This is a genomic window from Massilia sp. UMI-21, assembly GCA_015277795.1.
In the GTDB taxonomy this organism is placed as follows: Bacteria; Pseudomonadota; Gammaproteobacteria; order Burkholderiales; family Burkholderiaceae_D; genus Telluria.
The window spans coordinates 2,120,265-2,235,607 of the sequence record CP063848.1 but is presented as its reverse complement, the minus strand read 5'-3'; the positions used below and the strand labels follow the sequence as shown (position 1 = coordinate 2,235,607).

Annotated in this window: 81 protein-coding genes and 2 tRNA genes (2 of these 83 cut by a window edge); 42 read left to right on the top strand and 41 right to left on the bottom strand. The window is 67.9% G+C overall.

Translation table 11 applies throughout. From position 1 onward, the window contains the following. Together IM543_09875 and IM543_09870 are read left to right on the top strand one after the other, a co-directional pair. Positions 1–8, top strand: the 3' portion of a protein-coding gene (locus IM543_09875; protein QOY96103.1) for a slipin family protein. It extends 763 nt beyond the left edge of the window; 8 of the gene's 771 nt are visible here — the last part of the coding sequence; the start codon falls outside the window, past its left edge; its stop codon occupies positions 6–8. 106 nt (positions 9–114) lie between these two features. Continuing rightward, positions 115–1,488 (top strand): DUF3422 domain-containing protein, encoded by a 1,374-nt coding sequence (locus IM543_09870; protein ID QOY96102.1) that lies wholly within the window; start codon positions 115–117, stop codon positions 1,486–1,488. A gap of 137 nt (positions 1,489–1,625) precedes the next feature. On the opposite strand, the gene lldD is transcribed toward IM543_09870, so the two are convergent. Further along, the gene (lldD, locus tag IM543_09865) at positions 1,626–2,759 is read right to left on the bottom strand and encodes an FMN-dependent L-lactate dehydrogenase LldD (GenBank protein ID QOY96101.1); all 1,134 of its coding nucleotides are present in this window, start codon (positions 2,757–2,759) and stop codon (positions 1,626–1,628) included. A gap of 303 nt (positions 2,760–3,062) precedes the next feature. On the opposite strand from lldD, the gene IM543_09860 reads away from it, so the two are divergent. Genes IM543_09860 through IM543_09840 form a run of 5 tightly spaced genes read left to right on the top strand, consistent with a single transcriptional unit; the run spans position 3,063 to position 11,252 of the window. Continuing rightward, a complete protein-coding gene (locus tag IM543_09860; protein QOY96100.1) occupies positions 3,063–4,979 on the top strand; it encodes a rhamnogalacturonan lyase in 1,917 nt (638 codons plus the stop codon). 14 nt (positions 4,980–4,993) lie between these two features. Then, complete coding sequence (locus tag IM543_09855; protein ID QOY96099.1) at positions 4,994–6,223, top strand: DUF4861 family protein; 1,230 nt, start codon at positions 4,994–4,996, stop codon at positions 6,221–6,223. Between the two features lies 1 nt (position 6,224). Continuing rightward, positions 6,225–8,963, top strand: a complete 2,739-nt coding sequence (locus IM543_09850; protein QOY96098.1) for a Tat pathway signal sequence domain protein — start codon at positions 6,225–6,227, stop codon at positions 8,961–8,963. 19 nt (positions 8,964–8,982) lie between these two features. Beyond that, entirely contained in the window at positions 8,983–10,287 is a 1,305-nt protein-coding gene (locus IM543_09845; protein QOY96097.1) for a rhamnogalacturonan acetylesterase, read from the top strand. Continuing rightward, entirely contained in the window at positions 10,284–11,252 is a 969-nt protein-coding gene (locus IM543_09840; protein QOY96096.1) for a glycoside hydrolase family 43 protein, read from the top strand. The genes IM543_09845 and IM543_09840 overlap by 4 nt, the downstream gene beginning before the upstream one ends. Positions 11,253–11,292: 40 nt before the next feature. Here IM543_09840 and IM543_09835 read toward each other — a convergent pair whose 3' ends face one another. Genes IM543_09835 through IM543_09825 form a run of 3 tightly spaced genes read right to left on the bottom strand, consistent with a single transcriptional unit; the run spans position 11,293 to position 15,064 of the window. Further along, positions 11,293–12,720: a glycoside hydrolase family 88 protein gene (locus tag IM543_09835; protein ID QOY96095.1), complete on the bottom strand. Its 1,428-nt coding sequence runs from the start codon at positions 12,718–12,720 to the stop codon at positions 11,293–11,295. Positions 12,721–12,734: 14 nt separating this feature from the next. Beyond that, positions 12,735–13,424, bottom strand: a complete 690-nt coding sequence (locus IM543_09830; protein ID QOY96094.1) for a methyltransferase — start codon at positions 13,422–13,424, stop codon at positions 12,735–12,737. Next, entirely contained in the window at positions 13,424–15,064 is a 1,641-nt protein-coding gene (locus IM543_09825) for a rhamnogalacturonan acetylesterase (GenBank protein ID QOY96607.1), read from the bottom strand. The genes IM543_09830 and IM543_09825 overlap by 1 nt, the downstream gene beginning before the upstream one ends. 201 nt (positions 15,065–15,265) lie before the next feature. Between IM543_09825 and IM543_09820 the strand changes: the two genes are divergently transcribed. Then, a complete protein-coding gene (locus tag IM543_09820; protein ID QOY96093.1) occupies positions 15,266–16,612 on the top strand; it encodes a hypothetical protein in 1,347 nt (448 codons plus the stop codon). 2 nt (positions 16,613–16,614) lie between these two features. Here the strand turns inward: IM543_09820 and IM543_09815 are convergent, their stop codons facing one another. Then, positions 16,615–17,253, bottom strand: coding sequence for a DUF1080 domain-containing protein (locus IM543_09815; protein QOY96092.1), 639 nt, complete (start codon positions 17,251–17,253; stop codon positions 16,615–16,617). A 14-nt stretch (positions 17,254–17,267) separates the two neighbouring features. Here IM543_09815 and IM543_09810 point away from each other — a divergent pair, with 14 nt between their 5' ends. Next, positions 17,268–18,209 (top strand): alpha/beta hydrolase, encoded by a 942-nt coding sequence (locus tag IM543_09810; protein ID QOY96091.1) that lies wholly within the window; start codon positions 17,268–17,270, stop codon positions 18,207–18,209. A gap of 87 nt (positions 18,210–18,296) precedes the next feature. On the opposite strand, the gene IM543_09805 is transcribed toward IM543_09810, so the two are convergent. The 4 genes from IM543_09805 to IM543_09790 all read right to left on the bottom strand — a co-directional run bounded on the left by IM543_09805 (position 18,297) and on the right by IM543_09790 (position 23,621). Then, positions 18,297–18,590 carry an L-rhamnose mutarotase gene (locus IM543_09805; GenBank protein QOY96606.1) on the bottom strand — a complete coding sequence of 98 codons (294 nt, stop codon included), beginning with the start codon at positions 18,588–18,590 and terminating at the stop codon, positions 18,297–18,299. Between the two features lie 35 nt (positions 18,591–18,625). Then, entirely contained in the window at positions 18,626–20,068 is a 1,443-nt protein-coding gene (locus IM543_09800; GenBank protein ID QOY96090.1) for a glycoside hydrolase family 28 protein, read from the bottom strand. Between the two features lie 87 nt (positions 20,069–20,155). After that, positions 20,156–21,466 (bottom strand): L-rhamnose catabolism isomerase, encoded by a 1,311-nt coding sequence (gene rhaI / locus IM543_09795; GenBank protein QOY96089.1) that lies wholly within the window; start codon positions 21,464–21,466, stop codon positions 20,156–20,158. Between the two features lie 46 nt (positions 21,467–21,512). After that, a complete protein-coding gene (locus IM543_09790) occupies positions 21,513–23,621 on the bottom strand; it encodes a bifunctional rhamnulose-1-phosphate aldolase/short-chain dehydrogenase (protein ID QOY96088.1) in 2,109 nt (702 codons plus the stop codon). Between the two features lie 368 nt (positions 23,622–23,989). On the opposite strand from IM543_09790, the gene IM543_09785 reads away from it, so the two are divergent. The 7 genes from IM543_09785 to IM543_09755 all read left to right on the top strand — a co-directional run bounded on the left by IM543_09785 (position 23,990) and on the right by IM543_09755 (position 31,726). Next, entirely contained in the window at positions 23,990–24,853 is an 864-nt protein-coding gene (locus IM543_09785; GenBank protein ID QOY96087.1) for a DeoR/GlpR transcriptional regulator, read from the top strand. Then, positions 24,850–25,881 (top strand): rhamnose ABC transporter substrate-binding protein, encoded by a 1,032-nt coding sequence (rhaS, locus tag IM543_09780; GenBank protein QOY96086.1) that lies wholly within the window; start codon positions 24,850–24,852, stop codon positions 25,879–25,881. The genes IM543_09785 and rhaS overlap by 4 nt, the downstream gene beginning before the upstream one ends. 73 nt (positions 25,882–25,954) lie before the next feature. Continuing rightward, positions 25,955–27,538, top strand: a complete 1,584-nt coding sequence (locus tag IM543_09775) for a sugar ABC transporter ATP-binding protein (protein ID QOY96085.1) — start codon at positions 25,955–25,957, stop codon at positions 27,536–27,538. Next, on the top strand, positions 27,535–28,533 hold the full coding sequence (locus tag IM543_09770) for an ABC transporter permease (GenBank protein QOY96084.1): 999 nt from the start codon (positions 27,535–27,537) through the stop codon (positions 28,531–28,533). Before IM543_09775 ends, IM543_09770 begins: the two co-directional genes overlap by 4 nt. Beyond that, positions 28,530–29,582 carry an ABC transporter permease gene (locus IM543_09765; GenBank protein ID QOY96083.1) on the top strand — a complete coding sequence of 351 codons (1,053 nt, stop codon included), beginning with the start codon at positions 28,530–28,532 and terminating at the stop codon, positions 29,580–29,582. The genes IM543_09770 and IM543_09765 overlap by 4 nt, the downstream gene beginning before the upstream one ends. A gap of 10 nt (positions 29,583–29,592) precedes the next feature. Next, positions 29,593–31,002, top strand: coding sequence for an L-fuculose kinase (locus tag IM543_09760; protein ID QOY96082.1), 1,410 nt, complete (start codon positions 29,593–29,595; stop codon positions 31,000–31,002). A gap of 292 nt (positions 31,003–31,294) precedes the next feature. After that, a complete protein-coding gene (locus IM543_09755; protein QOY96081.1) occupies positions 31,295–31,726 on the top strand; it encodes a hypothetical protein in 432 nt (143 codons plus the stop codon). Between the two features lie 18 nt (positions 31,727–31,744). Here IM543_09755 and IM543_09750 read toward each other — a convergent pair whose 3' ends face one another. Then, on the bottom strand, positions 31,745–32,107 hold the full coding sequence (locus IM543_09750; protein QOY96080.1) for a translation initiation factor Sui1: 363 nt from the start codon (positions 32,105–32,107) through the stop codon (positions 31,745–31,747). 81 nt (positions 32,108–32,188) lie between these two features. After that, on the bottom strand, positions 32,189–36,079 hold the full coding sequence (locus tag IM543_09745; protein QOY96079.1) for a beta-galactosidase: 3,891 nt from the start codon (positions 36,077–36,079) through the stop codon (positions 32,189–32,191). A 333-nt stretch (positions 36,080–36,412) separates the two neighbouring features. Between IM543_09745 and IM543_09740 the strand changes: the two genes are divergently transcribed. Then, positions 36,413–38,092 carry a sodium/solute symporter gene (locus IM543_09740; protein QOY96078.1) on the top strand — a complete coding sequence of 560 codons (1,680 nt, stop codon included), beginning with the start codon at positions 36,413–36,415 and terminating at the stop codon, positions 38,090–38,092. A 23-nt stretch (positions 38,093–38,115) separates the two neighbouring features. On the opposite strand, the gene IM543_09735 is transcribed toward IM543_09740, so the two are convergent. The 3 genes from IM543_09735 to IM543_09725 form a co-directional block, all read right to left on the bottom strand. Then, the gene (locus IM543_09735) at positions 38,116–39,123 is read right to left on the bottom strand and encodes a glycoside hydrolase family 43 protein (protein QOY96077.1); all 1,008 of its coding nucleotides are present in this window, start codon (positions 39,121–39,123) and stop codon (positions 38,116–38,118) included. 74 nt (positions 39,124–39,197) lie between these two features. Then, entirely contained in the window at positions 39,198–42,368 is a 3,171-nt protein-coding gene (locus IM543_09730) for a TonB-dependent receptor (GenBank protein QOY96076.1), read from the bottom strand. Positions 42,369–42,596: 228 nt separating this feature from the next. Continuing rightward, positions 42,597–46,418, bottom strand: coding sequence for a TonB-dependent receptor (locus tag IM543_09725; protein QOY96075.1), 3,822 nt, complete (start codon positions 46,416–46,418; stop codon positions 42,597–42,599). Between the two features lie 475 nt (positions 46,419–46,893). Here IM543_09725 and IM543_09720 point away from each other — a divergent pair, with 475 nt between their 5' ends. Then, a complete protein-coding gene (locus tag IM543_09720; protein QOY96074.1) occupies positions 46,894–47,715 on the top strand; it encodes an NAD(P)-dependent oxidoreductase in 822 nt (273 codons plus the stop codon). 35 nt (positions 47,716–47,750) lie between these two features. Further along, the gene (locus IM543_09715) at positions 47,751–49,160 is read left to right on the top strand and encodes a sialate O-acetylesterase (GenBank protein ID QOY96605.1); all 1,410 of its coding nucleotides are present in this window, start codon (positions 47,751–47,753) and stop codon (positions 49,158–49,160) included. Positions 49,161–49,280: 120 nt separating this feature from the next. Here IM543_09715 and gudD read toward each other — a convergent pair whose 3' ends face one another. Together gudD and IM543_09705 are read right to left on the bottom strand one after the other, a co-directional pair. Next, a complete protein-coding gene (gene gudD, locus IM543_09710) occupies positions 49,281–50,621 on the bottom strand; it encodes a glucarate dehydratase (protein QOY96073.1) in 1,341 nt (446 codons plus the stop codon). A 27-nt stretch (positions 50,622–50,648) separates the two neighbouring features. After that, positions 50,649–52,490, bottom strand: coding sequence for a beta-glucuronidase (locus IM543_09705; protein ID QOY96072.1), 1,842 nt, complete (start codon positions 52,488–52,490; stop codon positions 50,649–50,651). Between the two features lie 219 nt (positions 52,491–52,709). Here IM543_09705 and IM543_09700 point away from each other — a divergent pair, with 219 nt between their 5' ends. Then, complete coding sequence (locus tag IM543_09700; protein QOY96071.1) at positions 52,710–55,448, top strand: Tat pathway signal sequence domain protein; 2,739 nt, start codon at positions 52,710–52,712, stop codon at positions 55,446–55,448. Between the two features lie 8 nt (positions 55,449–55,456). On the opposite strand, the gene IM543_09695 is transcribed toward IM543_09700, so the two are convergent. Beyond that, the gene (locus IM543_09695; GenBank protein QOY96070.1) at positions 55,457–56,164 is read right to left on the bottom strand and encodes a GntR family transcriptional regulator; all 708 of its coding nucleotides are present in this window, start codon (positions 56,162–56,164) and stop codon (positions 55,457–55,459) included. Positions 56,165–56,372: 208 nt separating this feature from the next. Between IM543_09695 and IM543_09690 the strand changes: the two genes are divergently transcribed. Together IM543_09690 and IM543_09685 are read left to right on the top strand one after the other, a co-directional pair. Next, on the top strand, positions 56,373–59,150 hold the full coding sequence (locus IM543_09690; GenBank protein QOY96069.1) for a glycosyl hydrolase 115 family protein: 2,778 nt from the start codon (positions 56,373–56,375) through the stop codon (positions 59,148–59,150). 54 nt (positions 59,151–59,204) lie between these two features. Continuing rightward, positions 59,205–60,542 carry a glucarate dehydratase gene (locus IM543_09685; protein ID QOY96604.1) on the top strand — a complete coding sequence of 446 codons (1,338 nt, stop codon included), beginning with the start codon at positions 59,205–59,207 and terminating at the stop codon, positions 60,540–60,542. 73 nt (positions 60,543–60,615) lie between these two features. Here IM543_09685 and IM543_09680 read toward each other — a convergent pair whose 3' ends face one another. The 8 genes from IM543_09680 to IM543_09645 all read right to left on the bottom strand — a co-directional run bounded on the left by IM543_09680 (position 60,616) and on the right by IM543_09645 (position 68,985). Continuing rightward, entirely contained in the window at positions 60,616–62,478 is a 1,863-nt protein-coding gene (locus IM543_09680; GenBank protein ID QOY96603.1) for an amidohydrolase family protein, read from the bottom strand. 175 nt (positions 62,479–62,653) lie between these two features. Next, the gene (locus IM543_09675; GenBank protein ID QOY96068.1) at positions 62,654–63,634 is read right to left on the bottom strand and encodes a PD40 domain-containing protein; all 981 of its coding nucleotides are present in this window, start codon (positions 63,632–63,634) and stop codon (positions 62,654–62,656) included. A gap of 653 nt (positions 63,635–64,287) precedes the next feature. Further along, positions 64,288–64,377: transfer RNA gene (locus IM543_09670), tRNA-Ser, on the bottom strand. A 130-nt stretch (positions 64,378–64,507) separates the two neighbouring features. Further along, positions 64,508–66,001: an SEL1-like repeat protein gene (locus tag IM543_09665; protein QOY96067.1), complete on the bottom strand. Its 1,494-nt coding sequence runs from the start codon at positions 65,999–66,001 to the stop codon at positions 64,508–64,510. Positions 66,002–66,455: 454 nt separating this feature from the next. Further along, a tRNA-Ser gene (locus IM543_09660) sits at positions 66,456–66,545 on the bottom strand. 93 nt (positions 66,546–66,638) lie between these two features. Beyond that, complete coding sequence (serS, locus tag IM543_09655) at positions 66,639–67,934, bottom strand: serine--tRNA ligase (protein ID QOY96066.1); 1,296 nt, start codon at positions 67,932–67,934, stop codon at positions 66,639–66,641. A gap of 141 nt (positions 67,935–68,075) precedes the next feature. Then, positions 68,076–68,273, bottom strand: a complete 198-nt coding sequence (locus tag IM543_09650) for a hypothetical protein (protein ID QOY96065.1) — start codon at positions 68,271–68,273, stop codon at positions 68,076–68,078. A 178-nt stretch (positions 68,274–68,451) separates the two neighbouring features. Beyond that, positions 68,452–68,985, bottom strand: a complete 534-nt coding sequence (locus tag IM543_09645; GenBank protein QOY96064.1) for a hypothetical protein — start codon at positions 68,983–68,985, stop codon at positions 68,452–68,454. A 112-nt stretch (positions 68,986–69,097) separates the two neighbouring features. Between IM543_09645 and IM543_09640 the strand changes: the two genes are divergently transcribed. Next, complete coding sequence (locus IM543_09640; protein QOY96063.1) at positions 69,098–69,454, top strand: winged helix-turn-helix domain-containing protein; 357 nt, start codon at positions 69,098–69,100, stop codon at positions 69,452–69,454. Positions 69,455–69,464: 10 nt separating this feature from the next. On the opposite strand, the gene IM543_09635 is transcribed toward IM543_09640, so the two are convergent. The 3 genes from IM543_09635 to IM543_09625 form a co-directional block, all read right to left on the bottom strand. Next, complete coding sequence (locus tag IM543_09635; protein ID QOY96062.1) at positions 69,465–70,766, bottom strand: replication-associated recombination protein A; 1,302 nt, start codon at positions 70,764–70,766, stop codon at positions 69,465–69,467. Between the two features lie 147 nt (positions 70,767–70,913). Continuing rightward, positions 70,914–71,549, bottom strand: a complete 636-nt coding sequence (gene lolA, locus IM543_09630; GenBank protein QOY96061.1) for an outer membrane lipoprotein chaperone LolA — start codon at positions 71,547–71,549, stop codon at positions 70,914–70,916. 82 nt (positions 71,550–71,631) lie between these two features. Beyond that, positions 71,632–74,136 (bottom strand): DNA translocase FtsK 4TM domain-containing protein, encoded by a 2,505-nt coding sequence (locus IM543_09625; protein ID QOY96060.1) that lies wholly within the window; start codon positions 74,134–74,136, stop codon positions 71,632–71,634. A gap of 216 nt (positions 74,137–74,352) precedes the next feature. On the opposite strand from IM543_09625, the gene trxB reads away from it, so the two are divergent. The 4 genes from trxB to IM543_09605 all read left to right on the top strand — a co-directional run bounded on the left by trxB (position 74,353) and on the right by IM543_09605 (position 79,040). Beyond that, positions 74,353–75,318: a thioredoxin-disulfide reductase gene (gene trxB / locus IM543_09620; protein QOY96059.1), complete on the top strand. Its 966-nt coding sequence runs from the start codon at positions 74,353–74,355 to the stop codon at positions 75,316–75,318. A 55-nt stretch (positions 75,319–75,373) separates the two neighbouring features. Next, positions 75,374–76,033, top strand: coding sequence for a Smr/MutS family protein (locus tag IM543_09615; GenBank protein QOY96058.1), 660 nt, complete (start codon positions 75,374–75,376; stop codon positions 76,031–76,033). Between the two features lie 140 nt (positions 76,034–76,173). Beyond that, positions 76,174–78,336, top strand: a complete 2,163-nt coding sequence (locus IM543_09610; protein QOY96602.1) for a GAF domain-containing protein — start codon at positions 76,174–76,176, stop codon at positions 78,334–78,336. A 98-nt stretch (positions 78,337–78,434) separates the two neighbouring features. Then, the gene (locus IM543_09605) at positions 78,435–79,040 is read left to right on the top strand and encodes a trimeric intracellular cation channel family protein (GenBank protein ID QOY96057.1); all 606 of its coding nucleotides are present in this window, start codon (positions 78,435–78,437) and stop codon (positions 79,038–79,040) included. Here the strand turns inward: IM543_09605 and IM543_09600 are convergent. The 4 genes from IM543_09600 to IM543_09585 all read right to left on the bottom strand — a co-directional run bounded on the left by IM543_09600 (position 79,037) and on the right by IM543_09585 (position 84,763). Next, positions 79,037–80,689 carry a response regulator gene (locus tag IM543_09600; GenBank protein ID QOY96056.1) on the bottom strand — a complete coding sequence of 551 codons (1,653 nt, stop codon included), beginning with the start codon at positions 80,687–80,689 and terminating at the stop codon, positions 79,037–79,039. The genes IM543_09605 and IM543_09600 overlap by 4 nt on opposite strands. Then, positions 80,682–82,154, bottom strand: a complete 1,473-nt coding sequence (locus tag IM543_09595; protein QOY96055.1) for an AAA family ATPase — start codon at positions 82,152–82,154, stop codon at positions 80,682–80,684. The genes IM543_09600 and IM543_09595 overlap by 8 nt, the downstream gene beginning before the upstream one ends. A gap of 184 nt (positions 82,155–82,338) precedes the next feature. After that, a complete protein-coding gene (locus tag IM543_09590; protein QOY96054.1) occupies positions 82,339–82,677 on the bottom strand; it encodes a P-II family nitrogen regulator in 339 nt (112 codons plus the stop codon). Between the two features lie 25 nt (positions 82,678–82,702). Continuing rightward, positions 82,703–84,763, bottom strand: a complete 2,061-nt coding sequence (locus IM543_09585; GenBank protein ID QOY96053.1) for an NAD(+) synthase — start codon at positions 84,761–84,763, stop codon at positions 82,703–82,705. A 64-nt stretch (positions 84,764–84,827) separates the two neighbouring features. Here IM543_09585 and IM543_09580 point away from each other — a divergent pair, with 64 nt between their 5' ends. Beyond that, positions 84,828–85,979, top strand: a complete 1,152-nt coding sequence (locus IM543_09580; protein QOY96052.1) for an N-acetyltransferase — start codon at positions 84,828–84,830, stop codon at positions 85,977–85,979. 77 nt (positions 85,980–86,056) lie between these two features. Here IM543_09580 and IM543_09575 read toward each other — a convergent pair whose 3' ends face one another. Then, on the bottom strand, positions 86,057–86,989 hold the full coding sequence (locus IM543_09575; GenBank protein QOY96051.1) for a LysR family transcriptional regulator: 933 nt from the start codon (positions 86,987–86,989) through the stop codon (positions 86,057–86,059). A gap of 304 nt (positions 86,990–87,293) precedes the next feature. Here IM543_09575 and IM543_09570 point away from each other — a divergent pair, with 304 nt between their 5' ends. From IM543_09570 to IM543_09520, 11 genes are all read left to right on the top strand, one after another. After that, the gene (locus IM543_09570; GenBank protein QOY96050.1) at positions 87,294–89,582 is read left to right on the top strand and encodes a TonB-dependent receptor; all 2,289 of its coding nucleotides are present in this window, start codon (positions 87,294–87,296) and stop codon (positions 89,580–89,582) included. Between the two features lie 164 nt (positions 89,583–89,746). Beyond that, complete coding sequence (locus tag IM543_09565; GenBank protein ID QOY96049.1) at positions 89,747–90,640, top strand: alpha/beta hydrolase; 894 nt, start codon at positions 89,747–89,749, stop codon at positions 90,638–90,640. Between the two features lie 22 nt (positions 90,641–90,662). After that, complete coding sequence (locus IM543_09560) at positions 90,663–91,865, top strand: substrate-binding domain-containing protein (GenBank protein ID QOY96048.1); 1,203 nt, start codon at positions 90,663–90,665, stop codon at positions 91,863–91,865. 1 nt (position 91,866) lies between these two features. Next, positions 91,867–92,658: an ABC transporter ATP-binding protein gene (locus IM543_09555; GenBank protein QOY96047.1), complete on the top strand. Its 792-nt coding sequence runs from the start codon at positions 91,867–91,869 to the stop codon at positions 92,656–92,658. Then, positions 92,630–93,388 (top strand): ABC transporter ATP-binding protein, encoded by a 759-nt coding sequence (locus tag IM543_09550; GenBank protein QOY96046.1) that lies wholly within the window; start codon positions 92,630–92,632, stop codon positions 93,386–93,388. The genes IM543_09555 and IM543_09550 overlap by 29 nt, the downstream gene beginning before the upstream one ends. Positions 93,389–93,422: 34 nt before the next feature. Continuing rightward, complete coding sequence (locus IM543_09545; protein ID QOY96045.1) at positions 93,423–94,463, top strand: branched-chain amino acid ABC transporter permease; 1,041 nt, start codon at positions 93,423–93,425, stop codon at positions 94,461–94,463. Between the two features lie 5 nt (positions 94,464–94,468). Then, positions 94,469–95,548: a branched-chain amino acid ABC transporter permease gene (locus tag IM543_09540; protein QOY96044.1), complete on the top strand. Its 1,080-nt coding sequence runs from the start codon at positions 94,469–94,471 to the stop codon at positions 95,546–95,548. 123 nt (positions 95,549–95,671) lie between these two features. After that, positions 95,672–96,070: a hypothetical protein gene (locus IM543_09535; protein ID QOY96043.1), complete on the top strand. Its 399-nt coding sequence runs from the start codon at positions 95,672–95,674 to the stop codon at positions 96,068–96,070. Positions 96,071–96,213: 143 nt separating this feature from the next. Continuing rightward, positions 96,214–96,900, top strand: a complete 687-nt coding sequence (locus IM543_09530) for a choice-of-anchor J domain-containing protein (protein QOY96042.1) — start codon at positions 96,214–96,216, stop codon at positions 96,898–96,900. A 30-nt stretch (positions 96,901–96,930) separates the two neighbouring features. After that, positions 96,931–97,371, top strand: coding sequence for a hypothetical protein (locus tag IM543_09525; GenBank protein QOY96041.1), 441 nt, complete (start codon positions 96,931–96,933; stop codon positions 97,369–97,371). Then, the gene (locus tag IM543_09520) at positions 97,358–98,809 is read left to right on the top strand and encodes a peptidase (GenBank protein ID QOY96040.1); all 1,452 of its coding nucleotides are present in this window, start codon (positions 97,358–97,360) and stop codon (positions 98,807–98,809) included. Before IM543_09525 ends, IM543_09520 begins: the two co-directional genes overlap by 14 nt. A 72-nt stretch (positions 98,810–98,881) precedes the next feature. Here IM543_09520 and ppa read toward each other — a convergent pair whose 3' ends face one another. The 5 genes from ppa to hemC all read right to left on the bottom strand — a co-directional run bounded on the left by ppa (position 98,882) and on the right by hemC (position 103,680). Further along, positions 98,882–99,421 (bottom strand): inorganic diphosphatase, encoded by a 540-nt coding sequence (gene ppa / locus IM543_09515; GenBank protein QOY96039.1) that lies wholly within the window; start codon positions 99,419–99,421, stop codon positions 98,882–98,884. 112 nt (positions 99,422–99,533) lie between these two features. Then, positions 99,534–100,730, bottom strand: coding sequence for a heme biosynthesis protein HemY (locus tag IM543_09510; protein ID QOY96038.1), 1,197 nt, complete (start codon positions 100,728–100,730; stop codon positions 99,534–99,536). 1 nt (position 100,731) lies between these two features. Further along, entirely contained in the window at positions 100,732–101,853 is a 1,122-nt protein-coding gene (locus IM543_09505; GenBank protein QOY96037.1) for a uroporphyrinogen-III C-methyltransferase, read from the bottom strand. A gap of 50 nt (positions 101,854–101,903) precedes the next feature. Continuing rightward, positions 101,904–102,683: a uroporphyrinogen-III synthase gene (locus tag IM543_09500; GenBank protein QOY96036.1), complete on the bottom strand. Its 780-nt coding sequence runs from the start codon at positions 102,681–102,683 to the stop codon at positions 101,904–101,906. Then, a complete protein-coding gene (gene hemC / locus IM543_09495; protein QOY96601.1) occupies positions 102,676–103,680 on the bottom strand; it encodes a hydroxymethylbilane synthase in 1,005 nt (334 codons plus the stop codon). The genes IM543_09500 and hemC overlap by 8 nt, the downstream gene beginning before the upstream one ends. A gap of 176 nt (positions 103,681–103,856) precedes the next feature. Here hemC and ppc point away from each other — a divergent pair, with 176 nt between their 5' ends. Further along, positions 103,857–106,697: a phosphoenolpyruvate carboxylase gene (gene ppc / locus IM543_09490; protein ID QOY96035.1), complete on the top strand. Its 2,841-nt coding sequence runs from the start codon at positions 103,857–103,859 to the stop codon at positions 106,695–106,697. Positions 106,698–106,751: 54 nt separating this feature from the next. On the opposite strand, the gene IM543_09485 is transcribed toward ppc, so the two are convergent. The 3 genes from IM543_09485 to rpoD all read right to left on the bottom strand — a co-directional run bounded on the left by IM543_09485 (position 106,752) and on the right by rpoD (position 114,064). Then, positions 106,752–108,959, bottom strand: a complete 2,208-nt coding sequence (locus IM543_09485) for a family 10 glycosylhydrolase (GenBank protein ID QOY96034.1) — start codon at positions 108,957–108,959, stop codon at positions 106,752–106,754. A gap of 237 nt (positions 108,960–109,196) precedes the next feature. Further along, entirely contained in the window at positions 109,197–111,077 is a 1,881-nt protein-coding gene (locus IM543_09480; protein QOY96600.1) for a HAMP domain-containing protein, read from the bottom strand. Positions 111,078–111,307: 230 nt separating this feature from the next. Continuing rightward, entirely contained in the window at positions 111,308–114,064 is a 2,757-nt protein-coding gene (gene rpoD, locus IM543_09475) for an RNA polymerase sigma factor RpoD (protein ID QOY96033.1), read from the bottom strand. A gap of 576 nt (positions 114,065–114,640) precedes the next feature. Between rpoD and IM543_09470 the strand changes: the two genes are divergently transcribed. Together IM543_09470 and IM543_09465 are read left to right on the top strand one after the other, a co-directional pair. Further along, positions 114,641–115,225, top strand: coding sequence for a ProQ/FinO family protein (locus IM543_09470; GenBank protein ID QOY96032.1), 585 nt, complete (start codon positions 114,641–114,643; stop codon positions 115,223–115,225). Continuing rightward, on the top strand, positions 115,225–115,343 hold the 5' end (the start) of the coding sequence (locus IM543_09465) for a 3'-5' exonuclease domain-containing protein 2 (GenBank protein ID QOY96031.1). It continues 523 nt past the right edge of the window; 119 of the gene's 642 nt are visible here — the first part of the coding sequence; the start codon lies at positions 115,225–115,227; its stop codon lies beyond the right edge, outside the window. The genes IM543_09470 and IM543_09465 overlap by 1 nt, the downstream gene beginning before the upstream one ends.

Below are 115,343 nucleotides of genomic sequence, written 5' to 3'. Positions count from 1 at the left end.
GCGACTGAGCTGCCGATCGCGCAGCCGGCACTTCGCGCAGGTTCCGCGCAGGTTTGCTCAAGATCCTGAGTGTTCCGGCCCAATCGCTTGACCCATCACGCGAATCGGCGGGTAATGGCATACTGGTCAATACAGCCAGCGCTGTCCCTACCGAGAGAGAGCCGATTGAGAGACTTCAACGTATCGCTGAACCACCCCTTGCGCGTGCCGCTTGCGGCAGAACTCCATTCGCGGCCCTTCATGCGGCTCGACGGCCCCGAGGCGATCACCCACCTGGCGGTCTGCCACGGCGGCGAAGCCGGGCCGCCGCAGGCGCATTCCCAGCACCAGTTGCTGGCCGGGCTGTGCGGGCATTTCGGCGTCGCCGCTCCGGGCCCGGGCAGCAACCACTTCTACCACGACTTCGGCAGCTTCCGCCTGAAATGGGAATGCCATACCGAATTCGCGACCTACACCGTGGCCTCGCCCCTGTCGCCGCAACTGGCGGTGCACGAGGCCTTCGCCCACATGCCGCTGTCCTACCTGCCGGCGGTCTGGCTGGGGAGCCTGGAAGGCAGCCTGATGGCGGCCGCCCACGTGGTCCTGGTCAAGGGCGAGGCCGATGCCGCGCGCCTGAGCGCGGTATTCGAGCGCAGCGGGCTGGCCGGCTCCTCGGTCATGCAGGGCGCGGAACTGTGGACCGATTTCGCCATCCAGGCCGACGGCTTCAGCCGCTTCGTGATCCGCGACCTCGGCATGCGCCACCTGCAGGGCGGCCGCCTGGTACAGCGCCTGCTCGAGATCGAAACCTACCGCATGATGGCCCTGCTCGGGCTGCCGGCCGCGCGCACGGTGGGCATGGAGCTCGACCGCATCGAGGCCGAGCTCGCCGGCCTGGCCAGCGCCATGGTCGCCACCGACATGGCGCCCGATGCAGGGGCGCAGGACGAGCAGCGCCTGCTGGAGCAGATCACCCGGCTGGCCGCACGCCTGGAAAAGCTGGTGCTCGACAACGGCTACCGCTTCTCGGCCTCGAAGGCCTATTTCGGCATCGTCAAGGCGCGCATCGAGGAATTGCGCGAAACCCGCATCGAGGGCACGCCCACCGTGGAAGAATTCATGGAACGCCGGCTGGCCCCGGCGATGCACACCTGCGACGCGGTCAGCGCGCGCCAGGAGGCCCTGGGACGGCGCATCGCCGACAGCAACGACCTGCTGCGTACCCGGGTCGGCATCGCGCAGGAACTGCAGAACCGCCGCATCCTGGAATCGATGAACGCCCGCGCCGCCCAGCAGTTGCGCCTGCAGCTGGCGGTCGAAGGCCTGTCGGTGGCCGCGATTTCCTACTACCTGGTGGGCCTGCTCGGCTACGCCGGCAAGGCGGCCAAGGCGGCCGGCCTGCCGCTCGATCCGGACCTGGCGCTGGGCGTGCTGGTGCCGATCGTGGCCGCCGGCGTGTGGCTGGCGCAGCGGCGGGTGCACCACCGCATCGGGCGGCGCGGGCACTAGCCAGCCGCGCGCATTTCCGTAGGGTGGTCGGCTTGTCCGACCGCGCGTTCAAATCCCCGATGAATCGTGTCACGGCTACCTGGCAGCCGGTTGAACGCGCGGTCGGCGGAGCCGACCACCCTACAAGCGGAATATCCCTAGCGCGCCAGCAGATGCGGCCCGATATCGCCTACCTTCTGCACGCCGGTCAGGACCATGTTGGTGCGCAGGTCCTTCTCCATGATCGCCAGCAGGCGCTCGACCCCGGCCTGGCCCTGCGTGGCCAGCGCATAGACAAACGCGCGGCCGATCAGCACGCCGTCCGCGCCCAGCGCCAGCATGCGGAACACGTCGGTCCCGGTGCGCACCCCGCCGTCGGCGAAGATCGCCATCTTGCCTTTCACTTCGGCGGCGATGCCGGGCAGCGCGCTGGCCGTGGACGGCGCCCCGTCCAGCTGGCGCCCGCCGTGGTTCGACACCACGATGCCATCGGCGCCGAAGGCCAGCGCAGCGCGCGCGTCTTCCGGGTCGAGGATGCCCTTGATGACCAGCTTGCCCTGCCACTCGTCGCGGATCCACTGCAGGTCGGGCCAGGCGATGCCGGGGTCGAAGTTCGCTCCCAGCCAGCCGATGTAGTCGGCCAGGCCGGTGGCGTTGCCGCGGTAGGCCGAGATGTTGCCGAGGTCGTGCGGGCGCCCCAGCACGCCCACGTCCAGCGCCCAGCGCGGATGGGTGACGGCCTGCAGCACGCGCCGCAGCGGGCCGTTCGGACCGCTCATGCCGCTGTGGGCGTCGCGGTAGCGTGCGCCCGGCACCGGCATGTCCACCGTGAACACCAGGGTGGTGGCGCCCAGCTCCCAGGCGCGGCGCATCACGTCGCGCATGAAGCCGCGGTCCTTCAGTACGTACAGCTGGAACCAGATCGGCTGCGCGGCCTGGGCCGCCACCTCGGCCAGCGGACACACCGACACGGTGGACTGGATGAAGGGGATGTTGCGCCGGCAGGCGGCGCGCACCGCCTGCACCTCGCCGCGCCGCGCATACATGCCGGTCAGGCCGACCGGCGCCAGCGCGATCGGCAAGGCATAATCCTGGCCGAACCACTGCACGCCCAGGTCCAGCTGCTCGGACCCGCGCAGCACGCGCTGGCGCAGCTTGACCGCCTGCAGGTCGTCGACATTGCTGCGCAGGGTCTGCTCGGCGCCGGCGCCGCCATCGAGGTAATGGAACAGGAAGGGCGGCAGCCGGCGGCGGGCCGCTTCGCGGAAGTCGGTGGCGGACGAGATGATCATGTAGGGAAGAGATGTGCGAATCGAATGCGCACAGTGTATGCCGCGGCGCGCATCAGCGTCCATCGCCGGCCACGGATCGATCAGCGCGTTGATCGGCGCGTTGATGGGCGCGTTGATCGGTCGGTGATCGGCCGATGATCACAAGCCGCGCCGGCGCGCGCTGCGCGCCCCGCTGTATGGACAGCCGGCCGCATTCGCTCACGCGCCTGATTAAATGGGGCCTGCGACAACCGGCTGGTTGACACTGCCGCCGTGGCAAATGAATACTCGAATGCAGGCTCCTCGACCAGCGACCAGGACACCATGGCATCCAACACAGACACATCCACGCTGCAGCGCAGCATCGGCCTCGGCCTGCTGGCCCTTGCCTGCAGCGCCTGCAGCACGACAGGCACCCAATCCGCCGCTACGCAGGCCGCCCGCACCGGGCCCGGCGACAGGCAGCTCGAACGGCTCGACCGCGGCGTGCTCGCACTGCGCACCGACGACGGCAACTTCGTGAGCTGGCGCGCCCTCGGCCAGGACGACCCGGCCACCACCTTCAACGTCTACCGCGACGGCGTGCGCATCAACGGGCAGCCGCTGGCCGCCACCAACCTGGTCGACGCCGGCGCACGCCCGGGCGCGGCCTACAGCGTGCGCGCAGTGCACGAGGGGCGCGAGCGCGCGGACGCCGCCGCACCGGTGGCGGCCTGGCCGCAGTCCTTCCTGCGCATCCCCCTGCGCAAGCCGGCGGACGGCGTCACGCCCTCCGGCGAAGCCTACAGCTACGGGGTGAACGACGGTTCGGCCGCCGACCTCGACGGCGACGGGCGCTATGAGCTCTTGGTGAAGTGGCAGCCGACCAACGCGCACGACAACTCGCACAGGGGCTACACCGGCCCGACCTACATCGACGCCTACCGCATGGACGGGACCTTCATGTGGCGCATCGACCTGGGCAGGAACATCCGCGCCGGCGCCCACTACACCACCTTCCTCGCCTACGACTTCGACGGCGACGGCCGCGCCGAAGTCATGATGAAGACCGCCGACGGCAGCGTCGACGGCCAGGGCAGGATCATCGGCGACGCCGGGGCCGACTACCGCAACCAGGACGGCTTCATCCTGGACGGGCCCGAATTCCTGACCGTGTTCGACGGCCGCAGCGGCGCCGCGCTGGCCAGCAGCGCCTACCTGCCGGCGCGCGGCGGGGTCGGGGAGGCCTGGGGCGACAGCCGGGGCAACCGGGTCGACCGCTTCCTGGGCGGGGTCGCCTACCTCGACGGCAAGCGGCCGAGCGCCGTGTTCGCGCGCGGCTACTACACGCGCGCCGTGCTGGCGGCCTGGGACTGGCGCGACGGCAAGCTGTCGCAGCGCTGGGTGTTCGACAGCGACACGCCGGGAAACCAGGACGTGGCCGGCCAGGGCGCGCACTGGATGGCGGTGGCCGACGCCGACGGCGACGGCCGCGACGACATCGTCTACGGCGCCGCCACCATCAGGAGCGACGGCAGCAAGATGTACTCGACCGGGCTGTGCCACGGCGACGCCCTCCACGTCGGCAAGCACGACCCGAGCCTGCCCGGCCTGCAGGTGTTCATGGTGCACGAGTCGCCCAAGTGCTACCAGGGCAACGCGGTCGAGATGCACGATGCCGCCACCGGCAAGATCCTGTGGGGCGTCCCGAGCGGCATCGACGTCGGCCGCGGCATCTGCATGGACATCGACGCCGCCCATCCGGGCAACGAATGCTGGGCTGCCGTCGGCGGCATCACCGATCCGGCCGGCGGCCTGGTGAATGCCAAGGGCGTCCAGATTTCCCCGGTGCGTCCGCGCGCCTTCAACTTCGGCCTGTGGTGGGACGGCGACCTGCTGCGCGAGTCGCTCGACGGTACCAGGATCGAGAAATGGAACCCGCAGGCCCGGCGCCTCGAACCGGTGCTGGACGGCGCCGCGCAGGGCGCCGCCTCCAACAACGGCACCAAGGCCAATCCGGTGCTGTCGGCCGACCTGTTCGGCGACTGGCGCGAGGAAGTGGTCTGGCGCAGCAAGCAGGACGATGCGCTGCTGGTGTTCAGCACCACCGTGCCGACCCGCCACCGCCTGCCGACCCTGATGCACGACAGTCAATACCGGGTACAGGTGGCGGCCCAGAACGCCGGCTACAACCAGCCGCCGCACCCGAGCTTCTTCCTCGGCGAAGGCATGACGCCGCCGCAGTCGACCAATCAACCTTGAATACGCTCCCAGACATGAACCGACGCCTTACCGCCACCGCCCTCACTGCCCTCTCTGCCCTGTTCACCGTCGGCGCCGCCGCCAGCGCCGCCGAACGCCTGACGGTCACCGTCAGCCACACCCTCGACATCGCCCGCCCGGCCGAGACCATCGCCATTCCCTGGACCAAGGTCAGCGAAGCCCTTCCGCAAGCGCTGAACCAGCAACTGGTGGTCAAGGACGCCGCCGGCCGCGTCCTGCCCTACCAGGTCACCAACATCGCCCCTACCGGCAAGGATCCGAAGTTCATCGGCGCCGCCTATGGCGAACTGCTGTTCCAGGTCGGCTTCAGGCCGGGCGAGAAGCGCACCACCGTCACCATCGAGAAGGCCGGCGCCACCGTGCCGCCCTTCCCGGCCAGGACCTATGCGCGCTTCGTGCAGGAACGCCTCGACGACTTCGCCTGGGAGAGCGACAAGCTGGCCCATCGCGCGTACGGCCCGGCGCTGGCCGCGCCGGCGCCTGCGGGCAGCGACAAGGAAGTGCTGGTCACCAGCGGCATGGACATCTGGTTCAAGCGCGTCCCGTATCCGATCGTCGACCGCTGGTACAACATCGGCCACGACCACTACCACGTCGACGAAGGCGAAGGCATCGACATGTACAACGTCGGCACCACCCGCGGCGCGGGCGGCACCGGCATCTGGAACGGCAAGCAGCTGTTCGTCGGCAGCAACTACAAGAGCTGGAAGATCCTGGCCAACGGCCCGGTGCGCACCGTGTTCGAGCTCCATTACGACGGCTGGGACGCCGCCGGCGTCCAGGTCTCCGAGGTCAAGCGCTTTACCGTGGACGCGGGCCGCTACTTCGACCGCATCGACAGCACCTTCAGCTTCGCCGGCCCGCAACAACTCACCGCCGCCGTGGGCCTGAACAAGCGGCCCAGCGACAAGGGCCAGGAAGTGAAGGTCGACTTCAGCCAGGACAGGCAGGACGGCAGCCTGGTGCAATGGGTCACCCAGAAAAGCTTCGGCGACTTCGGCGTAGCGCTGATCGTGCCGAACGCCTCCGGCTTCGCCGCCGACGAACGCAACGCGCTGGTGACGGTCCCGGTGGCTTCCGGCCAGCCGGTGCACTACCACGTGGGCGCGGCCTGGACCCGCGGCAGCCCCTTCGCCACCCAGGCCGACTGGCGGCGTCACGTCGCCGAGGAAGCCGCGCGCCTGCGCGCGCCGGTGGCGGTCAGCCTGTCCGCGAGCCGCTGAGATGGCTCCGCTGTCCCGCCGCAACTTCTTCAAGACCGGCGCCCTGGCCGCGGCGCTGCCCTTCGGCGTGCGCGCCGCCCAGGCCGCATCGACTTCGCAGCCGGCGCCGGCGCCGGCGTCCCCGACGGTCGCCGACCTGAGCTGGCTGGAAGGCGCGCCGGCCCTGATGGCCGGCACCACCTTCGGCGTACCCTGGCCACGCGGGGCCCTGCGCAAGGACCAGGCCTTCGCCCTGTCCGCCGTCGGCGGGTCCGGCGGCGAGCTGGCCTGCCAGAGCTGGCCGATCGCCTACTGGCCGGACGGCTCGCTGAAATGGACCGCGCACGCTCTGCCGGCCCAGGGAGCGATGCCGGCCCGCCTGCAAGTACGTCCCGGCAAGGCGCACCTGCCGGCCCAGGCGCTGGCGATCGTCGAGCGCCCCGACGCGATCGTGGTCGACACCGGCGTCATCGTATGTACCGTCCCGCGCCAGGGCGGCGAGATCATCCGCAGCATCCGGCGCAATGCTGGCGGCGGCGGCGGGCGCGACATCGCACGCGCCGCCAGGCTGGTCGCCCTGAGCGACGACCAGCCGGACGGCGGCGACGGCACTACCCGCCACAGCGCATACCAAAGCCGGCTCACCCGCGTGTCGCTCGAGCAGCGCGGCCCGGTGCGCAGCGTCGTGAAACTCGAGGGCATGCACCGCGCGCTGGAGGGCAGCCGCTCCTGGCTGCCGTTCACCGTGCGCCTGTACTTCTACGCCGGCGCCGAATCGGTACGCATCATGCACAGCTTCGTGTTCGACGGCGACGAGCAGAAAGACTTCCTGCGCGGGATCGGGCTGCGCTTCGATGTGCCGCTGCCTGACGAGCCGCACAACCGCCACGTGCGCTTCGGCGGCGAGGCCGGCGGCCTGTGGGCCGAAGGCGTGCGCAACCTCACCGGCCTGCGGCGCGACCCGGGCGAAGCGGTACGCAAGGCCCAGCTGGCCGGCCAGGGAATCGCCACGCCCGAGATCGCCGAACGGGTGCGCAAGAACATGCAATACGTTCCGGCCTGGGGCGACTACAGCCTGTCGCAGCTGTCTCCCGACAGCTTCCGCATCCGCAAGCGCACCAAGGCGGGCCATGGCTGGATCGACGCCGCCTGGGGCAGGCGCGCGCCGGGCCTCGGCTACATCGGCGGCGCGGGCGGCGGCGTGGCCTTCGGCATGCGCGACTTCTGGCAGCGCCACCCGACCCAGCTCGACATCCGCGACGCCCACACGGACGCGGCCCAGGTCACCTTGTGGATGTGGTCCCCCGACGCGCCGGCGATGGACCTGCGCTTCTACCATGACGGCATGGGCATGGACACCCACCCCGAGGAACTGCAGGCGCTGGACATCACCTACGAGGATTACGAAAAAGGTTTCGGCACCCCGGTCGGCGTCGCCCGCAGCAGCGAATTGACCCTGTGGGCGCTGGACGCGACCCCGGCGCGCGAGCGCCTGGTGCAGATGGCGACGCAGGTCCAGACGCCGCCGCAGCTGGTGGCGGCGCCCGCCCACATCCTGGCCACCCGCGTGTTCGGCAACATGTGGGCCCTGCCCGACCGCTCGACCCCGGCCAAGGCCGCCATCGAAGACCGGCTCGACGCCCACTTCGACTTCTACCGCAAGGAAGTCGAGCAGCGCCGCTGGTACGGCTTCTGGGACCATGGCGACGTGCGCCACACCTACGACGCCGATCGCCACGAATGGCGCTACGACGTGGGCGGCTACGCCTGGGCCAACTCCGAACTCTCGCCCGACCTGTGGCTGTGGTACTCCTTCCTGCGCAGCGGCCGCGCCGACATCTTCCGCATGGGCGAAGCGATGGTGCGCCACACCAGCGACGTCGACACCTATCACCTGGGCCGCTTCGCCGGGCTGGGCTCGCGCCACAACGTCCAGCATTGGGGCTGCAGCGCCAAGCAGGTGCGCATCAGCACCGCGGTCTACCGCCGCATGTATTACTACCTGACCGCGGACGAGCGCATCGGCGACGTGATGCGCGAGACCCTCGACGCCGACCGGCGCCTGGACGCCGTCGATCCGGTGCGCAAGCTGGCCGACCAGCCACCCAAGGGCCCCTACCCGGTGCGCGCCAGCTTCGGCACCGACTGGGCCTCGCTGGCCGCCAACTGGCTGACCGAATGGGAACGCAGCGGCAGCATCAAGTATCGCGACAAGATCCTGACCGGCATGCGCGACATCGCCGCCATGCCGCACGGCTTCTTCAATGCCGAACGCATGGGCTACGAGCCGGACAGCGGCCACCTGCACAACATGATCGGCGACGGCGTGGCCGCCTCGCACCTGAACGCGGTGTTCGGCGCGGTCGAGATCTTCGACGAGCTGATCAACCTTACCGGCGACCAGGCCTTCGAGCAGGCCTGGCTCGCCTATTGCGAGCTGTACAACGCGCCGAGCGAGGAGCAGCGCCGCCGCCTCGGCAAGACGCATGGCGGCACCGATGCGCTCTACCTCGGCAATTCGCGCATGACGGCCTACGCGGCCTGGAAACGCAAGGACCCCGTTCTGGCGCGCCGCGCCTGGCAGGAATTCACCGGCGGCAAGCGGCCCTATCCGGCATTCGCACCGCAGCGTGTCGATGGCGCAGCCGTGCTCAGGCCGGTGAACGAAGTGCCATGGGTGACCACCAACGACACGGCGCAGTGGGGCCTGGCCGCGATCCAGAACCTGGCCCTGATCGGCGACGCCCTGCCGGCCTCCTGAACGACAAACGGACAAGACCATGACACCAACGCTCAAGCGCTCCCTGTGCGCCCTCGCCGCCGCCGGCCTGCTGGCGGGCTGCGCCTCCCAGCCGCAAGCCGGGCAGGCCCTGCGCTTCGCCTTCGGCGGCGCGGCGCCGGGCGGCTACACGCCGGTGTCCCCGGACACGACCTATGACGCCGCGCGGGGCTACGGCTTCGAGCCGGGCGCGCCCCGGGGCAGCTATTTTTCGGTCGACCTCCCCGAGGGGAACTACCGCGTCACGGTTACCCTGGGCGACGATGCGGGGCCGGGCACCACGACCATCAAATCCGAACTGCGCCGCCTGATGCTGGAGAACGTGCAGACCGCGCCGGGACAGAAACTGGAGCGCAGCTTCATCGTCAATGTGCGCACGCCGCGGATCCCGGCAGCGGCCGGCGTCGCCGCGGGCGAAGTCAAGCTCAACGTCCCACGCGAGACCGTCGCGGAAGCCTGGGCCTGGGACGGGCGCCTGACCCTGGAATTCAGCGGCAGCCGCCCGGCCGTACGCAGCGTGGAGATCGCCAAGGTAGAGGTGCCGACCCTGTTCCTGCTGGGCGACTCCACCGTCAGCGACCAGCCGGGAGAGCCCTACAACAGCTGGGGCCAGATGCTGCCGCGCTTCTTCAAGCCCGCGGTGGCCGTGGCCAACTATGCGCAGTCGGGCGAGACCTACCGCGATTCGCTCGCCAAGCGCCGCATCGACAAGATCCTCACCCAGATGAAGCCCGGGGACACGCTCTTGATGCAGTACGGTCACAACGACCAGAAGCAGATCGCCGCCGGCAAGGGCGGCCCTTTCACCACCTACAAGGCCGAGATCAAGACCCACGTCGAGATGGTGCGCGCCAGGGGCGGCCTGCCGGTCATCGTCTCGTCCATGGAGCGCCGCCGCTTCGACGACGCGGGCCGGGTGGTGCCGACCCTGAGCGACTATGCCGAAGCGGCGCGCCAGTCGGCCCGGGAACTGGGCGTGCCCTTTATCGACCTGCATGCGATGAGCCAGACCATGTACGCGGCGCTCGGGGTCGAGGGCTCGAAGGCCGCGTTCGCCCTGCCGGCCCCGAAACCGCTGGACAACACCCACCACAACAACTACGGCAGCTATGAGCTGGCCAAGGCCGTCGTGCTCGGCATGCGCCGCGCCGGGCTGCCGGTCGCCAGCCAGGTGGTCGACGATTTCGCCTTCGACCCGGCCCACCCCGACCCGGTCGCACAGTTCGCCGTGCCGCCGAGCCCGGGCCGCACCCAGGAACGTCCGCTCGGCGACGAGGACCGGCGCGACCCGCGGGCCGCCAAATGAGGCGCCGGGCTGCGCTGGGCGCGCTGGCCGGCGGCGCCCTGCTGGCCGGCTGCGCGCGGCTGCGTACCAAAGCGAGCGACGAGGCCTACCTGTTCGCCTATTTCACCGGCAACGGCGCCGACGGCCTGCACCTGGCCGCCAGCCACGACGGCTACGCATGGGAAGCCTTGCACGGCGGCGCCAGCCTGCTGGCGCCCACCGTGGGCACGAAACTGATGCGCGACCCGAGCCTGGTGCGCGGGCCGGACGGCCTGTTCCACATGGTCTGGACCAGCGGCTGGAACGACAAGGGCATCGGCTACGCCTCCTCGCCCGACCTGCTGGACTGGTCGCCCCAGCGGCTACTCCCGGTAATGTCGCACGAAGCGGGCGCGCTGAACGCCTGGGCGCCCGAGATCTTCCACGATGCGCGCCGCGGGCACTACCTGATCCTGTGGTCCTCGACCATCCCCGGACGCTTCCCCGACACCGACGGCAAGAGCGAAGAAAAATACAACCACCGCATCTACGCCACCACCACGCGCGACTTCATCGGCTTCACGCCGACACGCCTGTACTACGATCCGGGCTTCTCCGTGATCGACGCCACCCTCGCGCACGCTTTCGGGCGCGACTGGCTGCTGGTGAAGGACGAGACCCGCTATCCGCCAAAGAAGCACCTGCGGGTGGCGCCGGCATCGAACTTCGACGGCCCGTTCGGGCCGCCGGGCGCGCCGATCACCCCGTCCGGGTTATGGAGCGAGGGGCCGAGCGTGCTGCGGGTGGGGGACGAGGTGATCGTGTACTACGACGCCTATACGGCAGGACACTACGGCGCCATGCGTACGCGCGACATGGTGCACTGGGAAGACGTGACGGCCAGATTGCGCTTCCCCGGCGCCGGCACCAGGCAGCGGGTGCGGCACGGAACGGCGTTTGCGGTGTCGGTGGCGCTGCTGGAGCGGATCAGGGCAGCAAGGCCCTGAATCGCAGCGTGGGCGGCTTTGCCGCCCACGCTGCGCTCCGTCAGCGGATACCTTGATACATCAAGCCGCTGTCGTTCAGCCCGAACTTGTACTTCTTGTTCATCTCGATGATCTCGGCCCCGGCCAGCAGTGCCGGGCCGTAGCCGTGCGCGGCCTTCACGCTGGTCGGACGGTAGGCGTAGAAGGCCGGATCGAAGGCCATGCCGGTGCCGACGCAGATGCCTTCGATCTGGCCGTCGGCCGTGACCTTGCTGGCGACCGCGTTCCAGGCGTAGTTGGCCATCGGACCGTACATCGCGGCGTCCACGTAGCCGCGGTTGACCGCGCGTGCGATCGCGTAGGTGTAGATCGCGGTGGCCGAGGTCTCCTGGTAGGTGTCGTTACGGTCGATCAGCTGGTGCCAGAAACCGTCCTTGGTCTGGTACGAGGCCAGGCCCTTGATGTGGGCCTGCAGTTGCGCCAGCACGGCCTGGTAGCCCTTGTGCTCCTTCGGCAGCGCTTCCAGCACCTCGACCATCGCCATCACCGCCCAGCCGTTCGCGCGCGCCCAGTGGAATTCCGGATGGCTGCGCATGCCCTCGACGTAGCCGTGCATGTAGATGCCCAGGTCCGGATTGAACATGCGCTTCGAGAACTGCAGCACCTGGCGCACCGCGTCGTCATAGTACTTGCGCTCGCCCGTGACCTTGCCCAGGTAGGCCATGGTCGGCACGCCCATGAACATGTCGTCCAGCCAGAGGGTGTCCGGCAGCGGACGCATCTTGCGGCCGCCCTTGCCGTCCGGCCCGCCGCGCGCCAGGGTGCCGTCCTTCAGGCGGTACTCGTGCTTGGTGACGAAATCGCCGCAGATGCCGATCATCTGGCTGTAGTCGACCCTGGTGCCGGCCAGCTTGGCCTTCAGGAAGCTGTGGCACAGCGCACCGGCGTCGTCCAGCGCATGCGGGTTCAGGAAGCTCTTGATCGGCGCGTGCGAGTTGGCGGTATCCGCCTTCACCACAGGCAGGTAGGTCTTGGTCAGCTGCGACAGCAGCGCATGGCGCTTGCGGGTGTAGTCGGTGTAGCGCGCGTCGCCGGTAGCCTGGCCCGCGGCCAGCATGCCCAGGTAAGTGACGCCCCACTCGTAGCTGGTCAGGCGGAAGTCGCCGGGCTTGAGCACCGCGTCGGGGTCGGCCTTGCCCAGGTCGGTGATCGCCGAACCGTCGCTCTTGTGGATCAGTTCAGCGGGCGTGGTGCGGTCCAGGTAGGCGAACACGCGGTCCAGCACGGCCTTGACTTCGTTCGCGTCCATCGGCCGGTAGCGGGTCGGGTACTTCACGTCCAGCGCGTGCAGCATGGCGTCGGCCGCGGCCGGGCCCTTTTCCTGGGGCGGCGGGGCTTCCTGCGCCCACGCGTTCGCGGCACCGAAGGCCGGGAACAGGCTGGCCACGAGCAGGCCGATCAGCGCACGGCGCGGCAAGGGGAAATTCATCTTGGGTGTCTCCTTCATTTCAGCTGGTGAATTGTTAGATTGTCGATGGTCTGGCGCGACCAGGTGGTGCGAAATCCGGTGTAGCCCTGGGTGAAGGGCTGGCGGTCGCGATAAACAAACACCTCGCGGCCGTCGATGCGCATGCGGGTGCAGCCGCGGTAGACCGCGATCTCGACCCGGTAGTCGCGGTTCGGCTGCAGCATCCACTCGGGGGAGAGGCGCTCGCCGACCATCACCCGCTGCCCCCCGCCGTAGCGACGCAGGCGGGTGGTGGTGTTGTGGTTGCCGCCGACGCCGGCATAGTACATGTCCAGGTCGTCGTAGTCCTCGAACTTGCCCGAGCGCGTGAACAGTCCGGCCCTGGCGGGATCGCGCGCCATCCAGAAGTGGTTCAGGTCGGACAGGCGGTCGTTGGGGCCGCCGTCCAGCAGCACGCGGCGGGTGTAGGCGATCAGGATGTCGCCGGACAGCCGCTTGTCGAGCCAGACGGTGGCGCCCGAATCGACGTCGATCACCAGGCGGCCGTCGCGGGTGCCGACGAAGTTGCCCGGCTTGTGCGCATACTCGCTCACATAGCCCTTCAGCGGGCCCGCGAAATCGTCCTGGTGCAGCAGCTCGCCGCGCCGGCCCCAGTCCTCACAGGCCGCCTGGGCCGCCTGGGCGGCGCCGCTTGCCAGCAGCAGGCATGCAAACAGGGCTCTCATCACTGGATACCTGCGCCCTTGTCGGAAAAATAGGAGCCCAGCGGATTGCCCGGCAGCGCCTTCAGGCCGGCGACCACGCGCCTGGCGTTGAATTCGGCGCCCTCCAGGTTGGTGTGGGTGCGCGCGTCCGAAAAGAAGGTGTCGACCTTGCCGGGCCCGATGGCGCGGTAGCCTTCGGTGACCAGCAGCGTCAGGTCCATGAAGTGGGCGCCGCCGGCCTCGGCCACCTGCCGGCCCCAATCGGCGAAGTTGGCGAAGTCCCGCTCCTGCTGCCACTTGTCGCGGTGCGGGATCGGCGCAGCGATGACCACGGTCGCGCCCTTGGCCTTCGCATCGGCCACGTAGCGCGCCATGTACCAGCCGAAGCTGTGCACCTGTTCCTTGCTGCCGTCGGGGCGGGTATCCTCGACCGTCCCGGGGCCGACGCCCGCGCCCGAGGCGCGGTTCTTGTTGGCCGGATCGCCGATGCGGCCGCCGTCGTTGTGGCCGAACTGGATCACGACGAAGTCGCCCGCCTTGAGCTGCCCGAGCACGCGCTCCCAGCGGCCTTCGGTGAAGAAGGTGCGGCTGCTGCGCCCGCCGATGGCGGCGTTGACCACATTGATCTTGCGCGTATCGAAGTAAGGCGCGATACGTTCGCCCCAGCCGATCGCGCCATTCTGTCCGCCGCTCTTGACGGTGGAGTCGCCCACCAGGAACAGGGTCGGCAGGCCGGCATCGCGCGGCGCTTCCTCGCGCACGGTGCGGGCATCCACCACCGGACGGACATCCTCGGCCGGTTTCAGGAAGGACGCCAGGCGCGCATCGCCCAGGGACTTCAGGCCGGCAACGACCAGTTCCGCGTTGAGCACGGCGCCGGCCCAGTTGGTGTGGACGCGCTCGTCCGGCACGGTGGCCGGGAACATCTGCATGACCGCAGCGCGGCCCATCTCGTCATAACGGCGCGCCGCCATCTCGTTCAGGTCGATGAAGCCCGCATGTTCGCTGCGCGCGACCTGCTCGGCCCAGCCGGCATAGTCGCCCTTGTTGCGGCGCAGCTTGCCCTGCTCCGGACCGTCTTCGTTCCAGGCCTTGCGCGGAATGAGCGAGACCACCACCGGCGTCGCGCCCTTGGCCCGGATATCGGCAATGAACTTGCGCAGGTACCAGCCGTAGCTGTGCACGGTCTCGCGCTTGCTGGTCAACATATTGTCGATCTCGGTGGCCTCGTCGCCGACCCCGCGGATGGTGCCGCGCGCGCGCTTGTCGTCGTTGAGCGGCCCCGCATCGTTGTGCCCGAACTGCATCAGGACGATGTCGCCGGGCTTGACGAAGGCCAGGCTGCGCTCCCAGTGGCCGCTGCTGACGTAAGTACGGCTGGACAGGCCGCCGACCGCGCGGTTGACGACGTTGACCTTGGCCGGATCGAAGTAGGCGGCGAGCGGATTGCCCCACCCCCACTGCCCTTGTGCGCCCTTGCCCTGGCCGTCGTCGTGGCCGTTGCGCACCGTGGAGTCGCCGATCAGGATGATCGACGGCAGCGCCGGATTGGCGGGCGTCGGCAGCACGACCTGGGCGCGCGCCGGATCGGTATTGACGGCCGCCGGCGGCGTCGTCTGCGGCGCTTGCGCCTGGGCCAGTCCGGCAGCCAGCAAGAGCATGGCGCCGGCACGGATCAAGGTGCCAAGATAGGACATGGGCGGGTCTCCGATTGTTGTAATGTGATCTTGCCTATAGGCCGATTCTATGCGCCGGCGCGAAAACCGGCAGTCTTGACGCAGAAAGAATCAAGATCATGATCGGTTATGAGCAGGTCGTGCTGGGAGAATGAGCGGACAACATCACAATATGGAGACTCAGACATGCGTTCCCCCGTCATCACCGCGCTGTGCCTGTCGTCGGCACTGCTGTTCAGCCTCGACGCTTCCGCCCAGATCGGCAAGCGCTTCCCCTCCGAGCGCAAGCTGGTCAAGGACCCGGTCACCGGCACGGTGCTCACCTTCCTGACCAGTAAGCCGCACGGCGATTCCAAGATCTATCCGACCCACCCGCAATGGACCGCGGACGGCAAGTGGCTGGTGTTCCGCTCGCGCCTGGCCGGCGCGGAAGCGATCGCCGTCAACGAGGCAAGCGGCGACCTGGTGCAGGTCACCGAGGGCGGCTACACCGGCATGCTGAACCTGGCGCGCAAGTCGATGAAGCTGTACTTCATGCGCCAGCCGAAGGACGGCGACGGCGGCCTGCAGGTGGTCGAAGTCGACCTGGCGCGCGTGTTCGCCGACAGCGCCGCGGGCCGCATGCAGTCGGCCGGCAGCTACCAGCGCATCGCCGCCACCCTGCCCGCCGAGCTCGAGGCCGGCGGCGACCTGGCGCTCGACGCCGACGAGGAATGGGTCTACTTCAAGGTCGGCCCGGGCCAGGCCGCCAGGCACCTGGCGCCCGGCACCAAGATCGAGCCGGCCTTCGGCCCGCGCAAGATGGGCGCCGGCCCCCAGGGCATCGCGCGCCTGAACCTGCGTACCGGCGAAGTCAAGCACGTGGTCTCGGTGCCGTTCCAGGTCGGCCACATCCAGGCCAACCTGTGGAACCCGGGCGAGATCGTGTTCTGCTGGGAGACCGGCGGCAAGTCGCCGCAGCGTACCTGGACCGTGAAGGCGGACGGCAGCGGCCTGCGCCCGCTGTACCCGGAGGCGCCCTACGAATGGGTGACGCACGAGGCGGTGATCTCGAAGGATGAAGTGGCGATGGCGATCATGGGCCACCGCTCCATCCCAGGCGCGGCCAAGGCCGTGGATGCACCGGCCACCGGCGTCGGCGGCGCCAATCCGGGGCAGGACGACGGCTGGGGCCAGACCGGCACCCGCGAAAAGCCGACCGGCCTGGCGATCGTCAACCTGCGCACGCGCCAGATGCAGATCGTCGGACAGACTGATTCGGGCAGCGGCCTGTGGCACGTGCACGGCTCCAGCGACGGCCGCTTCGCCGTGGGCGACGATTTCAGCCGCAGCGTCTACCTGATCGACCGCCGCAACCGCGAAATGATGATGCTCACCACCGGCCACAAGACCACCGCGGCCGACCACACGCACCCGACCTTCAACGCGGACGGCACCAAGATCCAGATCCAGTCGGCCATGCTGTCGGAAGACGGCCGCTCGATGAACATCGTGGTGGTGCCGGTGCCGGAGGCCTGGCTCAAGCGCCCGTGAACCTAGGGCAGCGGCGTGATCGACACATTGCGCAGCTCGTAGGGCGTGCCTTCGAGCTGGAAGCCGATCCGCCCCGCGCGCGGCGTTGCCGCGCTGATGCGGTTCTGCGGCACGCCGTTGATGCTCACTTCGATCACGCCGTCGCGCGCCAGGATGTCGGCGCTGTTCCATTCGCCCGCCGGACGCTCGCTGTCCAGGCCCGTGTGCCCCTTGATCGGCGGGTAGGCCCCGGGCGCGGTAGTGAGCGGCTCGGCGAAGGATGCGCCGGCCATCGGCAGCACGTCGCCGGCGAAGCCGTGCTTGGTCTGCACCTGCACGCTCACCGGCCAGGCGCCATCCTTCGGACCGGAAGCCACGTGCAGCAGCACGCCGGCATTTCCCGGATTGCCCGGCCAGCGCCATTCGACGTGCAGCCGATAGTCGGCATAACCGGCGCGGGTGGCGATGTAGCCGGACGGCTTGCCTGCCACCTTGATCACGCCGTCCGCGCCGCGCGACCACACCGTGGATGGGTCGAGCGCCGGCGTGGCGACCAGTTCCAGGCCCTCCATGCCGTCGAAGGGCTGCAGGCCCGGGGTGGCGCAGCCGCCGAACAGGGCTGCGGCTGCAAGCAAACTAGCGAGATGAGAAAGCTTTACCATATGAGGAGAGTCCTATGAATGAGAAAAGGAGACGTACGATGACCCAGCTTGCCGCCGGACTGGCGCTGGCCGCCGCCGGAAGCTTGCCGGCCTTCGCAGCGGGGCCGCTGGTGCTGCCCTTGTGGCCCGAAGGGGTGCCGGGCGCCAAACCGGAACTCGGCCCGAACCGCGTCGACGACGAGGGGCGTACCACCAACATCAGCGAGCCCACCCTGACGGTGTACCCGGCGGCCGTCGACCGGCCCAACGGCACCGCCGTCATCATCTGCCCGGGCGGCGGCTACGTGCGCCAGGCAAGCCGGCGCGAGGGCGAGCAGGTCGCGCACTGGTTGAGCACCCTGGGCGTCACCAGCTTCGTGCTGACCTACCGCCAGCAGGAATTCGGCCACCCGGCGCCGCTGCGCGACGTGCTGCGCGCGGTGCGCATGGTGCGCGCCCAGGCGGCGCAATTCAAGGTGCAGCCGGACCGCATCGGGGTGATGGGCAGTTCGGCCGGCGGACACCTGGCCGCCAGCGCCGGCACCCTGTTCGACCATCCGCTCGGGCGCACCGGCGCGGAGCTCGACAAGGTGAGCGCGCGGCCGGACTTCCTGATGCTGATGTATCCGGTGATCGCCATGGAAGGCCCCGCCGTGCATGCCGGCTCGCGCAAGGCCTTGCTCGGCGCCTCGCCCACGGCGGCGGAGCTGGCGCTGATGTCGGTCGAGCGCCAGGTGACGGCCCGCACGCCGCCGACCCTCCTGATCCATACCCAGGCCGACGCCGCGGTGCCGGTCGAGAACAGCATCCTGTTCTACCAGGCGCTCGCCCGCAACAAGGTGCCGGCCGAGATGTATCTGTTCGAGCAAGGGTCGCATGGGATGGGGATGCGCGATGGCTTGGGGACGGCGTCGACCTGGCCGCGTCGGGCGGAAGAGTGGATGAAGATGCGCGGGCTGCTCGACCGGGCGAGATGATCACATCTCGGTGTTGCGAGCTGCGCGCCTGATCCCTGGCTGCTTGAACGCGTGGGCGGCGAACTCGCCCACCCTACGCGCCACGCGTCAGGCCATGTGGAAGACCTGGGTGAGCGGCCATTCCCTCGGCCGGTTGCCCGGCTCGACTTCCATCAGGTCGGCCATGTAATCCCACCAGCGCCGCATCACCGGATGTTCCGGCAAGGGCCCGAGCCGGTGACCGGGATGCAGTTTCATCACCGCGAACAGGTCGAGCGTCGCCTCGTCCAGGAAGATCGCATAATCGTGAATGCCGGCGCCGCCCAGCAAGGCGGACAGTTCCGGCCAGATCTCGTCGTGGCGGCGCCGGTATTCCGCCTCGTTGCCCGGCTTGAGTTTCATGCGGAATGCGCGCGTGCCGCGCTGGTCTGCGATGCTCATGTCTTGTCCTGCTCCTCGTAACTCTTCCTGGATGGGTCTTGCTTGACGCGCGGCGCGCCCACTGCGAAGCTGCCGGCGGGCAGTCCCTCGACGCTGCTGGCCGTGCCGACCGCGATCGGCGCGCCCAGGCGCAGGCGGGTATCGGTGAACCGCCAGCCGCTGGCATCCTCGATGTATCCGCCCCGCCCGGCCTCGATATCGAGTCCGTCGAAGCGGAAGTCGCGCATCGGCTCCTCGGCAAAGCCGTCGACCTCGAAGGCCGTGGCGGCCCCGCGCGCCTTGATGTTCCAGATCCGTACATTGCGGAAACGCGCCCTGCCTTTCTCGGGCGGCACCCGGGTCGCCAGCACCCTGTAGTGCGGCGGCGGATTGCGCACCGAGGCGGGAATGACCGCGTAGCTGTAGGCCGGGTTCCAGTTCATGGTGGCGCGCATCACCACCGGCACGCCGTCCATGACGAAGTCGTGCAGGCGCAGGTTCTCGCCCCAGCCGCCGCGCGTGTGCGCCGACTTGAACAGGATCCCGACCGGCACCCCGCTCTCGACCCGGATGTTGTAGGCCTCGATGTTGCGGAAACCGCCCGAGGTCTCGCTGCCGAAGGTGAAGCCGGCGGCGCCGGCGCGCACCACCGTGTCGCGCACCACCACGTCCTCGGTGGGCCGCGCCACCCGCAGGCCGTCCGAGTCGCGCCCGGCCTTCATCACCAGCGCATCGTCGTTGACCGCGATGTCGGCGTTCGCCACCAGGATGCGGCGCGAGGAATCGATGTCGATGCCGTCGGTCGAGGGGCCGTGACCGTCCTCGTTGTTGCGGATGACGAGGCCGTCGATGACGACGTCGCTGGAATAGCACACGTGCAGGGTCCAGAAGCCGGAACGGCGCATGAGCAGGCCGCCGCCGATCCGGATGTCGCTCGACTCGAACACCTGCACCAGGCGCGGACGGCCGGCATCGTAGTCCGAGGCCCAGCGCAGGCCGCGCGGCTCGTATTGCTTGCGCAGGGTCCAGTAGCTTTCCCAGAACACCTTGCCGTCGCCGTCGATCGTGCCTTCGCCGACGATCGCCGCGCCCTTCTGGCCCACGATGTTGACCAGGGCGGCGGGCCAGCGCATCTCGATGCCGGCGATGCGGGTCGGCTGCACCGGATAGTCGGCGATGTCGCGCGAGCCGAGCAGGGTCACGCCCTGGTCGAGGCGCAGGGTGACGCCGGACTTCACGAAGATGGCGCCGGTGAGGTAGCTACCGGCCGGGAACACGACGGTGCCGCCCTTCGCTGCGGCCGCATCGATGGCGGCCTGGATGGCGGCGGTGTTCATGGTGCTGCCGTCGCCGCGCGCGCCGTAGCGGGCGGCGTCGACCAGGGTCGGGGCGGCTGCAAGGCCTGGCGACAGCGCGCTGAGCGCCAGCCCGGCCAGCAGCCGCCTGCGGGATGCGGTCATGGAAATGCCCCGTTCAAGGTGAGCTAGGGTGGGCAGGGCTCCTGCCCACGCATTCAACGACGAGACCAGGAGCCGATACCGTCAGGATCAAACGATCCCGCTGCTGCTGGCGCCGGCCTTGGCCGGGCGCGCGCCGGCGACACGGTCGCGGTAGCCGCTGGCGCGGTAGCAGGCCACCGGGTCGGCTGCGCCGCCCGAGCGTACCCGCGCCATGGCCAGGATCGGGCTGACGTCGGTACGGTAGGCGCGCTTCAGGCACTGCGCCGCCTGCAGCACGTCGTTCTGCTCCTGCAGCGCCGCCAGTTCGTTGCGGTCGACCAGGGCCGACTGCACGAAGGCGCGCTGCACTTCGGCCGCGCTGCTCATCAGGCTCTCGATCGGATCGGTCACGTTGTGCGACTGGTCCAGCATGTAGGCCGGCTTGAAGGCCGGACCCTCGCGCAGGGCGGCGTCGGCCAGCTCGTTGAAGACCAGGAACAGCTGGAAGGGGTTGATCGAGCCCGAATCGAGGTCGTCGTCGCCGTACTTGCTGTCGTTGAAGTGGAAGCCGCCGAGTTTGCCGAACTGCGCCAGGCGCGCCACGATCATCTCGATGTTGGTGTTCGGCGCGTGGTGGCCCAGGTCGACCAGGCACTTGGCCTTCGGGCCGAGGGTGGTGGCGCAGGCGAAGCTGGTGCCCCAGTCGGCGATGGTGGTGGCGTAGAAGGCCGGCTCGAACAGCTTGTGCTCGATGAAGATGTTCCAGTCCTCGGGCAGCGCCGCGTAGATCTGGCGCATGCTTTCCAGGTAGCGTTCCAGCGCGCCGCGCAGGTTGCTCTGGCCCGGGAAGTTGGCGCCGTCGCCGACCCAGACGGTCAGCGCCTGCGAGCCGAGCGCTTTGCCCAGCTCGATGCATTCGATGTTGTGGGCGACGGCCTGGGCGCGCGCCTGGGCGTTCATCGAGGTCAGGCTGCCGTATTTATACGTGTGCTCCTGCCCCACCTGGTCCTGGAAGGTATTCGAGTTGACCGCGTCGAAGCCCAGGCCAAGTTCCTGTGCGATGCCGCGCAGCTCCGAGGCGTCGCTCGGCTTGTCCCACGGGAAGTGCAGCGAGACGGCCGGGGTGGCCCGGGTCAGCTGGTGGATCACGCCGCAGTCTTCCAGTTTCTCGACCACGTTGCGCGGTTCGCCGCGGCCGGGGAAGCGCGCGAAACGCGTGCCGCCGGTGCCGGCGCCCCAGCTCGGGACCGCCACGGCGAAGCCTGCCGCCTGCGCGGTGAGTTTGTCGATGTCCAGGCCGCGGCGCGCCAGCACCCCGCCCAGCGCGTCGTAGTCGGCCTGCAGGCCGGCGTCCAGTTTGGCGTTCTGGTCCTGGACCAGGCCCGCGTCGATCAGGTTTTTCAAGTTCGTCTCCTTCATGCCTGCGGTGGCAAGGGTGTCGCCCCCTGCCCCGCAGTCTTCTATTTTAGCGGGTGAATGCCCCGGCATTGCCGGCGTCCACATTGAGGATGTTGCCGGTGCTCTTGCCCGACTTGTCGCTGGCGAAGAAGTAGACGGCTTCGGCGATGTCTTCCGGCAGCACGCTCAGTTTCAGCATGCTGCGCTTGCGGTAGAACTCTTCGATGTCGTTCGTGCCGATCTTGTTCGATGCGGCGCGCTCCTCTTTCCACTTGCCGTCCCAGATGCGCGAGCCCTTGATGACCGCGTCCGGGTTGACGACGTTGACGCGGATGCCGTGTTCGGCGCCTTCCAGCGCGATGCAGCGCGCCAGGTGCAGCTCGGCCGCCTTGGCGGTGCAGTAGGCCGAGGCGCCTGCGGAGGCAACCAGCCCGTTCTTGCTACCCACGAAGACCATGCTGCCGCCCAGCTTCTGCTGCTTCATGATCTGGAAGGCCGAGCGGCTGACCAGGAAGTAGCCCGTCACCAGGATGTCCTGGTTGCGCTTCCAGATTTCGAGCGTGGTCTCGTCCAGCGGCGCGGCCGAGGCGATGCCGGCGTTCGACACCAGCAGGTCGACGCCGCCGAAGCGCAGGGCGGTTTCGAGCAGTACCTGGGCGACTTCCTCCTCGCTGGTGATGTTGCCGCGCACGACCGCGACGTTGTCCTTGCCGGCGACCGTCGACAGTGCCCCCTGGGTGCCGGCCAGCGCTTCGCTGTCGATGTCGGTCACCATCACGCAGGCGCCTTCCTGCAGCAGCTGGCGGGCGACCGCCTGGCCGATGCCGCCGGCGCCGCCGGTCACCAGGGCGATGCGGCCGGCCAGGCTCTTCGGCTTGGGCATGCGCTGCAGTTTCGCTTCCTCGAGCAGCCAGTATTCGATGTCGAAGGCTTCCTGTTCCGGCAGGCCGACGTAGATGTCGACGCCGTTCGCACCGCGCATCACGTTGATCGCGTTGATGTAGAACTCGCCAGCGATGCGTGCGGTCGCCTTGTCCTTCGCGAAGGACAGCATGCCCACGCCCGGGATCAGGTAGATGATCGGGTTGGCGTCGCGGATCTTCGGGGAGGTGGCGCGCTTGCAGCGCTCGTAGTAGGCGCTGTAGTCGGCGCGGTAGTCGCTCAGTGCCTCGTCCAGGCCGGCGACCAGGCGCTCGAAGTCGGGTGCGGCCGGATCGAAGTCCAGCACCAGCGGGCGGATCTTGGTGCGCAGGAAGTGGTCGGGGCAGGATGTGCCGAGGGCGGCCAGCGGCTTGAGGTCGGCGCTGCAGACGAATTCCAGCACCGCATCGCTGTCGTCGAAGTGGCCCAGCTTGTACTCTTCCTGGCTGATCTTGCCGCGCAGGAGCGGCATCAGGCGCGCCACCAGGGCGGCGCGTTCGGTTGCCGGCAGCGGCTGGGCAGCCTGGCCGCCGAACACCGGCTGCTGGATGTTCGCAGCCAGCCAGTCCTCGGCGCGCTTGATGATCGCCAGCGTGGTCTCGTAGCAGGATTTCGCCGTGTCGCCCCAGGTGAACAGGCCATGGCCTTCCAGGATGATGCCCTTGAGCTCGGGGTTCTCGCGCGAGACGGTTTCCAGCTTCAGACCCAGGTCGTAGCCCGGACGCTGCCACGGCAGCCAGCCCAGTTCACCTTCGAAGATCTTGGCGGTCAGCTCGCGGCTGTTCTTGCAGGCGGCGATCGCGATGCACGAATCCGGGTGCATGTGATCGACGTGCTTGTGGGCGATGTAGGCGTGCAGCGGAGTATCGATCGAGGCCGCGCGCGGGTTCAGGTTGAAGGTGCAGTGCGGCAGGTAGCCGACCATCTCGTCTTCGTGCTCGAGACCGCGGTAGCGCCCTTTCAGGGCCTGCAGCTTGTCCATGTACAGGGTCGAGAAACCGTCCAGCTTGATCGAACCCAGGTCGCCGCCCGAGCCCTTCACCCACAGGACCTCGACCTGCTGTCCCGACAGCGGGTCTTGCATGGTGACCTTGGCCGAGGTATTGCCGCCGCCGAAATTGGTAATGCGCAGGTCCGAACCAAGCAGGTTGGAACGGTACAGCAGCAGTTCCGGCTCGCTCATGTCGGCGGCCACGCTGTCGTCCCAGCGCGAAGTGATTGCTTCGCGCGGTTTCGTTTCGCTCATTGCGCCCATCAAATATCTCCAAGTTGATTGTTTTGTCATCGCCGGATTGGTCGATGCGTCTCTTCCAATGTCCTGCCGCCGCCACACCGTGCGGCACCGGAGGACAGTAGAAATCAGCCGGGCAAGGGGTGTCAACGCGGAAACGATCAACTTGATGACCAACTCGCATTCAATCATCGGCTTGAGCGAATTGCGCGTTTGTGCGTTGCAACGAAGGCAAATAATCAGGTGATTGATCATTTGGTGATTGACGTTACGGCAGTGATTGCTTAATACTTTCCTCACACACCGCGATTCCCCTAGGGAACGACGGTCGGGCGCCGCAGGTGCCCACATGACACGCCGCATAAAAACAGACGGCTTTCGGAGGAGACAACATGGTGAATCACAAACGCCGCAAGCGTTTGCTGAAGCTGCTTGCCGAGCATGGAACGGCAACGGTCCAGCAGCTTGTCGAATGGCTCAACGCATCCCCTGCCACGGTCCGCCGCGACATCAGCTGGCTGGCCGGCCGCAACCTGCTCACCCGCACCCGCGGCGGGGCCGAGAACCTGCTGCCGAAGACGCGCCAGTTCTCGCTGACCAGCGAAACCTTCCAGAACAACATCCAGTGCTTCGCAGCGCGCAAGCGCGCCATCGCCCGCTGTGCCGCCGGCATGTGCACCGACGGCGAAACGATCATCATCAACGGTGGCACCACCACCTTCATGATGGCCGAATTCCTGACCGACAAGCATCTCAAGATCCTGACCAACTCCTTCCTGATGGCCGAACGCCTGCTGGTATCGAGCGAGAACGAGATCATCGTGCCGGGCGGCCGCGTCTACCGCGAGCAGAACGTCATCCTCTCGCCTTTCGATAACGACATCACCCAGCACCACTACGCCACCAAGATGTTCATGAGCGTCTACGGCCTGTCGCTGCTGGGACTGATGGAAGCCGACCCGCTCCTGATCCAGGCCGAGAAGCGCCTGATCAGCCAGGCCGAGGAACTGGTGGTGCTGGCCGACAGCTCGAAATTCGCCCGCAAGGCCGGCCTGATCCTGTGCGGCCTGGACCGCGTGTCCACCGTCATCACCGATACCAACGCCTCCGACAAGGCCGTGCAGCTGCTCGAGCAGTACGGCGTGAAGGTGGTCACCGTCGAACCCGACGGCGAACAGTCCGTCCTGAACACCCCGCCGCGCTACAGCGCGCCATATGACCTGCAGTCCGCAGCCCTGATGGAGCTTTCCCATTGAAGATCACATCGATCAAACACCTCGTGCTCGCGGCCGCCGCCGCCGGCGTCCTCGCCGGCCTGGCCGGCTGCGGTGAAAAGAAATCCGACCCGGGCGCGCCCGAACAGATGAAGATCGCGATGGTCGTGAAAAGCCTCGGCAACGGCTTCTTCGACGCCGCCCACACCGGCGCCAAGGAAGCGGCCGGCCAGATCGGCGGGGTCGAGGTGATCTACACCGGCCCGACCACGCCCAGCGCCGAAGGCCAGATCGAGATCATCAACTCGCTGATCAGCCAGAAGGTCGATGCGATCGTGGTCTCGGCCAACGATCCGAACGCCCTGGTGCCGATCACGAAGAAGGCCATGCAGCGCGGAATCAAGGTGATCTCCTTCGACAGCGGCATCGCGCCGGGCGGGCGCCAGATGCAGCTCAACCCGTCCAACGCGCAGCTGATCGGCGAGAAGCAGATCGAGATGGCCGCCACGGAAATGGGCGGCAAGGGCGAGCTGGCGATCCTGTCGGCCTCGGCCCAGGCGACCAACCAGAACACCTGGATCGAGGTCATGAAGAAGATGCTCCAGAAGCCCGAATACAAGGACCTGAAGCTGGTTGCCACCGTCTACGGCGACGACCAGTCGGACAAGAGCTACCGCGAAGCGATCGGCCTGCTGCGCAGCCATCCGAAGCTGAAGGCGATCATCGCCCCGACCACGGTCGGCATCGTCGCCGCCAGCAAGGCGGTCGCGGACGAAGGCCTGGTCGGCAAGGTCTTCGTCACCGGCCTGGGCCTGCCGTCCGAGATGGCCGGCCATGTCAAGAGCGGCGCGGTGCGCGAGTTCGCGATCTGGAATCCGATCGACCTCGGCTACGCCGCCACCTACGCCGCCCACGAATTCGTGACCGGCAAGGCGAAGTCCGAGCCGGGCGCCAGCGTCTCGGTCGGCCGCCTCGGCCAGGTGACCCTGGATGCCCAGGGCGAAGCCGCCCTCGGCCCGCCGTTCACCTACAACGCCGGGAACGTCGACAAGTTCGCCAAGCTGTTCTGAGCCACCCGGCCCGGTTCGACCGCCGCGCGCGATGCCCTGGCGCGCGGCGCCCCTCACTTTTAGCGACACCCGTATGCCAGTGACCCAACTGACAAGCCCTCCCCTACGCCAGGCAAACGGCGCCGCCGATCCGGCCACTGCGCCGGTCCTGCAACTGAGCGGCATCACCAAGCGCTTCAACGGCGTCCATGCCCTGAACGGCGTGCGCCTGTCCATCCGTCCGGGCCAGGTCATGGCCCTGATCGGCGAGAACGGCGCCGGCAAGTCGACCCTGGTCAAGACCCTGACCGGCATCCACCGCCCTGACGCCGGCAGCATCCTGCTCGACGGGAAGGAAGTCGCCTTCGGCAGCCCGCAGGAAGCGATGGCCGCCGGCATCACCGCCGTGCACCAGGAAACCGTCATGTTCGACGAACTGTCGGTGGCCGAGAACATCTATGTCGGGCGCCACCCGACGCGCGGCGCGCTCAAGGGATTCCAGCGCATCGACTGGAACACCATCGAGCGGGAAGCCGAGCGCCTGTTCGCGCGTCTCGAAGTCGCCCTGCCGGTGCGGGCTAGAGTCCGCGACCTGTCGGTGGCGCAGCGTCACTTCGTGGAGATCGCGCGCGCCCTGTCGCAGGACGCGCGGGTGGTGATCATGGACGAACCGACCGCGGCCCTGTCGCAGCGCGAGATCCGCGAACTGTACCGCATCATCGACCAGCTCAAGGCGGCCGGCACCGCCGTCATTTTTATCTCGCACAAGTTCGACGAGATCTTCGAGGTCGCCGACTGCTACACCGTGCTGCGCGACGGCCAGTTCGTGGCCGAAGGCCGCCTGGACGACATCAGCGAGCCGGAACTGGTGGCCCTGATGGTGGGCCGCTCCGTGCACCAGGCCTATCCCAAGGCCGAGGTGGAGATCGGGGCGCCGCTGCTGACCGTAGAAAACCTGTGCCACCCGACCGAATTCCAGGACGTCAGCTTCAGCCTGCGCAAGGGTGAGATCCTCGGCTTCTACGGCCTGGTGGGGGCGGGCCGCTCGGAAGTGATGCAGGCCCTGTTCGGCCTCACCACCAAGGTCAGCGGCAGCGTGCGCCTGGAAGGCGTCGATGCCACGTTCCGCGCGCCGGGCGAGGCCATCGCCCGCGGCCTGGCCTATGTACCGGAAGACCGCCAGCAGCACGGCGCGCACCTGAGCCTGCCGATCCAGCACAACATCACGCTGCCGATCCTGTCGACCTTCGGCTTCTTCACGCGCGCCCGCGCGGAAAGCCAGCTTGCGCGCCGCTTCGCCGAGCAGCTCGAACTCAAGGCCCACCACCTCAGGCAGCACGTGGCGGAACTCTCGGGCGGCAACCAGCAGAAGGTGGTGCTGGGCAAATGGCTGGCCACGAATCCGAAAGTGATCATCCTCGACGAACCGACCAAGGGCATCGACATCGGCTCCAAGGCCGCGGTGCACCGCTTCATCAGCGAACTGGTGGCGCGCGGCCTGTCCGTCATCCTGGTGTCGTCCGAACTCCCCGAAGTGCTGGGCCTGGCCGACCGCGTGGTGGTGATGCGCCAGGGCCGCGTGGTGCGCGAGTTCGCGCGCCAGGACGCCACGCCCGAAACCGTGGTGGCGGCGGCATCCGGCGTCGACCTGGGCGCCGCCAACGAGGCAGCAGCATGAAAATGAACGTACTCAAGCAACGCGAGCCCCTGCTCGCCCTGATGGTGGTGGCGCTGGTGCTGCTGGTCGGCCTGCGCGCGCCGGTCTTCCTGAGCGCCGGTTCGCTGGCCAACCTGCTCACCGACAGTACCCTGCTGGTGATGCTGGCGCTGACCCAGATGCTGGTGATCGTCACGCGCGGCATCGACCTGTCGGTGGCGTCCACGCTGGCCCTGTCGGGCATGGTCGCGGCCATGCTGGCCGCCGCCAACCCGGCGCTGCCGCTGGTGTTCGTGATGCTGGCGGCCACCCTCACCGGCCTGGCCGCGGGCCTGCTCAACGGCTGGCTGATCGGCTATCTGCAACTGCCGCCGATCGTGGTCACGCTCGGCACCATGAGCGTCTACCGCGGCCTGGTGTTCGTGCTGTCGGGCGGCGCCTGGGTCTCGGCGCACCAGATGCCGGCCGGTTTCGTGGCCTTCCCGCTCACCCGCCTGCTCGGCCTGCCGCACCTGGTGTGGATCGCGCTGGGCGCCGTGCTGGCGATGGCCTTCATCGCCCGCCACACCCGCTTCGGGCGCGACCTGTACGCGATCGGCAATGCGCCACATTGCGCCGCCTACATCGGCATCCCGACCGCCAAGCGCCTGTTCTGGACCTATGGCCTGTCGGGCATGGTCGCCGGCCTGTGCGGCTACCTGTGGGTGGCGCGCTACGCCGTGGCCTACACCGAGATCGCCTACGGCTTCGAATTCACCGTGATCGCTGCCTGCGTGATCGGCGGCGTCAGCATCGCCGGCGGCGTCGGCAGCGTGGCCGGCGCCATGCTGGGCGCGCTGTTCCTGTCGGTGATCGGCAATGCGCTGCCGGTGCTGCAGGTCTCGCCGTTCTGGCAAAGCGCCCTGACCGGCGCCGTGATCCTGGTCGCCGTCCTGCTCAATGCGCGCGGCAACCGCAACCGCAGCCGCCAGATCCTGCCGCTGCACAAGCTTGACAACCTGAGGAGCGCCGCGTGAACGCCAGCACCATTGCACAGACCGAGGCCGGCGCCGGCGTCGATGCCGACGTCGAGGCCAAGGCCGGCTCGCGCTACACCATCCTGGACCGCGAGAAACCGGCCCTGCGCCATCTTGCCGGGCGCTGGGAAAGCCTGCTGGCGCTGCTGCTGCTGGCGGTGTTCGTCACCGGCGGCGTCACCTTGCCGCACTTCCTCGACCCCTACAACCTGCTGGACGCCACCGCCAACTTCAGCGAGAAGGCCCTGATCGCGCTGCCGATGGCCCTGCTCATCATCTGCCGCGAGATCGACATCTCGGTGGCCGGCACCCTGGCCCTGTGCTCGGTGGCGATGGGCCTGGCCCAGCAGGCCGGCGCCCCCGCCGAGGCCTTGCTGCTGGTGGCGCTGGGCACCGGCCTGGCCTGCGGCTGGCTGAACGGCTTCCTGGTCACCCGCTTCATGCTGCCCTCGATCGTGGTCACCATCGGCAGCGTCTCGCTGTACCGGGGCCTGGCCAGCGTGGTGCTGGGCGACAAGGCATTCACCAGCTATCCGGAAGCCATGACGGCCTGGGGCCAGGGCGTGTTCTTCGGCATGGTGCCGCGCAGCTTCGTGATCCTGCTCGGTTTCGCGCTGCTGTTCGCGCTGGTGCTGCACTGGACCTCGCCAGGGCGCCGCCTGTACGCGATCGGCAACAACCCGGATGCCGCGCGCTTCTCCGGCATCGCGGTCGACCGCTACCGCCTGGGCCTGTTCATGCTTACCGGCGCGATGGCCGGCCTGGCGGCCTTCCTGCTCACCGGGCGCATCGGCAGCACCCGTCCGAACATCGCCACCGGCTGGGAACTCGAGATCATCACCATGGTGATCCTGGGCGGCGTGAGCATCGCCGGCGGCGCCGGCACCATCGGCGGCGTGCTGCTGGCGGTGCTGACCATGGGCGCCGTGACCTACGGCCTGGCGCTGGCCAACGTGCCCGGCATCTACATGACCATCGTGGTCGGCGTGCTGCTGCTCGCCACCATCGCCGTGTCGCGCCTGATGCGCGGCATACCGACCCGCCACTGACAGGAACAGCATGCACATCGGAGCAAGCGCGGGCGACGCCCTGATCGTTCTCGACATCGGCAAGACCAACGTCAAGCTGGCGCTGGTCGACGCCGGCGGCCGCCTGATCGCGGAAGAACGCCGCCCGAACGCCATCCTGCCCGATGGCCCCTACCCGCACCACGACACCGAGGGCATCTGGACCTGGATGCTGGCCACCTGCCGCGCGTTCGCCAAACGGGCGCAGGTCTCGGCGATCGTCCCGGTGACCCACGGCGCCACCGCCGCCCTGGTCGACGAGACCGGCCTGGTGCTGCCGGTGCTAGACTACGAGGCGCCGCTGCCGGGCCTGGACTACGCCAGCCTGCGCCCGCCGTATGCGCAGACCTGTTCGCCGCAGCTTCCGGCCGGCCTGAACCTCGGCCGCCAGCTGGCCTGGCTGCAGGGGCGCCACCCCGAACAATTCGCGCGCGCGCGCCATATCCTGATGTACCCGCAGTACTGGGCCTGGCGCCTGTGCGGCGTGGCCGCCGGCGAGGCCACCTCGCTCGGCTGCCACACCGACATGTGGGACCCGCTGCGCCAGGCGTATTCGGCCCTGGTGGGCCGCATGGGCTGGGCGGACAAACTCCCGCCCATCCGCCCGCCGTCGGCCACGCTGGGCGCCCTGCGCGCCGAGGTCGTGGAAGCCACCGGGCTGGCGCCGGATTGCCAGGTCCTGTGCGGCATCCACGACAGCAATGCCTCGCTGGTGCGCTACCTGGGCGGCGACGGCGCCGTCACTGCGCGCACGGTGCTGTCGACCGGCACCTGGGTGATCGCCGCCGCCTTCGGCACCAGCCTGGGAGGCCTGCGCGAACAGGCCGACATGCTGGCCAATACCAATGCGCTGGGGCAGCCGGTGGCCTGCATGCGCTTCATGGGCGGCCGCGAATTCGCGGCCCTGGCGGGCGACCAGCCGGCTACCTGCTCCTACCAGCAGCTCGCGCAGATGGTGGCGCGCGGCAGCATGGCCATTCCCTGCTTCGCCGACAGCGGCGGCCCCTTCGCCGGCCACGCCGGGCGCATCGAAGGACGGGCGCCGCTCGACGCCGGCGAACGCTTCGCGCTCGCCACCCTGTACTGCGTGTTGATGACCGACTACTGCCTCGACGCCCTCGGCGCGCGCGGCCCGATCACGGTCGAGGGCAGCTTCACCGCCAATCCCTGGTTCGGCCCCCTGCTGGCCGGCCTGCGTCCGCAGCAGGCGCTGAGCTATTCGGACGACGCCAGCGGCACCACCTGCGGCGCCTGGCTGCTGCGCTATCGCGACGCCACGCCGCCGGGCCAGGGCGTGCCCAAGCCGCCGCGCGCCCTTGCCGGCCTGGACGCCTATCGCGCCAAATGGCGCGCAGCGCTGGGCCAGGCGGACGCTCCGGCGGCTGCCGCTGCAGCGCCGTGATGGCCGTGCCTGCACCTGCGCTCCCGCGCGCATGGGAGCGGCAAGCAGCCGCAGAACCTGATACAAAAAGATCGGGCATCGGCCGGAAATCGAATCATTTCGCGCCGTTCTGCCTTTGCCCACATTGAGATTGTTTCGTGATGCGTGCGGCGCGCCCCTTGCATGAAGCCGAGGCCGCCCTAGACTGAATCCAGCGCGATGCAGCCCGCATCGCGGCATCCCGACGGTCGACACCGCGCCCCGGCGCGACGCCAGTTCCGAAGGCCTTTCGTCGCTTCGTGAAGGAACGATCATGCGTCCCCATTTTGTCCTGAATCTCTTCCTTGCTCCCGCCGCCCTGCTGCTCGCCGCCGGCGCCGGGGCCCAGAACATGCCCTACCCGCCGGCCGACACGGCGCCGCTCACCTCGGTGCAGGTGACGGCTATGGCCAAGCCCCAGCGGATCAGGCAGCATCAAGCGGAGAAGATCTCCGGTGCCTATGAGATGTCGAACGGCTGGTACCTGCGCGTACTCACCTCGGCCCGCCATATCGACGCGATCATCGACGACCAGCCGCCGCTGCGGCTGATGCCGGTCGCGCCCTACCGGTTCGTCTCCGGCGACGGTAACGTGACCATGGACTTCCACCGCGGCCAGACCGGCGACGACATGACGATGAGCTACGTGCCGGACAAACAGCTGGCCCAGCGCATCGTGATCTCGTCGCGCGTCGCCCAACGCTGAACCGGCGACGGCGCCTGCTCAGCCACCGGCGCGTTTGGCCCGGTGGCCGAGCTTGTCCAGCTCGGCGAGCAGCTTATCGCAGTGCTCGCCCTGCACTTCGATCACGCCATCCTTGACGGTACCGCCCGAACCGCAGGCGCTGCGCAACTGCTTGCCCAGCAAAGCCAGCGCGTCCGGATCGAGCGCCAGGCCCTTGACCAGGGTGACGCTCTTGCCGCCGCGGCCCTTGGTCTGGCGCGACACCCGGGCCACGCCATCGCCCTCGGGGACGGTCCTGGCCTTGGCCTTGCAGGCGCATTGCGCCAGGGGCTGGCGGCACGCGGGGCACATGCGTCCGCCTTCCGTTGAATAGACCAGACCACCTTCTGCACGCTGCTTCATGTCCGACCCTGCCATGTCCGTGTTGTGAAGCGCAGGAGTCTACCAGCCTTCGGCGCGGCGCCGGCCCCTGCTTTTGCATGGCTACTGCATGAGCTCCAGGTCGACGCCGCCGCGCACCGCGCGCAGCGTCACCAGCTCCACCGGTTCCAGCGCGTTTTCCGCCCGCCCGTCGGTGGTCACCGCCAGCGCCAGCGTGTTCTCGCCGTTCGGGTTCAGGATGCCGGGCGGGATCACGAAGGTCCGCTGCGGGCCGATGTGGGCGATGAACTGTCCCATGTTCCAGCCGTTCACGAAGATCAGCGCGCGGTTCTCGCGCTCCGATCGCGGCTTGCCCGTATCGCCGAAGGCCAGCCCCAGCTGGACGTCATGCCCGCGCGGCAAGTCCAGCCTGAAGCTGGTGCGCAGCCAGTAGGTGCCGGCCGCCGGCGGCGCATCGGTGGTGCGCGCCGCTTTCCAGCCCTGCGGCGCCGCCCCGGGCAGGTGCCATCCCCGGCGCTCGCCATACAGGCCGCCGTTGTTCATCGGGCCGCGCAGGCGGTCGACCAGGTCTTCCCCGCCCTGTCGGCCCTGGATGCGCCAGGCGATCGGCACCGCGAAGCGCTGGCCGCCGCGCCTGGTGAGCGAGGCCGAGATCAGGCCGCGCGCTTCGCGGTGGTAGTCGTCGGCCATCAGGTTCCAGTTATGGGAGTTGTTGCGCACCATGACCGCGATCACGTGCTCGCCCGGAGCCAGCGCGCCGAGCGAGAGCTTGATGCTGTCGGTGGTCTCCGGGAACGAGCGCCCGGTATCAAGCTCGTGCTGGCCGACGTAGCGCCCGTCGATCCAGACCTGGATCAGGCCTGCGCCGCCGGCGCCGTAGAACAGCTCGAGCTGGTTGGCTTTCGGATCGTTCGCGCTGAAGCGGCCGCGGTACCACACGTCGCCGTGGTGGAAGCCGTAGTCGCTCATCGCCAGGGTCGGCTGGCCGCGTTCCGGCATGGTCCAGGTCTGGGCCGCCGACGGACGGCGGTCGGCCTGTACCCAGGCGCTGTCGTCGAAGCCGGGCGCGGATTCGAGGCTGCCGGTGCGGCGGGTCCAGGCCAGGCGTGCCAGCTCGGGCAGCTTGACCGCTTCCGGTCCCTCGATGGCGCCGGCGCCGGCGCGCACGCTGCCGTCCGGCTGGCGCGTCAAGGCCAGCTGCTGGCCGTTGAAGCTGGCCGTCTCGAAGGCCGGCCCCCAGATCTCGATGGCGCTGTCGTGCGCGGCGTCGCCGCGCAGGGCCAGTTTGCCTTGGCTGAGCGTGGCCGAGCGCACCAGCGCAGGCGTGAGCTGCAGCGCGCGGCCGGCGCCGGTCTCCTGGGTCCAGAAGCGCAGGCTGCTCGCTTCGTCGGCCAGCAGGAGCAGCATCGGCGCGCGGCCGCCGCCCGAGATGCGCACCCGCGCCAGGCCGTCGTGCACGTAGTTCAGCACCAGGTCGCCGCGCGCGGCATCCCAGCGCGAGCGCACCTGCCCGGCCAGCACTTCCACGGTCGGCGCGCCGGCGTAGCGCAGCACGGTTTCGCCCGCGATGCCGTCGCGTCCATGCAGCAGGACGATATCGCGCTCGCCGTTGCGGAAATGGGTCTGCAGCTCCGAGGTCGAATACACCAGGTGCTGGCGCTCCATGTCGTAGGCGGCGAGCAGCATGCGCGCATCCTGGCCGCGCAGGGTCGAGGCGATCGTGTAGTCGCCGTCGCGGGTGCTGAGCGCCACGCTGAAGCGCTCCTCGCCCTTGCCGTCGGGCGGATTGTGGGCGGCGAAGACCAGGTGCGAGCCCAGGCGCCGGTTGATGTTGTGGTAGACCTTGAGCTTGCCGCCGGCAGGCGCCAGTGCGGGCCCCTTGTCCATCTCGGCCAGCACCTGCTCCGCGGCCTGCACGAACATGCCCTGCTGCTTGAGCGCCAGGGCTTTCGGACGCAGCCCCCGGTCTTCCGAGATCGGCGCGCCGTAGTCGTAGGAGGTGTACACCACCGGGCCGCCGAGCCAGCCCCAGGAAGTGCCGCCAAAGGTCATGTAGATGTTGTGGATCGTGATGCGGTTGATCAGGTTGGTGCCGTAGAACACCCGCTGGTAGCCCTTGCCCTGGCGTTCGGCGGTGCAGGCATAGGTGCCGTTGGAGCCCCAGTAGTCGAACCAGCCGCCGCCCAGTTCCGCCGCGAAGCCGGGCGTGCCGGGCGAGGACAGGGCGCCGACCTTGCCGGCGCCGCTTGCATAGATGCCCCAGTCCGGCGCCTTGTTGGCGCCCGCCGGGTTGGCGAACACGTCGCAACTGCCGCCGGGGTAGCCGTCGAAAGCGTACAGATCGGTCGGTCCCGGATTGGCCCAGGGCGCGCTCGATCCTTTCGGCGTCCAGTCGGGCAGGCGGCCGGCGGCATTGTGGAAGAAAGGCACGGTGATGCCATCGCTGCGGGCCTTGCGCGCCAGGTGCTCCATCTGGCGCACATGCTTGGGCTCGACCTTGCCCAGCTCGTTCTCGAGCTGGTAGGCGATCACGTTGCCGCCGCCGTTGGTCAGCTGGTGGCGCGCGATGATCGCGTTAATCTGGGTCATCCATTCGTCGACCGCCGCCAGGTAGACCGGGTCGTCGGTGCGGGCTTCGGCGCGGCTGCGGAACATCCAGCCCGGATAGCCGCCGCCGGTCAGCTCGGAATTGATGTAGGGGCCGGTGCGGGCGATCACGTACATGCCCTCTTCTTCGGCGATCTGCAGGGCGCGCTCGACGTTGCGGATGCCCGAGAAGTCGTACACGCCCGGCGCCGGCGAATGGTAGCCCCAGTCGAAATAGAAGGCCACGCCGTTGAAGCCGAGCGCCTTCATCTTCTGGATCACGTCGCGCCACAGGGACGGATTCGGCAGGCGGAACGGATGGATTTCGCCCGACCAGACCACCACGCGCTTGCCGTCCACTTTCAGCGAATACTGGTCCCAGGCGATCGTCTTCGGAGACTCCTTGGGCGCGGTGGCGGCTTCCACCGCCTGGGCCGGTTCGGCCGTTGCACTGAAGTCGGCGGCCATCGCGGCGGTGCCGGTCACGCGGCGCGCTTCGCTCCAGCTGCGTCCGCCGTCCTGGCTGTCCGCATACCACCCGTGCGCGCCGTCTTCGCTGCGGGTGTACAGGCGCAGCGTCGCGCCCAGCGGCACCAGTGCGGCCGGGCTCATGCCCTCGCCGATGCCCTTGCCGATGCCCTCCAGGGTCGACGGCGGCGCGATCCGCCATGGTCCGGCCAGGGTCGCCGCGCGCGCCAGCACCAGGCGCCCGCTGCGTTCTTCGCGCGCCACAGCGACGTAGCCGTCGCCGTCGGCCGCGGCCACCGTATCGGCATAGCCGGCATCGAGCCCGCGCATCGGCGCCGGCGCCGACCAGCCGGCCAGCCGGTCGTCCGGCGTGAGCACGTAGGCGCCCTGCCCACCGGCGGCCGGCAGGGTCACGACCAGCTGCAGTCGTCCGTCGGGCGCGCGCACCCAGCCGGGGGCGCGGACGCTGCCGCTGCCGGCGCGCAGTTCGGGCAGGGCGTCCCAGCGGCGCAGGTCGGACGAGCGTGCCAAGCCGATGGCGCCGGGCGTGCCGGTGACGTAGGCCAGCACATGGCGGCCGTCGGCATGGCGCGCCAGCGCCGGGTCGCGCAGCGTGCCCGCCGGCGGCGCCCAGGTGTCCGAGGCCAGCGACACGAAGTTGGCGCCGTCCTGCGAGGCCAGCACGCTGAGCCGCCCGGCGGCGCCCGCGCCCAGGGCGGGCATCAGGACCACCTGCCCGGTCCGGGCCGCCGCCTGGGCCGCGGCGCCGTCGGCCTGCTGTCCCGAGCCCTGCGGGATGCCGAGCTCCTGGGCGTTGGCGCCGCATAGGGCCGCGGCGGCCGCGAACGCGAGGGCGCGCAGGCGTTGCGGGTTCCGCGAGTTCCCCGCGTTCCCCGCGTTCCCCGAGTGCCGGACATCGGCTGGATCAAACCTCTTCATGCGCGCTCCTTCAGGTCCGCATCATTGACAAATATTCCCTGGCCCGGCCGTGCAGGCGGCGGTACCCCCGGACATTTTATGTGCCCTGGCGCAGATCGATCATCCCCGCCGCGAAAGAATCAGCCGCCTGATCGGAGCCGCCGGCCGCCGCCGCGAAGCGCTCACGCGGATGAGTATTTCGCGCACGTCCGCGCACGCCGTCGGGTCTATGCAAAGATTGGGGCCGCGGAGCCCACGCCTGGTGCGCCGCCCGCCGGACCCCGCCATGCGGCGGCGCCGGAAGGACAACAAGGAACGAGCCCATATCGTTCCAAGACGAGACACCGCTACCCCATGACTTCGTTCTCTTCCATCGACACCGCCGTCTTCCTCGTATATTTCATCATCGTCGCCGGCTACGGCATCTGGATCTACCGGCGCCGCAACCACGGTTCCGGCAAGGCCACCCACGACTACTTCCTGGCCGAAGGCTCGCTCACCTGGTGGGCCATCGGCGCCTCGCTGATCGCCTCCAACATCTCGGCCGAGCAGTTCATCGGCATGAGCGGCTCGGGGTTCCGGATCGGGATGGCGATCGCGGTCTACGAACTGATGGCGGCCGCCACCCTGATCATCGTGGCGGTGTTCTTCATGCCGGTCTACCTGAAGAACCGCATCTACACCATGCCCCAGTTCCTGGAGCAGCGCTACGGGCCCGCGGTGGCCACGGTGATGGCCGTATTCTGGCTGGCCCTGTACATCGTGGTCAACCTGACCGCGATCCTGTACCTGGGCGCGCTGGCGATCAACAGCATGGTCGGCATCGGGGTCCTGCCCTGCATGCTGTTCCTGGCGGTGTTCGCCACCATCATCACGCTGGGCGGCATGAAGGTGATCGGCTACACCGACGTGATCCAGGTGTTCTGCCTGGTGATCGGCGGCCTGGTCACCACCTGGATCGCGCTCGACCTGGTGGCGCGCCTGGCCGGCGGCCAGGGCGCGATGGTCGGCGTCACCGAACTGTTCCAGCGCGCCGGCGGCCATTTCGACATGGTGCTCTCGCGCGACAACCCGAACTACATGGACCTGCCCGGCCTGTCGACCCTGATCGGCGGCATGTGGATCGTCAATCTGAGCTACTTCGGCTGCAACCAGTACATCACCCAGCGCGCGCTCGGCGCCAGCCTGCCGACCGCGCGCAGGGGCCTGCTGTTCGCGGCCTTCCTGAAGCTCCTGATGCCGGTGATCGTGGTCTTGCCGGGCATCGCCGCCTATGCGCTCGACCAGGGCGGCGTGCTGGGCGATTCGCTGCGCCCGGGCGGCGAACTCAATCCCGACCGCGCCTACCCGACCCTGCTCACGCTGCTGCCCGAGGGCCTGAAAGGCGTCGCCTTCGCCGCCCTGACCGCGGCGGTGGTGGCCTCGCTGGCCGGCAAGGCCAACAGCATCGCCACCATCTTCACGCTCGACATCTACCGTCCCAAGTTCCGGCCCCAGGCCAGCGAGCGCCACATGGTCTGGATCGGCCGGCTGACCGTGGTGGCGGCAATGGCGATCGCGGTGACCATCGCCCCCTTGATGGGCATCGACAAGAAAGGCGGCTTCCAGTACATCCAGGAATACACCGGCTTCGTCTCGCCGGGCATCCTGGCCATGTTCCTGCTCGGATTCTTCTGGCCGCGCACCAACGGCGCCGCCGCCATGTTCGCCGCCGTCGCCAGCGTCGGGCTGTCCGTGATCCTGAAATTCCTGCCGTATTTCGCCGACCTGTCCTTCCTGGCGCCGATCGGTTTCGCGGTCCTCAGCGTCAACAGCGATGGCAGCGGCGTCTACGAGATCCCCTTCCTCGACCGCACCCTGATCGCGTTCCTCCTGATCATCCTCGGCATGGCCGTCATCAGCCTGCTGGGCCGCCGGCCTGACACGCACATGGTCAAGGTTGAGCCCAGCCTGTTCCGCGTCGACCGCGGCTTCGCCTTCGGCGCCGCGCTCATCTGCCTGATCCTGGTGCTCATCTACGCGGCCTGGTGGTGAGCACGGGGCGCCCGACCCGACGCTCAATCGGCGACCGGTTCGCCGAATTCCGGCATCCCGTCGGCGCGCCAGCGGATCGCCTGGGCGCGCGTGTGGCGGTTCGGGTCCCTCAGCGGCTCGCCCACGATGTCGCGGTAGTTGCGCGCATGGTAGACCAGGATGTCGGTCTTGCCGTCCGGGCTGGTGGTGAAGCTGTTGTGGCCCGGGCCGTACTGGCCGGTCGCGGCGCTGCTGCGCAGGACCGGCAGCGGCGATTTTAGCCAGGAACGCGGGTCCATCAGGTCCGCATCGACCGGCGCGCTGAGCAGGCCGAGCGCGTAATTGGCATCGGTTGCGCTGGCCGAATAGGTCAGCAGCACGCGGCCGTTCTTCACCAGCACCGCGGGCGCCTCGTTGACCTCGTGGCCGATCTTTTCCCAGGCATGTTCCGGGCGCGTCAACAGCACCGCCGGCTGGCGGATCGCCAGCGGACCGTCCATCCTCGCCAGGTAGATATTGGTGGCGCGGCTAGCGTCGGGAGCGCGCTGCGTCCAGGACAGATAGCGCTGGCCGCGGTGCTCGAAGGTGGTCGCATCGAGCGCGAAGCTTTCCCAGCCGGTGCGCAGCTGGCCGCGCTCGATCCACTCCCCTTCGAGCGGATTGTCGGCCGCGTTCTCCAGCACGTAGAGCCGGATCTCCCACACCTTGTCGGCGCGGCCGGCGCTGAAGTACAGGTACCACTTGCCGTCGATGCGGTGCAGCTCGGGCGCCCAGATGTGCGCGCCCATCGCGCCGTCGGCATGCTTGCGCCAGGCCACCCTGGTTTCGGCGGCGCCCAGGCCATTTAAGCTGCGCGCGCGGCGCAGTTCGATGCGGTCGTACTCGGGCACGGTGGCGGTGAAGTAATACCAGCCGTCGGTATGCAGGGTGACGTGGGGATCGGCGCGCTGGCGCACCAGCGGGTTGGCGAAGCCGGCCTCGCCGGCGCTGGAGACAGCAGGGGCAGCCAGCAGCGCCAGCATGGCGGCGGCAAGCACGGATGTGCGGGTCATGGGGCCTCACATAAGAAAAAAGCCAGTCATCGCAAGATGACTGGCAAATCGGAACAGGAGTCTTTGGAAAACGGTCAGATCTTGACCGATACCGTGAAGAAGTAACGGCGTCCGGCCCAGGCCAGCTCGTTGAGGCGGAAGCTGTCGCCGGCATCGAGACGTTTCACTTCGTCGGTCAGGTTCTTGCCTTCCAGCGCGAACGTGACCTGCTCGTTGTAGCGGTACTGGATCTTCGCATCCAGGTAGCCGCTCTTGGCTTCGAACACCGGATTGCCCGACACGTCGTTGGAGCCGGTGAAGAAGCGGTCGCGGTAGCTGTAGGCCAGGCGCGCATTGATCGGGCCCTGGTCGTACCACAGCGACAGGTTGTACGCGTTCTTCGACATGCCCGGATAAGGCAGCACGCTGCCATCGAGGACGTTGAGCAGCTCGGTGCCTTCCGCATACTTGTAGTTCATGCGGGTATAGTTGGCGTCGATGCCGAAGCCGCCCAGCCAGCCCGGCAGGAAGGTCAGCGCGGTGCGGCCGGCGATCTCGATGCCCTTGGTGGTGGCGCCCTCGCCATTGACCGCCTGGGTCACGTCGAACAGCTGGCCGGTCTTGAACAGGTCCACGCCGCGGGTCAGCACGCGTTCGCGCACATAGCTCGTGATGTCCTTCTGGAACAAGGCCAGCGACAGCTGGCTGTCCGGGGTCGGATAGTACTCGAAGCTCAGGTCCGTATTGGTCGAGCGGTAGGGCTTCAGGTCCGGATTGCCGGCGCTGCAGTCGTCGGTGCCGTCGCCGCCGAACTGCGGGTTGCCGCTGCCGACGATACAGGTGGCGTTCGGCGCCAGCAGGTTGACGCGCGGACGCGCCATCGCCTTGGCCCAGCCGACACGGGCCACCAGCTTGTTGTCGATGGCCCAGAACGCGCCATTGAAGCTCGGCAGCACGTCGCTGTAGGTGTTCTCGACCGTGGACACCGAATTGCTGATGATGACGTCGCGGAAGGTCGACGAACCCGGCGCGGTCTCGGTGCGCACCGAATAGCGCGACGAACCGCTCGAACGGTCGCGGGTACGGGTATAGCGCACGCCGATATTGCCCTCGAGGTCGCGGTCGAACAACTTGGTGGCGTAGTCCAAACGCAGGTAGGTCGATGCGATCCGCTCGTCCACTCCGAAGGCCGGGATCTGCGGATAGGTCTGGCCGTCGCTGCCCGGCGCATTGAACAGGTAGTTGTGGTTGAAGTTCGAGGTGTCGAAGAACGGTACCGCATTCGCATAGACCGGCGACATCCAGCCGGATGGCAGGCCGGAGACATCGTCGTAGCCGCTGAAGAACGTACCCGGCGTGCGGCCCTGCACGGCAGCGACCAGCGCAGCCATCTGGGCGGCATTCAGGTAACGGGTCTCGAAGCTCGAGTTGATGAAGCTCTGCGGATCGTTCGGGCGCTGGGCCGAACCGCTGTACAGCGGATCGTAGACCGCGGTCTGGTTGACGTTGGCGCCGCGCACGTTGATGTCGTCGGCGCTCGAGTTCAGGTCCGACCCGTTGCTGGCCATGTAGCCGCCGCCGTTGAACTGCTCCGAGGTGGCCTTGCGGCCCTGTACACCGAACCAGGCCTTGGTGAAGAACGGGGTCTTGAGCCGGTACTTGAAGTCGAGCTTGGCCTGGTTTTCGGTGTTCTCGGTTTCGCTCGGACGGTACTGCAACTGGGCCTGCACGTAGGAGCCTGGATCGTCCGGGCTGTAGCCGGACGGGAAAGTGAACTGCGGCAGGCTCTGCGCATTCAGGGCGACCTTCAGGCCCGGGGCATTCTGGGTCAGCACGATGCTGTTGGTATCGCTGCTGTAGGTCGATTTCGAGGCGCCGAACAGGCCCTCCACTTCCAGCCCGCCGCGGCGGAACTTGAAGCCGGACGAGGCGTAGCGCGAATCGATGTCGAGCTGGAAGTCGCGCGCCGAGGTGCTGAAGGCGCCCTGGCCGCCCTGCCCGCCGGCGTACAGGCAGGAGCCGACCACGTATTCGGTCACGTGGTGGTTCTCGAGCACCATGCCCGGGGTGGCGCCGGTCGGCGCGGTGCAGCGGCCGGCGGTGGTCGGCACGCCGTTGGCGCCGTACACCGGCGCGGTGCCGGTATTCGCCAGGCGCGAGATGCTGCCGAAATCGGTGCCGAAGTTGCGATCGTTCAGGCGCTGGCGCTGGGTGTTGGCCTGGTAGGTGGCCCAGGCGTTGAATTCCTTGCTGAATTCGTACTGCGCGGTCAGTTCGCCCGATGAACGCTTGTGGTCGCGGGTCCAGATGCCGTAGCGGGCGATGCCGGGCGAATAGTCGAACCACTGGCGGCGGCAGTCGGCCAGGTCGCCCGAGCTCAAGCCTGCGGTGGAGCAGCCGGCGTAGCTGTTGATCGCGGCCAGCGCCGGGTTGGTGCTGGTGACGGTCTTCTCGGGCGACAGGTCCCAGTCCTGCAGGAAGCGCCACGAGGTGTTGCGCGCGTAGTCGTTCTGGGTCAGGACCTTGTCGTAGACGAAGTTGGCCATCAGGCCGAGCTTCCCGTCCAGGAACTTGTCGGCCATGTACAGGTTGCCGCGCGGCTGGACACCGCCGCGCGAGGTCGAATGCTCGGCCGCGATGCTGGTGCCGATGGTGCGCTTCTTGAAGTCGAGCGGCTTGCGCGTGGTGATCTGCACGGTGCCGCCGATGCCACCCTCGGTCATGTCGGCGGTCAGGCCCTTGTAGACGTCGATCGAGCCGATCAGCTCGGAGGCCAGTTCGCGCAACTCGGCGCCGCGCCCGGCGCCGCCGTCGGTGCCGAGCACCGACATCCCGTTGACCTCGATGCGGTTCAGGTCCGGCTCGACGCCGCGGATCGCCACCTTCGAGCCTTCGCCGAAGTCACGCGACAGCTGCACGCCGGTAATGCGCGACAGCGCCTCGCCCACGTTCTTGTCGGGGAACTCGCCGATGTCCTCGGCCACGATCGAATCCGACACGGTGCCGGCGTTCTTCTTGCGGCTGATGGCGGACGCCACCGATTGGCGGGTGCCGGCGATGCGGACGACGGCCGGGGCCGGGGCGCTGCCGGAAGCGGTCGCACCGGCGCCGGACTGGCCCTGGGCCGGGGCGGCCGGCGCCGTCTGCGGCTGTGTGTTTTCCTGCGCCAGCGCGGCTTGCGCGGCAAGGAGGGTAATCACTGCGGCCACTGCGCGGGCGCAGCGGGTCGGATGAAGCACTTGCGTGCTGGTCGTCGCTCGAGTCATCGAATTGTCTCCATGGGCTCTGTAGTTTGAAATACGGCTTGGCCTTGAAAACATTCTATGTGCGCAGGATAGCGTGATTCCGTCGAGCACCGAAAGAATCACGAAGCTGATCATTTGTGGCGCGATCGCAGCGCCAATCGCTCAGCTCACTGATTGTTTCGTCCGCAGGCCCCGTAAACGCCGATGGCCGCCACGGGCGTGGCGGCCATCGGGGATGCAGCGCGGAGGTCAGCCGCCGAACTTGAAGTTCAGGCCCGCCATGTAGGTGCTGCCGGCATACGAGTCGGTGTACACGTTCGGGGTGCCGTCGGCGAAGACCGAATAGCCGCCGGTGTTGGTACCGGTGTGGGTCTTGCCCAGGTTACGGCCTTCGAGGAAGAACTCGACGTTCTTGTTGAAGCGATACGCGATCTTGGCGTCCACGTAGCGCGTCGCCAGGCGGAACACCGGCGTGCCCGGGAGGTAGGTAGGGTAGCGCACCGTGGTCATGCCGACAGCCGGGTAGTTGTTGACGGCGTTGCCGTTGCAGCCGGAGGTGCAGGCGAAGGTCGAGGCCTTGACCTGCAGGCCGACCCGCATCGACAGCGCGCCATCGTCGTACCACACCGACGCATTCCAGGAATGGCGCGGCTCGCCGGCCACCGGCAGGATCGCGCCGGTGATCAGGTCGCGCATGGCCGCTCCGGTCAGGGTCGACTTGTTACGGGTGTAGTTCGCATCCAGGCCGGTATAGCGCAGGTACCAGGGCAGGATGGTGAAGGCCACCTTGCTCGACACTTCGAAGCCCTTGCGGGTGAACGGGATCTGGTTGGTCCAGCGGCGCTGGGTGAAGACGAGGTCGGCGAGCGGCTTGCCGGTCTGCGGGTCGACCGCGTCTGAACCCGCGAACGGACGGACGTCGTCGACCGTCTCGATCAGGGTCGGCGCGCCGGTGATGCCTTCCTGCTTGTAGACGGCGCCGGCCAGCATGACGTCGCGGTTGGCATACCATTCCAGCGACAGGTTCTGGTTATGGTTGGTGAGCGGCTTGATCTCCGGATTGCCCATGATGTCGGTGCAGCGCATCGCGACTTCGCTGCCGTCGTCGTCCAGTTCGACCAGCTTGCGGCCGTCGTATTCGCAGGTGCCGTTCGGGATCAGGCGGCCGGCGACCGGGCGCGCGATGGTCTTGCCCCAGTTGTAGCGCAGGACCAGCTTGTCCGGCACCAGCCAGGTGTTCAGGTTAACCGACGGCAGGTAGTCGGTATTGGTGGCATTGATCGCCGTGTCCTTGCGGTAGACCCGCGTGCTGATGCCCGCCGGGTTGTTCGGGTCGAGCGGATTGTAGCTCTCGGTCGGCATGATCGAGCGGAAGGTCAGCTGTCCGGACCCCACCACCTTGGTCTTCACCGCGCGCACGCCGATGTTGCCGTCGAAGGACAGGCCGAAAGGCAGCGCGCGCTGCGTGAACGGAATCCGGTCGACCTCGAAGTTCGCCATCAGGTAGCCGGCGTCGACGGTTTCCATGATCGAGTTCTTCGGCTGGGCATACAGGTTGCCGTCGCTGCCCACGCACTCCTTGATGCAGTCCAGGTTGTAGTTCGGTACGCCGAGCAGCGCGTAGACCTTGTCGATGTCGAACTCGGTCCATCCATTGGTCAGGCTGGCCGGACGGTCCGGATCGCCCGCGTAGAACTGCGCGGTCGGCTGCTTGGTATAGGACTGGTTGAACAGCTGGCGGTACTGGTCCGGCGAGATGACGATGCTGCCCTGGCGCGCGTTGCGCGGGTCGGTGCTCGGGTTGTAGCCGTACTGGCAGGGACGGCCGCCCGGCGCCAGCGAGCCCGGCGTGTCCTCGCACACCTGGAAGGTGGTGCGCAGGTTGTTGGTCGAGACGTAGACGCCCGGGATGTAGCCCGGCTGTCCGAAGGTGCCCACCGGGTCCTGCAAGGTCGGGCCGCCGGTCGACCAGGCATCGTAGCCGCTCTTGCGGCGGTTGTAGCCGACCTTGATGGTCGGGACGAAGGGAATGTACTCGTCGGTGGCGATGTTCACGTCCAGCTTGGCCGTCTTCTCGTACGACTCGTTGATGCGCGGGTTCTGGAACGCCAGGGTGGTGGCGCCGTTCACCAGCGGCAGCTGGGCCGGGGTGTAGGCGACGCTGCCCGGGGAGTTGAAGGTGGGGGCCGAAGCATTGACCGCCGGTTGCGGGCCGAGGGTCAGCCAGCTGTTCGGATCGTTCACGTCCACCGTGCTGTTCGGCGTGTAGCTCCAGATACCGTTGGACAGCACCTCGGCGCTGGTCGTGCCCAGGTAGGCGCTCTGGCCCATGCGCTTCTCGTAGCGGTAGAACTCCGACTTGGCGTCGCCGACCAGGAATTCGGCGCGCACGATGCCCTTGCGGAAGGTGCCGCCGGCCTGGGTGTAGCTGGACTTGGTGCCGGTCGTGATCGTCGTGTTGTCGACGCCGTACACGCCGTCCGCGATCCGGAAGCCGGTGACGTGGTGGTTGCCGTCGACGACGACCGAGGCCGGGTCGACGTTCGCCACGGCGCCGTTGAGCGCGCCGGTGCTGCGGTAGGTCAGCTCGTTCGGATACGCGAACCAGCCGGAGGCCGGGTTGACGGCGCGGGTGCCCCAGGCGCCATTGGCCAGCTGGGTGCTTGAAATCGTATCGACGTAGGGCGAACCGAGGAAGTCGTCCGGACCGCGCACGCGTGCCGACGCTGCCGGGTTGATGCTGATGCCGCCGAAACTGTTGTTGGTGCTGTACGAGGTGACGTCACCCTTGCTGCGGCTATGCTTGGCATAGATGGTCAGCGCATCGTTGACCTTGAAGTCGAGGCGGATGTCGCCGCTGGTGCGCTCGTCGTTCCAGCGGTTGACGAAGTAGCGGGTATTGCTCGGCACCCAGTCGTTCCACTGGCCCAGGCAGCTCAGCAGGGCCAGCTGGGTGATGTTCTGCGCGTTGGTACGGCCGTTGCCGCCGGTGCTGAGCTGGGACGCCACGTTGGCCGGCAGCAGCGGGAATTTCTGGTAGCACTCGGCCTTGGTCCGGGCCGCGGCCGAGCCTTCCAGCACGTCCTTCGGCGTCATGCTGCTCCAGGTTCCCAGCGCCGCATTGCTGTAGGGGACGGTGTAGAAGGGGGTGGTCGAGGCCTCGTCGTTCAGGTTGAGGGTATCGGGTCGCAGCGCGACCGTCTTGTCGGGCGAATTGTCGAAGTCCATCGGGCGGTAGGCCCCGACCTGGCCGTTGCTGCCGCCCTGGTTGATCGAGTGGGCTTCCTGGTTGACCTTGCTCTTGGAAAGATTGACCAGCACGCCCAGGCGGTCGTTCATGAACTTCTTGACGCCGATGAGGTTCAGGTTGGGGTTGGTCTTCTTGTTCAGCGAATTCTGCTGGCCGGCCACGCGGAAGGACAGGTAGTCCTTCTTGAAGTCCAGGCCGTTGCGGGTCTGGATGCGCACTCCGCCGCCCAGCGAGCCTTCGGTCATGTCGGCGGTCGAGCCCTTGATCACGTCCACGCTCTTGATCAGGTCCGACGAGAGCTGGCGCATCTCGACCGAACGGCCGCCCGAAGTATCGGCGCCGGCCGTGATCCCGCCCAGCATGTCGGCGCCGCCGGCCTGCTGCACGCCCATGCCGTCCAGCTCGACCCGGGTCAGCTCCGGTCCGTTGCCGCGGATCGATACGCTGATGCCTTCGCCGAATTCGCCGCGGTCGACCGCGACACCGGCAATGCGCGAGATCGCGTCGGCGACGTTCCGGTCGGGGAAGGCGCCGACGTCTTCGGCGATGATCGAGTCCTGCGCCGTCTCGGCGTTTTTCTTGCGCGCGATGGCGCTGCGCTGCGAATCGCGGGCGCCGACCACCAGCACCGTTTCCATCGCTTCCGGCGCTTCCGCGCTGGAGGCCTTGCGGGCCGGCGTCGCCGATGCCTGCGCGTCGGCCTGCGGCGCGGCGGATTGTTGGGCATACGAGCTGCCGCTCGCGACGAGCGAAGCCAGCGCCATGGCGACGGCCTGGCTCAGGCGTTTAACGGGGAATCTGACCTGGGAATGGGGTGACATGTCTCTCTCCATGTTTTTGATTTATCGGGACGCTGTCGCGGGATGAACCATCGGCGTCCCTATCTCGTGACCTGCAGTGTGCGAAGCATCGCGACAGCCGGTAACGGTCGGCGACGTCGATTGTTATTGAATGGAGTCAATACAACAACATGGTTTGGCGCGCAGCGGCCAAACACTCACAGGCGTGAGCGCTTGCGTGCGCAAGCGCCACACTCATCGGCATCGAGCTGGGCATTCGGCAGGGAGCCAGGCTGCGACTGATGCCGTTTCCGGTATCGCAAGGCGACGCTGGGTTATCGCGCGTGTACGGCAAGCGCACGTCGCCTGCGCACACACGTCATGGACGAGAAGGACGAGAAGGACGAGCAGGACGAGAAGCACTCAAGATCGTGAGCATTCAGGCAAGGCGCGTTGACACCCGCTGCGAATCAGCCGGTAATGGCATCCCGATCCGTTCCAACCAATGCACAAGATCATGAGCAAACCATTCAAACGCATCCTCTTCACCGGCGCCGGCGGCAACCTGGGCCGCCGCCTGCGCGAACGCCTGCACGAATTCGCCGACATCGTGCGCCTGTCCGACGTGGCCGCCGGGCTCGCCGCGCTGGGCGGCGCCGGTCCCGGCGAGGAAATCGTGGCGTGCGACCTGGCCGACCGCGAGCAGGTCATGCGCATGTGCGAAGGCGTCGACGCCATCCTGCACTTCGGCGGCGTCTCCACCGAAGTCGAGTTCGCACCCATCATGCAGGCCAACATCCTGGGCATGGTCAACCTCTACGAAGCCGTGCACAAGCTGGGCATCCGGCGCGTGGTCTTCGCCAGCAGCAACCATACGATGGGCATGTACCAGACCAGCGAGCGCGTCGACGCCGCCATGCCGACCCGCGCCGACGGCTACTACGGCCTGTCCAAGGTCTGGGGCGAGAATTTGTCGCGCTACTACTGGGACCGTTTCGGCATCGAGACCGTGTGCCTGCGCATCGGCTTCTGCTTCCCGGAGCCCGCCACCCACCGCCAGATGGTGACCTGGCTCAGCCTGGACGACATGGCCGAGCTGTTGCGTCGCGCCCTGCTGACGCCGCGCGTCGGCCACACCATCACCTTCGGCGTCTCGGCCAACCCGGGCAGCTGGTGGGACGACCGCCATGCGCGCCACCTGGCTTACCAGGCCAGGGACAGCTCGGCCCAGTTCCTCGACGCCCTGCCGCAGGCATTCTCCTACCCGCCGGCGGACGATCTCAGCACCTTCCTGCAGGGCGGCGCCTTCGTGACGGCCGGCCCGAAGTATCCGTCATGAAGGCCGCCGGCGCTTATGGCGCGGCCGGGCTGGTCATGCTGGGCGTCCTGGCGCTGCCGGCCGGCGCCGAGGTCAGGCTGCCGGCCATCCTGTCCGACCACATGGTGCTGCAGCGCGCCGCCCGGGTGCCGGTGTGGGGCTGGGCTGCGCCGGACGAAGCGGTGACGGTGCGCTTCGGCAGCCAGTCGCGCAGCACGCGCGCCGGGCCGGATGGCCGCTGGCGCGTCGATCTCGACCTGAGCGGCGCCACGCAGGCGCCCGGCCTGCTGGCGGTGCGCGGCGAGGCCAACGAGCTCGTGGTGAACGACGTGCTGGTCGGCGAGGTGTGGCTGGCCTCGGGCCAGTCGAACATGGAAAAACCGCTCGGCGAGAAGCGCGGCCAGCGCCCGACCTTCGGCGCCGAGGAGGCCATCGCCGACGCCGACCAGCCCGACATGCGCCTGTTCAAGGTAGCCAAGAGCAAGGCCGAGCGGCCCGCGGACGATGTCCAGGGCGCCTGGGTGCGCAGCACGCCGGCCTCGGTCGTGGCGAGCGAATTCTCGGCCGCCGCGTATCACTTCGGCCGCCGCCTGAAGTCGGCGCTGGGCACGCCGGTGGGCCTGATCGACGCGACCTGGGGCGGCACCCGCATCGAATCCTGGACGCCGACGGAACCGCTTGCGCCGCACACCCTGCCGCCCGAACGCAAGGACAGGCCCGCCACGATGTACAACGGCATGGTCGCCGGCCTGGCGCCGTTCGCCCTCAAGGGGGCCTTGTGGTACCAGGGCGAATCGAACATCCTGGGCACCGACGACGGCCCGGCCTACACGCCGAAGATGGAAGCGATGATCGCGCGATGGCGCCGCGCCTTCGAGCGCGAGCTGCCCTTCTACTATGTGCAGCTGGCGCCGCACCTGTATTCCGTCGTGCGCGCCGACCAGGTCCTGCACGGCGCCGAATCGCTGCCGCGCCTGCGCGAAGCCCAGGCCGATGCCCTGCGCATCCCGCACACGGCGATGATCGTCACCACCGACCTGGCCGACGACCTGCGCGACATCCACCCGCGCGACAAGCGCAGTGTCGGGCTGCGCCTGGCGAACCTTGCCCTGGCCCTGAGCTATGGCCGTCCCGGTATCGAGCCCTTCGGCCCGCGCTTTCGCGCGGTGCGCTTCACGGACGGACAGGCAATCCTCAGCTTCGACCATGCCGGGGGACTGGCCGCGCGCGACGGCAAGCCGCTCGACTGGTTCGAGATCGCAGGCAGCGACGGCCAATACCACCCGGCCACGGCGGCCATCGTCGGCAGCGAGGTGGTCGCCAGCAGCCCGCTGGTGGCGGACCCGAAGTCGGTGCGCTTCGGCTGGCATGAGGCGGCGACGCCGAACCTGGTCAATCGCGCCGGACTGCCGGCGCTGCCCTTCCGGTCGGAACATCCGATTCCGGCGCCGCCGCCGTCCCGGTAAGCTGGTAGGGTGGGCGGGTTCCCCGCCCACGCGTTCAAGCACAACATGCGCAGCCACAGCGCGCCTGGTGCCAGTCGCGCGGCCGGCTTGGCGTCCTCCCTTCCCCGGCCCACCCTGCATTCAGCGCAGCATGCAGGGCCGCTTGTTGTCGAACTTCCAGTTTGGGATCAGGTACTGCATGGCCGCCGCATCGTCGCGCGCGCCCAGGCCCATGTTGCGATAGGCCTGGTGCGCCGCCGCGAGCGCATCGACATCGAGCTCGATGCCCAGGCCGGGCCGGGCCGGCACCTTGACCGCGCCGCCTTCGATGCGGGGCGGCTCTTTCGTGAGTCGCTGGCCGTCCTGCCAGATCCAGTGCGTGTCGATCGCCGTCACCCGGCCCGGCGCGGCCGCGCCCACGTGGGTGAACATGGCCAGCGAGATGTCGAAGTGGTTGTTCGAGTGCGAGCCCCAGGTCAGGCCGAACATATCGCACAACTGCGCCACGCGCACCGAACCCTGCATGGTCCAGAAGTGCGGGTCGGCCAGCGGGATGTCGACCGACTGGAGCTGGATCGCATGCGCCATCTGGCGCCAGTCGGTGGCGATCATGTTGGTGGCGGTGAGCAGGCCGGTGGCGCGCCGGAACTCGGCCATGACCTCGCGCCCCGAGAAGCCGTTCTCGGCGCCGCAGGGGTCTTCGGCGTAGGCCAGCACGCCATGCTTGTCGCGGCACAGGCGCACCGCGTCGGCCAGCGACCAGGCGCCGTTCGGGTCGAGCGTGACGCGCGCCTCCGGAAAGCGTTCATGCAAGGCCAGCGCCGCTTCCATCTCCGCGTCGCCCGACAGCACGCCGCCCTTGAGCTTGAAGTCCTGGAAGCCGTAGCGCGCCTGTGCCGCCTCGGCCAGCGCCACCACCGCTTCGGGACTCATCGCCTCTTCGTTGCGCAGCCGGAACCAGGCATCGTCCGCACTCTCTTCGCTGCGGTAGGGCAGCGCGGTGCGCCGCCGCTCGCCGATGTAGAACAGGTAGCCCAGCATCGGCACCGCCTCGCGCTGCTGGCCCTCCCCGAGCAAGGCAGCCACCGGCACGTTCATGAACTGCCCGAGCAGGTCGAGGAAGCAGGATTCCACCGCCGTGACGGCGTGAATCGTGGTGCGCAGGTCGAAGGTCTGCAGGCCGCGCCCGCCCGCGTCGCGGCCGGCGAAGCTGGTGCGGATCGCGTTCAGCACGGCCTTGTAGTCGCCCAGCGACTTGCCGAGGATGAGCGGGCATGCGTCTTCCAGGGTCTGGCGGATCGACTCTCCGCCCGGCACCTCGCCCAGGCCCGTATTGCCGGCGCTGTCAGTCAGCACCACGACGTTGCGGGTGAACCAGGGGCCGTGGGCGCCGCTCAGGTTCATCAGCATGCTGTCCTGGCCCGCAACGGGGACGACCCGCAGGGCAGTGATGACCGGCGCACCGGTAAGCTTGCTATTCATGCATGACTCCAGTTGATGTGTTGCGTGTTATTTGTTGCGGTAGTAGTCGGCCAGCACCTTGAATGCCTGCTTGCGCACGCCGGTCTCGGACAGGATGCCCTTGCGGTTCCAGCCGTTCTGGAACACCGGGTGTTCGCGGCGCGGCGATCGGAAATCCTTCAGGATCCAGGGCGACATGCCGCGCAGCGTCGGAATCTGCTCGGCCATGGCCAGGGTCTGGCGGTAGTACTCGGCCTGGTAGTCCTCGGTGAACTTCTTCATGCCGTCAGGCGTTTGACCCCTGTATCCGGCCAGCGCGTCGGCGCCGAACTCGGACAGGATCAGCGGGCGGTCGGCGGGCACCTTCCACTTCAGCTTCGCCACCGCCTCGAGCGTGTCGGCGCCGTACCAGCCGGCATAGGTGTTCACCGCCAGGACATCGAGCTTGTCGACCAGCGGGTCGTCGATGACCAGCGCCGCGCCGTCGTGCTTGACCAGCAGGGCCGCGCTGACCAGGCGGCTCGGGTCGAGCCGGCGCACGTTGTCGGCCATGGCGCTGTGGAAGCGCGTGCGCGCCGGCGACACCGGCGTCTCGTTGCCGACGCTCCAGAGGATGACGGAGGCGCGGTTACGGTCGCGGTAGATGGTCTCGGCCTGCATCGCCAGCGCCTTGCGCAGCACGGCCGGGTTGTCCCAGTCGACGGTCCAGTACACCGGAATCTCGCTCCACACCAGCAGGCCCATCTCGTCGGCCAGGCGCAGGGTCGTTTCCGAATGCGGGTAGTGCGAGAGGCGCACATAGTTGCCGCCGAGGCCATGCTTGATCTCGTGCAGCAGTGCGCGCGCGGCCGGTTCCGTCATGTTGCGCGCCGGGTTGGGCCCGAACTCTTCTTCGTGCAGCGAGATGCCGCGCAGCCAGATCGGCTTGCCGTTCAGGAGGATCTGGTTCCCTTTGACCGCGATGGTGCGGAAACCGACGCGATCGCGCAGCGCGTCGCCGGCCGCCTCCACGCGTACGTCGTACAGGGTCGGCTGCTCGGGCGACCAGCGTTGCAGGCCTGTCGGCGCCACCAGTTCGAAGCTGGCGCGGCCATCGGCATCGGTGACGGCGCGTGCGGTGGCGAGCGATCCGATGGCCACCGTGACCGCCTGCCGGGCGGCCCGCGGCCCCTGCAGGCGCACTTCGCCGGCGATGCGGCCGTCCGGACGCAGCCTGAGCATGGCGTCGTCGATGAAGGTGTCAGGGGTGGTGATCAGGCGCACCGGGCGGGTGATGCCGCCGTACAGGTCCCAGTCGGTGATGGAGGTCGGGATCGACTGCGCGTCGTGGGTCGAATCGACGCCCACCACCAGGCGGTTCTCGCCGGCCCGCAGCGCGTCGGTCACTTCCAGCACGAAGGGCGTGAAGCCGCCCTCATGGCGCCCGACCTCCTTGCCGTTCAGGTAGACCCAGGCGCGGTAGTTCACCGCTTCGAAGCGCAGGAATGCGCGCTTGCCGGAAGCTGGCCGGGCGCTGAACTTGCGCTGGAACCAGATCAGGCCGTCGTAATAGCGCAGCTCGGGCTGCGCCGCGTTCCACGCGCCCGGGATCTGGATGATCGGACCGCGGTCGAGGTCGAACTCGAAGAAATCGGTCCCGCCGCTCGCCTCGACTGCTGCAACGTCGATGTCGCGGTAGCGCTGCATGCGCGACTTCGCGACCCAGCCGTTGATGTCGGTGAGGCCGGTGCGGTACAGGTCTTTCGAATAGGTCCATTGGCCGGACAGGTCCTGGCTGTCGCGGTGCAGCGAGCCGGTGAGCAGGAAGGCGGGGCGCAGGTCTTGCGCCGTTGCCGGCATGGCGGCCAGCGCGCCGACAACAATCCAGAATGCGGCGATCAGTTTGTTCATGTGCGAGCTTCATCGGGTAGGCGGGTTGGCGGGTGAGCAGAACCACAGCGCAACGCAAGGCACTGCTCTGCATTTCGCTGATATATTAGTGTTTTTTATCGCCCGCAGCAATCGCCGTGCGCATTCACTCATCGGCTTGAGCAGACCGCTCGGCAGGTCTCCGATACTATCGTCGACCAACCGCTAATATATTAGTGCGGCGCAGGCCGCCCCGGAGACATGACTGCATACACCCCATCCCGCCGGCGCTTCCTGCGCTCGGCAAGCGCCCTTCCCCTTCTGGCTTCCATTCCCGGCCTGTCCGGCGCGGTCACCGCGAATACCGGCGCCAGGCCGGCACCGGTCGACAACACCGCCCTGCACTGGCTGGACGGCGAGGCGCCGGCCCGCTTCGAGGGCTGCACCTTTGGCGTGCCCTGGCCGCGCGGCACCCTGCGCCTGCCGGCGCACAAGCGGCTCGACTTCACGCTGGGTGCGAACGGCCCCGCCATGCAGTCCTGGCCGCTGGGCTGGTGGCCGGACGGTTCGCTGAAGTGGACCGCCCATGCCGTCGCCGGCGGCGCCAGCGGAGACGGCTGGAACCTGGCGCACGGCGCCCCGGCGCGCGGCACCCTCACCGTCAAGGAAACCGCGGACGGCGTGCTCGTCACCGCCGGCGAACTGACGTGGACCATACCGTCCGCGGGCGAGGTTCTGGTGCGCAGCGCCAGCCGCGCCGGACGCGTCACGATGCAGAACCTGAAACTGGTGGCGCTGCGCCAGGACGGCCCGCAGCTGGAAACCGGCGGCAGCGTCGCGCGCCAGCGCTTCACCAGCAGGATCAGCGGGGTGAAGGTCGAACAGGCCGGGCCGGTACGCGCCGTGCTCAAGATCGACGGCATGCACGGCAACGGCAGCCGCGACTGGCTGCCCTTTTCGGTGCGCCTGTACTTCTATACCGGGTCCGACAGCGTGCGCATCGTGCACTCCTTCGTCTACGACGGCGAACCAGGCAAGGACTTCATCGCCGGCCTGGGCGTGACGGCCCAGGTGCCGATGAGCGACCCGACCTACGACCGGCACGTGCGCTTCTCGGGCGAAGGCGTCGGCGTCTGGGGCGAGGCGGTACGGCCGGTGACCGGCCTGCGCCGCGATCCGGGCCAGGCCTACCGCGCCGCGCAGGTGGCCGGCGCGGCGCTGCCGCCGCTGGCGGGGATGGCCAGGCCGGTCCAGGACGGCCTGCGGTGGATCCCGGAATGGGGCGACTTCTCGCTCACGCAGCGCTCGCCCGACGGCTTCACGCTGCAAAAGCGCCTCGGTTCGGGCCGCGCCTGGATCAATGCCAACGCCGGCACCCGCAGCAAGGGATTGCTGTACGCCGGCGGCGCCTCCGGCGGCGTCGCCCTGGGACTGAAGGACTTCTGGCAGCGCGCGCCGGTGCAGCTGGACGTGCGCCAGGCCGCCACCCCGATGGCCGAGGTGACCGCCTGGATGTGGGCGCCTTCGGCGCCGGCCATGGACCTGCGCTCCTACCGTGGCGAGGACGGCATGGACACCCACGAGAAGCAGATCGCCGGCCTGAACATCACCTACGAAGACTACGAAGCCGGCTGGGACTCGGCCACCGGCATCGCCCGCAGCTCGGAACTGCAGCTGTGGGTGCTGGCGTCCACGCCACCGCACCAGGCGCTGTCGGACATGGCCGAGTCGGTCGCGCGGCCGGCACGCCTGGTGCTGGCGCCGCAGCGCATCCACCAGTGCGGCGTGTTCGGCGACTGGGACCCGGTCGATACCGGCACGCCTGCGCGCAAGCTGATCGAGGAGCGCCTGGCCCTGCAGCTGGACCAGTACCTGCGCGAAGTCGAGCAGCAGCGCTGGTATGGCTTCTGGTCCTACGGCGACGTGATGCATACCTACGACAGCGACCGCCACATGTGGCGCTACGACATCGGCGGCTATGCCTGGGACAATTCCGAGCTGTCGACCGACCTGTTCTTGTGGTACAGCTACCTGCGCAGCGGCAGGGCCGACCTGTTCCGCCTGGCCGAAGCGATGACGCGCCATACCGGCGAAGTCGACGTCTACCACCTGGGCCGCTTCAAGGGCTTCGGCACGCGCCATGGCGTGCAGCACTGGTCGGATTCGTCGAAGCAGCCGCGCGTCTCGAACGCCGCCTATCGCCGCATCTACTACTTCCTGACGGCGGACGAGCGCGTGGGCGACCTGATGCGCGAGCTGCTCGATTCGGACCGGGACCTGCACCAGGTCTACATCTCGCGCAAGCTCAAGACTGCCGGCGCCCGGCCGGATGCCTTCGTCGGCGCCTCCTTCGGCACCGTGTGGGGTTCATTGATCTCGGCCTGGCTGGCCGAATGGGAGCGCACCGGGGACACCCGCTGGCGCGACAAGATCGTGGCCGGCATGCGCAGCATCGCCGCGCTCAAGGTCGGGTGGTTCGCCGCCGGCGCGCCCTACGACCACACGACCGGCCGCTTCCAGGGGCCGGGCGACAAGGCATCGTTCTCCAACCTGAATGGCGTGTTCGGCGTGGTCGAGATGAATTCCGAGCTGCTCACGCTGGTGGACGTGCCCGCATACCGCCAGGCCTGGCTGCAGTACTGCCGCACCTACAACGCGCCGCGCGAGGAGATCATGGCGCTGCTGGGGAGCGTTCCGGGCGGGCGCGGCATGAGCGACACCAATTCGCGCATGACCGCCTACGCCGCTTACCAGCTGCGTGAACGGGCCTTGTCGCTGCGGGCCTGGCGCGAGTTCTTCGCCTCCGGCTGGCTCAGTCGCGACGACCCGCGCAACACGGTGCGCCGCATCGGCGGCCCGGCCCTGCTGCGCCCGGTCGACGAGATGACCGGCATCAGCACCAACGCCTCGGCGCAGTGGGGCCTGGCGGCAATCCAGCACCTGGCCCTGGGCGCAGGCACGCTGGACGAAGCGGCGCGCGCGGCCGGGCTGGTGCCCTGAACCTGGGCTCAGTCTGTTCCGGGCGTCCAGTAGTCCGGGTATTGCTCACGCAGGGCGTCGAGCTCGGAGAGCGTACCCGCCAGGTGCCGGCGCAGCGCCGCCTCGGCGCCGGCGGCATCGCCGCGGCCAATGGCGTCGGCGATCGCGGCATGGTCCTTCAGGATCGACTCGGCCTTGTTGTTGAGCGGCAGGTGCAGGCGGCGCAGGCGGTCCATGTTGCCGCTGCGGTGACGCATCAGCCGCCACAGCTCCTCGACGTCGGCCGCCGCGTACAGCTGGCGGTGGAAGGCATGGTCGACGCGGTGGAAGCCGGCGAGATCGCCGCCCTTGAGCGCCGCCTTCTGCTGGAGCACCAGGTTCTGCAGGCTCAGGGCGAGCGCCTCATCGTTCTGTTGCGCCAACGTGCGCACCACCTCGAGCTCGACCGCCAGCCGCAGGAAGTGGGCCTGGCGCGCCGAGGCGATGCTGATGCCGCGCACGCGGGTGGCATGCTGCGGGTAGATGTCGACCAGTCCTTCTTCTTCCAGCCGCATCAGGGCGTCGCGGATGGGGGTGACCGACAGGTCGAAATGCGCGGACAATTCGTTGCGCGACAGGAGCGTTCCCGGCTTGAGCGTCAGGTTGACGATTTCTTCACGCAGGTATTCGTAGACCTGGATCGCGGCATGGCGCGACCGGTCGAGGGTGAACGGGCCGCTGAATGCGATTGTTTCCATGGGGTGAAGCCTCGGGCTGGCAGCATGACGTGTTATCGAATTTTTTTGCCAAGATGCTAGCACAGTCGTCACCCCGGCCGGGACATGTGCCGCCGCGCCGACCGGCTACCGATCAGAGGCGTGATCATTTCGAGCCGGCCGGGTTCTACCTGGTCGACATCGCTACAATCGCACTAATACATCAGCCCCCCCTCCCCCGCGACCAGTCATGACACGACGCTTCCCCGCCCTCGGCCTGCTGCTCGCAAGCGGCGCCCTGCATGCCCAGCCCTTCGCCCTCGACACAGGCGGCCGCCTGCCCCACATCGTCACCGAGCCGCAGGTCACTGCCCGCCTGGCGGGCGACCTGCTCGGGCGCGACCTGCGGCAGTTGACCGGCCTCGCCGCCACCCGCAGCGACAGCCTGGACGACTGCCGCCGGCGCTGCATCGTGATCGGCACGGCCGCATCGCCACTGGTGGAGGAAACGGCGCGCGCCATGGGCGTCGACCTGGCGCCCCTCGCCGGCCAGCAGGAGCGCTACATCCGCGCCGCCGGACGCCTGGCGGGCCGCGAGCTGCTCCTGATCGCCGGAGCCGACCGCCGCGGCGCCGTCTACGGCGTGGTCGACGCCTCGCGCGAACTGGGCGTCTCGCCGTGGGAATGGTGGGCCGACGTGCGCCCGACGCGACGCGGCGCCGTGGCCCTGGACGGCGGCTACCGCCTGTCCCCGGCACCCTCGGTGGCCTACCGCGGCATCTTCATCAACGACGAGGACTGGGGCCTGCAGCCCTGGGCCGCCAGGACGTTCGACCCGGCCGGGGACATCGGCCCGGCGACCTACGCCCGCGTGTTCGAGCTGATGTGGCGCCTGAAGGCGAACCTGATCTGGCCCGCCATGCACGACTCGACCCGCGCCTTCTACACGATGCCCGGCAATGCGCAGGCCGCCGACGACTATGCGATCGTGGTCGGCAGCTCACACGCCGAGCCGATGCTGCGCAATAACGTCGGCGAATGGAAAAAATCCGACGGCGCCTTCAACTTCTTCAGCAACCGCGAACGCCTGCTCGGCTACTGGCAGGAACGCATCGACCAGGTCAAGGGTTTCGAGAACGTGTACACCCTCGGCCTGCGCGGCGTGCACGATTCGGCCATGGAAGGCGCGACCAGCCCGCAGCACGCGCGCGACACCGTGCAGCAGGTGGTCCAGCTGCAGCGCGACATGCTCGGCCGCAGCCTGGGCAAGCCGGCAGGGAACATCCCCACCGTGCTGACGATGTACAAGGAAGTGCTGGACTACTACAACCTCGGCCTGCAGGTGCCGGACGACGTGAGCCTGGTGTGGCCCGACGATAACTACGGCTACCTGCATCAACTGGGCACGGCAAAGGAAGCGGCGCGCCCGGGCGGCAACGGCATCTACTACCACATCTCCTACTGGGGCCGTCCGCACGACTACCTGTGGCTGGGCACCACCCATCCGGCCTTGATCCGCGACCAGCTGCAGCGCGCCTGGACCACTGGCGCGCGCCGCCTGTGGGTACTGAACGTGGGCGACATCAAGCCCGGCGAATACCTGACCCAGTACTTCCTCGATGCCGCCTTCGATGCCGGCGTGCTGCGCCAGGATCCGGCACGCCACCTGGCCGCCTGGGCCGCGCAGGGCTTCGGCGCAGAACATGCGGGGGAAATCGCCGCGATCCAGCAGGAATACTACCGCCTGGCCTGGGAGCGCCGTCCGGAGTTCATGGGTTGGAGCCAGACCGAACCGACCCGCCCGGTGCGCCGCACCGACTACGTCCGCAGCGGCGGCGACGAGGCCGAGCGGCGCCTGGCGCGCTATGCGGCACTGGTGGCGCGCGCCGAAGCGCTGGAACGACGCCTGCCGGCCGCACTGCGCGATGCCTGGTTCCAGCTGGTGCTGTATCCGGTCCGTGCCAGCGCCAATCTGAACAGGCGTATCCTGAAACTCGACCTGGCCGCCGAATACGCGCTGCAGGGCCGCCCCTCGCCCGCGCGCTACGTGCGCCAGGCGCGCGAGGCCCACGCCGCGCTGGTGGCGGATACCGCGGCCTACAACGCGCTCGGCAAGGGCAAATGGGCGCGGCTGATGGACATGGCGCCGCGCCGCCTGCCGGTGTTCGCCGAGCCCGCATATCCGTCCTGGAGCGCGCCGTCGGGCCCCACACGGCGCGGCTGCGGCCTGGTCTATCCCGCCCCGCATTCAAGCGAGGCGAATACGCTGGTGCTGCCGCGCGGCCGCCAGGCCAGCCGCAGCCTGACCCTGGTCGGCTATGGGGGCACGCCCGTGGCATGGTCGGCGGCGCCCGGCGCCGCGGGCCTGCGCGCCGACATCCAGCACGGGCAACTGGATGCGGCCAACGGCTACGAACAGCGCCTGACGCTGGCGTATGACGGGTCGGCCAGCCCGTCCCTGTCGCTGCGATGCGGCGGCAAGACCGTGAAGCTGAACCTGCAGGTGCAGGCTGCGGCCAGCGACGCCTTGCCGGCTGAACGCGAGCGGATCGTGGTGCTGCCGGCCGGCAGCGCGTCGGCGGGCAGCGACTGGGAGCCGCAGCCCGGCCTCGGCACGTCCGGACGGGCCATGCGCGCCCGCCTCGACCTGCCCGCGGGTGTGCCGAATGCGGCGGCTGCGGCGGCCACGCTCGCCTATCGCTTCCAGACCAGCAGCGAGGGTGGCGCCACCTTGCGCTTCGTCGCCGTGCCCGTGCATGCGCTCACGTCGGAACACCGGCTGCGTATTGCCGTGCAGCTCGACGACGGCCCGTTGCAGACCCTCGACTACACAACGGTCGGCCGCAGCGACGAGTGGAAGCAGAACGTGCTGTCGAACATGGCGGTGCGCACCACCACGGTGGCCCGGCTCGCGCCCGGACCGCATACGCTGCGCGTGTTCGCGCTCGACCCCGGTGTCGTGCTCGACCGGGTCGACGTGGTCATGGACGGCGCCCCGCATTACTACGGCATGCCGCCCAGCGACTGAAAGGAGACAGCAGTGAAGGTGATCAGCCCATCCGCGAGCCCCACCGTGACCGCCATGCGGGTCATCCCTGTCGCCGGGCGCGACAGCATGCTCCTGAACCTGTGCGGCGCCCATGGCCCCTGGTTCATCCGCAACCTGGTGCTGCTGGAAAGCAGCGACGGCCACACCGGCATGGGCGAGGTCCCCGGCGGCGAGGGCATCCGCAAGGCGCTGCAGGCCGCGGTGCCGCTGGTGGTGGGCAGCGAGGTGGCGCGCTACCAGCGCACCCTGAACGCCATCCGCGCCAGCCACGGGGCGCATGCGGGTACGATGCGGCACCAGGTCAGCTCCGCGGCCGAGGCGGCCGTGCTACGCCAGCCGCACGAGATCAACCTGCGGCTCGACAACGTCATCACCGCGGTCGAGGCGGCCCTGCTCGACCTGCTCGGCCAGCACCTCGGGGTGCCGGTCTGCGAACTGCTCGGCGCCGGCCAGCAGCGCGAACGGGTGCCGATGCTGGCTTACCTGTTCTACATCGGCGACAGCGCGCGCACCGACCTGGATTACCTGGCGCCACGCGGAGGCGACGACTGGTACGGCATGCGCCTGCGCGCCGCCATGGACGCCGGAGCGATCGCCGACCTGGCCGACGCCGCCGCGGAGCGCTATGGCTTCCGCGACTTCAAGCTGAAAGGCGGCGTCATGTCGCCGCAGGACGAACTGGAGGCGATCGCCACGATCAAGCGCCGCCGCCCCGACGCCAGCTGCACGGTCGACCCGAACGGCGCCTGGTCGCTCGCGCAGGCGATCGAGGTCGGCAAGGAATATGGCCACCTGCTGGCCTACGCCGAAGACCCCTGCGGCCCGGAAGCCGGCTATTCGGGCCGCGAGATCATGGCGGAGTTCAGGCGCGCAACAAGCGTGCGCACCGCCACCAACATGGTCGCCACCGACTGGCGCCAGATGGGCCACGCGCACCTGCTGGGCGCGGTCGACATTCCGCTGGCCGACCCGCACTTCTGGACCATGGCCGGCTCGGTGCGCCTGGCCCAGTTGTGCCACGACTGGGGCATGACCTGGGGCTCGCATTCCAACAACCACTTCGACGTGTCGCTGGCCATGTTCACCCACGCGGCGGCCGCCGCGCCGGGCGCCATCACGGCGATCGACACCCACTGGATCTGGCAGGAAGGCCTCGAACGCCTCACGCGCGAGCCGCTGCAGATCGTCGGCGGCGCGGTGGTCGTGCCGGACAAGCCAGGCCTGGGCATCGCGCCGGACATGGCGCGGATCGATGCCGCGCACGCCCTGTACCGGAAGGTGGGCCAGGGCGCGCGCGACGATGCGCTGGCGATGCGCTACCTGGTCCCGGGATGGACCTACGATCCGAAGCGCCCGAGTCTGGCACGCTGAGTCGCCCAGGCACACGCCGCCGATACCCGAGCGATGCCTTGGGTATCGGCGGACCAGCGGCACTGCACCGGCCTCAGTGCGCGTGCTCCCCTCCCGTTTCGCAGTGCTGCGGCTCGTCATGGCACAGGCGCGCTTGGGCCGCCAGGGCCTGCTGGCGCGCCTCCAGCTGCTGCGGGGTCCGCGCCGGCGCCAGGATCTCGTCCTGCGTGATCACCCGGCCGTTCTTCACCACGAAGCGCACGTCGGCCGCGGCCCGCAAATCAAGCAGCGGGTCGCCGCCCACGGCGATCAGGTCGGCCAGCTTGCCCTGCTCCACCGTCCCCAGGTCCTTGTCGACCAGGGCCACGCGCGCGGCATCGCGCGTCACCGAATACAGCGCCGCCAGGTTGCCCTGCACCAGTGCGGCTCCGCGCATGTTCAGGTGCAGCGAGATACCCGGCACCACCAAGGGCGAATCGGTGCCGTTGGCCACCAGGGCGCCGGCCGCGCGCACCTTGGCCTGCTGGGTGGCGTCGTTGATGATCGACGCCAGTTGGGTCGCGGTGGGCGGCTGGGCGTTCTGCAGGCCGGGCACGAAGTTGGGCGGCACCAGGATGAAGCGCGGGTCCGTGACGATGCCCGGGTCCAGGCCGGCCAGCGCGCCGGCCGAGAACAGGGTGTCGATCAGGAAGAAGTCGCCCTTGCCGTAGACCTCGGCCGCATCCTGGTAGGTAATCGCGCGCGCCAGGGACTTCGACCAGCCGTAGCCCATGCGCTGCGTCGCCGACAGGTGGGTGGTGCCGCCCAGGCCGGTGGCGGCGCCCGGCTGGACCATGTGGGTGCCGCTCGGTACGCGCAGGTCGAGCGCCCCTTGTGCGATACGCGCCATGATCGGGATCGGCGCCCGCACGTAGCTCTTCAGGAAGTCGGCGTCGAAGCGCTTGGCCTTGGCGATCTCGAGCTCCGCGATGGCGGGGGTGCGCAGGGTGCGCGCGAAGCTGTAGAACTGGCGGTTGCCCTCCCACAGCGGCGGCGAGACGAACAGGCGCGGCCCCAGCAGATTACCGGCTGCCAGCGCCTCGCGCAGCTCCACGCTTTGGTGCAGCGGGCCGCCGACCGACTGCGCGGCGGTGATCCCATAAGACAGCATCAGCTGGGCCACCTGGCCGAACTGGCCGCCCTGGTACAGGCTCAGCGGATGCAGGTGGGTCTCGATCAGGCCCGGCATGACGGTCAGGCCGCTGGCGTCGACCACCGGCACATCGGCGGCGTGCGCGCTGTGCGGCGCCACCGAGACGATGCGGTTGGCGTGGACCACGATGTCGACGTCGTGGCGCAGGCTGGTGCCGACGCCGTCCCACAGGCTGCCGGCATGGATCAGGGTGCGGCCCTGCGGCACGGCCTGGCGCCACTCCAGCTTGATGGGAATGTCGCGGGTGTGGCTGCCGTCCACCCGCACGCTGCGCACGCGCTCGGCCGACTTGTACAGGATGGTGCGCGAGTCGCCGCCCCAGGATGGCAGGTCGGCGATGTCGTCGCCCACGCGGCGCGCTTCCCCTAGCGGCGTGCCGCTGGCGTCCACCGGGATCACGTACAGGCGCGAGTCCATGATGAAGGCGAGCTTGCCGCCGTCGGGCGAGAGCGCGGCGGCGCCCTCGTCGCGTTCGGAGATCTGGCGCGGCGCGGGGGCCACCGCATGGAAGGTGGCGCTGCGGGTGGCCAGGTCGATCACGCGCAGCTTGTTGTAGCCCTCGCGGAAACGGTTGTTGATGCGCTCGTTGTCGACGACCAGGATGCGCTGCCCGTCCGGCGTCCATTGTGGGGTGCTGACCTGGGTGCTTACTGAAGGCAGGATCACTTCGAAGGTTCCGGCGGCGCGGTTCCAGATCTCGAGCTGGCCCGAGAGCGTGGTGTAGGCGATGCGCGCGCCGTCGGGCGACAGCTTGGGCGTGGACATCGAGCGGCCGGGAATCGCCGCCAGCCGGGTGCGCACGCCCGTCGCCAGCTCGACCTGGTCGACCGCCAGCTGGCCGGCGTTATTGCGCTCGGACGAGAAGTAGACCGCGCCGCCATCCGCCGTCCATTGGGGGTGGAGGTCGCGATCCGCGTCATTGGTCAGGCGCACCGGGTCTTCACCGATGCGCATGGTCCAGACGTCGTTCAGGGCGACGAAGGCGATGCTGCGTCCGTCCGGCGACAGCGCCGGCGCGCTGATGCCCTTCACCTTGCGCGGACCGACATTGTCGAAGCCGCGGTCCTTGCCCTGGCCCAGCACCGGGCGGCGCAGCCGCAGTTCGGCGCGAAAGCCCACATCGACCGGATTGGCGCCCTGCGCGTCGCGCACGCGAATATGCCCGTCGGCCGTGTACAGGAAGCGCCCGTCCGGCAGGAAGCGCACCGGGAACGGGAAGATGTCTTCGTTGCTGGTGACCACGGCGCCGCCCACCACCAGCTGGCGCGCCGCGTTCTGGTAGACCAGCGCGCTGCCGTCCGGGGTCCAGGCCGGGGGCGCCGGGCGCCACCACCGTCGGCGTGCCGCCCGACAGCGGCGCGGTCAAGACGTTGGCGCCGTCGACATAGGCCAGGCGCGTGCCGTCCGGCGACACCACCGGATTGCTCTCGGCGCCGGCGCCTTGGGTGACCTGTACCGGCGCGCCACCATCGATGGCCACGCGCCAGATCTTGTACTGGCCGTCGCCGCCGCGGTCCGAGGAGAACACCAGCCCGCTGCCGTCGGGGAGCCAGGCAGGCTCGCGGTCGTCGAAGGGGCCGGTGGTGTGCTCGCGCAGGTGGCGCCCGTCCGGCGAAACGGTCCAGATATGGAAGTTCCCTTCCGGCGCATAGTTCTGGAAGGCGATGCGCTTGCCGTCGGGCGACCACACCGGCGCTGTCGGCTCGACCCGCCAGCCGGTGATGCGCCGGGCCTGCCCGCCCTCGCGCGGCATGATCCACAGCGCGCCCTGGGCCGAGAACACGATCTGGCGCCCGTCGGGCGACGGTGCGGCCGCCATGTTGGTGCCCTCGCGCAGTTCGACCGTGAGGTCGTGCGTGGGGCCGCGCAGCTTGTTGAGCTGGTCGATACGGCCGCCTGGGGCCTGGCATGCGGACAACAAGGCGGCACTGGCGGCCAGCGCGAGAGCGCTGAGGCGGGGGTGCTTGGAACTGCGCAGGAAGCTAAGGGTAGTCATGTTTCCCTCCTGGATGGATTGCCAAAATGCACCAGAATGGTGCGGGCTTGACAGATCGATCCTCGGCCGGGCGTCTGACGAAAGGCTGACAGATGCGTTTGCTTGGAAAGGAAACGGAGGCTAATCGCATTCGGCCTGACCGTGCTCAACGGTATGGCGGGAACCCGAGCTGTGGACGGAGGTTCGGCACGTGTGGCGGATGCTGCGGTCGTGCATGTTTTGAGTCTCACGCGCAAGGCCGGCAGGGGCTGCGGCTGTGCATGCTCCGAAGCGACAAGCGCCCCATTGAGGGGCGCTCGTCGCGTGGGATTCGCCCACGTGCCGCGGGCCGCCCGTGCGCAAGTATGCGCACGGCTTCGAATCCCACTGGGAGCCCGCAGGGGCCGCGGCTGCGCATGCGCTGAAGCGAAAAGAGCCCCATTGAGGGGCTCTTTCCGCGGTGGGATTCGCCCACGTGCCGCGGGCCGCCCTCGCGCAAGTATGCGCGAGGCTTCGAATCCCACACGCAAGGCCCGCAGGGGCCTTGCTCCTCTCCGCCCAAAAACAAAAAGGGCCCCGGTGGGGCCCTTTTTCTTTTTTGGCGGAGAGGGTGGGATTCGAACCCACGGTACGGTCACCCGTACGCCTGATTTCGAGTCAGGTACATTCGACCACTCTGCCACCTCTCCTGAATCGGTGCTGCGTGGTCGCCGTAAGCGAGGCCGCATTATAGCGGCTGTTTAGCGTTTATGGAAGACGAAAGTATTTCGTCGCATTAACGCTGAACCGCAAGGCATCCCGGCACCATGAAATAAACCCTCACTTCGTGGCGCCGCCGGCAGAAGGCTTCAGGATCGCGTCGGACTTGGCGCGCTCGCCGGGCGAGAATTTCTGCGCAATCAGCGCAATCGCCGCCCCCGCCCGCTCGTGGCCGCTGGCCTTGGCCAGGCTGAACCAGACATAGGCCATGCCCAGGTCCTTGTCCCCACCCTCGCCGTTGGCCAGCATCACGGCGAGGTTGAACATCGCGTCAAGCTGGCCGCGCATGGCGGCTGCGTTGAACAGCTTGCGCGCGGTCTCGAGATTCTTCGGCACCTGTTCGCCCGTATAGAAATACGAAGCCAGCGCGCTCTGCGCCTCCGGCACGCCTTTTACGGCCGCTTCCTTGTAGTACACGATTGCCTTCGCCCCGTCGGCCGGCACGCCTTGTCCCAGGTCGTGGATGCGGGCCATCGCATACAGCGCGTCGGCATGGCCGGACTTGCCCGCCTGCGCGAACCACGCGGCCGCCAGCCTGTCGTCACGCGCCAGACCTTCGCCACCGGTGTAGTACAGCCTGGCCAGGTTGAACTGGGCCGGAACATAGCCTTCTTGCGCCGCTGTCTCGAAGTAGTCGCGCGCCCGCTTGAGATCCCTGGCGCCGCCGACCCCGGCCTGCGATGCCTGCCCCAGGGCGTTCAGCGCCGGCACGAAGCCGAAGTTGGCGGCCCTGGCGTACCACTTGCGCGCTGCCGCCGGGTCTTTCTTCACGCCGCCGATGCCGTGCAGGTGGACGCGGGCCAGCAGCAGCGCGGCCTCGATCATGCCGTTCATGGCCTGCGGATCCCTGGGATCGAAGCGCAGCATGTCGCGGCGCGGATCGAAGCGCTCGCCGGCGGCCCGGTCGAGCCAGTACAGGGCCTTGTCGGTACTGCGCGGCATGCCCAGGCCATTCAGGCTCAGCTTGGCCAACAGGACGGCGGCTTCCGGATAACCGATCTTGCTGTACGCGACTTCCAGCAGGGCCGCCGCCTTGTCGTATTCCCCGGCGTCGAGCCACGCCAGCGCGTCGGCGAAGGACTTGTCCTTGCGGATGATGTGCTCGCGCCCTGCGGCGAACCTGCGCTCGCCCACCCCGCACGGGCCCACGTTGTTGCCGGAGGCCGCGCCGGTGAGCGACGAGGCGTCGGTCATGGTCGATACATCGCCGTCCGGCGCGCTGCCGTTGAACTTCTGCAGGGTCGGGGACGGCATCGGCGTACCGGTTTCGCTGGGCTGGATGTCTTCGGGCTGCTGGATTTCCTCGCGCTGCTCGATGTAGGTGTCCATGTCGTCCTGTGCCGACAGGTAGGCGCTGTCCAGCGCGCATTTCCGGGCCAGCGTGCCCTTGAGGACGCGGCGCTTGGCGGCGAAGACCCTGGCGGCTTCGCCGGTCGGGGTCGACCGGGACGCTTTGATCTTGACGACCTGGCCGTCGGCTTCGGGAGCGGGCTCCCGGGCATTGGCGGACGCGAACGTTAACAGCATGACGGTGCCGAGAAGAGGTTTCAACACGATGGGGCCCGGGGCGAGTGGATGCGTAACAATCAGTTTGCCGGGAAGGGTGACGAACTTCCAACTTATTTTGGGGGTAAGGGAGAAGTGATCAGCGGAATGATTGGATGCTGGCAAAGACGCTGCGGCGACGCATGCGCCGAAGCGACAGGCGCCCCGTTGAGGGGCGCCTGTCGCGTGGGATTCGCCCACGTGCCGCGAGCCGCCTTGGCGCGAGTACGCGCCAAGCTTCGAATCCCACACGGGAGCCCGCTGGAGCCGCGGCCATGCATGCGCCGAAGCGAAAAGAGCCCCGTTGAGGGGCTCTTTTCGCGGTGGGATTCGCCCACGTGCCGCGGGCCGCCCTCGCGCAAGTATGCGCGAGGCTTCGAATCCCACACGCAAGGCCCGCAGGGGCCTTGCTCCTCTCCACCCAAAAATGAAAAGGGCCCCGTGTGGGGCCCTTTTCATTTTCTGGCGGAGAGGGTGGGATTCGAACCCACGGTACGGTCACCCGTACGCCTGATTTCGAGTCAGGTACATTCGACCACTCTGCCACCTCTCCTAAATCGGTGTTGCGGTCGCTGCAAGAGACACGCATTATAGCCATGCTCTTGCAAAAACGGAAGAGCAATTTGCTGCGGCCTTGAAAACCGACTCAGGCAGCGGCGCTCAAGCGCTCCAGCCCGCCCATGTACGGGCGCAGCACTTCCGGAATGATCACGCTGCCATCAAGCTGCTGGTAGTTCTCGAGCACCGCCACCAGCGTGCGGCCCACGGCCAGGCCGGAGCCGTTCAGGGTGTGCAGCAGTTCCGGCTTGCCGGCGGCGTTGCGGAAGCGTGCCTGCATGCGGCGCGCCTGGAAGGCTTCGCAGTTCGACAGCGAGGAGATCTCGCGGTAGGTGTTCTGCGCCGGCAGCCAGACCTCGAGGTCGTAGGTCTTGGAAGCCGAGAAGCCCATGTCGCCGGTGCACAGCTGCATCACGCGGTACGGCAGGCCCAGCGAGGTCAGGATGAACTCGGCCTGGCCCACCATCTCTTCCAGCGCAGCGTACGAGGCGTCCGGATGCACCACCTGGACCAGCTCGACCTTGTCGAACTGGTGCTGGCGGATCATGCCGCGGGTGTCGCGGCCGTAGCTGCCGGCTTCCGAGCGGAAGCACGGGGTATGCGCGGTCATCTTCAAAGGCAGCTGGTCGAGCGGCACGATCTCGTCGCGCACCACGTTGGTCAGCGACACTTCCGAGGTCGGGATCAGGTAGAAGTGCTCGCCCTCGCCCTCCGCGCCGCCCTTCTTCACCGAGAACAGGTCGGCTTCGAACTTCGGCAGCTGGCCGGTGCCGCGCAGCGAGTCGGCGTTGACCATGTACGGGGTGTAGCATTCCTGGTAGCCGTGCTGGCCGGTGTGGGTGTCGAGCATGAACTGCGCCAGCGCGCGGTGCAGGCGCGCCATGCCGCCCTTCATCATCGAGAAGCGCGAACCGGTCAGCTTGGTGGCGGTGTCGAAGTCCAGGCCCAGCTTTTCGCCGATGTCGACGTGGTCCTTCACCTCGAAGTCGAAGGTACGTGGCGTGCCTACCTTGCGCACTTCGACGTTGCCCGACTCGTCGTTACCCTGGGGCGTGCTCTCGTGCGGCAGGTTCGGCACCGCTTCGATGAAGCGCGCCAGCCTTGCCTGCACCTCGGCCAGCAAGGCTTCGTTGGCCTTGAGCTCGTCGCCCAGGCCGGCCACTTCCGCCATCACGCTCGTGGTGTCCTCGCCCTTGCCCTTCATCATGCCGATCTGCTTGGACAGCGCGTTGCGCTTGCCCTGCAGTTCCTCGGTGCGCGTCTGGATCGCTTTGCGTTCGGCTTCGAGGGCGTTGAACCCGGCCACGTCGAGCTGGAACTTGCGGGTCGCCAGGCGCGCGGCGACGGTGTCGATGTCTTTGCGGAGAAGTTGGATGTCAATCATGTCGGGGACGCTTGCGTATGTCGAAAACACAATTGTACCAAGCCGAACGCTATTTAATCCGAGTTCTTGCGAGATTCGGCTTCGGGTTTGATCCCCGCCTGCCGGGCTGCCCGCCAGCCCATCCTGCATCGCTTTGCAGGCTTAGTTCAGGCCGGTTTTTTCGGCCACGCTCAGGCGCGGCGCCTTCACCACGACCACGTGCACGGTCGAGTCGATCAGGATTGCCGCGTCCGGCTTGACCACGTCGACCGGACGGGCGGCGGCGGTGGCGTAGCTGGCGACCAGGCCCAGCGCGGCGGCGCACAGGAAGACGGCTTCGAAGTTTTTGCGGATGTTCATGGTGTGCTCCTTCAGGTCAGAGATGATTCGGTATGCTTGAACTTTACCGATCGGACCGAAGCATCGCCATCGACTTGCGATGAAGCGCAAAAAACGCGGGCCAGAATGCGCACCGGCGGGATCGGGCGCGCAAACACAGCAGGTTCGCCGACGTTGCGCGACAAAGCCGCGGTCCGGCCTAGCGCCGCAGCAGGGACAACACCAGTTTTGCCGCGTACAGCACGATCAGCGTGCCGACCAAGTCCCCGCTGGCCATGACCAGGAAACCGTCGAGCAGGCCCTCGCGCTGGCCCTGGAGGGCGAACCAGATGTGGTGCAGCGCCGGGCTGGCGATCGAGAAGGCCAGCGCGCAGCCGAGCAGGCGCCAGGGGCCCAGGCCGGCAAGCGAGCTGCCGATCTGGCCGGCGACCAGGGCACGGTAGGTCAGCCAGGGAGCGAGTGCGGCCAGGATGCCGCCCGCGAAGGAACGGATCGGATCGTCCGGGAAGAAATAGAAGAAGCAGATGAGCCAGGAAGCGACGAGGATGCCGAGCGCCCCGGCTTCGGCGAACAGGAGGGTACACAACAGGCGCACGCCGGCCGGCAGGTAGATCCAGCTGATGCCGGCGGCGAACTCGAAACGCGCGAACAACAGCTCGTTGAGCCAGATGGCGCCGAGGAAAAGGAGAGCCGTTGCAGCGCCCATGGCAAACTTCAAACGCATATCGGACATGACCTGGGCCGCAAGCTGGGTTAAGCTTTACTTCTTTGACGGAAACATTATATCAATCAATGTTATCTCACGCTCAATTTCGACAAATTTCGGATGCGGACGGGGTTCCCGGATGAACAAGCCCACCCGCCCGGCCGACATCTACCTGCGCTTCCTGAACCTGCTGGGAGCGCTGCGCGACCTGCCCGCGCTGCCGCCGCTCGATCCGCTCGAAGAGCGCATCCTCGCGGTGGTCGGCCGCTCGCGCCAGCTCGAGAAGCGCCTGAGCGTGCGCGACCTGATGGGCCAGGAGGAATTGGGCGCGCCGGCCACCATCCATACCCGCATCAAGTCGATGCGCAGCAAGGGCTGGCTGGTGCTGGCCGATACCGAGGACAGCCGCCGCAAGCAGGTCGACCTGACGCCGGCGGCGCTGGCCTACTTCGATGAAGTCTCCGGATTGATGCTGCAGGCGGCGCGCGAAGGCTGAGCAAGCGAGCTCAGCCCTTGGCGTCGTCGTCGAGGCTGCGCAGGAACGCCAGTTTCTCGGCGACCTTCGACTCGACCCCGCGCGGCACCGGCCGGTACCAGCCCGGCTCCACCATCCCGTCCGGCAGGTAGGTCTCGCCCGCCGCGTAGGCATGCGGCTCGTCGTGCGCGTAGCGGTAGGCGTGGCCGTAGCCGAGTTCCTTCATCAGCTTGGTCGGCGCATTGCGCAGGTGAACCGGCACCTCGCGCGACTTGTCCTTCTTCACGAACGCCATCGCCGCGTTGAAGGCGTTGTAGCCGGCATTGCTCTTGGCCGCGATCGCCAGGTAGATCACGGCCTGCCCCAGCGCCAGCTCGCCTTCGGGCGATCCGAGGCGCTCGTAGGTGGTGGCCGCGTCGTTGGCGATCTGGAGCGCGCGCGGGTCGGCCAGGCCGATGTCTTCCCAGGCCATGCGCACGATCCGGCGCGACAGGTACTTGGCATCGGCGCCGCCGTCGAGCATGCGGCACAGCCAGTACAGGGCCGCATCCGGGTGCGAGCCGCGCACCGACTTGTGCAGGGCCGAGATCTGGTCGTAGAAATTGTCGCCGCCCTTGTCGAAGCGGCGCGCGTTGAGGGTCAGCGCGTTCTCGACGAACTCCGCGGTGATGCGGGTGATGCCCGCGGTATCTGCCGAGGTTTTCGTCTGTTCCAGCAGGTTGAGGAAGCGGCGCGCGTCGCCGTCGGCGTAGCCGACCAGGGTGTCGACCGCGACCTCGTCGAAGCTCAAGTGCTGCAGCACGCGCTCCTTGGCGCGTGTGAGCAACTGGCGCATTTCTTCGTCGGTCAGGGCCTTGAGCACATAGACCTGCGAACGCGACAGCAATGCCGAGTTGACCTCGAACGAGGGATTCTCGGTGGTGGCGCCGATCAGGGTCACCAGGCCCGACTCCACGAAGGGCAGCAGCGCATCCTGCTGCGACTTGTTGAAGCGGTGGATCTCGTCGATGAACAGGATGGTGTGCTTGCCCTGCCGCAGATAGTGCTCGGCCTGTTCGACGGCGGCGCGGATGTCCTTTACGCCCGACAGCACCGCCGACAGCGCGATGAACTCGCAATCAAAAGCGTAGGCCGTCAGCCGCGCCAGCGTGGTCTTGCCGACGCCGGGCGGGCCCCACAGGATCATCGAATGCGGCTTGCCGGACTTGAACACCAGGTTCAGCGGCTTGCCGGGACCGAGCAGGTGGCTCTGGCCGATGACTTCGGCGATGGTGCGCGGACGCAGGGCCTCGGCCAGCGGCGGCGCGGGCTCGAGCTTGAACAGGTCATCCATGGCGCGCTCCCGGGACGCTCAAGGGATCAACGGAATACGGTACAAGGTAATGTGAATGCGTGTGCATGCGCCTAGTGTAGCCGATGCGTGCCGCGCGGGCGGGCGGCACGGGCCGGCCCGCGGTGGAACAGGCGCTTGCTCAGGTGCTTACTGGCTGACCACGTCCGCGCCCTTCGGCACCTCGAACTTGAACTGCTGCGCGCCCAGCGCCGGGTTGCGCTGGAAGTTGCTGAACTTCAGCAGCGAAACCTGGCCGAACCCGTCCTTCAGCTCCATCGCCACCGGCACGCCGCCTTTCAGGCCGATGCCGATCTGCTCGAAGCTGGTGTCCCGGGTCTTGGGCACGGCCTTCAGCCATTCGGCGCCGTCACGCTCGCCGGCTTCGGAAAGGGTGAAGTTCTTTTCCAGGTCGTTGCTGCCGAACAGGATCGCGGCCGGGGAGGAACCCAGGGCGTTGCCCAGCTTGCGGGTGGTGACCTGGTTCAGGTCCTTGTCGTAGATATAGAGCGTTTCGCCGTCGGCCTGCAGCAGTTGCTCGTAGGGCTTCTGGTAGGTCCAGATGAACTTGCCGGGACGGGCGAACACGAACGTGCCGCTGGAAACCGGGGCGGTCTTGCCGCTCTTCGATTTGGTGAGCTGCTGCTGGGTGAATTCGCCCTTGGCGGACTTGGTGCCGGCGACGAAGCTCCTGAACTGGTCGAGGGCGCCGGCGGTAGCGGTGCCCGTCAGGGCCAAGGCGCCGGCGGCGATGAGCGTTGCAATTGCGTTGGTCGTGAATTTCATATCGATTCCTCTTGTTGTGGTCCGCCGCCGTTCCTTGAACGCGCGGGCGGCAAAGCCGCCCACCCTACGGTGAGGCGACGGTTTATTCGGCAGTGGTGGCCGGCACGAGGATGTCGCGGTTGCCGTTCGACTGCATCGGCGACACCAGCCCGCTTTGCTCCATCTGCTCGATCAGGCGGGCCGCGCGGTTGTAGCCGATGCGCAGGTGGCGCTGGACCAGCGAGATCGATGCCTTGCGGTTCTTCAGCACCACCGCCACGGCCTGGTCGTAGAGCGCGTCGGATTCGCCGCCGCCCTCGCCCGCCGGGACGCCTTCGGCATTGCCCTCTTCCAGCGTGCCGCCCTCCAGGATGCCTTCAATATAGTTCGGTTCGCCCAGCGACTGCAGATGTTTTACAACTCGATGCACTTCGTCGTCCGAGACAAAGGCGCCGTGCACGCGGATCGGCAGGCCGGTCCCGGGCGGCATGTACAGCATGTCGCCCATGCCCAGCAGGGTCTCGGCGCCCATCTGGTCGAGAATGGTGCGCGAGTCGATCTTGCTCGACACCTGGAAGGCGATGCGGGTCGGGATGTTCGCCTTGATCAGGCCGGTGATGACGTCCACCGAGGGGCGCTGGGTGGCGAGAATCAGGTGGATGCCGGCCGCGCGCGCCTTCTGGGCGATACGGGCGATCAGCTCTTCCACCTTCTTGCCGACGACCATCATCAGGTCGGCCAGCTCATCGATGATGATGACGATGGTCGGCAGCTTCTCGAGCGGCTCGGGATTGTCCGGCATGATCGAGAACGGATTCGGGATGTGCTCCTCGCGCTTGGCCGCCTCGATGATCTTGCCGTTGTAGCCGGCCAGGTTGCGCACGCCGAGTTTACTCATCAGCTTGTAGCGGCGCTCCATCTCGTTCACCGCCCAGTTCAGGGCGTGGCCGGCCTGGCGCATGTCGGTCACGACCGGCGCCAGCAGGTGCGGAATGCCCTCGTACACCGACATCTCCAGCATCTTCGGGTCGATCAGGATCAGGCGCACGTCGGCCGGATCGGATTTGTAGAGCAGCGACAGGATGGTCGCGTTGATGCCCACCGATTTACCCGAACCGGTGGTGCCCGCCACCAGCAGGTGCGGCATCTTGGCCAGGTCGGCGCAGACCGGCTTACCGGCGATGTCCTTGCCCAGCGCGACGGTCAGCGCCGAGGGACTGTCGCCATACACCTTGGAGCCGACGATCTCCGACAGGCGCACGATCTGGCGCTTCGGATTCGGCAGCTCGAGCGCCATGTAGTTCTTGCCCGGGATGGTCTCGACCACCCGGATCGACGTCAAGGAAAGCGAGCGCGCCAGGTCGCGCGCCAGGTTGACGATCTGGCTGCCCTTCACGCCGGTGGCCGGCTCGATCTCGTAGCGGGTCACGACCGGGCCCGGATAGGCCGCCACCACCTTGGCTTCGACGCCGAAGTCGGACAGCTTCTTCTCGATCAGGCGGCTGGTGAATTCCAGGGTCTCGACCGCCACGGTTTCCTGGGCCGGCGGCGCCTCGTCCAGCAGGGCCAGCGGCGGCAGGCCGCCGTCGCCCGCCAGCTCGTGGAACAGCGGGGTCTGCATCTCCTTCTGGGCGCGCTCGGATTTCGGCACGCTGGTCATCTGCGGCTCGATCTTGATCGAAGAAGCCGCCGCGGCTTGCGGCGACGGTGCCGCGCCGGCCGCAGGGGTCGGCATGGCCAGCGAGGCCGGCGTCGACGGCGGCAGGACCTGGGGCTCGGGGCGCGCCTCGGCGCGCGGCTCCAGCATCGGCTCGGCCTTCACGATCGGCGGCGGCGCAGGATGCTTTTCGGTGTACTTCTGGCGTTCGTGGACCACCAACTCGTCGCGCTTGACGGCGGCGGCCTCGCCCTGCTTGCGGTCTTCGTGGTCTTCCATGCGCATGCGGAACCAGTCGACCATGCTCTCCACCGTTTCCCCGATGCGCTCGGCCACGGCCAGCCAGGAAACCTGGAAGAACAGCGAGAAACCCAGGCCGAACAGCAGCAGGAGCAGCAGGGTCGCGCCGGTGAAGCCGAAGGCGACATGGGCCGAGTGGCCGATCAGCTGGCCCAGCACGCCGCCGGCGGCGCGCGGCAGCTCGACGTTCCAGGACCACATGCGCAGGTATTCCAGGCCCAGGCTGCCGGCGAACATGATGGCGAAGCCGGTCCAGCGCACGTACATCTCGCCGGCGTGCGGCGGCTCGCTCGGTGGCGCCAGCCGGTCGGTCAGGCGGCGCCAGCCCTTCCAGACGCCGCGCAGGAAGATCACGCCCCACCACCAGGCCGAGAACCCGAAGATGAACAGCAGCAGGTCGGACAGCCAGGCGCCCGCCTTGCCGCCCAGGTTGGCGATCCTGGGGACCGCGTTGGCGTGCGACCAGCCGGGATCGGCCTTGTTGTAACTTAATAGGATAAGCACGAAATACAGGAAGGCCACGGCCATGGCGATCCAGCGCGCTTCCGACAGAAGGCGCGACAGGCGCCCAGGCAGGGGCTGGCGGGCCGCACGCGTGGATTGCGCGCTGCGGGTGTATCCTGAGGTGCTGGATTGACTGTTCTTGCTCATTGCTTGGTGATGCTGCGCTTTGCTGGAGTGTCCGCTATCGACAATCCACCCATTCTAAGCCATATAAGGCTGGGCTGGCCTACGATTCATGCTCGCGTGCATCATCGTCTATAATCTTGTGTTGCACGCCGCTGAATTTCCGGCCTTGATTACTGTGCGGCCCGTCCCCAGTTTCCGTCTGTTCATCTTGACGTTCCAACTTTCTTGAAGCCTTCCATGACTACTTCCAAACACGCCAAAGTCCTGATTCTCGGTTCCGGTCCTGCCGGCTACAGCGCAGCGGTGTACGCCGCGCGCGCCAACCTGAAGCCGATGCTGGTAACCGGCGTCGAACAGGGCGGCCAGCTGATGACCACGACCGACGTCGAGAACTGGCCGGGCGACCCGCTGGGCGTGCAAGGCCCCGAACTGATGCAGCGCCTGCTGCAGCATGCGGAGCGCTTCAATACCGAGATCGTGTTCGACCACATCCACACGACCCACCTGAACGAGAAGCCGATTCGCCTGGTCGGCGACTCGCATGAATACACCTGCGACGCACTGATCATCGCCACCGGCGCCTCGGCCCAGTACCTCGGCCTGCCGTCGGAGCAGGCCTTCATGGGCAAGGGCGTGTCGGCCTGCGCCACCTGCGACGGTTTCTTCTACCGCAACCAGGAAGTGGCGGTCATCGGCGGCGGCAATACCGCGGTCGAGGAAGCCCTGTACCTGGCCGGTATCGCCTCCAAGGTCACCGTGATCCACCGCCGCGACAAGTTCCGCGCCGAACCGATCCTGGTCGACCGCCTGATGCACAAGGTCCAGGAAGGCAAGATTGTATTGGAACTGAACCACACCCTGGACGAAGTCCTGGGCGACGACAGCGGCGTGACCGGCCTGCGCATCAAGTCGGCCGATTCCGGCGAAACCCGCGACCTGAGCGTGCATGGCCTGTTCGTGGCGATCGGCCACAAGCCGAACACCGGCATCTTCGAAGGCCAGCTCGAGATGCAGAACGGCTACATCCGGACCCGTTCGGGCCTGGACGGCATGGCCACGGCCACCAACGTGCCGGGCGTGTTCGCGGCCGGCGACGTGCAGGACCACGTGTACCGCCAGGCGATCACCAGCTCGGGCACCGGCTGCATGGCGGCACTCGACGCGCAGCGCTACCTGGAAGCGCTGGAAGACGATCCGAAATAAACGAATTGGGCGCCTGGCGCAAGCCCACGGGGATCGACCAGGCGCGGAGGCAGGCATGAAGGACTTTTCCGAACTCAAGGGCCTGCGCGACCGGCTCAAGGAAGACGAGCGCCTGCGCGCCATCGAACAGGCCGAGCGCGAAAAGCGCGAGCGGCTCGCCCGCGAACGCGCCGTGGAATTCCGCGGCGCGATGGAAGGCGTGCACAAGCTGCCGGAATCGGACCGCTACGTCTACCGCCCGGTGTACGTGGCATCCGACCGGGCCTTCAGGGACCGCACTCCCCTTACCGGGGACGAGGAAACCGCCGCCGTCCTGCGGGAATCCCTGTCCGACCTGTTCGACGTCGACGGCCTGCTCGACGAAGACCCCTCGCTGAGCTACGCCCAGCCGGGCGTCGGACCGGACGTGGTGCGCAAGATGCGCAAGCGCCACTGGCCGGTCCAGGACGAGCTCGACCTGCACGGCATGAATCGCGACCAGGCGCGCGACGCCGTCACCAATTTCCTCTACCTTGCCAACCGGCGCAGCGTGCGCTGCGTGCGCATCGTCCATGGCATCGGCTACGGCTCGCCCAAGGGCCAACCGGTGCTGCGCGGGATCGTGCACAGCTGGCTGGTGCAGAAGAACGAAGTCATCGCCTTTTGCGTCGCCGGCAAAAAAGATGGCGGCCACGGCGCCCTGATCGTGCTGCTGCGTCCCGCACTGCTTGAGTGAACACGCGCACGGAATACAACATGGGCACACTTGTAAAGTGTGTGCAAATAAGTATTGGCTGTAAAATGCGCTCGACCGGTATTTGCCGGAATTGACGAGAAGGGATTGGTGGCGAATTGAAGGGTACTTCCGTGATTCCCATGGAGCACGGCCGCCAGGTCGACCTGCTCAACTGCGCCGACGAGCCGATCCACATTCCCGGCTCGATCCAGCCCAACGGCGCCCTGCTGTTCTTTAGCGCCGCCGGCTTGCTCGAAGGCTGGAGCGCGAATGCCGGCGCCCTGCTCGACATCGCGCTCGAGGCCGGCGCCCCGTATGCCGCGCTGGCGCTGCCACCCGCGGCGCTCGAACTCCTGCTCGACTACATCGGTCCCGGCGACGCCGAGTCGATGCCCTCGATGGTGGCGGTCAGCGTCAACGGCAAGGACTACGACTGCGTCGTGCACGCCGCCTTCGGACGCCTCGTCGCCGAATTCGAGCGGCGCGAGGTCGGCGCCGACGAAGTAGCCGGCTTCGCGGTCAAGGCGCACGCCTCGATCGACCGCCTGCGTCGCCAGAAGACCATCGAAGGACTGCTGTCGATCGCGGTGGAGCAGATCCGCGCCTTCACCGGCTTCGACCGCGTCATGGCCTACCGATTCCGCCCCGACGACAGCGGCGACGTCGTGGCCGAGGCCAGGCGCGACGACATCGTGCCCTATCTCGGCCAGCGCTATCCGGCTTCGGATATCCCGGCCCAGGCGCGCCGCCTGTACATCCTGAACACCCTGCGCTCGATCGTCGACGTCAACGATACGACGGTGCCGCTGCTGGGCGCGCCGGGTGCGCTGCCGCTCGACATGAGCCATGCGGTGCTGCGCAGTGTCTCGCCGGTGCATATCGAATACCTGAAGAACATGGGCGTCGCCGCCTCGATGAGCGTGTCAATCGTCATCAACGGCCGTCTGTGGGGACTGATCGCCTGCCATCACATGGCGCCCAAGCTGGTGCCCTATTCGATCCGCATGGCGGCCGACGTGCTGGCGCAGGTGATGGGCTCGACCATCCTCAGCATCGAGTCGCGCCTGGAAAGCCAGCTGGTCGAGCGCTCCGCCTCGATCCGCACCAAGCTGGTCGAAGACCTGCTGATCGAGGACGACCCGCTCGAGACCTTCGGCCGCTTCGGCGATGCGACGTTGGCGGCGGCCGAGGCCCAGGCCCAGATCACCAGCTACTACGGCAAGACCCGGGTACATGGCGATCTTCCCCAGGACCTCGCCGAAGCAATCGTCGCCTCCCTCCCCGACAACACGCACGACCTGGTCGTGCGCGAGAAACAGGACGACTGGCCTGAAGCCATCCGCGACCGCCTCGGCAAGTGGGTCGGCCTGCTGGCCCAGCCCTTCGATCCGGCGGCGGGCGGCTGGAACGTGCTGCTGCGCGTTGAGCAGATCGAGCAGGTCGCCTGGGCCGGCCGGCCGGAAAAAAACACCGTCGTCGGACCGCTGGGCGAACGCCTGACGCCGCGCGGCTCGTTCGACGCCTGGTTCGAGACGGTGCGCGGCCATGCGCATCCGTGGGAAGCGACGATCCTGGCCAACGCGCGCCTGACCCTGGCCGAGCTGGTGCGGGTGATGACCGCGCGCCGCGCCCAGACCGAGGCCACCCGCGCCCAACTGCTGGCGATGCTGGGCCACGACCTGCGCGACCCGCTCCACTCGATCAACATGGCCGGCATGGTGCTGGAAAAAGGCAGTTCCCAGCCGACCCTGGGCAAGCGCATCCAGTCCTCCACCAGCCGCATGCAGCGCATGATCAGCCAGGTGCTGGACATGAGCCGCATCGACGGCGGCATCGGCCTGGGCGTGGCGCTCGAACCGGTCGACCTCAAGGCGCTGATGGAAGACATGATCGACGAGGCGCGCCTGGCCTACCCGGCCATCCCGTTCCAGATCGCCTGCGACGAAGCGGCAGTGGTGAATGCCGATAGCGGTCGCCTCGGTCAGGTGCTTTCCAACCTGCTGAGCAATGCGCGTCATCATGGCGACGCGGGCAAGCCGGTGCGGGTGTGTCTGCGGGCCCAGGGCGATGAAGCCGTGATCGAGGTCAGCAACGCCGGTGCGCCGATTCCGCCGGAGCTGGCGGCGACCCTGTTCAACCCGTTCAAGCGCGCCTCGCTGCACAACCCGCGCAACCGCACCGGCATGGGGCTGGGACTGTACATCGCCCAGCAGATCGTGCGCGAGCACCAGGGCGAGATCAGTTACCGCCATGACGGGAACGAGGTCATCTTCTCGGTGCGGCTGCCCTTGATGAACATGTAGGGCGCACGGCGGTGCCGTGCGCGCGGTCGGCACAGCCGACCACCCTAATTGCCGGGCGGCATGGTAGTCTAGCGACCGTCTCCGCTCTTCATTCGCGCATGTCCCTCATCAAGCTCATCGAAATCGTGGCGATCCTGGTCGGCGCCTTTTCCGGATTCATCGAAGCCAGGCGCAAGCGCATGGACCTGGTGGGGGTGTTCACGGTGGCCTTCATCACCGCCTTCGGCGGCGGCACCCTGCGCGACATCCTGCTCGACAAACGGCCGCTGTTCTGGGTGACGCACCAGGAATACGCGATCCTGATCTTCGTGCTGGCCCTGCTGGCGTCGCCCCTGATCCGCACCCTGCGCCACATCGTCTCCGAACGCCTGATCGTGATCGCCGACGCGGTCGGCCTGGGACTGTTCTCGGTCGCCGGCGTGGCGGCCGCACTGTCCGCCGACATGCCGCTCTTCATCGCCTCGATGATGGGCGTGATCACCGGGATCTTCGGCGGCGTGTTGCGCGACATCGTCTGCAACGAGGTGCCGATGGTGTTCCGCGACGGCAAACCCTACGCGATCTGCGCCTTCCTGGGGAACTGGCAGTTCCTGCTGATGCGCCACTATGGCGTGGAGGCCGACTTCGCGCTGTGGTCGAGCGCGCTGCTCATCAGCGGACTGCGCCTGATCACCTGGAAGTTCGACTTGCGGATGGGACGTTAGCGCGGCACGAGCCGCGCAAGCGCGCGGCGCAGCTCTTCCTGCGTGTACGGCTTGGCCAGCACGCTGATCGACAGGCCCTGCAGGCGTTCCGGCGCCACCACATAGCCGCTGACAAGCAGGATCGGAAGGGCCGGATACTGCGCACGGATGCGCCGCGCCAGGCCGATGCCGTCGATCGCTCCCGGCATCACGACATCCGAGAACACCAGGTCGACGCCGTCGAGCGGCTGCGCCAGCGCTTCCCGGGCGTCGCGCGCCAGCGTCACCTCGCAGCCGAGGTTGCCGAGCATGGCCAGGGTCGCGTCGGCCACTTCCGGGTCGTCCTCGACGCACAGCACGCGCAGGCCGGCGGCCAGCACCGTCGCATGCGCGGCCGTCCCGTCCCGCTCCTCGCTCACCATGCCGGTGCTGCGCGGCAGCAGGATCGACACCGTCGTGCCTTGCGCCGAGCTGTCGATCCAGGCGGTCCCGCCGGACTGCTTCGCGAAGCCATACACCTGGCTCAGGCCAAGGCCGGTGCCGGCGCCGACCGGCTTGGTGGTGAAGAACGGATCGAATGCCTGGGCCGCCACCTCGGGCGCCATCCCCGGGCCGGTATCGCTCACGGTCAGCCGGACGAAGTCGCCGCGCAGTTCCGAGTCGGGCACGCCCGGCGCCGGCAGCGAGAGGTTGGTAGCGCCGATGGCAAGCCGCCCCCCACCCGGCATCGCATCCTTGGCGTTGACCGCCAGGTTCAACATCGCCACTTCGAGCTGGGTGGCGTCGGCATCGGCCAGCCACAGTCCGGGGGCGACCTCGAGGTCCAGGCGGATCTGCTCGCGCACCGATTGCTGCAGCAGGTCCCGCATCTCGTCGAGCAGCCGGGCCAGGTCGAGCGCCGCGCCCGCGAGCGCCTGGCGGCGGCCGAAGGCGAGCAGCTGGTGCGTGAGCTTGGCGCCGCGCGAGGCGGCGCGCTGGATGGCATGCAGCGAGCGCTGGAAACGCTCGCTGTCCGGTTCGACCAGCGGCAGCAGCGTGGTCGCGCCCTGGATCACCTGCAGCAGGTTGTTGAAATCATGCGCCACGCCGCCGGTGAGTCGTCCGATCGCCTCCAGCTTGCGCGCCTCGTTGAGCGCGCTTTCGATGCGCTTGCGGGTCTCCACCTCCGCGACCAGTTCGGACGTGCGCTCCAGTACGCGCTGCTCGAGCAGCGCGGCCGAGGCCGACAGGCTCGCCATCTGCTCGCGTACCGTGAACTGCCAGGCGCGCGCGCGGCAGGCCGCATCGAAGGCGGCGCGCAGCACGTTGGCCGGGCTCGGCCGGGCCAGGACGGTGATGTTGGCGAACTGGCGCAGGAAGGCCCATTGCTGGTCCGAGCCGCCGCTGTTGGCCTGGGCGCTGAAGACGATGACCGGCAGGTCCGACCAGGCAGGCTGCTCCTGCAGCGCGGCGGCCAGGGGAGCGGCGTGCGCTTCCAGCGCGTCGTCGGTGAGCAGCAGCAGCGTCAGCGCCGGGTCGGCCGCCGCGGCGGCGAGCTGCTCGGCGCAGCCGCAATGCCGGGACTGCGCGCCCCATTGCCGCAGCAGGTCGGCCAGGACCGCGCCGTCCTGCCCGGACGGCGCGCAAATCGCGGCGATCACGTCCCAGCCGGGCTTGCGCGGATCAGTCATGCGCGCTCGCGGAGACCGCGTCGGGCGCGAGCCTCGGCACGCCGGTCAACACGCCCTGGAAATCCTCGAGCGGCGCGCCGACCGACATGCCCGTGCTGGTCAGGGAAAACTCGCGGATGCAGGTCTCGTGGCGTCCGGGCCGTTTCTTCACCACCGAGATCGCCTTGCGTACCCTGCCTTCGGCCTCGAAGTAGCGCAGCAGGATCACGGCATCGCTGATGAAGCCGACGTCGAGGGTGTCGCGCACGTCCTGCAGCAGGCCGGTCTGGCCGACGATCAGGAACGAGAGCACGCCCTGGTTCGACAGGTAGCTCAGCAGCTCGTGCATCTGCAGCATCAGCGCCGCTTCCTCGTGCATGGTCTCGAGATAGGAATTGAGGCTGTCGATGACCACCACCGTGGCCTGGTGGTCTTCGACCTGGCGCCGCACTTTCCAGATGAATTCGCCCGGGGTGATGCGAGAGGGATTGATCCGCTCCCAGAACACGGTGCCGTTGTCGATCGCTTCGGAGGCGCGCATCGACAGGCCGTTGGCGCGCTCGAGCAGCGTGTCCTTGGTTTCGTCGAACGCGAAGTAGGCGACGTGCTCGCCGCGCGCGGCGGCCACGTTGGCATACTGCAGCGCCAGCGAAGACTTGCCGACCCCGGTCGGCCCCAGGATCATGACCGAGGTGCCACGCACCAGCCCGCCGCACAGCATGGCGTCGAGCTCGGGCACGTCGCTGGTCACCGCGCCGCGCGCGGACTGGAGCCGGTGCTCCTCGGCGATCAGGCTCGGGAATACGTAGATTTCGCGTGCGGTGATGGCGAAGTCGTGCCAGCCGCTCTGGAACTCGGCGCCGCGCATCTTGACCACGCGCAGACGCCGCCGGGCGGCGCCGAACTCGCGCTCGCGCTGGTCGAGCGTGATGACGCCATGCACGGTGCCCTGCAGGTCGAACTGGCGCGGTTCGTCGGTCAGGTCGTCCATCAGGAGCGTGGTGCAGGCCTGCTGCTGCAGGAAGCGCTTGAGGGCGACGATCTGGCGCCGGTAACGCATCGGGTCGTTGGCGACCATGCGCAGCTCCGACATCGAATCGATCACCACCCGGGTCGGAGCGACCGTGCGGATCGCCTCGCAGATCGCCTCGATGGTCTGGCTCAGTTCCGCTTCGGACGGAAACAGCACGCTCTGCTGGCGTTCGAGCTGGGCCTCGGCCGGGACCACTTCGCGCAGCGCAATTCCGTCCAGCGACCAGCCGTGGCTGCGGCCGGTGGCCTCGAGCTCCTCGACGGTCTCCGACAGGGAGATGTACAGGCAGGGTTCGCCTTTTTCCGCGCCATCGATCAGAAAGCGCAGGCCGATGGTGGTCTTGCCGGTGCCGGGCCGGCCTTCGATCAGGTGGATGCGATGTCTTGTCAGCCCGCCCCGCAATACCATGTCCAGCTCGGGGATGCCGGTGTGAATTTTTTCCAGGTCGCTCATGTTTTCTCTCTGACGCGGTTGTTATTTGAGGAGCGATATACCGATAAAAATACCATTAAGATAATTTTTATGCATCATAGCTCATCGTTACCGCAGTCCGATTGCCGGACTTGCCCCTGCTAAAGCCAGACCAGGCCTACAAGGCGCCAGGACGGAGCAGCGGCTCCGTGCGACCTGGATTGCATCAGACAGCGTCCGCGCCCGTCTCGCCGGTACGGATGCGGATCACCTGCTCCACGTTCTGGACAAAAATCTTGCCGTCGCCGATCTTGCCGGTGCGCGCTGCCTTGATGATGGCGTCGACCACCGGCTCGGCCATGCTGTCGTCCACCACCACTTCGATCTTCACCTTGGGCAGGAAGTCGACCACGTACTCGGCGCCGCGGTACAGCTCGGTGTGACCCTTCTGGCGGCCGAAGCCCTTCACTTCGGTCACGGTCAGGCCGGTGACGTTGACGTCGGCCAGCGCCTCGCGCACTTCATCCAGCTTGAACGGTTTGATCACGCAGGTAATCTGTTTCATGTCCTTGTCTCTCCAAAAAACGTGATTAGTCGGGAATATTCTTGAGGTCGTCCATCCACACGGTGGCTTCGGAATCCGACGGTGCGCGCCAGTCGCCGCGCGGCGACAGCGAGCCGCCGTTGCCGACCTTCGGCCCGTTCGGCACGCAGGTGCGCTTGAACTGGCTGGTCTTGAAGAAGCGCCACAGGAAGATGCCCAGGTTCTTCTTGATCGCCGCCAGTTCGTACTGGTTGCGGACCGGGGCCGCACTCGGCCACCTGCCCTGCTCGCGATCGTGCCAGGCGCTCCAGGAAAGGAAGGCCACCTTGCTCGGCTTGAAGCCGTAGCGGAGCAGGTAGTACAGGTTGAAGTCCTGCAGCTCGTAGGGGCCGATGCTGTCTTCGGTTTTCTGGGCCGGCTTGCCATCCTGGTCACCGCCCGGCACCAGCTCGGGGCTGATCTCGGTATTCAGGATATTGAGCAGCACTTCCGCACAGGTCGTGTCCACCGCGTCGACCACCGCGCCGGTCTCGGCCACCCAGCGCACCAGGTAGGAGATCAGGGTCTTCGGCACGCTGGCGTTGACGTTGTAGTGCGACATGTGGTCGCCCACGCCGTAGGTGCACCAGCCCAGCGCCAGCTCGGACAGGTCGCCGGTGCCGATCACGATGGCGTTGTGGAAGTTCGCCAGGCGGAACAGATGGCTGGTGCGCTCGCCCGCCTGCACGTTTTCGAAGGTGATGTCGTATTCCGCCTTGCCCTCCACGTAGGGGTGGCCGATGTCCTTGAGCATCTGGATGCAGCTCGGGCGGATGTCGATCAGCCCGGCGCTGCAGCCCACCACGCGCATCAGCGCATTGGCCTGCTGCAGCGTGCGCTCGCTGGTGGCGAAGCCCGGCATGGTGTAGGCGAGGATGTTGGTGCGCGGCAGCTTGAGCCGGTCCATGGCCCGGGCGCAGACCAGCAGCGCATGGGTCGAATCGAGGCCGCCCGAGACCCCGATCACCACCTTCTTGATGTTGGCGCTCGACAGGCGCTGGACCAGGGCCTGCACCTGGATGTTGTAGACCTCCAGGCAGCGCTCGTCGCGCCGTGCGGCGTCGGCCGGCACATAGGGGAAGCGTTCCACGATCCGGGCCAGCGGCAGGTCGCGCGCCACAGGCAGTTCGAGCGCGAACCTGACCCGCCGGAAGCTGGCCACCTCTTGCGCATGGCGGCGCACCGACTGCGCGAAGGTGGTCGCGTGCATGCGCTCGTTCGACAGGCGGTCGAGGTCGACATCGGCATAAATCACGTGCGAGTCGTCGCTGAAGCGCTCCGACTCGGCCAGCAGCTCGCCCTTCTCGTAGATGAGCGACTGGCCATCCCAGGCCATGTCGTTGCTCGACTCGCCGCGCCCGGCCGAGGTGTACAGATAGGCCGCCAGGCAGCGCGCCGACTGCTGGGCCACCAGTTGGTGGCGGTAGCCGCTCTTGCCCACCACCACGTTCGAGGCCGACAGGTTGACCAGCACCGTGGCGCCCGCCATGGCGGCGAACGAGGACGGCGGGACCGGCACCCAGACGTCTTCGCAGATCTCGACGTGGAAGCGGAACAGCGGCAGGTTCTCGATCTCGAACAGCAGGTTCGCACCAAAAGGCACGAGCGCGCCGAACAGGTCGATCTGGTCGACGGCCGCGCAATCGGCCGCACTGAACTGCCGGGATTCATAAAACTCGCCATAATTAGGCAGGAAACTCTTGGGCACCACGCCCAGCACGCGGCCCTTGGCCACGACCACGGCGCAATTGAAGAGCTGGTGGTCGACCTTGAGCGGCATGCCCACGACCAGCGCGACCGGCAGCGTCGCGGACGCCGCGATGATCTTCGCCAGGCCGTCGAGGCAGGCGTCGAGCAGCGCGCGCTGGTGGAACAGGTCGTCGCAGGTATAGGCCGACAGGCCCAGCTCGGGGAAGGCCACCAGCACGGCGCCCTGGTCCGCGGCCTGGCGCGCAAGCGTCAAGGTCTGCTCGACGTTGAAGGCCGGGTCGGCGATGCGGCAGCGCGGGCTGGCTACTGCGACACGGGCGAAGTGGTGCGTATAGAGGTTGAAGAATCGCTGGTTCATTGGTGAGTCTTTCGCGTGCTGGCAAGCGCAAGGTCGCCATTATTCATTTGCTACGGAAGTCATTTTGAATTATCGCACGCATATCGTTTCTTCTCTGCCTGAAGTCGGCCAGGAGCGCTGGGATGCGCTGGTGGCGGCACAGGACGAACCCAACCCCTTCCTGTCGTATGCTTTCCTGCACGCGCTGCACGCATCCGGCAGCGCGGCGCCCGACACCGGCTGGCAGCCCCAGTACATCGTGCTCTACGACGGCGAGGAGCTGGCCGCCGCCCTGCCGCTGTACGTCAAGGGCCACTCCTACGGCGAGTACGTGTTCGACTGGGCCTGGGCCGACGCCTACCAACGGCACGGGCTCGACTATTATCCCAAGCTGCTGTGCGCGATTCCGTTCACGCCGGTGGCCGGGCCGCGCCTGCTGGCGGTCGACGATGCCGCGCGCGCGGCCCTGGTCGAGGTGCTGGTGGCCACCCAGGGCGCGGCAGATGTTTCGTCGACCCATGTGCTGTTCCCGCCCGAGGCGCAGGCGCGCCATCTGGCCGACGCCGGTTTCATGCTGCGCAGCGGGGTGCAGTTCCACTGGCTGAACGGGGGATACGACACGTTCGAAGACTTCCTGGCCACGCTCGAGCAGAAGAAGCGCAAGAACATCCGCGCCGAGCGGCGCAAGGTGCGCGAAGCGGGCGTCACCCTGCGCCGTGTGCGGGGGCGCGACGCGTGCGAGGCCGACTGGGTGCTGTTCAACCGCTGCTACCGCCACACCTACCAGGCGCATTACTCGACGCCCTACCTGAACCTGGACTTCTTCCGGCGCATCGGCGAGACGATGCCCGATAACATCCTGCTGGTCATCGCCTCGCGCGCCGGCCGCGACATCGCGGCCTCGCTGGTGATCCACGACCAGACCACCCTGTTCGGGCGCTACTGGGGCGAACTCGAACACGTGCCCTGCCTGCACTTCGAGGCCGCCTACTACCAGCCGCTCGAGTTCTGCATCGAACAGAAGATCCAGGTCTTCGAGGGCGGCGCCCAGGGCGAGCACAAGATGGCGCGCGGCTTCCTGCCGACCCGTACCTGGTCGGCGCACTGGCTGGCGCACCCGTCGTTCGCCGATGCCATCGAGCGCTTCCTGGAGCGCGAGAAAGGCGGGATCGACGACTACCTGGACGAGCTGAACGAGCGCAATCCGTTCCGGGATGCGGGCCGCGGGCCGCGCTGAGGGCCGCGCACCTCCCCCCGGACGGCAAGCGCCCCGTCGGGCACGGCGCGAGGCGAAGCAGCCGGCATGCGCCAGCCTCAGGCTACCGGCAATCGCGTCGCCGGGCCCGTGCTCTCTTCCACGAACAGGTCCGGATGCCCTTCCGCGCATTCGCGCAGCAGGTTCCACACCACCTTCACCCGGCGCAGGCGATACAGGTCGGTCGGCGCGGCCAGCCAGAACGAACGCTCGGCCTGGAAGCCCGCCAGCACCCGCACCAGGCGACCGTCGTCCGGCACCGCATACGGCGGCGCCATCATCAGCCCCATGCCGAGCGAGGCGGCCTCGAGCTGGGCGGTCATGCCCGAGCAGCAGATGCGGCGCCGCGGCGTGAAACCGAGCTCGTTCAGGTAGGACAGCTCGCGGCTGGCCAGCCGGTCCTGCACGTAGTCGACGAAATCGTGGCGCGCCAGGTCGGCCTGGGTCAGGATCGGCGGATGCCTGGCCAGGTAGGTGGGCGATGCGTACAGGTAGAAGTGGAACGAGGCCAGGCGCGTGACCATGTAGCGGCCGGTGGTGGGCGGATCGAGCATGACCCCGAGATCCGCTTCGCGGTTGGCCAGGTTGGCGAAGCGCGGCAGGTTGAGCAGGTCGATCGACAGGTCCGGGTGCTGCTCCAGCAGTTTGGCCAGCAAGGGCGCCACCACCCGCACGCCGAACACTTCCGGCACGCCGAGGCGCACCACGCCGTGCGCGGCCACCTCGGCCCCGCCGATCTGCTCGGCCGCGGCCAGCGCCGCTCCCTCCATGGCCTCGGCGTGCGGCAGCAGCGCCTGGCCGACCTCGGTCAGTTCATAGCCTTCGCGCGAACGGTCGAACAGGGTCGAACCGAGCTGCGCCTCGAGCCGATCGATGCGGCGCGCCACGGTGGTGTGCTCCACTTCCAGCCGGCGCGACGCGCCCGACAGCGTACCGGCGCGCGCCAGCTCCAGGAAGAAACGCAGGTCGGTCCACTCAGGCAGCGTATTCATCGGCGATCGTCCAAGGCGTTGTTCGATATCAAGATGACATATTGTGCACTAGTGCACATTCCCCCTGCAATCATTTGGAGCTTTTTCGATGCGGCAGCGCACAAACGGTGCGTCGCCGCGCCCGTGCCCCGTCGCTGCCCCCTCGCTGCCGCATGAAGTCGCGCACAGCCGCGGTGCAGCGAGCTGTGCATTTTTGCACAACGGGGTGGGCGATTGTTGACTATCTAACCAAACCCAACCGAGGCACACTGCTGACCATGCGAAAACCTGAACGCATGCCGCTATCAAAAATTAGGAGACATCGATGCGTCTTACCAAGAACAAACTGAAGCTGCTGAACCCCGCCATCCAGTCCGCCGTGGCCCTGCTCGTCTTATCCAGCGGCAATGTAGCGTCCGCGCAGGAAGCCACCACCGCTCCGGTCATGGCCAATGCCGAAGAAGGCGTGAACAAGGTGGTCGTGACCGCCCGCCGCCGCGAAGAAAGCCTGCAGGACGTGCCGGTTTCCGTCACCGCCTTCAGCGCCGACCAGCTCTCGAAAGTCGCGACGCCGGACATCACCGCCCTCGCGACGGCCCTGCCGAACACCACCCTGAAGTCCTCGCGCGCCACCAACTCGACCCTGACCGCCTTCATCCGCGGCGTCGGCCAGGCCGACCCGCTGGCCGGCTTCGAATCGGGCGTCGGCATCTACATCGACGACATCTACCTGGCCCGCCCGCAAGGCGCCGTGGCCGACATCTACGACGTCGAACGCATCGAAGTGCTGCGCGGCCCGCAGGGCACGCTGTACGGCCGCAACACCATCGGCGGCGCCGTCAAGTACGTCACCCGCAAGCTGGGCCCGCGCCCCGAGGCGCGCCTGCGCGCCACCATCGGCGAGTATGGCCAGAAGGAACTCGTCGCCACCGCCAGCACCCCCGTTTCGGAAAGCGCGCGCATCGGCGGCACCTTCGCCCGTTTCAAGCGCGACGGCTTCGGCAAGAACCTCACCACCGGCGGCGAGAACTACGACAAGGATGTCACCGCGGCGCGCCTGTCGGCCGAGTTCACCCCGACCCGCGACCTGTTCATCCGCATCGCCGGCGACATCACCCAGGACGATTCCAGCCCCAGGAACGGCCACCGCCTGATCGTCGGCCGCACCAGCGGCGCCCCGATCCTGGGCAACGTGTTCGACACCCGCGCCAACCTGACCCAGGCCCTGGGCGAAGACCAGGAAGTGCGCGCGCACGGCGTCTCGGCGACCGTCGAATACACCCTCGACGACACCTGGAGCTTCAAGTCGATCACCGCCTCGCGCCGCGACAAGTCGTATGCACCGATCGACTTCGACTCGCTCGCGGCCACCGACTTCCATGTGCCGGCGCTGTACACCAACAAGCAGTTCAGCCAGGAATTCAACCTCACCTACACCGGCGAACGCCTGCAGGGCGTGGCTGGCGTCTACTACATCGACGCCAACGCCTTCAACAAGTTCGACACCATCCTGGGCGGCGCGGTCCCGACCTCGACCTACACCATGGGCGACGTCGACACCAAGGCCTGGGCAATCTATGCCGACGGCAGCTACAACGTCACCGACGCCTTCAGCGTCTCGCTGGGCGGCCGCTATACGGTCGACGAGCGCGAAGCCGAAGTGCTGCGCCAGATCTACTTCGGCGCGGGCGGCACCCCGGGCCTGAACAATCCCGGCGCGATCCTGTTCCGCACCGACACCGACCTGCGCGGCGGCCAGCTGCAGCGCAAGGACAAGAAATTCACGCCGCGCGTGGCCCTCAACTACAAGCTGAGCCAGGACCACAACGTGTACGCCTCGTATTCCGAAGGCTTCAAGGGCGGCGGCTTCGATCCGCGCCTGAACGTGGTCGGCACCCGCATTCCGCTGGCGGTGGCGCGCGCCGGTTATGCCCCGGAAACCATCGAGACCTACGAACTGGGCCTGAAATCGTCCTTCAACGGCGGCCGCATCACCACCAATGCGGCGGTGTTCTACAGCGACTACCAGGACGTGCAGATCCCGGGTTCGGTGGCGATCGACACCAACGGCGACGGCAAGGACGACAGCTTCGCCGGCGTCACCACCAACGCGGGCAAGGCCAAGATCAAGGGCGCCGAGCTGGAAGCCGTCGCCAACCTCACCCGGGACTTCATGGTCGCGGGCATGTACAGCTACATCGACGCCGAGTACAAGGAATACTTCGCGGCCGGCGTGAACGTGGCCAGCCAGCGCGTGTTCCAGAACACCCCGAGGAACTCGGCCAACCTGCGCTTCAACTACGACATCGCGATGCCGGTGATGGGCCACGGCGGCAAGCTGTCGCTGATCGGCAGCGCCTCGTACAAGGGCGCCACCGCCCAGTTCGAGACCCCGTCGATGCTGGACCAGGAGTCGTACAAGCTGTATGACGCGAGCATCGTCTGGACCCGTACCGACGGCAAGGTGCGCGTCGGCCTGCACGGCAAGAACCTGAGCGACAAGCACTACAAGACCGGCGGCTACCTGTTCCCGACCCTGGGCAACGAAGGCACCCTGACCGCGTTCTACGGCAACCCGCGCCAGGTCTCGGCAACGCTCGAGTACCGCTTCTAAGCGGGCTTCACGGCTCGGCCGCATCGCAGCCGGGCCTTCGGCACTCTCCGGCAGCATCCTCCTGGCTGGCGCCCTCCCGGCGCCGGCAGGGAGGGGTGCCGCCCACGCATCCATCACGGCACCGGCTGCGGCCGGCCGGAACGACTTACAGGATATCAGCCAGCGTGTCCACATTTACTCCAATCAGCTACACCAGCAGCGACGGGCTGGCGCTGTACGCACGCGACTATCCGGCCGCCAGCCCCGCGGCTGGCGCGGCCGGCGCCGCGGCGCCGCTGCCGGTGATCTGCATCCACGGCCTGACACGCAATTCGGCCGACTTCGACGAGCTCGCCCCGATCCTCGCCGCCATGGGCCGGCGCGTGATCGCGGTCGATGTGCGCGGGCGCGGCCAGTCGGCCCACGATCCGAATCCCGACAACTACAACCCGAACGTCTACGCCGCCGACATCGTGAAGCTGATGGACGACCTGGGGCTGCCGCGCGCGGTCTTCGTCGGCACCTCGATGGGCGGCCTGATCACCATGACCCTGGCGGCGCGCCGGCTCGACCTGATCGCCGCCGCCATCATCAACGACATCGGCCCGGTGATGTCGGTGCGCGGCCTGCGGCGCATCGCCGGCTATGCGGGCCGCTGCAACGCGGTCGGTTCCTGGAACGAGGCCGCCGACTACCTGCGCGACATCAATGCCTGCGCCTTCCCGGCCAATTCGGGCGAGGAATGGGCCAAGTGGGCGCGCCGCGCCTTCGAACAGAAGGATGACGGACAGCTGGCACTGCGTTACGATCCGCATATCGCGACCGCGATCCAGACGGGTAAACTGCGTCCGACCTCGCTGGCGGCGCGCATGGCCTTCCGCCGGCTGGCGCGGCGCCGCCCTACCCTGCTGGTGCGCGGCGCGCTGTCCGACCTGCTCGAGCAGGAACAGGCCGACTGGATGCGCAAGGCGGCACCCGAATTGCAGTACGCGGAAGTGCCGAACGTCGGCCACGCGCCCATGCTCACCGAACCGGAAGCGCTCGGCGCGATCCGCGCTTTCCTGGCCAAGCTACCGTAAAGAGACATTCAAGGAGACTAGCATGCACCACCTGATCAAACCCCTGTCCATCGCCGTGATCGCGGCATTCGCGGCCGGCGCCGCCCCCACCGTGTACGCGCAGGGCAAGGACCTGAAGATCGCCCTCATCGCCGGCAAGACCGGCCCGCTCGAAGCCTACGCCAAGGAGACCGAGACCGGGTTCATGATGGGCCTCGAATACCTGACCAATGGCACCATGCAGATCAACGGCCGGAAGATCAAGGTCATCGTCAAGGACGACCAGTCCAAGCCGGACCTGGGCCGTACCCTGCTGGCCGAAGCCTACGGCGACGACAAGGTCGACATCGCGGTCGGCACTACCTCGTCCGGCTCGGCGATCGCCATGCTGCCGGTGGCCAAGGAATACAAGAAAGTGCTGATCGTGGAACCGGCCGTGGCCGACGCGATCACCCAGGAAAAGTGGAACAAGTACATCTTCCGTACCGCGCGCAGTTCAATGCAGGACGCCTTGGCCGCGGCCAGCACCTTCAAGAGCGGCAGCGTCGGCTTCCTGGCGCAGGACTACGCGTTCGGGCGCGACGCCATCGAAGCGGGCAAGGAAGCGCTCAAGACCACCGGCAGCAAGGCCGTGGTCGTGCATGAGGAATACGCGCCGGCCACCGCCACCGATTTCACCGCGCCGGCCCAGCGCCTGTTCGACAAGCTCAAGGACAAGCCGCAGCCGCGCGTGCTCCAGATCGTCTGGGCCGGCCCCAACCCGATGAACAAGATCGCCGACATGAAGCCGGAACGCTTCGGCATCGCGCTGGCCCCGGGCGGCAACATCCTGCCGGTGATGAAGACCTGGAAGAATTTCGCCGGCACCGAAGGCACGATCTATTACTACTACGGCTTCCCGCGCAACAAGATGAACGACTGGCTGGTGGCCGAGCACACCAAGCGCTTCAAGATGCCGCCCGATATGTTCACCGCCGGCGGCATGGCGGCGGCCGGCGCGGTCCACGCGGCGCTGTCGAAGGCGCCGAATGCGAAGAACGGCGACGAACTGGTGGTGGCGATGGAGGGCATGCGCTTCGAGACCCCGAAAGGAACGATGAGCTTCCGCAAGGAAGATCACCAGGCGCTCCAGCCGATGTACCACTTCCGCATCAAGAAGGACCAGAAGCACGAGTGGGACCTGCTGGAACTGGTGCGCGAGATCCCGGCATCCGAACTGCCGCTGCCGGTGCGGAACAAGCGCTGACATGGGTGCGCCAGCAAGCCAGCCCGCAGTCCGGCCGTCCCTGTCCACCCGCGACCTGACGATCCGCTTCGGCGGCCACGTCGCGGTGAACGCGGTGACGGCGGACTTCTACCCCGGCACCCTGACCGTCATCGTCGGCCCCAACGGGGCCGGCAAGACCACCTACTTCAACCTGGTGTCGGGCCAGTTGCCGGCCAGCTCGGGCAGCGTGTTCGTGAACGGACAGGACATCACCCGCGCCGGGGCCGCGCAGCGTACCCGCCTCGGGATCGGCCGCGCCTTCCAGCTGACCAACCTGTTCCCCAACCTGACGGTGGCGGAGAACGTGCGGCTGGCGGTGCAGAGCCGCGCCGGCCTGGGCCTGAACTTCTTCTCGGTCTGGTCGAGCCACCGCAAACTGATCGCGCGCGCCGAGCACTACCTGGAACGCGTGGCCCTTGCCGGGCGCCGCGACGCCTGGGTGCGCACGCTGTCGCACGGCGACCAGCGCAAGCTGGAAGTCGCCATCCTGCTGGCGCTGGAGCCGGACATCATGATGTTCGACGAACCGACCGCCGGCATGAGCGTGGACGAGGTGCCAGTGGTGCTCGACCTGATCCATTCGGTGAAGTCCGAGCGCAACAAGACCGTGCTGCTGGTCGAGCACAAGATGGACGTGGTGCGCGCGCTGGCCGACCGCATCGTCGTGCTGCACAACGGCACCCTGGTCGCGGACGGCAAGCCCGCGGAAGTCATGCAATCGAAGATCGTACAGGAAGCCTATCTTGGAACACCAGAAACCGCAGAGGCCTGACGCGCCTGCCGAGCCACTGCTCACGCTCGAGGGAGTCCACACCCACATCGGCCAGTACCACATTTTGCAGGGCGTGGACCTGGCGGTGCCGCGCGGCGGCCTGTCGGTCCTGCTGGGCCGCAACGGCGCCGGCAAGACCACCACCCTGCGCACCATCATGGGCCTGTGGAAGGCCAGCGCCGGCTCGATCACCTTCGACGGCCGCGACATCACGAAGATGGCCACGCCCGACATCGCGCGCCTGGGCATTGCCTACGTCCCGGAAAGCATGGCCGTGTTCTCGGAACTGACCGTGCGCGAGAACCTGTATCTCGCGGCCCGCGACGGTCCGCTCGACGACGCCCGTGTCGACTGGATCTGCGGCTTCTTCCCGGCCCTGAAGAAATTCTGGAACTACCCGGCCGGCAACCTGTCCGGCGGGCAGAAGCAGATGGTGGCGATCGCCCGCGCGATCGTCGAGCCGAGGAAGCTGCTGCTGGTGGACGAACCGACCAAGGGCCTGGCCCCGGCCATCGTCGCCAGCCTGATGGCCGCCTTCCGCGAACTGAAGGACACCAGCACCAGCATCCTGCTGGTCGAGCAGAACTTCAATTTCGTGCGCACGCTCGGCGATACGGTGGGCGTGATGGACGACGGACGGGTGGTGCACGCCGGATCGATGCCGGCGCTGGCCGGCGACGAAGAACTGCAGCAGCGTTTGCTCGGGCTTTCGCTCGACTCCCACCAATGAGCTCACCAATCAGCACACCAATAGGAACACGTGTATGAGTGCAACCCTCCCCCTTGCCAAGCAGGACACGCCGCTCCAGGCTGACGCGCCCTTGCCGAAGGCGCCGCGCGACATCGCGCCGCTGCTGCTGGTGCCGGCGCTGATGCTGGCCATGCTGCCGCTGATCGGCAGCTTTCCCACCTGGCTCACCTTGACCGTCGCCGGCCTGGCGATGGGCATGATGATCTTCATCATGGCCAGCGGCCTGACCCTCGTGTTCGGCCTGATGAGCGTGCTGAACTTCGGCCACGGCGCCTTCGTGTCGGTCGGCGCCTTCTCGGCCACCCTGGTGCTGCTGCCGATGCAGGGCTGGCTGGAGATGGATTCGCTGGCGGTCAACCTGGGCGTACTGGCGCTCGCCATCACGGTCGCGATGCTCGTCACCGGCCTGCTGGGCTGGGCCTTCGAGCGCGTGATCATCATGCCGGTCTACGGCCAGCACCTGAAGCAGATCCTGATCACCATGGGCGGCATGATCGTGGCCGAGCAGCTGATCCACGTGATCTGGGGCGCCGAGACCATCGCCCTGCCGCTGCCGACCGCGCTGCGCGGCGCCATCTTCCTGGGCGACGCCGCGATCGAGAAATACCGCCTGGTCGCGGTGGTCGTCGGCCTGGTCGTCTTCGTGGGCATGTTCCTGACCCTGAACCGCACCAAGATCGGGCTGCTCATCCGCGCCGGGGTCGAGAACGGCGAAATGGTCGAAGCGCTCGGCTACCGCATCAAGCGCCTGTTCGTGACCGTGTTCGCGGCCGGCTCCGCGCTGGCCGGCATGGGCGGCGTGCTGTGGGGCCTGTACAAGGAAACCCTGAACGCCGCGATGGGCGGCGAGATCATGGTCATGATCTTCATCGTCATCATCATCGGCGGCCTCGGTTCGGTGGGCGGCTGCTTCATCGGCGCGCTCCTGATGGCGCTGGTGGCGAACTATGCCGGCTTCCTGGCGCCGAAGGTCGCACTGGTCTCGAACATCATCCTGATGATCGCGATCCTGCTGTGGCGCCCGGCCGGCCTGTACGCGAAGACGAGGGGGTGAACCAGATGCTGCACCGACTTCTCTCCGCCGACATGCCGCGCAGCCGCCTGCTGTCGGCCGTGCTCCTGACGATCCTGCTGGGCCTGGCCCTGGCGCCCTTCCTGTTCTCGGGCGCGCGCCCGCTCAACACCGCCGCCACGATCTGCGTCTACATCGTGCTGGTCGCTTCCTACGACTTGCTGCTGGGCTATACGGGCATCGTCTCCTTCGCGCACACCATGTTCTACGGGATCGGCGCCTATGGCATCGGCCTCGGCCTGGCGCGCGTCGACGAGGCGAGCTGGAGCGCGGCGCTGGGCGGCCTCGGCATCGCCCTGCTGGTCGCGCTGCTGCTGGCCCTGGTGGTCGGCCTGTTCGCCCTGCGCGTGCGCGCCATCTTCTACGCCATGATCACGCTCGCGGTCGCCTCTTCCTTCGCGGTGCTGGCCTCGCAGCTGTCCGACTTCACCGGCGGCGAGGACGGCATCACCTTCAGCGTGCCGGAAGTGCTCACGCCCGGCTTCACCCTGATGGAAAACGAGGTGTTCGGGCGCAGCATCGACGGCAGGCTGCTCACCTACTACCTGGTGTTCTTCGGGTCCCTGGTACTGTTCCTGTTCCTGTTGCGCCTGGTGAACTCGCCCTTCGGCCGGGTGCTGCAGGCGATCCGCGAGAACGAGTTCCGCGCCGAGGCGCTGGGCTATCGCACCATGGTCTACCGCATCTGGGCCAACTGCCTGGCGGCCCTGGTGGCGGCCCTGGCCGGCGCCCTGATGGCGCTGTGGCTGCGCTATGTCGGCCCCAAGACCTCGCTCGGCTTCGAGGTGATGACCGACATCCTCCTGATCGTGGTCATCGGCGGCATGGGCACGATGTACGGCGCGGTCGTGGGCGCGACCTTGTTCATCATCGCGCAGAACTACCTGAAAGAGCTGATGGGCGTCGCATCAACGGCGCTGGAAGGGGTGCCGCTGCTGGCCGCGGCCCTGCATCCGGACCGCTGGATGCTGTGGCTGGGCGTGCTGTTCATCCTGTCGATCTATTTCTTCCCGATCGGCATTGTCGGCAAGCTGCGCTTGAGAAGCTTCCTGGCGCGACAGAAGTAGCGTCTCCCCCCGCTTCGCGGGCAAGCCTGCCCCGCAGTATCGACGGCCTCCCATCGCGGAGGCCGTTTTCCTTGGCGCAGTTCGCGTTCGCGATGGATGAGGCCTGAACTGCTGAGTTCCTCCATGGTCGAACACCTGTCTCCGTCGACAGGAAGCGGCCGTGAAAACACCCGGCTTCATGTGGCCAGCGACGCCAACGCTGCATTCCGGGCGTTTTCGCGCAAACATGGCATCGCCCATCGGGCGGTCAGGCTGCGCGCGGGCGTGTGGGTGCGCCGCCACGCCGGCGCCCTCCACGTCCAGGACGTCAAGGCCTTGCATCAGCGCCTGCGCGACTGGCTGGCCCGCTTTCGCGGCGTGGCATCGCGCTACCTGCCGCATTACCTGGGCTGGCACCGGGTGCTCGACGGCGCACCGGCAATTGCCGCGGAACAGTTCTTGCGCATCGCGATCGGCCTCATCAACAGATCACGGAGACAGCGCCTTCTCTTATGCCTGATGTGGTTCCCTCTCCGCGCTTGAGGCAGGCCGAGCGGCTGCGCCCGTGTCTTAGCTGAACATCAATATTCCTTATCTTCTTGCTCATACCATAAAGACAATATGGCCTCGTCGTCAGCCAGCGCGAGCGGACCACCATCCATCTGGCTCTGTATGAAAGGGGAATCATGAAACGACTTTTCTCACTTGCCGGCGCGGCCCTGGTCGCGGTGGCCACGTGGGCGCCAGTCAACAGCCATGCAGCCGGCGTCGTCGTGCTCGATGAAGGCTTCGGCAGCGTGTCGGGCCTGTCCGGCTGGGCGCAGGTCAACCGCAGCATTCCACCCGGTACCGGATGGTTCCAGGGCAATCCCGGCGTCTTCGGCGCCCAGGCCGGCGCGCCCGATTCCTATGCCGCGGCCAACTACCTCGGCGCCGCCAGCGGCATGGGCATGGTGGACAACTGGCTGATCACCCCGACCCTCGCGCTCAATGGCCTCACCACGCTCTCCTTCTTCACCAACCGCGCCGGCGACCCCGGCTTCTTCGACCAGCTCGAAGTGCGTTTCGGCTATGGCAGCGGCACCAGTGCCGATGGATTCGACACCCTGCTGCTGACCATCGGCGGCGAGGGCGAGTTTCCCGCCCAGTGGGCGCAATGGACGACGAGCCTGGATGTCCAAGGTGAAGGGCGCTTCGCTTTCCGCTACCTCGGCGACGCCGCCACGCTCGACTACATCGGGCTCGACAGCGTGAAGGTGGTGACGGCCGTGCCCGAAGCCTCGACCTACCTGATGCTGCTGGCCGGTCTCGGTGCGGTCGGTGTCCATGCCCGGCGCGCGCGCAAGGGCCCGCGTCCGCTGTCGTCCCGATAGGCGCGCACCTTACCGTTTCCGGAGATTCCCATGTTCAGACCCAACTTGATATCCGTCCTGTCGCTCGCGGTACTGGCCTTCCCCGCCGCCGCCCAGCAGGCCCAGCCAGCCCAGCCAGCCCAGCCAGCCCATGGCCAGCAGGGCATGGTGGTGGTGCGCGATGCCGATACCGGCGAACTGCGTGCCCCGACCCCGCTTGAGGCCCGCGCCCTCCACCCGCGCACCAACGCGTCGGCGGCAGCCGCCGGCGCCCCTGCGCCCAAGATGCTCACGGGCCCCGGCGGCCGCCGTTCGGTCCGGCTCGGCGAGAGCCAGATGACGTATTCGGTCGTGACGCGCGACGCGGACGGCAAGCTCGCCGAGCAGTGTGTCCATGGAGCCCATGCGGCCGAAGGCGCGGTCGCAGGCGCGGCCGGCAGCGCCCCGGCTGCCGCCACCAAGCCAGAGGAGCACCACCATGACGGCCGCTAAGCTCACCGTACTGCTGCGCCAGGTCGCGGCCACCCTGACCTGTGCGCTGGCTGCCGCGCTCGCCGGCGCCGGCGCCGCGCAAGCCGCCGCCACCGTCGTCATCGTCAACCAGAACGCGCCCGGCGAAGGCTTCAACGACCCGACCCCGGCCGACCCGGTCGGCGGCAACACCGGCACCACGCTGGGTGCGCAACGCCTGATCGCGTTCCAGCGCGCCGCCTCGATCTGGGGCGCCACGCTCGACAGCAACGTGACCATCCGTGTCGGCGCGGCATTCGTGCCCCTGTCCTGCACCGCCAACGGCGCGGTCCTGGGCGCCGCCGGCGCCTACGAGATCTGGACCGATTTCCCGAACGCTCCGCGGGCCAACACCTGGTACCCGTCGGCACTGGCAAGCAAGCTGGCCGGCGAAGACCTGACCACGCCGGAAGATCCGCACATCATCGCGCGCTTCAATTCGCGCCTTGGCCTGTTCGACGATTGCCTGCCCGGCTCGCCCTTCTACCTGGGCCTGGACAGGCGCCCCGACGGGCAGATCGACCTGGTCACGGTGCTGCTGCACGAAATGGCGCACGGACTCGGCTTCCAGACCTTTACCGACGACGAAACGGGCGAGCAGTTCTTCGGCATTCCCTCGGTATGGGATTACTTCCTGGTGAACAACCGTACCAATATGCCATGGGTAAGCATGACCGACGAGCAGCGCCGAATCTCCGCGATCACCTGGCGGGGCCTGTCCTGGAACGGGCCCAACGTGACTGCCGCGGTGCCGGGCGTGCTGGCGCCGCGCACCAACCTCAACATCGGGGGGGCCAACGCCGGCGCCGCCGCAGGCGACTATTACGTGGGCGACGCATCCTTCGGCCCGCCGGTGAGCGCCAGCCCCGTGAGCGGCCAGCTGATGCCGGTGGTCGACCAGCCAAACGGGACCGGGCTCGCCTGCACGCCGCTCGACGCCGCCAACACACTCGCGGTGCGCAACAACATCGCCCTGGTGGACCGCGGGACCTGCGATTTCGTCACCAAGGCGCGCAACGTGCAGGAAGCCGGCGCCATCGGCATGCTGGTGGTGGACAATGTGCCCGGTGACGTCGTCGGCCTGAGCGGTTCGGACCCGAGCATCAGCATCCCGTCCCTGCGCATCACCCTGTCCGACGGGGTGGCCATCAAGGCCGCGCTGCTGCAACGTTCGCGGACCAGGTCGGGCGTCATCGCCAGCTTCACCCTCGACCGCACCCGGCTGGCCGGCACCGACCGGCAACGGCGGATCCTGATGTACACCCCCAGCATCAATGCGCCCGGTTCGTCGGTGTCGCACTACACCACCGAAGCCAAGCCGAACCAGCTGATGGAGCCGTCCATCAACGCCGACCTGCAGCACGTGGTCAAGCCGCCGCGCGACCTGACCTTCCCGCTGCTGCGCGACATCGGCTGGTAAGCAGACCCGCAGGCAACAAAAAAGCCGGCGTTCCCCCTGAGGAACGCCGGCTTTTTCGCAGACAGCGAAATCTTAGCCCTGGGCCTTGCGCTTGAACGCTTCGACGCCGCCCGTGATCTCGGCCTTGGCGGCTTCGGCATCGGCCCAGCCTTCGATCTTGACCCACTTGCCCGGCTCCAGGTCCTTGTAGTGCTCGAAGAAGTGCTGGATCTGCTGCAGGCGCAGTTCTTCCAGGTCGTCCAGCTTCTGGATCTTCTTGTACATCGGCAGCACCTTCTCGACCGGCACCGCGATGACCTTGGCATCGCCGCCGCCGTCGTCGGTCATCTTCAGCACGCCCAGCGCGCGGCAGCGCACCACCACGCCCGGCGGCAGCGGGAACGGGGTGATCACGAGCACGTCGCACGGATCGCCGTCATCGGCGATGGTCTGCGGCACGTAGCCGTAGTTGCACGGATAGTGCATGGCGGTACCCATGAAACGGTCGACGAAGATCGCGCCGCTGTCCTTGTCGACCTCGTACTTGACCGGGTCGGCGTTCATCGGGATCTCGATGATGACGTTGAAGTCGTTCGGCACGTCTTTGCCGGCTGGGACGTTATTCAGGCTCATGGAATTCCTTGGTTGCTGAAGTTTCAATAAAGTGCGTCATTATAGCGAAACCGGCAAGCGGATGGCGCGTCAGGCAGTGGATCCGCCCTCGCCTGCCAACGACAGGCGTGAGTCAGAGAACGCTTGCAAGCGCGCACTGCCGGTAGTGATTCGCGGCTTCCTGCTCCTGCCCCAGCGCTTCGTGCATCTGGGCCAGCTTGAGGTGCGCCTCGCGCACCATCGCGGCCTCGGTCGCCTCCGACAGCGCCTGCTCCAGGTAGCGCTGGGCCTTGCCCCACAATTTCTGCTTGAGGCAGAGCGAACCCAGGGTCAGGGCCAGCTCGGCGTCCAGCGGGCGCTCCTTCAGCCAGGCTTCGCAATGCTCGATCTGGGCCAGCAGCGTCGGCGAACCGGCGGGGCCGGCGGCCTCGCGGTAGGCCCGCATCACGCGCTCGTCCCAGTTCGCCTTGAGCGCTTCCTCGGCGATGGCGCGCGCCTCGTCGTGCAGGCCGCGCGCATTGAAGGCGCCGGCGGCGCGTGCCGCGATGTAGGGAATCTGGCGGTCGGCCGGCGGCACGCCGGCCCAGACGCGGCGGATCGATTCGGCATCGTGGCCCTGCTCGCCCAGCAGCGCTTCGTAGGACAGTTCGCGCAGGCGGCTCGAGAGTGCCGGATGCAGGGCCTTGCGCTTGTCGAGGATGCGCACCAGGCGCAGCACTTCCGGCCAGTTGCGGGCCTGCTGGTGGGCCTTCATCGACCATTGCAGCGCATGGATGTGGCGCTGGCCGCTGGCATTCAGTTCGGCGACGGCCTCGAGCGCGGCTTCGGGCTGGTGGTCGTCGACCAGCAGCTCGGTCACCGTCATCAGGCGCGCGGTCTTGAGCGCATTGTCGTGGGCGATCCCGGCCAGCCAGGCATCGCGCCTGCCCGGCTCGCGCATGCGGTGCGCGGCGCGGGCGCCGATCAGGGCCGCGAGGCCGGCGTTCTCGGGCAGCTCGGCGGCGCGCATGGCGGCCTTCTCGGCGTGGCCGAAGCGTCCTTCGAACAAGGCCTTGAGCGCGTCGCGCAAGCCCTTGTTGCCTTCGCGCTCGCGCTTGCGCTGGCGGTAGGCGGCCACGCGCTGGGGCATCTTGAGGGTGGACTTGAGTGCCCGCACCAGGCCGTACACGACCAGGAACAGCAGCACCAGCAGCACCACGAACAGGTTGAGCGACATGTCGAGCCGGTGCGGCGGGTAGAACAGCACCACGTTGCCCGGATTGAAGCGCGCCGTCACGGCGATGCCGATGGCCGTGGCCATCAGGGCGACTAACCAGAGAAGGAGCCGCATCTTATTGCTTCGCCTTGTAGTTGCGCACCGCGTTCAGGCTCTCGGACAGCGTCGGCATCTCGATCGTCAGGTCGTTCGACTGCACCTGGCGCAGCGCCGCCTGGGCCGCCTGGGTGGCGCGGGCACGGGTATCGAAATACTTGAGCAGGATCGCCTGCGCGCTCTCGAGATCGTCGCGGAAGGCGGTCTCGTTGCGCGACAGCAGGGCCAGGCGCGCGTTCAGCAGGCGCAGCTTGAGGTTTTCGCGCACGAAGAAGGACTCGGTGGGCGAGAGCATCAGGGCTTCGGGCGTATCGACGCTGCGCACGCGCACCAGCTGGCGCACGTCGTCCCACATCTCCTGGATCCAGTTGCGCCAGGTCTGGGTCATGCGCTGGCCCAGGCTCAACGGTTCGGAAGGCTGGGCCGGCGCCGTGGCGTTCTTGCGCGTGCTGCGTACCGGCGCCGCCGGCAGCAGCGGTTTTTCGTCGGACAGCATCGGCAGCGTGTCGACCTGGGCAATGACGTTGTCCAGGCGCAGCGCGACGCCGGCCAGGTCGACCGCCGGCATCGCCTTCAGGCGCTCGATGTCGGCGCCGATCGCGCGGCGGATGTTCAGGAATTGCGGCTTGTCCGAGCGGCCCAGCGAGCGATCGGCGTTCTGCAGGGCGATCAGGGCGCCCGGCACGTTGCCGGCCAGCTGCAGCTGCTGGCTGGCGGTGCTCAGCACCTGCTCGATCTCGGTCAGCGCCCATTCGTCGCGGTTCTTCGACAGGTCCTGGTAGAGCTGCTCCAGCGCCAGCTGCTGGGTCTGGGCTTCCGACTGGCGGCTTTCCAGGACGCCGACCTTGATCTGCAGCTCCTTGGCGGTGTCCGCCACGTCGCGCGCCAGCGCCGCGGTCTCGGCGTTGACGGCATTGCCCTTGGCCAGGCTTTGCGCCATGTCGCGGCGCAGCGTGTTGATGCGGCTGTGCGTCGTGACGGTCTGCACCGCCAGCAGCACGGCAAGGACAGTCACCGCCAGCGGCAGCGGACGCAGCAAGGCCTGCTGCAGGCCCTGGCCGGTCGGGGCGCGCGGCGGCGTCGTCTGGACGGCGACGCTGGCCGACGGGGTCGGTTCCGGATTGTTTGCTTGTTCGTTCATTCTAGGATTGTAATCCAGCAAGTCATACAGCAGAAGTCAGGCAGGCGCAGTCATGCCGGAGACAGGGCTGCCAGCAAGCGCGCGTCCCCGGATCCCGTCAGCGTCACCTGGGTGCAGCCCAGCGCGCGCGCCGTCTCGGCGATGCGGGCGTGGGGGACGATCAGGTGCTGCCGGTGCAGGCGCGCCAGTCCGGTCTCCGGGTCGAGCTGCCCCGCCAGGGCGGCCAGGCCGCGCAGCGCTTCCGAGCTCGTGATTATCCAGTCGTTTGGCTGCGCCAGCAAGGCGGACAGTTCGGCCGCCAGCGCATCGCTCAGGGCCGGCACGCTGCGGCGGTAGGCTGCGACGGTCTCGACCAGGGCGCCGGCGGCGCGCAAGGTGTCGGCCATCAGCTCGCGCCCGCTTTCGCCGCGGACGATCAGCACGCGGCGCCCGGCATAGGCGGCCAGGTCGAGGCTGGCCAGCAGGTGTTCGGAATCGCTTGCGCCCGGGTCTGGCGGACAATGGATGAGGGCGTTTCCGGGGTGGACGCCATGGCGCGCCAGCGCCGCCCGGCTGCCCTCCCCGACCACGCCGATCGGCACGCCGGCCGGCCAGCCGTCCAGGTGGCCGAGGTGCTGGAACGCGGCATCGACCGCGTTCGGCGACACGAAGGCGACCAGCGCATAGGCCGGCAGCACGGCCAGCGCGGCCCGCAGCGCCGCCGGATCGGCGAGCGGCGCGATCTCGAGCAGGGGCAGCACCACGGCGCGGCGCCCGAGTGCGCCGACCGCCTGCGCCAGGGCCTGGGCCTGGGCGCGCGGCCGGGTGATGACGACGGCCCGCTCAGGCATCCTGGCCAGGCGTGCTGTCCGGCGCGGGCGCAGCGTCGGCGGCGGTGTCCAGCGCGGCCTCCTGCTTGCACGCCTCCAGGATCGCGTGGGCGTCCTGGTCTTCCAGCAGGATCGCCACCTGTTCGCCGAGGAACTCCGGATGCTCCCACGAACCCGCCACTTCGGCCTGCGCGGTACGCCGGCCGTCCGGGGTCGCGACCATGGCGCGCAGGCGCATGGCCGAGCCGCTCACGGTGGCGAAGGCCGCCAGCGGGATCTGGCAGCTGCCGCCGAAGATCTTCGAGACCTTGCGCTCGGCCGCCACGGCGCGCGCGGTGGCGTCGTGGTTCAGCGGCGCCAGCAGGGCGCGCAGGTCGACGCCGTCGCTGCGTGGCGCGCTGCCGATCTCGATCGCCATCGCGCCCTGTCCGGCCGCCGGCAGGCTGTCCTCGGGTTCGAGCAGCGCACGGATGCGCCCCGGCAGGCCGAGGCGCTTGAGGCCGGCCGCCGCCAGGATGATGGCGGCGTACTCGCCGCGGTCCAGCTTGCCCAGGCGGGTATCGAGGTTGCCGCGCAGCGGTTTCACCACCAGCTGCGGATAGCGCACCGCGATCAGGGCCTGGCGACGCAGGCTGCTGGTGCCGACGACCGCGCCCGGCGGCAACTCGGCCAGGCTGGCGTAGTCGTTCGACACGAAGGCGTCGCGCGGGTCTTCGCGCTCGAGCACGGCGGCCAGCTCGAAGCCTTCCGGCAAGTCCATCGGCACATCCTTGAGCGAATGCACGGCCAGGTCGGCGCGGCCTTCGGCCATCGCCACTTCCAGTTCCTTGACGAACAGGCCCTTGCCGCCTACTTTTGATAAGGCACGGTCGAGGATCTGGTCGCCCCGTGTTGTCATTCCAAGAATTTCGACGCTGCACTGCGGATATAATGCAGCGAGACGATCGCGCACATGCTCCGCCTGCCACATGGCCAGGCGGCTCTCGCGGGATGCGATAATAAGCTTTTGAGGCGTCAGCTTCGCGGGCGCTTCCTGCGCCGATTCATTTGCTTTCAACACGGTTTCTTTCACTGTCGTCGGGCCTACCAGGACGATGACGTTTTCGGCCCTTGCCTAAGATCACAAATTTTAGCATGGGCCCTCTTGCAGACGATGGCCCACCGCCATGCACAAACAATTTACTTGTGGTCGATATGGATAATCCTGCTGCACTAGACAACTCAGCCGTACAGCCCGCTTTACAGCCCGCCCTCGACAAGGACGCGCCATTGAAGGAAGACATCCGCCTGCTCGGCCGCCTGCTCGGCGACGTGCTGCGCGAACAGGAAGGCGAAGCCGTGTTCGAGGTCGTCGAGACCATTCGCCAGACCGCGGTGCGCTTCCGCCGCGACGCCGACCATGGCGCCGGCCAGGAACTCACCACCCTGCTGCACCGGCTCACGCGCGACCAGACCATCTCGGTGGTGCGCGCCTTCTCGTATTTCTCGCACCTGGCCAACATCGCCGAGGACCAGCACCACATCCGCCGCCGCCGCGCCCACCTGATGCGCGGCGCCGCGCCGCGCCAGGGCAGCGTGGCCCATGCGCTGTGCAAGCTGCGCGACGCCGGGGTGCCGCAGGACGTGGTCGAGGACTTCTTCAAGGAAGCCCTGATCTCGCCGGTGCTCACCGCCCACCCGACCGAGGTGCAGCGCAAGAGCATCCTGGACGCCGAGCACGACATCGCGCGCCTGCTGGCCGAGCGCGACCTCGGCCTGACGCCGAAGGAATTCAGGCGCAACACGCAACTGCTGCAGGCCCGCATCGCCACCCTGTGGCAAACGCGCATGCTGCGTTATTCGAAGCTGACCGTCGCCGACGAGATCGACAACGCGCTGTCCTACTACCGCATTACCTTCCTGCGCGAGGTGCCGGGGCTGTACGCCGACATCGAAGAGGAAATCGCCGAACGCTACCAGGGCGAGGCCGGCGGCCGGCCACCGCAAGCGGGCGACGCCCAGTACCTGCAGATGGGCAGCTGGATCGGCGGCGACCGCGACGGCAACCCGAACGTCAATGCCGACACCATGCGCCACGCGCTGGTGCGCCAGTCGACCACGATCCTCGACTTCTACCTGGACGAAGTGCACGCGCTCGGGGCGGAACTGTCCACCTCGACGCTGATGGCGGAGGTGACGCCCGAGATGCAGGCGCTGGCCGACGACTCGACCGACAACTCGCCGCACCGCAGCGACGAACCCTATCGTCGCGCCCTGATCGGCATCTATGCGCGGCTGGCCGCCACCACGCGCGAGCTGGGCGTCGACCACATCCTGCGCAAGGAAGTCGGCCACGCCGCGCCTTATCTCGACGCCGCCCTGTTCGCGGCCGACCTGGAGGTCATCGCCGCGTCGCTGCGCGCCAATCACGGCGCGACGCTGGTGGCGCCGCGCCTGGCCAGCCTGATGCGCGCCGCGCGCATCTTCGGCTTCCACCTGGCCTCGCTCGACATGCGCCAGAGCTCGGACGTGCACGAACGCGTGCTGGCCGAGCTGTTCGCGCGCGCCGGCAGCGAACCGGACTACGCCGCCCTGAGCGAAGAGCGCAAGATCGCCCTGCTGCTGGCCGAGCTGGCCCAGCCGCGCCCGCTGTATTCGCCCTACGAGGGCTATTCGGACGAAACCAATTCCGAGCTGGCGATCCTACGCGCCGCGCGCGAGATCCGCCTGCGCTACGGCAGCCGCGCGATCCGCAACTACATCATCTCGCACACCGAGACCGTGTCCGACCTGCTCGAAGTGCTGCTGCTGCAGAAGGAGACCGGGCTGATGCGCGTGAGTTCGGGCAGCAGCGACGTGATGGTGATCCCGCTGTTCGAAACCATTCCCGACCTGCAGCGCGCCAGCGCCATCATGGACGAATGGATGTCGATTCCGCTGGTGTCGAGCATCATTGAGAAGCAGGGCCGGCTGCAGGAAGTCATGCTCGGCTACTCGGACTCGAACAAGGACGGCGGCTTCCTGACCTCGAACTGGGAGCTGTACCAGGCCGAGCTGAAGCTGGTCGACGTATTCGCCGCCAAGGGCGTCAAGCTGCGCCTGTTCCATGGCCGCGGCGGCACGGTGGGCCGCGGTGGCGGCCCCAGCTACGATGCGATCCGCGCCCAGCCGCCCGGCACCGTCAACGGCCAGATCCGCCTGACCGAACAGGGCGAGATCATCGCCTCGAAGTTCTCCAACCCCGAGATCGGACGGCGCAACCTGGAGCTGCTGGTGGCGGCCACGCTCGAGGCCAGCCTCAGCCCGCGCCCGGCGGATGCGGTCAGCAGCGCCAGGCTGGCGCGTTACGAAGCCGTCATGGCCGAGTTGTCCGAGCGCGCCTACCGCGCCTACCGCAACCTGGTGTACGAAACCCCCGGCTTCACCGACTACTTCTTCAGCGCCACGCCGATCGCCGAGATCGCGGAACTGAACCTCGGTTCACGCCCGGCCTCGCGCAAGTCGACGCGCCGCATCGAAGACCTGCGTGCGATTCCCTGGGGCTTCTCCTGGGGCCAGTGCCGCCTGCTGCTGCCGGGCTGGTACGGTTTCGGCAGCGCCGTCAGCGGCTGGCTGGCCGATGGCGACCCGGGCGTGCGTGAGGAGCGCCTCGCGCTGCTGCGCGAGATGCACGAGGCCTGGCCGTTCTTCGCGGCACTGCTGTCGAACATGGACATGGTGCTGGCCAAGACCGACCTGGCGATCGCCTCGCGCTACGCGGAGCTGGTGGCGGACGTGGAACTGCGCGAGCGCATCTTCCGGCGCATCACGGCCGAGCATGGCGAGACCCTGCGCTGCCTGGAAGCGGTGACCGGGGTGGCCGAGCGGCTGGCCGGCAATCCGCTGCTGGCGCGCTCGATCCAGAACCGCTTCGCCTACCTCGATCCGCTGAACCACCTGCAGGTGGAGCTGATCCACCGCCGGCGCAAGCTGGGAGACAACGCGGACCCGCGGGTGCACCGCGGCATCCACCTGTCCATCAACGGCGTGGCGGCGGGCCTGCGCAATACGGGCTGAGCCGTTTGTGCTTCGTAGGGTGGGCGGGAAGACCCGCCCACCCTAGCGCCGACATCAGCCTGCGCACGCCCCCAGCACACTTCCCTTCCTCAGGAAGGCCGGCACCGCCTGCGGCGCCACGCACACCTGCGCGCCCGGATGGCTCGCGCTGCCGGTCTTGTTACACACCGCCACCTTGCCCGCCCCGCAGCGCGCGTCGATCACCTTCACCGTCACGCTGGCCTGCGCGAAGCAGCTTTCCGGACTGGCCGCCTGCGCCGTGAACAGGAAGCTGCCGGCCGCGGTCGGGCTGAAGCTGGTCACCGCGCCGGTGCCGGCCGACAGGCCGCCTGCCGGGCTCCAGGTGAAGGTCGAGGCGCCCGCGGCATCGCTCGCGCTCAGCGTCACGCTCTGCGGGCCGTAGCCCAGCGCGATGGTGTCGGCCGGCAGGCCGGTCGGCTCGCCCGCGGCCGGCGTGACGCCGATCGCGGGCTGCGGCACGTGGCCCAGCACCTGCACGCTGCCTTCCGCGCTGGCGCTGTTGCCGCCCTTGTCGATCGCGCTCAGCACCACTTTCTGCGCGCCGATGTCCGCGCACGAGAAGCTGGTGCGCGAGGCGCTCAGCGATTCCACGCCCCAGTTGTCGCTGCTGCCGCCATCCAGGTCGCCCGGGGCGATCGAGGCGGTGCCGTTCGCCAGCGTCACCGAGACGTCGCGGGTACGCACGGTCGGCGCCTCGAAGTCGTTGCTGACCGTGTCGGCCCGGGCGCTCTCCACGCTCAGGCGGTTCAGCGCGGTGACCGTGTAGTAGTAGTACTGGCCCGGACCGACGCCGGCGTCGAGGAAGGCGCCGGTGGCGGTGTCGGTCACGCCCAGCAGGTTGGCCGGATTCTCCAGGTCCATCGCGCGCTCGGTGGAGCGATAGATGGCGTACTTGCCGGTCTTCTCGAATTCGTCGGCGCTGTCCGCCGCGGGCGCCCAGGCCAGTTGCACCGCGTTGTCGTCGCCGGCGGCGGCGCTCAGCTGCGCCGGCGCGCCCGGCGCAGCCGAGCCTTTCCAGGCCATCAGCGGCAGCAGCGCCGGGCGCACATAGGTGCTGTTCTTCAGCGCGGTGCGGTAGCCGAGGGTGTCGGCCTGCAGGAAGGCGTGGCGGAAGTGGATCTGGCCCGAGACGTGCGCCTGCGAACGATTCAGCGCGATCTGCCTGTCGACCTGGTTCGGGTCGGTCCAGCCGGAGGTGTTCATCTTGTAGTCGGCCAGGCCGATGTACATGTGGCGCTCATAGGCGTTGTCGTTCCACCACGGCACCAGCAGCTTGTAGTCCGAGCCGGCCTGGCCGATGTACCAGTAGACCTGCGGCGCCAGGTAGTCGACCCAGCCTTCCCGGATCCACTTGCGGGTGTCGGCGAACATGACGCTGTAGTGCTGCGAGGCGCCGGCGGAGGTCGGCGAGCCGATCGCCGGGTCGGTGCTGCTGCGGTAGATGCCGGACGGCGAGACCCCGAACTTCACCCAGGGTTTGGCGGCGCGGATGCTGTCGTTGACGCGTGCGATCAGGAGGTCGATGTTGTCGCGCCGCCAGTCGGCGCGCCCTGCCGCAGTGTCGGGGAAGCCGCGCGGGTCGGCGTGGTAGGCATCGTCGTCGCCGGTGGTGCCGCTCGGGTAGAAATAATCGTCGAAGTGGATGCCGTCCACGTCGTAGCGGTTGACGATGTCCATGATGACGTTCACCACGTGGTCCCGCACTGCCGGCAGGCCCGGGTTCAGGATTTTTACGGTACCGACCGTCAACATCCACTCCGGATGCGCGCGCGACACGTGGTTGGCCGCGTACATGGCGGTGTTGCCCTGGTTGGCGGCGGTGGCCACGGCGCGGTAGGGGTTGATCCAGGCGTGGAACTCCATGCCGCGCTTGCGCGTTTCCTCGATGGCGAACTGGAGCGGATCCCAGCTCGGCGCCGGGGCGCTGCCCTGCTGGTTGGTCAGGTAGTAGGACCAGGGTTCGAGGTCGCTGGGATACATGGCGTCGGCCTGGCTGCGCACCTGCAGGAAGGCCGCATTCATGCCGGTCGCCTTGTTGTGGTCGAGGATCGCCCTGAGCTTGGACTGTTGCAGCGCCGGCGTGTCGAAGCGGCTCGGCCAGTCCAGGCTGATGTGGGTGCTGATCCACACGCCGCGCAGCTCGCGCTTGGGCGCGATTTGCTGTACCTCGCCCTGGGCATGGACGTGGGAATAGGAAGCGACGAGCACCATGGCTGCCGCTGCAAGCAAAAGTTTTTTCATGTTGTCTTTTTTGCAGGTTGAGGTGAGCGCACCAGGGGAGCGCTGGTGGCGGTCCCCGGTGCCTCTCCACGCACCGATGGTGTGCCATCCGCGAAAGAGAGTACGCTGGAGCAATTTTGACAACCAATGAAATTAGGCTTGGGCGGCATAACCAGCGCACATGAGCCAGCGCACATGAGCCGCCGCACATGAGCCGGCATGCACTTGCCGGCATGCATTTGCCGGCATCAAGCGCCGTCAGTGAGCGATGGCCGCCTGCTTGCGCCCGGGACGCGCTGCGGCGCCTGCGGTGTCGAGGCGGAATGCGCCGACGACCTGGGCCAGCTTCGCAGCCTGGTCTTCCAGCGCGCCGGCGGCGGCGGCGGCCTCCTCGACCAGGGCGGCATTCTGCTGGGTCACGTCATCCATGGCGGCGATCGACTGGTTGACCTGGCCGATACCCTGGCTCTGTTCGCGGCTGGCCGAGTCGATCTCGCCCATCAGGTCGGCCACGCGCTGGACCGCCTGCACGATGCCGCCCATCGTGGCGCCGGCGTCGTCGACCAGGCGCGCGCCCTCTTCCACCCGTTCGACCGAGTGCTTGATCAGTTCCTTGATCTCCCTGGCCGCGTTGGCGGAGCGCTGCGCCAGGTTGCGCACCTCGCTCGCCACCACCGCGAAGCCCCGGCCCTGCTCGCCCGCGCGCGCCGCCTCCACGGCCGCATTCAGCGCCAGGATATTGGTCTGGAAGGCGATGCCGTCGATGACCGAGATGATGTCGGCGATCTTGCGCGAGCCTTCCGAGATCGTGCCCATCGTCGCCACCACCGCATCGACGACCCGGCCACCCTGCTCGGCCTGGCTACTGGCCGTCAGCACCAGCTGGTTGGCCTGGCGCGCATTGTCGGCGTTCTGGCGCACGGTCGACGTCAGTTCTTCCATGGCGGCCGCGGTCTCCTCGAGGCTCGATGCCTGGGCTTCGGTGCGGCTCGACAGGTGCTGGTTGCCGGCGGCGATCTCGCTCGACGCGCCGGCGATGGCGTCGGTGCTGTCGCGCACCTCGGACATGGTGCGGTTGAGCGAGGACACGAAGCGATTGAAGGCGCCGGCCAACCGGCCGATCTCGTCGCCCGACTCGACCGGCATGCGCGCCGTCAGGTCGCCGTGGCCGTCGGCGATTTCGCCCAGCATGGCGGCGGCGCGCGCCACCGGCGCCGCGATCGCGCGGCTGACCAGGAAGATCAGGAACAATCCGAGGCCGCCGCCGATCGCGCCGGCCGCCAGCGCCACCATCGCCGAGTTGCGCACCAGGTCGCCCAGGATCTCGCTTTCCGGGACTTCGGCCACCGCGTACACGTCGAGCTCCGGGATATACGAGCTGGCGACGATGAGCTCGCCCCGTTCGGAATCCCGCACGGCATGCGCGAACGCCGTCTTGCCGAACAGTTGCTTGAGCAGTGCGGGCGAGTAGCCGGCCAGGTCCTGCAGGCGGTGCTCGCCGTCGGCAAGCGCGGGGTCGCGGTGCAGGATGATGCTGCCGTTCGGACGCGCCAGGAATACGTGGCCGGTCTTGCCGATGCGGTGGGCGCGCACCGCGTCCGCCAGGCCCTGGACCGCCATGCCGAGACCGGCGGCGGCCAGCTGCCCGTCGCCCAGTTCGACCCGGGTGTTCACGTACATTTTCATGACCCCGGTCTTGGGATCGGGGTCCAGGTTGAGCTCGACCCGGCGACCGCCGGCCAGGAAGGCATCGAGCCAGGCGTCGCGCGGATTGCCCTTTTCCAGCATGTAGCTCAGGCCGCCCTGGTCCATGAACTTCATCTGCGCCGGCGAGGCCCAGAATACGGTGTCGACCTTGTGCACGGCCTTCACGCGGGCGGCGTAGGCGCGCCACGCGTCCAGGCCGCTGTCCGGCAAGCCCTCGCCTTCCCATGCGTGCAGGTAGGTGTTGTTGGCCACGTCGAGCGACGCCGCCATCGGGCCGCCGATCTGGCGCAGGATGTCGTTGCGGATCTCGCCGACCATGGCCGGAAGGTTTTCCTTGACCGCGGTCTCGCGCAGGCTGCGCGCGGCCAGCGTTATGTTGAGCACGCTTGAAATCGCGATGAACAGCAGCATGCAGGCTGCCATGCTGAGCATGAGTTTGGTCTTGATCGAGCAGCGCTGGAAAAATGGAGGAAGCATGGCGGGGAATGAGGGTGGGAGGATTATTGCCGTATTGCATCTTCACCCGGCGCGCGCGCCGACGTCAACCCGATGCGTGGCCATGCTGTACAGACTGACAAGGAAGCGTTGTTCTAGAGCAGCAATCGCCAAAAAAAATGCCGCCCTATCAATGACAGGACGGCATTTTTACCAACTGGTAAAAATTACTGGTTATGCAGGAAGGTCTTCAGCTTGTCCGAACGCGAGGGCTGGCGCAGCTTGCTCATCGCCTTGGCTTCGATCTGGCGGATACGCTCGCGGGTGACGTCGAACTGCTTGCCGACTTCTTCCAGCGTGTGGTCGTTCGACATCTCGACGCCGTAGCGCATGCGCAGCACCTTGGCTTCGCGCGGGGTCAGCGAGTCCAGCACTTCCTTGATCACGTTGCGCATCGACGCATGCAGGGCGGCGTCCAGCGGCGCCAGGGTGGCGTTGTCCTCGATGAAGTCGCCCAGCTGCGAATCGCCGTCCTCGCCCATCGGGGTTTCCATCGAAATCGGCTCCTTCGCGATCTTCATGATCTCGCGAACCTTGTTCTCCGGCATTTCCATCTTGGCGGCCAGGGTCGGCAGGTCCGGCTCGCTGCCGGTTTCCTGCATGATCTGGCGAGAGATGCGGTTCATCTTGTTGATCGTCTCGATCATGTGCACCGGCACGCGGATGGTGCGGGCCATGTCCGCGATCGAGCGCGTGATCGCCTGGCGGATCCACCAGGTCGCATAGGTCGAGAATTTATAACCGCGGCGGTACTCGAACTTGTCCACGGCCTTGAGCAGGCCGATGTTGCCTTCCTGGATCAGGTCGAGGAATTGCAGGCCGCGGTTGATGTACTTCTTCGCGATCGAGATCACCAGGCGCAGGTTGGCCACGGTCATTTCGCGCTTGGCCTGGCGTGCGCGCTTCTCGCCGGCCGCCATCTGCTTGTTGATGCGGCGCAGGTCGGCCAGCGGCAGCGCCACGCGCGCCTGCAGGTCGATCATGCGCTGCTGCAGTTCCTTGATTGCCGGCAGATTCCGGCTCAGCACCGCGCTGTACGGGTAGGCGCAGTCGACTTCGCGGTCGCCCCAGGCCAGGTCGGTCTCGTTGCCCGGGAAGACCTTGATGAAGTGGGCGCGCGGCATGCCGCAGCGGTTCACGCAGATGTCCAGCACGGCGCGCTCGATCGAGCGCACCTCGTCCATCTGGCCGCGCAGGGTGTCGCACAGCTTTTCCACGATCTTGGCGGTGAAGCGGATGCCCAGCAGCTCGTTCGAGATGATGGCCTGCGCCGCTTCGTACTCGTCCGAGCCATAGCCGACCGTCTTGAAGGCGTGGCCCATGCGGTCGAACTGCTTTTCGATCAGGGCGAACTTCTCGAGCGCGCTCTTGCGCAGCTGCGCCAGCTGCTCGGCCGAGTAGCCGGCCGCGCCGCCGCTGGCGGCGCCGTCTTCTTCTTCTTCCTCGACTTCTTCTTCCTCGTCGTCGTCGTCGCCCGAGCCGCTCGCGGCACTCGAGGCGCCCGATGCGCTCGACGACGTCGAGCCGGATTCGTTCAGGTCGACGAAGCCGTCCACCACGTCGTCGATCTTCATCTCGTCCGAGGCGATCTTGTGCGACAGCGCGATGATTTCCGAGATCGTGGTCGGGCAGGCCGAAATCGCCTGCACCATGTCTTTCAGGCCTTCTTCGATGCGCTTGGCGATCTCGATCTCGCCTTCGCGGGTCAGCAGCGACACCGCGCCCATCTCGCGCATGTACATGCGCACCGGGTCGGTGGTGCGGCCGAAGTCGGAGTCGACGGTCGACAGCGCGGTCGCGGCGGCCGCTTCCACTTCGTCGTCGCTGGTGGCGGTCGGCACGTTATCCGACAGCAGCATCATCTCGGCTTCCGGGGCGCGCTCGTAGATGGCGATGCCCATGTCGTTGAAGGTCGCGATGATGCCTTCGATCGCTTCCGGATCGACGATGTTTTCCGGCAGCTGGTCGTTGATCTGGGCGTGGGTCAGGTAGCCGCGCTCCTTGCCCATGTTGATCAGGTTCTTGATCTGCTGGCGGCGCTTCTCCAGTTCGGCTTCCGAGAAACCACTCTCGCCGCCCAGCATGCCGGCCAGGCCCTTGGCCTTGCGCTCGCGCAGCTTGGAGGCGGCCTTCATTTCGGCGCGCTCGACCGCGTTGAGTGCCGCGACTTCGTCGTTTTCCGGCACGAACTCGCTCGGCTTGCGGCCGCGGCGGCCCGGCACCTTCACCTGCGGCAGCAGGTAGCCCGAGGTATCGATCGCGGCCAGTGCGGCGGCGTCGGTGGTGGCGTTGACGCTGCCGACGGCGGTGGCCGGGACGGCCGCGGACGCCGGCAGCGCATTCGCGTCGGTGCGGCGGGTACGGGTACGCACGACCTTCGGCGCAGCGGCCGGCGCTTCGTCGGCAGGGGCCTGCACGGCCGCCGCCGGGGCTGCCGCGCTGGCCTGCACCGCATCGGCCTGCGGCGCCTCGACGGCCGCTTTCAAGGCCGCCAGCTTGGAGCCGCGCTTGCGCACCACGACGGTTGCCGCGGCGTTCGGCACGGCCGCGGTGTAGTCTTCGAAGGGCGCCGGCTCGGCCGGCGCGGCCGGGATCTCCACCGCTGGCTCGGCCGCTGCCTCGGCCGGAGCGGCAGCCACCGCCTCGACCGGGGCAGCGGCCGCTTCGACGACCGCCTCAGCCGCGGCCGGCGCGTCCAGCACGGCTTCGTTGGCGGCGGCATCCGCGCCGGCCGGTACCTGGCCGGCTTCCAGCGCCGCTTTTGCCGACGCCAGGCGCGAGCGGGTCTTCACCACCGTCACCTTGGCCGCCGCTTCCGTCTCGAGGAAGTAGGAGGTCGCGGTTTTCGGCACTGCCAGCTGTGCCGTAGCCTTGGCGGGCGCTTTCTTGGCGGTCAGTGTCAGTGTCTTGGCGGTGTTTTTCATAGTAAAACTCTCTCCAGTCGAGGCGCACGACGCGCCTGCGAGTCAATGTCAGCGGGACCCGCGTGCGGGTCCGGGTGTGGATGTGGGCGCGGAAGTGGCCCTACCTGAGGGCGGATACGCGGACTTCAAGCACACATTCCCCCGATCGCCCTGCACTTTTAGTGCGATGGCGGCGAACTAACAAGGAATGAACGGTGTTTAAAGTCACGGTGTGCATGTCGGAACGAAAAAAAGCCCGTCGGGTGAAACGGGCTTGCATCTCATGTTCAGGAAAGAACAAAAGGAGGCGATATTATGCCGCATTGCAAGAATTGGTGATAATTGAAATATCCCATATGGGATATCACCAGCTTGAATATGACTGCCCCCTTGGCCGATCTCCCGGCCGGTCTGCGACGGCGCAAACCGTGCGCAAGGCAAGAGGCGGATCATACACGATTTCATGCCTGCACGCCTGCCGCACTTGCGCTCGCTTCCAATCTAATTCTCAAGATAAATGAAACTAGTACAATACGGCCGGCACCGGTGTCCGGGCGCCGTGCTATCCTTCGCATTCCCGTTCTTACCTTGAAGTCAATGAATACCAATACCGCTGCCGAGACCGTCGACCACAACGCTCCTGCCACTTCCGAGACGCCGGCTTCACTGTCCGCCGAATCGTCCGCTGACACGTCCGCCGAATCGTCTGCCGAATCGTCCGCCGACACGTCCGCCACCGCGCCCGCGCCCGGCGGCGCCGCAAGCCCGGCCCCTGCGGCCGCGCCGGCCACGTCGGCACGCGCCCTGCTCAAGCAGCTCCAGCAGGAATTCCCGGCTTTCCGCGACTGCCTGCCGCTGGCGATCGGCATCGACAAGCAACTGCTGGCACGCATGCCCGGCCTGGACCGCAAGACCATGCGCGCCGCGCTCGGCATCCACACCGGCTCGATGCGCTACCTGCGCGCCATGGAAAAGGCCAAGCTGCGCCACGACCTGGACGGCACCCCGGGCGCCGAGGTGACCGACACCCACCGCCAGCACGCCAAGGAACAGCTGCAGCAGCGCTTCAAGAAGGAGGCCGACCGCAAGAAGGCCGAGCGCGAAGCCGCCGCTACCGAAGAGGCAAACCGCCAGCGCCAGGACAAGCTGAACGCCCTCGCGGCCAAGTTCTCGCGCTCCTGATGCCGGCACCGAGCGCCGCCGACCCGGAAGCACTGCTGCCGCCCTACGACGGCATCCGCCTGGCGGACGTGCGCATCGTGCGCACGCCGCGCGATGCGGCCGCCGCGCTGGCGGCGCT

Excerpts from the sequence above, each read along its gene's own strand:
- IM543_09870 (QOY96102.1), top strand. The coding sequence starts at position 115 with ATGGCATACTGGTCAATACAGCCAGCGCTGTCCCTACCGAGAGAGAGC.
- lldD (QOY96101.1), bottom strand. The coding sequence starts at position 2,759 with ATGATCATCTCGTCCGCCACCGACTTCCGCGAAGCGGCCCGCCGCCGG.
- IM543_09860 (QOY96100.1), top strand. The coding sequence starts at position 3,063 with ATGGCATCCAACACAGACACATCCACGCTGCAGCGCAGCATCGGCCTC.
- IM543_09855 (QOY96099.1), top strand. The coding sequence starts at position 4,994 with ATGAACCGACGCCTTACCGCCACCGCCCTCACTGCCCTCTCTGCCCTG.
- IM543_09850 (QOY96098.1), top strand. The coding sequence starts at position 6,225 with ATGGCTCCGCTGTCCCGCCGCAACTTCTTCAAGACCGGCGCCCTGGCC.
- IM543_09845 (QOY96097.1), top strand. The coding sequence starts at position 8,983 with ATGACACCAACGCTCAAGCGCTCCCTGTGCGCCCTCGCCGCCGCCGGC.
- IM543_09840 (QOY96096.1), top strand. The coding sequence starts at position 10,284 with ATGAGGCGCCGGGCTGCGCTGGGCGCGCTGGCCGGCGGCGCCCTGCTG.
- IM543_09835 (QOY96095.1), bottom strand. The coding sequence starts at position 12,720 with ATGAATTTCCCCTTGCCGCGCCGTGCGCTGATCGGCCTGCTCGTGGCC.
- IM543_09830 (QOY96094.1), bottom strand. The coding sequence starts at position 13,424 with ATGAGAGCCCTGTTTGCATGCCTGCTGCTGGCAAGCGGCGCCGCCCAG.
- IM543_09825 (QOY96607.1), bottom strand. The coding sequence starts at position 15,064 with ATGCTCTTGCTGGCTGCCGGACTGGCCCAGGCGCAAGCGCCGCAGACG.
- IM543_09820 (QOY96093.1), top strand. The coding sequence starts at position 15,266 with ATGCGTTCCCCCGTCATCACCGCGCTGTGCCTGTCGTCGGCACTGCTG.
- IM543_09815 (QOY96092.1), bottom strand. The coding sequence starts at position 17,253 with ATGGTAAAGCTTTCTCATCTCGCTAGTTTGCTTGCAGCCGCAGCCCTG.
- IM543_09810 (QOY96091.1), top strand. The coding sequence starts at position 17,268 with ATGAATGAGAAAAGGAGACGTACGATGACCCAGCTTGCCGCCGGACTG.
- IM543_09805 (QOY96606.1), bottom strand. The coding sequence starts at position 18,590 with ATGAAACTCAAGCCGGGCAACGAGGCGGAATACCGGCGCCGCCACGAC.
- IM543_09800 (QOY96090.1), bottom strand. The coding sequence starts at position 20,068 with ATGACCGCATCCCGCAGGCGGCTGCTGGCCGGGCTGGCGCTCAGCGCG.
- rhaI (QOY96089.1), bottom strand. The coding sequence starts at position 21,466 with ATGAAGGAGACGAACTTGAAAAACCTGATCGACGCGGGCCTGGTCCAG.
- IM543_09790 (QOY96088.1), bottom strand. The coding sequence starts at position 23,621 with ATGGGCGCAATGAGCGAAACGAAACCGCGCGAAGCAATCACTTCGCGC.
- IM543_09785 (QOY96087.1), top strand. The coding sequence starts at position 23,990 with ATGGTGAATCACAAACGCCGCAAGCGTTTGCTGAAGCTGCTTGCCGAG.
- IM543_09775 (QOY96085.1), top strand. The coding sequence starts at position 25,955 with ATGCCAGTGACCCAACTGACAAGCCCTCCCCTACGCCAGGCAAACGGC.
- IM543_09770 (QOY96084.1), top strand. The coding sequence starts at position 27,535 with ATGAAAATGAACGTACTCAAGCAACGCGAGCCCCTGCTCGCCCTGATG.
- IM543_09760 (QOY96082.1), top strand. The coding sequence starts at position 29,593 with ATGCACATCGGAGCAAGCGCGGGCGACGCCCTGATCGTTCTCGACATC.
- IM543_09755 (QOY96081.1), top strand. The coding sequence starts at position 31,295 with ATGCGTCCCCATTTTGTCCTGAATCTCTTCCTTGCTCCCGCCGCCCTG.
- IM543_09750 (QOY96080.1), bottom strand. The coding sequence starts at position 32,107 with ATGAAGCAGCGTGCAGAAGGTGGTCTGGTCTATTCAACGGAAGGCGGA.
- IM543_09745 (QOY96079.1), bottom strand. The coding sequence starts at position 36,079 with ATGAAGAGGTTTGATCCAGCCGATGTCCGGCACTCGGGGAACGCGGGG.
- IM543_09740 (QOY96078.1), top strand. The coding sequence starts at position 36,413 with ATGACTTCGTTCTCTTCCATCGACACCGCCGTCTTCCTCGTATATTTC.
- IM543_09735 (QOY96077.1), bottom strand. The coding sequence starts at position 39,123 with ATGACCCGCACATCCGTGCTTGCCGCCGCCATGCTGGCGCTGCTGGCT.
- IM543_09730 (QOY96076.1), bottom strand. The coding sequence starts at position 42,368 with ATGACTCGAGCGACGACCAGCACGCAAGTGCTTCATCCGACCCGCTGC.
- IM543_09725 (QOY96075.1), bottom strand. The coding sequence starts at position 46,418 with ATGTCACCCCATTCCCAGGTCAGATTCCCCGTTAAACGCCTGAGCCAG.
- IM543_09720 (QOY96074.1), top strand. The coding sequence starts at position 46,894 with ATGAGCAAACCATTCAAACGCATCCTCTTCACCGGCGCCGGCGGCAAC.
- IM543_09715 (QOY96605.1), top strand. The coding sequence starts at position 47,751 with ATGCTGGGCGTCCTGGCGCTGCCGGCCGGCGCCGAGGTCAGGCTGCCG.
- gudD (QOY96073.1), bottom strand. The coding sequence starts at position 50,621 with ATGAATAGCAAGCTTACCGGTGCGCCGGTCATCACTGCCCTGCGGGTC.
- IM543_09705 (QOY96072.1), bottom strand. The coding sequence starts at position 52,490 with ATGAACAAACTGATCGCCGCATTCTGGATTGTTGTCGGCGCGCTGGCC.
- IM543_09700 (QOY96071.1), top strand. The coding sequence starts at position 52,710 with ATGACTGCATACACCCCATCCCGCCGGCGCTTCCTGCGCTCGGCAAGC.
- IM543_09695 (QOY96070.1), bottom strand. The coding sequence starts at position 56,164 with ATGGAAACAATCGCATTCAGCGGCCCGTTCACCCTCGACCGGTCGCGC.
- IM543_09690 (QOY96069.1), top strand. The coding sequence starts at position 56,373 with ATGACACGACGCTTCCCCGCCCTCGGCCTGCTGCTCGCAAGCGGCGCC.
- IM543_09685 (QOY96604.1), top strand. The coding sequence starts at position 59,205 with ATGCGGGTCATCCCTGTCGCCGGGCGCGACAGCATGCTCCTGAACCTG.
- IM543_09680 (QOY96603.1), bottom strand. The coding sequence starts at position 62,478 with ATGTCCACGCCCAAGCTGTCGCCCGACGGCGCGCGCATCGCCTACACC.
- serS (QOY96066.1), bottom strand. The coding sequence starts at position 67,934 with ATGATTGACATCCAACTTCTCCGCAAAGACATCGACACCGTCGCCGCG.
- IM543_09650 (QOY96065.1), bottom strand. The coding sequence starts at position 68,273 with ATGAACATCCGCAAAAACTTCGAAGCCGTCTTCCTGTGCGCCGCCGCG.
- IM543_09645 (QOY96064.1), bottom strand. The coding sequence starts at position 68,985 with ATGTCCGATATGCGTTTGAAGTTTGCCATGGGCGCTGCAACGGCTCTC.
- IM543_09640 (QOY96063.1), top strand. The coding sequence starts at position 69,098 with ATGAACAAGCCCACCCGCCCGGCCGACATCTACCTGCGCTTCCTGAAC.
- IM543_09635 (QOY96062.1), bottom strand. The coding sequence starts at position 70,766 with ATGGATGACCTGTTCAAGCTCGAGCCCGCGCCGCCGCTGGCCGAGGCC.
- lolA (QOY96061.1), bottom strand. The coding sequence starts at position 71,549 with ATGAAATTCACGACCAACGCAATTGCAACGCTCATCGCCGCCGGCGCC.
- IM543_09625 (QOY96060.1), bottom strand. The coding sequence starts at position 74,136 with ATGAGCAAGAACAGTCAATCCAGCACCTCAGGATACACCCGCAGCGCG.
- trxB (QOY96059.1), top strand. The coding sequence starts at position 74,353 with ATGACTACTTCCAAACACGCCAAAGTCCTGATTCTCGGTTCCGGTCCT.
- IM543_09615 (QOY96058.1), top strand. The coding sequence starts at position 75,374 with ATGAAGGACTTTTCCGAACTCAAGGGCCTGCGCGACCGGCTCAAGGAA.
- IM543_09610 (QOY96602.1), top strand. The coding sequence starts at position 76,174 with ATGGAGCACGGCCGCCAGGTCGACCTGCTCAACTGCGCCGACGAGCCG.
- IM543_09605 (QOY96057.1), top strand. The coding sequence starts at position 78,435 with ATGTCCCTCATCAAGCTCATCGAAATCGTGGCGATCCTGGTCGGCGCC.
- IM543_09600 (QOY96056.1), bottom strand. The coding sequence starts at position 80,689 with ATGACTGATCCGCGCAAGCCCGGCTGGGACGTGATCGCCGCGATTTGC.
- IM543_09595 (QOY96055.1), bottom strand. The coding sequence starts at position 82,154 with ATGAGCGACCTGGAAAAAATTCACACCGGCATCCCCGAGCTGGACATG.
- IM543_09590 (QOY96054.1), bottom strand. The coding sequence starts at position 82,677 with ATGAAACAGATTACCTGCGTGATCAAACCGTTCAAGCTGGATGAAGTG.
- IM543_09585 (QOY96053.1), bottom strand. The coding sequence starts at position 84,763 with ATGAACCAGCGATTCTTCAACCTCTATACGCACCACTTCGCCCGTGTC.
- IM543_09575 (QOY96051.1), bottom strand. The coding sequence starts at position 86,989 with ATGAATACGCTGCCTGAGTGGACCGACCTGCGTTTCTTCCTGGAGCTG.
- IM543_09570 (QOY96050.1), top strand. The coding sequence starts at position 87,294 with ATGCGTCTTACCAAGAACAAACTGAAGCTGCTGAACCCCGCCATCCAG.
- IM543_09560 (QOY96048.1), top strand. The coding sequence starts at position 90,663 with ATGCACCACCTGATCAAACCCCTGTCCATCGCCGTGATCGCGGCATTC.
- IM543_09555 (QOY96047.1), top strand. The coding sequence starts at position 91,867 with ATGGGTGCGCCAGCAAGCCAGCCCGCAGTCCGGCCGTCCCTGTCCACC.
- IM543_09545 (QOY96045.1), top strand. The coding sequence starts at position 93,423 with ATGAGTGCAACCCTCCCCCTTGCCAAGCAGGACACGCCGCTCCAGGCT.
- IM543_09540 (QOY96044.1), top strand. The coding sequence starts at position 94,469 with ATGCTGCACCGACTTCTCTCCGCCGACATGCCGCGCAGCCGCCTGCTG.
- IM543_09535 (QOY96043.1), top strand. The coding sequence starts at position 95,672 with ATGGTCGAACACCTGTCTCCGTCGACAGGAAGCGGCCGTGAAAACACC.
- IM543_09530 (QOY96042.1), top strand. The coding sequence starts at position 96,214 with ATGAAACGACTTTTCTCACTTGCCGGCGCGGCCCTGGTCGCGGTGGCC.
- IM543_09525 (QOY96041.1), top strand. The coding sequence starts at position 96,931 with ATGTTCAGACCCAACTTGATATCCGTCCTGTCGCTCGCGGTACTGGCC.
- IM543_09520 (QOY96040.1), top strand. The coding sequence starts at position 97,358 with ATGACGGCCGCTAAGCTCACCGTACTGCTGCGCCAGGTCGCGGCCACC.
- ppa (QOY96039.1), bottom strand. The coding sequence starts at position 99,421 with ATGAGCCTGAATAACGTCCCAGCCGGCAAAGACGTGCCGAACGACTTC.
- IM543_09510 (QOY96038.1), bottom strand. The coding sequence starts at position 100,730 with ATGCGGCTCCTTCTCTGGTTAGTCGCCCTGATGGCCACGGCCATCGGC.
- IM543_09505 (QOY96037.1), bottom strand. The coding sequence starts at position 101,853 with ATGAACGAACAAGCAAACAATCCGGAACCGACCCCGTCGGCCAGCGTC.
- IM543_09500 (QOY96036.1), bottom strand. The coding sequence starts at position 102,683 with ATGCCTGAGCGGGCCGTCGTCATCACCCGGCCGCGCGCCCAGGCCCAG.
- ppc (QOY96035.1), top strand. The coding sequence starts at position 103,857 with ATGGATAATCCTGCTGCACTAGACAACTCAGCCGTACAGCCCGCTTTA.
- IM543_09485 (QOY96034.1), bottom strand. The coding sequence starts at position 108,959 with ATGAAAAAACTTTTGCTTGCAGCGGCAGCCATGGTGCTCGTCGCTTCC.
- IM543_09480 (QOY96600.1), bottom strand. The coding sequence starts at position 111,077 with ATGCTCAGCATGGCAGCCTGCATGCTGCTGTTCATCGCGATTTCAAGC.
- rpoD (QOY96033.1), bottom strand. The coding sequence starts at position 114,064 with ATGAAAAACACCGCCAAGACACTGACACTGACCGCCAAGAAAGCGCCC.
- IM543_09470 (QOY96032.1), top strand. The coding sequence starts at position 114,641 with ATGAATACCAATACCGCTGCCGAGACCGTCGACCACAACGCTCCTGCC.